Source organism: Paenibacillus barengoltzii G22, from assembly GCF_000403375.2.
In the GTDB taxonomy this organism is placed as follows: domain Bacteria; phylum Bacillota; class Bacilli; order Paenibacillales; family Paenibacillaceae; genus Fontibacillus; species Fontibacillus barengoltzii.
On sequence record NZ_KE159652.1, the window covers coordinates 396,999 to 512,341 of the forward strand.

The window sequence follows — 115,343 nt, forward strand, 5'->3', positions numbered from 1 at the left end:
TGCTTCAGCTTGTTCCTGTTGCGGGGGGCGGAAAAAAATAAACAAAAAAAGGAGCCGTGAATCTCGGCTCCTTTTTAATTTGTTACAGCACCCAAGCGCCCACAATCCCGGCAACGATGCCAAGGATGACCACTGAGACGAACAAGAATCCCAACACCTTGCGCGGGAACGAACGCGACACCATCAGCAGAGACGGCAGGCTGACAGCCGGCAGCGTGATGAGCAGGGCTGAAGCTGGGCCTGCGCCAAGCCCAAGCGCGGTGAACGATTGAATAATCGGAATTTCCGCAGCCGTCGGAATGACGAACAACGTGCCGACGAGGGCAAACAACAGGATGGCCAGAATGCCACTGCCCAACTCAACGGGGAACAAGACGCCTTGGAAGGCTCCCAGCAGCAAGACGGACAACAGATACGCCGGTACAACGTTCAGGATCATCATCCCGAGGCTCTTCAACCAGCGAAGAGCGAACGGCCCCTCGTTCTTCTGTTCGGCTGCCGCTTCCGCCTTTTCCAGCTCTGCTGGCGCGGGAACCTGCTGGCCTTTCGCCAGACGGTTGGCGAGGTAACTTACCCCAAACGTCAGCACGATGCCAAACACGAGGCGGAGCAAAGTAAATTTCCAGGACAAGACAAAGGTCATGAAGATCAATGTCGCCGGATTCAGTACCGGATTACCCAGCCAGAAGGCCAGGCTGGCGCCGACGGATACATTACGTTTCCGCAGGCCGGCGGCGATAGGGGCGGCACAGCAGGTGCACATCATCCCCGGCAAGGAGACGATACCGCCCAGAAACGTGCTCTTAAACCGGCTGCTGCCGAGCACTTTATATAGCCATTGAGCCGGCAGGAGTACCTGGACAAGCGATCCTAGTAAAATCCCGAGGACGGCGGCCTTCCAGACCGATTTGAAATAGGCGGCTGCATAATCGACCGCGGCACTCCATGAAATGGGACCGGAAGCATCTGATCCAAGGATCGAAGAGCCAATCGAATGCTCGGTGGCGGCTTTGAACGCTTTTCCATAATAAGGCCACCACTTGACATAACTTAGGCCAGCGATGGCTATGATGAGAAACAGAACGACAAATATCGCCGTTTTGCGTTTATCCAAACCGCGTGGTTGCTGTTGCGGATAGTTGCCGCTTGATGATGAAACCATAGACTTCATTTCCCTTCACATATGATTCAAAATTTGAACTAAGACACGAAATATAGTATACCATACGATGGCAAGTGAACTACATTGAATCTGCTGGTAAGCGAGAAGCGGGACGGTTGCCATTTGTAATTCAACGGAGTACGCTTAAATAAGCATAAGCTAGAAAATCCTATATCGATACGTAGGGAAGGATTGTGATCCGTCATGTCTACTGTTGAACCTATAAAATTAACATCCTTGTCCAGCAAAGGAGGCTGCGGCTGCAAAATCGGCCCGGCAGACCTCATGCAAGTGATTCGAAGCCTCCCGCCAACGGTGCCGAATCCAGATCTGCTGGTGGGGCTTGATACAAGTGATGATGCCGGGGTATATCGGTTAAACGATGACCTCGCGCTGGTGCAAACGGTCGATTTCTTTACACCAATCGTTGACGATCCGTACGCGTTTGGCCAAATCGCCGCCGCAAATGCGCTCAGCGATATTTACGCGATGGGCGGTAAGCCGCTCACCGTGCTGAACATTGTAGCTTTTCCGATTTCCACTTTGGATAAAAGCATTCTGGCCGACATCCTGCGCGGCGCAGGAGACAAGGTGCAAGAAGCTGGAGCGACGCTGGTGGGCGGCCACTCCATCGACGACAAAGAGCCGAAATTTGGCTTAGCTGTTACGGGATTGGTACACCCGGACAAAGTGAGAACGAATGCTGGCGCCAAGCCGGGGGACAAGCTGATCTTAACGAAGCCGATCGGCGTTGGCATCATGACCACCTCGATCAAGAAGGATCAGCTCAGCGCAGAAGAGACGAAGCGGGTCACCGAAGTCATGTCGACCTTAAACAAAACGGCCGCTGAAGTCATGGAGCCGTATGATGTACACGCATGCACAGACGTGACCGGCTTTGGATTGATGGGACATGCCCTGGAGATGGCCAAGGGCAGCGGAACCGGCATCACCATCTTCCAGAGCCGCGTGCCGGTGCTTCCACGCGTGCGGGAATTAGCGGAGCAAGGATTTGTCCCTGGCGGAACGAAGAACAATTTCGCGCATGTGGAAGCGAACATTACGTTCCCGGACTCGCTGGACCAGATCGGCCGATACATCCTGTGCGATGCGGTGACATCGGGAGGCTTGCTGATTTCTGTGAATCCGGATCAAAGCGAGCAACTGTTGGATGAACTGCAGAAAGCCGGCGTTGAAGCGAGCCTGATCGGTGAGGTCACCGCAGAGAACGCGGGCCATATTGTGGTCGAAGCCTAGGAAGGGGTTTGCAGCATTGGATATGTTTCAGGATATAGGCTTGCAGGAATGGGCGGAGCAGCGAGAAAGCGGCAAAGCGATCACCATGATTGACGTTAGATCGCCCTCCGAGTTCGCCGAGTCCACGATTCCAGGCAGTTTGAATATCCCGCTGTTTGATGATCAGGAGCGGGCGGAAATTGGAACTTTATATAAGCAGGTGAGCGTAGACGCCGCCAAACAACGCGGGCTTGAGATCGTTTCAGCCAAACTGCCCGACTTTGTCCGGAAGTTTGCGGAAATCCCGGGGCGTAAAGCGGTGTTCTGCTGGCGTGGTGGGATGCGAAGCCGAACGACGGCGACGCTGCTCAGTCTGATGGATATCCATACGTACCGGCTGGCCGGCGGATATCGCGCTTATCGCCAATGGGTTGTCAGCACGCTCGAGCAGATGGAGTTTGCTCCTGAACTCACCGTGATTCACGGGAATACGGGAAGCGGCAAAACCTTGCTGCTTCGCAAGCTTCAGGAACAAGGGTATCCCGTTATCGATCTGGAGAAGATGGCGGGTCATCGGGGCTCGGTGTTTGGGCAAATTGGGCTGCAGGCGCATAACCAGAAGATGTTCGACTCGCTGCTGTTGGATGATCTCCTGCGTTATCGGGAAGCGCCTTACGTGTTGATGGAGGCGGAAAGCAAACGAATCGGCAAGGTGGTTGTCCCTGAATTCCTCATGGAGAAGAAAGAGCAGGGGCGGCATATCCGGATCGATCTGCCAACGGACGTACGGGTGCAGATCATTTTGGAGGATTACGAGCCTTGGAACAATCCGGAGGGCTGTCTGCTAGCGTTCCGAAAAATCAAATCCAGAATCCATACGCCCATCGCTGCGGAAATCGAACAAAGCCTGCTTGCAGGCCGCTATGACCGCGCGGTTGAGCTTCTTCTAACTTACTACTATGATCCTCGGTATGCCCATACAGAAGGGCAATACGAGGGAGCGGAATTTACGGTGATTCGGGCCAACACGGTTGACGAAGCCGTCATGGAAGTTCAACGACTCTTACCGAAGTCGGTTTGATTCGGGGAATTTCTTCTTAACAGCTCGCAGAGGTTCTGCGGGCTGTTTTTTTGCTAAGCCGTTTTAGGGATGGTAAATTCAGCCAATTGCATTTACAATGGAAAAGAAAAATGGGTAAATGTGGGAAGGTGAAACGGTTGAAGCAACAGTTAAATCTAATCAGCAAAGCAGCACGGCAAAAGCCGCCTGTCAAATTGGCATTTCTTGGTTTGGTGGCGCTTTCAGTGGCCTTGCCGCAGGGGGCGGCGCTGGCAGAGGAGGCCACAGCCTCTACGTCAACAACGACGACGATCGTAAACACCGGGAACTTGGGAACCGATCCGTCCAAGCAAGGGGAGGCAGTTGCCGATTCGTCTCGTGCCAAAATTACGAAGGAGCAGGCTATCGCTAAGGTTCGGGAGTTGTTTCCGGTTTTGAAAGAGGCGACAGTGAACCAGGTCGAATACGGGATTCATAATGTGTACCCTGCACCAAGCTATCAGGATGTCTGGACCATTCATTGGCAAGTTGAAGTTGGCAATGGGAGTCACAGCTTTTCAAGCAGGGTGGATGCCATCACCGGGGATTTGATGAGCACCTATATTACCTTTCCGCGACAAGGCAATAAGGTCTATTATCCTCCGAAATTAACGAGAGAGCAGGCTTCGGAACAAGCGAAGGCCTTTCTCGCCAAAGCTGCTCCATCGTTATCAGCCGATGAGGTGAAAGAAAGTGATTCTCTTTTTTACTTGGATTCGCAGGCTTTATTTGGTCCGGTACAGTATGATTTTTCTTTCGATGTTCTGAAGAATGGGCTGCCCTCCGGTTTTGAATCCATTCATATCACGGTAACCGGCGATGGAGAAGTCGTCTTTTTTAGCCGTTCTGAGGAGAGGTTGGAATATCCGTCCTCCGTTCCGACGGTTTCTAAAGCGGAAGCGGAGAAGAAGTTCCGAGACGAGTTCCAGGTTGAACTGGGGTATGTCCCGGTACGGAAGAACGGTGCCATTTCCGATTGGATCCTGGCTTGGCAGCCGGTTTCGGATGCTTTCCTGGCCATTAACGCCCAGACGGGACGCAAGATTAACAGTGAAGGTACAGAGCTGACCTCCACCACGATTACAATTAGCGATGTTCCAGCCGGGACCAAGATATTTGAGCCGCGCACTTCTAAAGTGGAATTAACATCTGATGAAGCCGCGAAGTTGGTGGAACAAACGGCTTTTATTCCAGAAGGCCGGAAGCTTAGATATCCGAGTATGAGCAGCGATTACAGGAATCCGGAGAGGAAGACATGGAGCTTAAGATGGGAAGAGGAGCGTCAGAACCTGACGGGACCGATGTATTTCCCGGCCCAGACGTACGCCACGGTCGATGCCTTGAGCGGACAAATTCTCGAGTTCCAGATTGAAGCCTTTAATTATGGCGAGCCGCGTGAACCGTTGGCGCCTCCGCCTGGAGCAGCGAAACTGAATTATGAGCAAGCGAAGCAGCGCGCCTTGGAATGGGTGAACCAGTTATATCCGCAAGCGAGCCGGAACCTAAAACTGATTGAACGCGGGGAATCTTGGAGTCGCCTCTCGAATGGAGAGCAATTCCGCTTCGAATTGACCCGTTACGTTAATGACCTTCCGGTGCTCGGTGGAGGGGTTTTTATTACGGTCGATGCGTATGGTCGGTTGTTCTTCTATTCTGTGAACCACGAGCAAATTCCGGAGGATCTGCCGGACAGCCAAACAGCAACCGTAACAGCGGAGCAAGCACTCCAATCGTACCTGGACAACTTTAAATTAGAATTGCAGTATAACCAGATCGGCGGGTATATGATTGATAATACCTACGTGGATCCAAAGGTATACCTCGTTTACTCACCGCAATTCAAGGATCCAGGAACGTCTTTTCAAGTGCTGAATGCCGTGACGGGCAAGTGGGTGACGACGTATGAGGGCATCCGCATGGAACCAACGCGGGGTGACATCGAGCCCAAAGATGTGAAGGGCCACTGGGCAGAGGCAGATTTGAAGACCCTGGTTCAATACCGCATTCTAGAAACGGATGAGCAAGGGAAGCTGAATCCCAATGAGACGATCACGGTGGGGGACTGGCTGACCTATGCCGTGAAGGCGGCGAATCCTTATTATACAAGCTACGTGCTGGCATCCCCGTCTGCCGCGTCAGCAGAGGTCTCGATGGACGACAAGTATTCCCAGGCGGTGAAGTACGCTGCCGATTTGGGGTGGATCGATCCGGCCGAGCCGTTACAACTGGATCAGAAGCTGACCCGAGAGCAGCTGGCCGTCTTGCTTACCTCGATGGTCAAATACGATCGCTTGGCGGCGAATTTCTTCGGCAAAGACGCATTCATCAACCAGTTCAGCGATGCCAAGCAAATCACTCGCCCCGGCGAGGTCACCATAGCGGTTCGACTCGGATTGCTGCAAGGCCAGAACGGCAAATTCAACCCGCAGCGCCAAGTCACCAAAGCCGAAGCCGCTTCTATCCTGATGAGATTGGTGAAGCTCCAAGGTCATACCGATCAGCCGATTGCCTCGCAGTAAGCCCCAGGATAGAGTGTTGACTCTCCCCTTTGAGGAGGCATTACGCTCCGGGATTGCCCACGATAATGAGGAAGTTCAACAGCTCATTGAAAGACATCTGGATTTTATGAAAAAATTTGGTCAGAAGGACAACAAACTGGTCTGGCCTATTACTTGCTGGCAGTGGCTGAAGCTTATGCAGCTACCGTATCGGGTACCGCCGGCAGTGACCAGTAATCCATATGAGCCCAATCCCACAAAGGCTCCCGTGACCTGAGGTCCGGCCCTTTTTACATTCCGCGTGCTGAATTAAGACAGACACTTATGGTAAAATCAGGTTACTGCTGAGGGCGTGGAGTACAGTGGCACCTTTACCAGGGAAAGGAGTTGGATGGATGTTAAAGTGGTTTCAATATAATTGGCAAGTCCGGGACGAATGGTTTCACTGGTGTGAGAACATTCCTGAAGAAGAGCTGCTGCGCAAGCGGGTTGGCGGTGTGGGGAGCATTTTACAGACCTTATTTCATATCGTTGATGTTGAATGGAGCTGGATCCGCACCATCGAAGGGAAACCGGATTTTCAGGAGGACTTCAAATCATTTATGTCCTTGGAATTGGTGAGGAAGCTGTCGGATTCCTTTCATACGGAAGTCGAGGCGTTTCTGCAGACTTGGACCCCGGAGATGGAGGGATTGCTTGTGACCGCTTCCTGGGGAAGAGAGTTTACGCAAGGTGAAATCCTCCGTCATATCATTGCCCACGAGATTCATCATATCGGTCAGCTGTCCGTGTGGTCACGGGAATTGGGGAAGGTGCCGGTGTCGCCGAATTTTATTGACCGAGGTCTTCGTTAGCTTTTGATCAAAAAAGGGTAACCTAATCCATATCTCCCAAATGACGACGGAGGAGGAAACGACTTTGAGACAAAACATTCAGGTGCCCTTTGGTTATGAACCTCCGGCTCCGAGCCGGAAAGGGACGATCATCTTCTACGATTCCTTTGAGTCGATTTCGGACGAAGAGCTGCTGCGAGCCGCCGAAGAGGCGGAGACCCGCAAGTTTGCGAAGCTGGTCCTTTATCCACTGCACGAAGAAACGGTGAGACGGATGTCGAAAGAACCGGTGAGTCCTTTCTATCGCAGAGAGGACCGGCTGCATGCATGGAGACGAGAGCAGAAGGGAACCGGTCCGGCGATCCTTGTGGAAGGCTGGGAAGGCAAGCGAAAAAAGTATACGCCCATCGACACAGCCCTTCGCCACCTGACGGAGCTGTATCCGGCTCCCTATTTCCTGTATCTGACTCCGGAGATGGCGAACCAATTTGCTTCCTTCTCCTCTTTTGAGGAGTGGATCGTCAAGATCCGGCTTCTGCTGGCGGCCGAGCTGAGTCATCCCCATCCGCGGCTGGAGAAGTACAGCCATCGTTGGGATTTGGCCGGTACACGGTTAGATTTCGCTTGAAGACGTGGGGTCCATTTATTTTGCAGGAGGGAAGAGGATGAAATCGATTTGCGTATTTGCCGGCTCGCGATTTGGCGAAGACGAACAATACCGCATCCAGGCGGAACAGCTGGGAAAAGTCATGGCACAGCGGGGATACCGCTTAATTTATGGTGGTTCGAGGCATGGGCTGATGGGTGCCGTAGCGAATGCGATATTGGAGGCAGGCGGTGAAGCGATTGGCGTCATGCCCTCCGGTTTGATTCACGGTGAAATGGCGCACCCGGGGCTGACGCAGTTTATCGAGGTCGAAGGCATGCATGCCCGGAAGGCGAAGATGAGCGAGCTCGCAGACGGGTTCATCGCTCTGCCCGGTGGATTTGGCACGTTGGAGGAATTGTTTGAGGTGTTGTGTTGGCTGCAAATCGGTATCCACCAGAAGCCGGTTGGCGTTCTCAATGTGCAGGGCTATTATGAGCCCCTGATGGAGTTGGTGAATTCCTGCATCCGAGCGGGCTTTGTCCATCCCGGGCATGAAGCCTTGATTAATGTCGCCGAGGAACCGGAAGAATTGTTGATGCGGATGGAGAATTTTGTACCGGTCATTGCAGAGAAGAAATGGAAGCAGGGGTGAAGCGAACCCCGTGAAGTATAGGCATTACAAAAAGAGACGGAGGTGATAGAATGGACAGAATCAACACATCGCATCGGAGCAAAAGCCTCTGGACGATCACTTGCTTGCTGCTGCTTGTGACCCTCTTGATTGGAGGATGTTCGGGGGCTGCTCGCAATCCTTCGTCTTCGGCTGGCGAAGGAACGGGGGCTTCCGGCTCCAACGGGACGGAGACGAACCAAGGGCAGACGCCCCCTTCAACCCCTGAAGCGCCGGAGGAACCGGAGAAACCAGCTGATCCTGCCGCCAAACTGCTGGATGAGCTCAGCACCGAGGAGAAAATCGGCCAGCTTGTTCTGGTGGGCATGGATGGAACGGAGCCAAATGACGTGACTCGGCAGCTCATTGAGGAGTATCACGTGGGGGGCTTTATTTTCTATAAAAACAACATCCAGGACACCAAGCAGGCGCTGGCCTTATTTAACGGCTTGAAAACCGCTAACCAGAACAAGGCGGTGCCGCTGTTTCTGAGCGTGGACGAAGAAGGCGGACGGGTCAGCCGCATGCCTGGCGAACTTGCGAAGCTGCCCGCCGCTCGCAAAATCGGTAATACCGGCAGCACGGAATTGGCGGGGCAAATCGGCGAGATCATTGGGAAAGAGCTGGCCGGCTTCGGACTGAACCTGGACTTTGCCCCGGTGCTTGACGTCAACAGCAATCCGGATAATCCAGTGATTGGGGATCGAGCATTTGGCACGAAGCCGGAGATCGTCAGCCGTATGGGTATTGCCGTAATGAAGGGAATTCAGGAGCAGGGGATCATTCCGGTCGTAAAGCATTTTCCGGGACATGGCGATACTTCGGTGGATTCGCACCTGGGGCTGCCCGTGGTAGAGCATGACTTGGACCGGCTGCAGAAGCTGGAGCTGGTGCCCTTTAAGCAGGCGATTCAAGAGGGAGCGGATGTCGTCATGATCGCTCACCTGTTGATGCCCAAGCTGGATCCTGATCATCCGGCTTCCTTCTCCAAGGCGGTGATTCATGACTTGCTGCGGGAGGAGCTTGGATACGAGGGGACGATCATTTCCGATGATATGACGATGGGCGCCATCGTGGAGCATTATGATATCCGTGATGCGGCCGTGCAGTTCATTCAGTCCGGCGGGAACATCGTGCTCGTGGGTCATGACGCAGAGAAGGAGAAGCAGGTGATTCAGGCGTTACGCGATGCCGTCAACTCCGGCACGATTTCCACGGAAACGTTGGATGAACGAGTGTATGATGTGTTGAAGCTGAAGCAGAAATATCAGCTCAGCAACGACCCTGCGCAGGGACCAAATACGAAGCAATTAAATCAGGATATCAGCGATATCCTTAAGCCTTACGGGCTTTGATCCTTGGAGCTGTCCGGGCGGTACTGGTGCTGATAACGATCCAGATCAATTCGTCCGCCTGGCAGCACTTCAACGCCTTCCGCCTCCAGGTTCCAGGTCTGCTCTTGGAAGGCGGATTCGTCTTGCAATGCGATGTGCCCCTTCCCGTTCACAACCCGGTGCCATGGTAGTCCGTATTTGCTGCTCATGCTGTGAAGAATGCGGACCACCTGCCTCGCGGCACGGGGACTTCCTGCTGCGGCAGCGATTTGGCCGTAGGTCATCACTTTGCCTGGCGGGATGGAGGAGATGATATCAATCGTTCGTGCGGTAAATGGTTGCATGATGAACTACTCCTTATTATCAAGGTTGTCTATACCGTTATATACCACGCCGCAATCGTAAGTTCCAGCGCTACCTTATCCGTCCCAGCCAGGAACAGAGGAGGATCGCTGCTATGGTAACGATCCGCCGGCTCCAAACGTATATAGGTCAAAGGCAGACGGGAGGGATAGGTTTGCAACGGTGGAGGATGCTGGGGTATCCGGAGAAATGGATTTTATATGCAGTTTTATTTATGTTCACGGTGATTGGGATGAAATATGCCATCAGCACGAGGTTGCCAGATGGCGGACGGCCGCCTTATTTGTTCCTAATCTGGAACGTGTTTTTGGCTTGGATTCCGCTTGGGCTGGCAGTTCTGCTCGATGTGATTCACTTGATCCCATCGCGAACAGTCAAGGTGGCTTTAGGCGTTCCGGTTGGGCTGTTATGGCTGTTTTTCTATCCGAATGCGGCATATCTCATCACTGATTTACTGCACCCGTTTAACCGCTACCCGATTGCAGCAGGCACCCGGTTCTGGGAAGAGCTGTTGTTCTGGGACCACCTTTTGACGTTGTTGTTTGCCGCGTTGCTCGGTTTGGCGCTGGCAACGGTATCCTTGGCATCCGTACATCACCTGGTGCGGCGAGCGGGAGGCAGCTTGGCAGGTTGGGCGTTTGCCGTCCTCGTGCTGCTGCTGAGCAGTTTCGGCATTTATCTCGGCCGCTTTATCCGCTGGAACAGCTGGGACCTGCTCAGGCATCCGGGATATGTGCTCGAGGAAACATTAGCTTATTTCACCGATGCCGCGAACGTGGCGCATATGGTGGGATTTTGCAAATGGATCTTTCTCATTACCTTCTTCTGTTATGTGGTGCATTACGGGTTGGCGAGAATGTATCACACCTCGGAACGGGGGCAAGGGATAAGGGGTAACAGAAAAATCGAAGCGAGATCCGGGGGGATGGGACATGACGGAAATGAAAGAGCAGCTGCGGCGGCAGTTTCCAGTCCTGGAAAGTGAGCGGCTGGTGCTGCGACGGCTGCTTCCGGAGGATGCGGAGGCGATGTTTCGCTGCATGTCCGATCCGGCGGTGCGCGCCTTTACGGAACTGAATCCGGGGAAACTGCTGTTTCCCGGTCGACTCTACCGCTACTTCGAGGAATCCTACCGGTTTTTGCGGGATCTTCACTTTGCTGTGATTCGTAAAACGGAAGGGGATTGGATTGGGTTATGCTCGCTGCAGTATTGGGACGTTGAGGGACAAACGGCACGGCTCGGTTATCTGATCGCCCCGGCGTATTGGAACCAGGGCTATGCAACCGAGGCGGCAGCGAGTGTGCTGGATTTCGCCTTTGAGACGCTTGGACTTGGCTCCGTTGAAGCGCGCTGCAGCCCGGACAATCCGGCATCGGAGCGCGTCCTTCGGAAATGCGGTCTGCGGGAAGCTGGAAGGCTCTCCCCGGCGGGACGCAGTGGCCAAAAATGTGTGCTCAAGCGATATATCATCGAAGGGAAGTCCTTTGAAACATAAGTGATCGTTTTTGTTACACAAATGAAATATAGCTGTGATCAAACCCTAATAGAAAGGGGGTACACTTATTACATGACCCCCTTTTGAATATATATCTCTCTTAAGAACCCGAAGGACGTGATCGGGTTCTCTTTTTTTTGTCTACAGAGGAACGGTGACTTTCTGTTTATTTTTGAAATAGACCCACTCCTGAAATCCGATTTCTTTCAAACGTTGAGCGACTTCTTCCCATTCATCTCCAACCCGGGACGGGATGTGGGCATCGGAGCCGAAAGTGACGGAAACCCCGAAATGAAGAGCCCGTTCGAGAATGGAATCGTCAGGATACCATCCGCCGCTCAGCTTGGTTTTCCCGGAGGTGTTAATTTCGATGGCCACCCCGTACTCGGCAATCGTTTTTAATGTATCGTCAATCGCTTGTGCAGCCGGAATATCCGTAAATGCCGGGTAGTTGCCCTTCATCGCGTCGATGTGTCCCATAATCTGAAACAATCCGCTGCGGGCCGATTGGCGGATCAAATCGTAATAGGCTTCTTTGCTGGCTACTTTCTCCTCTTGGCTAAGGCCCTTCCAACGATTTTTGTTGAAGATGCTTACCTCATCAACGCTATGAACGGAACCGATAATATAATCAAAAGGATACTGGTTCAGCATATTCCGGTAAGCGCCCAGATGTTCCGGGAAGAAATCCGATTCGATCCCCAGCAGAACATCGATTCGGCCAGCGTACTCCTGCTTTAACTTCAGCACTTCCTCAACATATCCGGCAAAAGCTTGTTTGCCCATGGCGATTCGGGGAAAAGGCTGATCCTCATCATGGCCGAAGTATGGCGTATGATCGCTGATCCCGATGACCGATAATCCGGCAGACAGTCCGGCTTCAATGTAATCGCGGATGTTCCCGTCCGCATGGCCGCAGCGGAAATGATGGGTGTGAAGGTCAAACTTCATGGAAGACTGCTCCTTTCTGTTGCGTTGAGGTGTTGTGCCTGATGAGCACGAAGTATCTCCGTTTACTCAGAACTGATAAAATGGGTTTCCGGCATGCCCTTCAGGTCGCCCAGAAACTGCTGCATCGCCGAGTTGATATACCGGCTGGATTTATAGATGACGCCAACCGGGTGAGTGACTTCAAGCTCAGGGATTGGCACAACCTTTAGCGTACCCTGTTTCAATTCGCGTAATATCGATTGCCGTGAAATGATCGCCGCCCCGAGATTGATCTCTACCATCCGTTTGACTTCCTCACTGCTGGACAACTCCATCACGATGTGCGGTTCGATGTTATGTTGCCGGAAGACCTCGTCGATAAACCGCCGTCCGACCGTATCGGGAGACAGCATAATCATCGGGATGCCGCGCAGTGAATCCAGCGTGGGAGATGGGTTGCTTGCCAAGGGGTGCAGCGGAGAAACGACGAATTCGAACGTATCATAATACAACACCGACGAGAGCACTTGCGGGTTGTTTTCGATTAAATACCCGATCCCGATGTCAACTAGCCCCTGCTCCACGTTCTGATAAATTTGGCTGGAGGGCATGGATTGAATGGTGGTTTTGATCAGCGGGAACTGGTCTTGGAAATACGATAAGATCCGCGGCAGAATTTGAATGGCGATCGATGTGGTAGTCCCTAATACAATATGGCCTTGCGGGGTATGCTCCATATCGGACAGCTTCTGCTTGAGTTCTTCAACGATGTCCAGAATGCGTTCCGCTTGCTCCAGGAATACTTGCCCCCGGTCCGTCAGGGTAACCGGTTGGTTGCGGTCAACCAATACGGTGTTAAACTCATCCTCCAGGCTTTTGATTTGAGCCGAGACTGCGGGTTGGGTCAGGTTGAGCAGTTCGCCAGCCTTTCGGAAGCTTTTTGTTTTGGAGATCGTAATCAACGTCTCCAACTGACTAATATTCACCAGAAGGCCTCCTTTCTTTCCCGTTCCTTGGGAAATGCGCCGGATACGGCGCATTCCTCCATGATTAATTCATTATAGGGGAATTTCGTTGGCTAAATCAATGACACGACATTCGACTGTGTTCGACAAAATCCTACTTCAGCATCAGTTTTGTCTCCATGATTCGATTTTTAATGACTTATTCCTAGGAATAAAGTATAATAAGTTTTAACTAAATGTTGGGTCTATTGTATTGTAAAGTTATTCTTCTAGTGAAAAGGGGCGCATCCTTTTGAAAGCAGAAGTCATAAATCCTTTTCTTGAATCCGCTCGTTCGGTTATTCAGCAGGTTGTTCAAGTTTCGCCTTCGACCGGGAGTATGGGAGTTAAAGAAGTGATTCCCGTACAGGATCATATATGGATTCAAATCGGAATGACGGGCCATTTCAGCGGCATGGTGGTGTTCGGGCTGCAAGAGGCCGTAGCACTGCGCATCGTTTCGGCGATGATGGGCGGATTCGTCCTGACAGAGATGGATGAAATGGGGCAAAGCGCGATTTCCGAGCTGGGCAACATGATCAGCGGGAATGCCAGCACCATTTTGTCCAATCAAGGAATTGTTGTGGATATTACGCCTCCGCAGGTCCTCAAGATGGAGCAGGCGGCGGGGATTGGTCCACGCAAGGCGCTTTGCATTCCGCTGTTGATGGACGGCATCGGCGAACTGGACATTCAAGTGATGATCTCTTAAGATTAGGTACAGCAGAAAGTCAAGTGCCAGCATTTTATACATACGGTTTCGTGAACAGAAGATGACTTTTTGAACTACCTCTTGAAGGGATGTTACAGTGCGTATGTCGTTAGAAGGCAAAATCGTTGTCGTCACCGGCGCATCCAGCGGGATTGGCGCTTTGGCGGCGCAGAGGTTGTCTGAGCGCGGCGCTGTGGTCGTTCTGGCTGCCCGGAATGCGGAGAAGCTGAACAGGGTTGCGGCGAGTCTGGCCGGACCTTATCGGGTATTGGAGATGGACGTTGGCAGCGACGCTTCCGTGAAGGAAGGATTCAATCAGATTCTGAAGGAATTTGGACGGGTCGATGTCCTGTTAAACAATGCAGGTTACGGGAAGTTTGAATACCTGGATCAAATGCCGGTTTCCGAATTTGCGGAGATGATGAACGTCAATTACATCGGGATGGTTCGGTGTACGAAGGCGGCCCTTCCGTCCATGAAGGCTGCCCGTTCCGGACGAATCGTGAATGTCGCTTCGATGGCTGGCAAGATCGGTACGGCCAAGTCTACAGCTTACACCGCGACGAAGCATGCAGTTATTGGCTTTAGCAGCGCGTTGCGTCAAGAGGTCCGGGAGTACGGCATTACGGTATCGACGATTAATCCGGGACCGATTGATACGCCTTTTTTTGATATTGCAGATCCAAGCGGTGGTTATGTCAACAACGTGCGTTGGATGATGCTCAAGCCGGAGCGTGTGGTGAAAGCGATGGTGAAAGCGGCGGAGAAGGGCACGATGGAAATCAACCTGCCTTGGATCGCCGGTGCAGGAGCAAAGTGGTACCAGATGTTCCCGCGACTCGCGGACCGGTTAAGCTATCGAATGATGAATAAGAAATAGCCTGCCTGTGAAGGCAGGCTATTTGCGTCGGTGTAAATTTGTTGTGACTTAGGCTTATCGCATATAATGAAAATATTGGCATAAGACATCAAGTACTTTGAAAATAAAGGATGAATAGCGAAATGACGAATATTACATTTGCCGGGCTGGGAATTGGCGAGCCGTTGACCGCAGCCTTGCTGGACTACGGAATATCGGAACCGACACCGGTTCAGGCCGAGTGTATCCCTGCGGCGTTGGAAGGCCGGGATATTCTTGCACAATCCCAGACCGGAACGGGGAAGACGCTGGCTTACCTGCTGCCGTTGCTGCAACGGATGACCCCTGAAGAGAAGACGTTACAGGGGTTAATTTTGGCACCTACCCAGGAGCTGGCGATGCAAATTCTGCGGGAGGCGGAGAAGTACGGAGAAGCGCTGGGGATCCGAAGCCAGGCGTTGATCGGCGGAGCTGCGATCAAGCGCCAGCTGGAGAAGCTGAAGCAGCACCCCCAACTTGTCGTAGGAACGCCGGGCCGGATTCGTGAAATTTTAGCGCTCCGCAAGCTCAAGCTGCATACGCTGCGCACCGTGGTTGTGGACGAAGTGGATCAAATGTTCCAACTTGGCGGCACAGCGGACGTGGAGCATATTCTGCGCGGGACGTTGCGGGACCGCCAGCTGATGTTCCTGTCGGCGACAATTAACCCGGATATTCGGGCATTGGCAGCGAAAGAGATGAAGGAGCCGCTGGAAATCGGGATTGAACCGGAGCACCGAACGTCCAAAACGGTGGAGCATCTTTACTTCTTATCCGAAGCGCGGGATAAAATCGATATGCTGCGGCGGATCGTACGCCACTTCGAACCCGAGCGGACCATTGTATTTATCAATAATACGGATCAGATCGCTGAAGTTGAAGCGAAGATGAACTATGTAGGTCTCAGCGCTGGCGCTTTATATGGAGATGCGGACAAAACGGCGCGCAGCCTGACGCTGAAGCGATTCCGCGAAGGGAAAATCCGCGTGCTGGTGGCGAGCGATGTTGCTGCCCGCGGACTGGACATTGAGAATTTGGCTCTGGTCGTGAACCTCGATCCGCCCATTGATTCCGAGCATTACGTTCACCGAGTCGGCCGAACTGGCCGGATGGGGCGGAAGGGTCTGGCCGTTTCGATCGTGACGCCGCAAGAAGAATTCATTATGCGTAAATTCGCTCGGGAACTGGGCATTGAGATTGAGCCCAAGGCGTTATATAGCGGGAAGCTGGTGGATGCTGGTGAGGCAGGTTCCGGCAAGCGAACCCGGCCCACTGTTGGCGGCAAGCTTGGCGCAGACAAGGCGCCTCGCCGCAAAGGCACACCGGGGAGCGCTGGCCGTACAGCAGGGGAAGGCGGTAACGGACGGACATCCCCGTCGGCACAGATTTCCGGCCGATCTGCTTCCAGTCATGGAGGATCGCGGAAGGTATCGCCCACCGCTGAGCGGAAGAAGGAGCGTCTTCAGGATCGGAAGAATAAAGGGGCTCCAAAGTGGTTGAAAAATAAGCCGCCGCGCAGTTAGGCGGATCGTGGGAGGCGTTAGGTTTGAGTGGAAGTGAACTGCCTGTATTGCAGGTCGACGAGCTGAGCGGCGGTTACAGCTTGGGAAGGCCTGTACTTCACGACATAAGCTTCGAGGTGAAGCCGGGGGAAATGGTTGGGCTGATCGGGTTAAACGGGGCCGGTAAGAGCACAACCATGAAGCATATTCTGGGACTGATGACTCCGCATCAGGGAGAAATTCGCATTTCCGGCAATACGCGGGACGATGCGCCGGAGGCCTATCAGTCGCAGCTGGCCTTCGTCCCGGAGTCGCCGCTGCTCTATGAGGAATTGACGGTACGGGAGCATTTGGAGTTTGCAGCCCGGGCCTACGGCGTCGAGCCGGCAGCTTACCGGGAGCGGGCGGACCATCTGCTGAAGCTGTTCCATATGGAAGAGAAGGCGGACAGCCTGTCCGCCCATCTCTCCAAAGGGATGAAGCAGAAGGTGATGATCATGTGTGCGTTTGTCGCCCGGCCGCCGTTGTATATTATCGATGAACCGTTTCTTGGATTAGACCCGCTGGGCATCCGGTCGCTGCTTGATTTCATGTTGGAAATGAAACAAGGCGGCGCCTCGATTCTATTGAGCTCGCATATTCTGTCAACGATTGAAAATTACTGCGACCGCTTTATCGTCCTGCACCGGGGGAGAGTTCTGGCCCAAGGGACGCTGGCTGAAATCGGGGAACAGGCGCAAGCCTCGGGAGCTTCGCTGGAGCAAATATTCTACGCCTTAGTGAAGGACGGCGAATAGCGATGGAGCTTCAAACGCTGCGAAGCCGGCGGAGAGCAGCCTTCTGGGGCAAAGTGCTCCCGTATTTGCCCTATGTCTTTCAGAGCGGCCTCGCCGTCTTGCTGCTCCTGCTGCTCATTGCGTTTTCGGCTTGGTATACGGCGTTTCTGCAGAACCTTCCGCCCGGTTTGCCGATTCGCTGGATTTTGCTGCTATTATGGGGGCCGCTGACCGTCTATGCCGGATTCCGAACTTATGTGCAGCCGGCGGACGTCATTTTCTTGCTGCCGCAGGAGACGCAAATGAAGGCTTACCTGGCCCCGGCTTTTCGGAACGGACTGATTTATAAGCTGGTTGGGCTCTATATTGTGGTGTTACTGGCTTGGCCGTTATATCAACGCAGCGGCGAGGGCGGGGCCATCCAGCCCTTATGGCTGATGCTGATCGTCTTGCTCTTGCTTAAGGCGTTAAGTGCCTACGGCGCTTGGCAGGAGCTCCGAATTACGACGTCTCGTGCTAGAGCCGGGTACCGCTTGCTGCGCTGGTGCTTCGTGCTGCTGATGACGGCGGCATGGATTTGGCAACCCGCTTGGAAAAGCGCCTTGTTCATGGTACTCGTCAGCCTCAATTACGGCCTGATCTTGCGGTTCCCGATGAAACACAGGGTCCCTTGGGACAACCTGATCGCTGCGGAACGCACAGCGTCCGCTCGGGTGCAGATGATGCTCAGCTGGTTCGTGGACGTGCCGTCAGAAGGTCAGAAGGTGATCCGCCGTCGCTGGTTGTCTGGCATCGGCAACCGGATTCCGTGGCAACCGGCCGAAGCCTACCGTTATCTGTTGGTCAAGACGTTCGTCCGGAGCGAGCTGCTCGGGATCCTGCTTCGCTTAACGCTGCTGGGCATGGTGCTGACAGGATGGAACGATCAGTCGTGGCTCGGACTGGCGATTCACTTGCTGTTTGTGTTCCTGGCGGGCATGCAGCTCGCCGCCTTGCGCCAGACCCATCGGGACTCACCGGCAGCTTCCTTCTACCCGTTGCCTGCTGGCGCACGGAAGACGGCGACGCTTCGATTAAGCTCCCGACTGCTGTTCGCGATCACGGTATTGCTGTGGCTTCCGATGGTTGTCATCCCGGGCGGAGATGCGCTTTTGACGTTTGGCTCCTTGGCCGCAGGCTTATTGTTGGCGTTAGCTATGCGTTCTGCCTGGAAGCGCAGATGGCGCGAAGAGGACGAAGACGAGGAATAGTAAAAAAACGGACCGTTTCCCTGCTCGGGAACGGTCCGTTTTGAATTGGAAACATATTTCAGAGCAAGTTACACCAGGATGGAACGGCTAACGATAACCAACAGGATAAAGAGAACCAGGATCACACCTGTGCTCGTGAACAGGCCGCCGTAGCCGTAGCCGCCTCTTGCTTCTTCAATTCCGCTCATTTTCATTCCCCTTTCCCAATTAGGCGTTTTGTATTTGTACACCGTATTGTATGAGAAGAGGGGCTGACGTGCGTGGGCCAATGTGCCGTTCTCCGGCGGTTCGCCGCCTATTTGCCCTGCAGGTCTTGGACGCCTTGATAGATCAGATCAAACAGTTCTTCCAGATGCTCTTCCGCGATACAGGAGAAGGCGATCCGCAGGTCGGTGTCGCCCAGCGCGATCGTGCCGATGCCGTACTGGTGGATCAGATGCTGCCGCAGCGCTTCAGCCCCGACCGTCTTAAGCTTCAGGCACATGAAATAGCCGGAATTAAATGGGTAGTATTCCCATACGTCCCCATACTTGCCGCTGTCGAGCAGGGCTTTGACTTTATTGGCACGTCCCTTCATAATCCGGAATTTCTCTTCCTTCTGGGCGGCAAATTCCGGCGATTTCAGAGCGCGCAGTACAAACGTCTGCGAAGGATGAGCACCGCTCGAAATTGTGGCGCGAATAATCCCCAGCGTCTTCTGCTCCAATGCGGTCAGCACCGCTTGGTCTTCGGACGCAAACGTAATAAATCCAACGCGGAAGCCCCAGACGTATTCTTCTTTCGTTGCTCCGTCCACTTTGATCGGCAAAATCCGCGGATGCAGTCCCGCCAGTTGACCAAACAACGATTCATGAAGCGATTCCTCGAAAAATAACCCAAAATAAGCGTCGTCGGTCACAACGACTACATTAATGCCTTCTTCGGCCGCCGCTTGGATGGCAGCTACGATCTCTCTGCCTTCCTTCGTCCCCGGCGTATATCCGGTTGGATTGTTCGGGAAGTTCAAGATCACGATCGCTTTGCCTTTATCCTTCTGAGCCAAGAGCGCTTCGCGCAATCCGGCGCTGTTGAAGGTCATGTCTTCGGTGAATAACGGGAAATTCACGATGTCAGCATGACGGCGAATGCCGAAAGTGAGCTCGTAGTTCTCCCAGTTTTTGTCCGGATAAATGACAACATCGCCTTCATCGACGAACAGATCGGCGACGATGCTGAGCCCGTGGGTCAGGGCGTTGGTAACAATCGGTTGGCCGAAGCTCTTGCCTTCGAGCGACGGATTCTCCTGAATCATTTTATCACGCCATACGCTGCGCAGCTCAGGTTTGCCTGCTGGCGGGGCATAAGGGTACAAATCCTGCGGTTTATAGGCGGACAAGGTGTCCTGAATCGCTGCAAGATGCATCGGGATGCCGTTTTCGGTAGCGATGCCAATCGTAGCGTTATATTTCTTAGCGTGGGCTGAAGCTTCGGCAGATTGGCTTAAAATGCCTTCCTTCGGGAAATAAATTTCCTTGCCCAGCGTGGACAGCATGTCATACACGTGCCGGTTGCCGGATTTGACGCTCTCGTTTAACTGCTCCGCGAGTGGGTTCATCACATTCATCCTTCCAAATCGGTTTGATATTTTAGGACAGTAACGTCTTAAACTGCCTAACATTATATCATTTCGACCCGGACACGTCACGGTGAAATCACAGCGGATTTGGCTTATTTTTCTGGGTGGGCCGGACAGTATTTCTTCATGAGGGCAATTGTCTCTGCATCCAGTTCATTCCCCCGCTGCTTGAGGCCGGAGGTGACGGCGGTTCGATTCGGTTCCTTCAAATTTTGTCCGAATTTAAATTTGGCGCTGATCGCTTCTGGCACAATCCGGCAAAGGGCTACGGCCTTCAGTTGTCCGGCATAGTCAGGATCCTCAGGCGTGATCGGGGCGTAACCGCCCTCCGGCTGCAGCTTCTCCATAAACAGGGTAAAGGCGTGAGCTTTTTCCTCAAGATCGTCCACCCTTTCCACCTGTCCGCGCACCATGACGCTTTTGAAGTAAGAGGAGGCCGGGCAGGCCAGCTTGGGATCGGTAAAATAAGATGGGATGATCGCATACTCCTTGGCAACTGTAAAGCTGACCCGTGGATCTTGAGTGATCTGCTTCATTTTCTCTCCCGCCAGGCTTCCGTGAAAATAGAAATGCTTGCCATCGTAAACGAAATTCAGCGGCGTGACCCGGCTCCAACCGTCCTCGCCGACCGTGCCGAGAAAGCCGAAGCTCATTTCCTGTAAAAACTCGTGAATTTCCGCCTCTTCTGTCATGCGAAATTCTTTTCTGCGCATGGTTGGTCCCCCCTCCGATGGTTTGACATTCAGCTTAAGCTGGAAATTGACAATAAAAAAGAACCAATTTACATTAATTTTACTGGTCCAATTTCGGTTCATTTCGGGCGGAGACAGGGGGACTTGAGATGCCGGATTTTACGATTCCGTTGGCGTCGTTCAGCGAGAAATATCGATATAAATATTTAGCTTTGTACCATGCGCTTCGTGCGGCGATTCTCGACGGTACGCTGCCGGAGGGCACACGCCTGCCGGCGACCCGGGAGTTGGCCGAGTTATACGGCCTGTCCCGCGGGAGCGTCTCGCAGGCGTACGACATGCTCCACGCCGACGGCTACGTGCGGACCGCCGTCGGCAGCGGCACGTTTGTTGCCGGCGGGGTGCAGCCGCCGCAGGCGGACGAGGGGCCGAAGGCGCCGATCGCGTTGTCCCCTTGGGGACAACGTGTGGTCGCGGCGATGGCCCGCGGCGGCGACGCGAGCGAGCCGACGCTCGGCGGGGCGAGCACGCCGGGCGAGGCGGCTGCGCACGCTGGCGCAGCGCCAGCGGCGAGGGGGCCCGTCCCGATCTCGTACCGGGACGGGGGCCCCTGGGAGGCGCTGTTCCCGACGGCGGAGTGGAACAGCGCCCTGGCGTGGGCGGCGCGCAGCAAGCCCGGCGCCGCCTTGGGTGAAGCCGCGGCTCCGGCCGGTGAGCCGGAGCTGCGTGCGGCGATCGCTGCGCATCTGCGGCGCAGCCGCGGGATTGCGGCAGAGGCAGAGCACATCTGCCTCTTTAACGGGTCGATGCAGGCGATCACGCTGCTGACCCAGCTGCTGCTGGGGGAAGGCGAGCCCGCGGTGCTGGAGAACCCGTGTTACTACGGGATCTCGCGGGCGGTGGCCGCCTGCGGAGGCGTGTCCGTCCCAGCGGCGCTGGACGGAGATGGCATCGTGCCGCGCGATTGGGACGCGCGGCTGCTGTTCGTCACGCCGGGTCGGCAGTTCCCGACCGGCGTCGTGCTCTCCCACGCCCGGCGGCGCGAGCTGCTGGCGTGGGCCGCGCGGCGGAACGCTGTCATCGTCGAGGACGATTACGACAGCGAGTTCCGCTGGGGCGGCCGCCCGCTGGAGCCGCTCAAGGCGTTGGACCGCGAGGAGCGCGTCGTCTACGTCGGCTCCTTCTCCAAGACGATGTTCGCCGCCCTGCGGGTCGGCTATGCCGTGCTGCCGCGCACCCTGGTTCGGCCCGTTGCGAGCGCGAAGGCGCTCTACGAGCCGGTGCCGCCGGCGCGGCTGGAGCAGCGGGCGCTCGCCCGGTTCATGCGCACGGGCGGCTACGAGCGCCACCTGCGCCGGATGCGGCGCCATTACGGCGCCAAGCAAGAGGCGTTCCGCCGCTGCATGGAACAGGAGCTGGGCGAATTGTTCCGCCTTCGCCCCGCCGATGCCGGATTGCTGCTGTACGCCGAATGGCTCCGCTCGCCGGAGGAGTACCAGGCCTTCCGCCAAGCGGCGGCCGGTCGCGGCGTCCTGTTTCGTGATGCGGCCATTTACCGGATCACTCCGGGGCCGCCAGCAGCCTGCTTTGCTTTTTCCCATTTAGACGAATTGATGCTCATTGAGGGTGTATTTCGTATGAAAGCGGCCTGGGGGGATATTTAAACCCGTGCGCTTTAAAGGTATAATAAAGGTGATAAACTTGTCCTCGTGATGTAATGAGGAGGACAGGACATTGTACGGATCAGGCAAAATGATGCGATTGTATTTTTTTTTACGGGAGGGAAGGACATGCTTCACGTTTCACCATCATCATTTGAATTGAAGCCGGCATTCGCCAAAATCGTCTGCGAACCCGGTTGGAAATGGCACAAGAGGGAGAAGCCGTTGCAGAACTATGATCTCTTCTATGTGTGGAGCGGTGAAGGCACGGTTGTCCTGAACGACCAGCCCATTCCGGTCAGTAAAGGCAGCTGCTTCCTGTTCCGCAAGGGGGATCACACCAGTGCTACGCATAACCCGCAGAAACCGCTGGTGCTGACGTACATCCATTTCGACGTCCACGAGCCCGTGACCGAAGTGCCGGGTCCCTACCGCGTACTGGAGGATACGCTGGATTTCGAGTATATGTTGTCGCGTTACGTCCGTTTATTTTTGATGAAGGCCTATGCCGCCGAAGAGGAGGCTCAGCTGATCCTCAAGCAGCTGTTGATTTATTTGCTGCGGGAAGAACGGCAGGTACCGGTAGAGAAGAAGGTCAGCAACCAACTGCATGAAGTGATCCATGAAGTGGCGAACTATGTGCTCCAGCATCCCGGCCTCCCTCATAAAGTGCAGGATTTGGCTGCCCGGGCGGGCTTGTCCCCGCGCTATTTCTCGATTAAGTTCAAGGAAATTATCGGAATGTCTGTGCAATCTTACATCATTAAGTCGAGAATCGACCGGGCGCAGCATTTGCTTCTGCATGCCGGCATGAATGTGACCGAGGTGGCAGATGCGCTGGGGTATCGGGACATCTTCTTCTTCAGTCGCCAGTTTAAGCAATATACGGGAAAAAGCCCATCCGAAATCCGTTAAGCAGGTTGTTCTAAATCACGAACACCCTCTGAAGTGAATGAATTCATTGTTCTCGACTGCCAAGCTTGAAGCTTCGGCGGTTTTTTCTTTACAAACCTACAGGTTATTTATGCCTAGTGTAGGCCGGACAACATCGTCCGGTCTTTTTTTGTGGCCGCGCCTGAGACAATTTGTTTACAAGTCAGTGATATTTTGGCGACATGTATGCCGTAAGCTGAGTGTTGCGTCGAAAGACGGCCTCATCCTGAAGACGAAGGAGGAAAAAGGAATATGAAACCGATGACTTGGCTGGGACTCGTGCTGCTGCTGGTTCTCTCTGCTTGCACCGGGTCCGGGAACGGGGAAGGGGGATCACTCGCGGATACGTCAACAACCGGGATAGCGGTGAATGGTACGAGCGGCCCTGCTTCCGGGACATCCGGCGATCCGGGGAAGAAGGAGAAATCGAATGAGCAGGTGAAGCTTGTCGTCGCCACTTATTTTTTGAGCGATCAAGTCAAGGTTGCCGTGGAGAAATATGAGCAACTGCATCCGAATGTCGATATTGAGCTGCATGCCGCTTCGACGTCGGGCAAAGATCTGAACGATGTGATGAACAAGCAGGAACAATTTATCAAGACCAGCAACACCGCCATGTTGGCCGGAAAAGGACCTGACATCATTGAACTCGATCAGCTTCCTTCCGAACAATACGTGAAGCGGGGGTTGCTTGTCGATTTACACGAGCTGATGGATCAAGACGCTGACTTTCACAAGGAAAATTATTTCACCAATATTATGGACCATGTGCAAAGCGGCGGGGACGGCGGGTTATACGGCATGCCATTGTATTTCTCACTAGTTGGTCTGTATGGCAATGTGGAAGCTATAGAACAAGCAGGCGTTTCGTTTGACGATGACAGCTGGACGCTGAACGACTTCATCGACACCATCAAGCAGTTAAAGCAAAAGGGCGATCCATCGTATATCTTCATGGGCGAGGAACGTTATTTCTTGGAACAGCTCGTGACGGAAAATTTCGAGAAGCTCATCACCGTAACGAACGGGGAGCCGCAATTGGATACAAACGCCTTGGCTGAGATGATGGAGCAGGTCCAAAAGATGGCGGATGATGGACTGCTTCATAAGATGGGGAACTATCAGAGACTAACTGCGGTTGGGGAATCCGGGACCGACAGCAAGAATCCCGCCTATTTCATGGATGCAGAGCTCTATTCGCTGCGGGACGCCTTGTTGTACGCCCCATTCCCGCGTACGGCGCTGTATGCTAAGCCGCATCTGGTGAATGCGGGTGGCGGCGGCTACTTCAAACCGTTCGGGCAGCTTGGCATCAATGCCAATTCCGACCATCCACAGGAAGCTTGGGACTTCATTCAATTTCTGCTCAACGAGGAGAGCGTACAAGCTTATTTCGACGAGCATTTGGATGCCAGCCCTGGTTTTCCAATGAACCGAAGCGTATACGAGCAACAGAAGAGCAAGCTCCTTCAGGACGGAACGGTTACAAGCGGGAACGGTCCGAAGGTTCCGGTCGATCCGGATATGCTGGCGCAGGTGGACCATTACATCAACACAGCCGTCCATGCTGTGGGAGGTCCTTCCAAACTCTCCGAAACGATATATAACGAGACGGAAGCGTTCTTTGCCGGCCAGAAGTCAGCGAGCGACGTAGCGAAGGTGATCGCGAACAAGATCAATCTGTTGTTGAATGAATGACGGATAATGGACAACTTTTTACTTAGAGGGGGGATGGGACATGTATCACAAAACAATCGCGGAGGACGTCTCCCATTTGCTGCAGAACCAAGCGACGACCAAGCCCCATGAATAAGCTGCTCACCCTGCTTCGCAAGGACGGGTTCCAAGCTTTCTGGCTGCTTGCCCCGAGCGTGATTGGCTTCTCGATCTTTTATCTGATCCCATTTCTATTAGGCTTCTGGGAATCGTTCACGGAAGGTGCGGGCGTTGGAGGAAGCAAATTCGTTGGCTTGCATAACTACATCGACCTGCTGGGCAGCAGCTCCTTCCGCAAGGCGGCTGCCAATACCTTGCTATTCACCGCGGTCAGCGTTCCGTTGCTCATTCTCTTGTCCCTCGGCTTGGCTTTGCTGCTGAACCGGCCGTTGTTCCTCCGTGACGGGATCCGGACATCCATCGTGCTGCCCCTCGTCGTTCCCGTCGCTTCGACCGTTACGATCTGGCAAATTTTCTTCGATTGGAACGGGACGCTGAACGAGTGGCTGCATGAGATCGGGCAAGGTCGCATCGATTGGATGCAGTCCGATTGGTCGATAGGCATCGTCGCGGTGATGTTTCTTTGGAAGAACCTCGGCTACAACATGATTCTGTTCCTGGCTGGCTTGCAATCGATACCCAGATCGTATTACGAATCAGCCAGCATTGAGGGAGCGGGACCGCTGCGCCGGCTGTACCACATCACGCTGGTCTATTTGACGCCAACGATGTTTTTCGTCGTTCTCATTTCCATCGTCAATTCGTTTAAAGTGTTCCGGGAAACGTATCTGCTGGCAGGGGATTATCCATATGATCGCCTCTACATGATGCAGCATTATATGAACAACATGTTCGCTTCGCTGGACGTTCAGAAGCTGACTGCCGCCGCGATCCTGATGGTCGGCTGCATCGCTCTGCTGGTTGCTCTTCTGCTCGCGGTGGAGCGTCGGTTTCGGGAGAACATGGAATGAACGGAGTTGATCGAGTGAGGAAGCTCGGCATGCTGCCCAAAATCATAGCTACGCTTGCGGCTGGCGCAGTTGCGCTGGTTATGCTCGTGCCCATCATTCTGACCGTGACGGGTTCGCTGATGACGGAACAAGAGATCGAGCGGAATTACGGTCTTCTCGGCGTCATGATCGATGTAGCGCAGGGAGGAGCGGAAGCTTTCGTTAATTTGAAGCTGCTTCCCGACTGGCTGTCCTTCGGCCAATACGCGCAAATCTTAATCCAGTCGGCGAAATATCTTCACATGTTCTGGAACTCCGCCCTGCTGGTGGCACCGATTGTGGTTGGGCAAGCCGTCTGCGGTACGCTGGCGGCTTACGCCTTCGCCAAGCTGCGATTCTTCGGCAGGGATCAGCTGTTTTTCGTCTATCTGCTCACCATGTTGATGCCGTTCCAGGTGACGCTTGTACCCAATTATCTCGTCATCGACCAGCTGGGCCTGATGAATCACGAATCGGCGATCATTCTGCCCGGCATCTTCGGCGCGTTTGGCGTGTTCATGATGCGTCAATTCATGACGCATATTCCGAATGCGTACATCGAAGCTGCTAAAATCGACGGAGCGGGGCAATTCACGATTTTCTTGCGCATAATCGTTCCGCTTGTCCAACCCGGCCTGGCGGCTCTGAGTGTTCTCCTGTTCATCGACTACTGGAACATGATTGAGCAACCGCTCATCTTCCTGCAGGATGACGCCAAGCAGCCGTTGTCTCTCTATCTGGCGCAGATTAACAAACAGGCCCGCGGCATCGGTTTTGCGGCTTCAACGCTGTACATGGCTCCGGCGGTACTCCTATTTTTGTATGCGGAGTCGTATTTCGTCGAAGGGATTGGGCAGTCAGGAATTAAAGGTTAGCCGGGAGGTGAGGGTGCTTGGAAGAATTGGCAACCCGTTCAAAACAAAGAAAAATACGCGCGCTTGGGGGACTCTTCTTCGCCCTGCTTATCGTGCTGACGCTGGGCGGTAACACGATTCGGGCGTTGTCGATGCCGAAGGTGACCACGGCTGTGCCCACCGTCGGATCACTGGATTATTCCTATGAAGGGAGCGCACTGGTCCGGCCGGCAGCGGAACGAAAACTGATGAATCCGGCGGGCTGGAAGGTGCTTAAAGTGCTTGTGAAGGTTGGAGATAAGGTGCATAAAGGACAGCCGCTCGTCCGCTATGACGACAGCGACGTGCAGGACCAGCTTGCCGATCAGCAATCTTCCCTGAAGAAGATGCAGTTGTCACTGGAACAACTGGAGTACGATTTGAAGCAGGCGCTCCGGGAAGGGGATGAGGAAGCCGTGCATCATGCGTCCTCAGCGCTGAAGAGCATGCAGTTTGATATAGAAGATCAGAAGCGGCGCATCACCAAGCTGCAGGAGGAGATCCAAGCGGGTCGGGAGCTGATCGCTCCGGTGGATGGCATCGTCATGACGGTAGGTGCTGAAGAGGGGATCGCCTCAGCGGGGGTTCCTGACGTCAGCCTATCCGATACGTCCCAGGGCTATCAGATTCGGTTGATGGTGCCGGACGAGCTTGCGATCCTGATCCGGCCTGGTGAAGAACTGGATTCGTTCGCGCTTGTAGACGACGATGCCCGGCAACTTACCGGCACTGTCACCACGATCGAAGAGGCGTACGATGGAGGGGGGGATTCGATCGGCGATGACCAGCTTGGGGCTGGCGACAGCGGCCAAGCCTCGGCCGCGAACACCCGGATCACGATATCACTGAAAGAAGAAGAATCCGGTCTCCTAGGCGGTGAACGCGTCAAAGTGAGCCTGCGCAAATCGAAGGGCGACCAACTGCTGCTCGTCCCAAACGAAGCGGTTCATCATGACAGCCAGGGGGCGTTCCTATACACGATCTCTGCGGAACAAGGCCCGCTTGGCAATGCATATTACGCAAAACTAACCCGAGTCGAGACGGAAGGTTCGAACGAATACGCAACAGCTGTCAGCGGTGAGATCTTCGAGCAGTCCGAGATCATCGTAGGCAGCACAGGGCTGATCATGGACGGCACCCGCGTCCGCTATGAGCTGAACTAGCCAATTACGGTGCAGGAGATGGGAAGAGCCGGCCGAAGCCGGCGATGCATGGTCTTGTTCAATTAGCTTGGGTTTGCGGAGTTAAAGCGGCCCAGCGCTTCACCCATCCGAACCTTCTGTCCGGGGGCAAGTTCAGGCCATGGGGTGAAGGTGCCGTTCTGAGTGAGCAGGACGACGGTGGATCCAAACTCGAAATAAGCGAGGTCGTCGCCTTGCTCCCAGGATTTTGCTGAAGGATCGGTATACTGGATGCTGCTCACGTTCATCGCGCCGACCTTCACAAGAGCGATTTCCCCATACTCATGGGAGATGTAAGTGATCAAGCGTTCGTTTCGGCATAACACCTTCTTCATATGGCGCATGCCAAAATCGTTCACCGGGTAGACCCGGCCTTTGATGTGCTCGCTTTCCAGCTTTTTGCCCGTCACGGGCGCGTGAATCCGGTGATAATCGGTAGGACTCAGATACAGAACAAAGGCGTATCCGTGTTTGTACAATTCGACGCGGGGAGAGCCGGCCAGCAGCGCTTCCAGGGAATAATTCTGTCCTTTCACGTTCAGGATCGTACCGGATTGCACCTCACCCATAAACGTAATCAGCGCGTCCACCGGACTAATCATCACTCCCGGCTCCGCGTGCAGCGGGCGCATGCCCGGCTTTAGCTTGCGGGTGAAGAATTCGTTTAACGTGCGGTATTCCCGAAGCTCCTTCTCCGCTTCATGCAGCGGAATGCCATACGATTTTGCGAATAAAGGGATCATTGCTCGGCTAACCCCCGAATGAGAGAACCTGCCTATCAACCGGGATAACCATTTCCGGGAGGAAAGCTCCGTCATCCATTTCATCCATGTCGCGGCCAAATCGCATCCTCCTAGTCTGTCCAGTAATGCTGCATGGGTATTGATGAATTCGTTGCCACTTCCGCTTATCTTGACACAGAATCAGACCGAAATCAATAACGGACTGGTAACCCCCAGTTTACAGATTTGTACAAATTTAGGCTTGATGCCTGGGCGGGGTTGGTGTATGTTTATATCAATCGCATAGGGATACGGGGGCTTGAGCGAATCAGGCTGAGATAGCGGCATATTGCGCCGCGGACCGTTAATCTGATCTGGATAATGCCAGCGTAGAGAATCGATCGTCCGGGACTTTTTGTGCCTTCGTGCGTCCCCGTGACCTGACCACCGTCTGAGCTATTCAGGCGGTTTTTTTTACGATGCGAGGATTTAAATCAAATGATCAGGAGGAGAGATGAAGATGTCAGAGGTTGTTCAAAAAAGAACGGGGCGTGGTCTCAAGCTCAGTGATGTGCTGGTAACGGTGTTGGTCTCGCTGGTGCTGGGTGTGGTGTATCACTTTTGGAGTTCGGTGTACAATTTGTTCTCCCCCCTGTTCTTCCAGGCCGATGAACTGGTGTACGGGATGTGGTTCCTGGCTGCAACGCTGGTGTTCTTGTTGATTCGCAAACCGGGGGTGGCGTTAATCGCGGAGATCGCTGCTGCCCATGTGGAAATTTTGTTCGGGAGCGAGTGGGGCGTCCAGTTGGTCCTTTACAGTGTGCTGCAAGGTTTAGGGGCGGAGCTGGTGTTCGCCGCGTTCCGGTACCGGAAATTTTCCGGCTCCGTTGCTGCGTTGGCTGGGATTGGGGCTGCCGTGGGTTCGGTCCTCCCGGATTTCTTCTACGGCTATGTGCAGGATTACGAGCCGTGGCTCTTGACTGCCAAATATGCGATGCGGGCCGTCAGCTCGGCGCTGATCTGCGGGTACTTCGCTTATGCCGTCGTGAAGGCCGTAGAGGCGACAGGGGTTACGACATTGCTGCGACCCGTTGATCCCAAAGATTATGCGGCGTTGAATGACTGATGAGCAAAGAAACGACGGCAGCTGAGATCCGGGAGCTGCGGCTCAAGTTCCCGGGAGAGGATCGGTTTGTGTTTAAAGATTTGGATTTCTCGGTGCGGCGCGGGGAGCATGTGCTGCTGCTGGGTCCCAGCGGATGCGGCAAATCGACGCTGCTCCAGGTGCTGAGCGGCATCATTCCAGACCTAGTTGAGATTCCGATGCGCACGTCCGCACAACAGCTACCCGCATCGTGGCGATTTTTGTTCCAGGATCCGGATACGCAGTTTTGTATGCCTTACGTGGATGAGGAGTTGGCGTTCGCCTTAGAAAATTTGGGCGTGCCGAAGCCGGATATGCCCGCGCGGATGCAGGCTGCATTGGCGAAGGTGGGCCTTGACCTGCCTGAGCTCCATGTGCCGATCGATTCGCTATCCCAAGGGATGAAGCAACGGCTGGCGCTTGCCTCCGTGCTGCTGGGGGATCCGGAGGTGCTGCTGCTGGATGAGCCTTCGGCATTGCTCGACCCGCAGGGCCGAGAGCAAATTTGGCAAGCGATCGCCAAGGTGGCTGAGGATCGCACCCTCATTATCGTGGAGCACCGGATCGAGGAGTTGACGGCGCTAGGTCTGGTTGACCGCGTCGTGTTGTTTGGACCGGACGGAAAGGTGCTGGGCGAGGGGGCACCGGACGTCGTGTTTGATACGTATCATTCCGAGCTTATTGAATTTGGGATCTGGTATCCCGGCGTATGGGAAGCGTATTTTGCCACAGAAGCTGGCCGCAGGTTATTGGAGCCGGTGGGGGGGAGCCGGCAATTGGATGGACCTGCCGCCGTGGAGTTGACTGATTTTCACGGGTTCCGGCATGGGCGGCCGGTGATTGAAGTCGGGCAAGCCGCCGTGTATCCCGGGGATTGGATTGCGATCACTGGCCCAAACGGTGCAGGGAAGAGCTCGTTGCTGCTCAGTCTGATTGGCTTGCTGCCGTCTGAGGGGGCATTTACGTTGCAGGGAAAACGGATCGAGACTGGGAAGCTTAGCCGACGTGACCGCAGACGACTTTTGGAGTCGGCCGCTCGTGAGATCGGATTTGTTTTCCAGAATCCGGAGTTTCAGTTTGTCGCCGATCGGGTGGTGGACGAAGTCGCCTTCTCGCTGAGGGAGGATGGACTTGACGCCGGGACGCTGAACGGTCGGGTGACGGTGTATCTAGAGCAGTTTGGTCTAACCGGCTTGGAGATGCGGCATCCTTACCAGCTGTCGCTGGGGCAGAAGCGGCGCCTTAGTGTGGCTGCGGCGGCCGTACGCGAACAACAGGTGTTGCTGCTAGATGAGCCGACCTTCGGTCAGGATGCTGCGAACACGTTTGCCATTCTGCAGTTATGCGAGGCGTTACGTCGACGCGGGACGGCGATCCTCATGGTTACCCATGAAGAGCGGATCGCAGAGCAGGTGGCCACCCAGCATTGGGAGGTCCGGGACGGACGGTTGACGAGCCAACGGTTGACCTCGCGGGTAGAACGGTCCCAGGCAAGTGCCGGCGAATCACCGGAATCCAACGGATCAGCCGAACGGGGAGCGGATATCACCTCCGCGCCAACCGACCAGCCTGGCCGCCGGGATCCAGAGGCGGTGATCGCCAGATGAGACGTTTTCTGACCCCGAAACGGCGGACTTGGTTGCATCAGGCGAACCCGGCTGCCAAGCTGGCGTTGATGATCCTGCTGTTTCTGCTGACGTTATTTACGCACCGGCTTGATTTTATTTTTTATCAGGCGATTCTTTTTACGTTCTTGCTGTTCCTGCTCAGTGGTTATGAACCTTGGAAGGTCGCTTTGCTTCTGTTCCCCTTTGCGCTGATCTTTGCTTCCTCGGCGGCGACGATGATTCTGTTTGGCAAAGGGACGGCGATCTGGTGGTCGTGGGGATTGTTCCGCATTTCTGAAGAAAGCTTCTACCGGGGGATTCACATCGGGTTCAAAGCAGTGGCTTTTGCTGCCGAAGGGCTGTTGTTCGTGTTGACGACTTCTTCGGTTGCTTTGTTTTACGCGCTAATGCAGCAGGCGAAGCTGCCGCCCAAATACGCCTACAGCTTTATGGCCTCGGTCCGGCTGCTTCCCATGGTCTGGGAGGAGCTGCTTGTCCGACGTAATGCGCTGCTGATTCGCGGCGTTCGCCGTCCGCGCGGACTACCCGGTCTCGTCGCACAAGCGAAGCTGTACGCTGTGCCGCTGCTGTCTCAGAGCATCCGGCGGGCCCATCGTGTTGCTGTCGCCATGGAAGCGAAAGCGTTCGACGGAAATCGGCCGCGCACGTATTATTACCCGACTGCTTATTCCCGGTACGATGTGTTGACATGGCTGCTCATCGGCTTGGTTGCGGCTGCAGCTTACTTCCTAGCGGACTTGTACCCGCTATTTCACATTGCAGATGTTCGCTATCATGAAATCTTATGAAACGAAGGGGCAAGATTCCTTCCGGAGAAACGGGTTACTGCCTGCTCTCTGTGTTTAGGAATCCGCCCCTTTTTTTAGTTTTGTTCCATTTGGCTAAGCCCGGTTCGATCGGTCTAACAAATAACGGGCGTAAGCCATAGGCTGTCGATATGAATCCTTCCAGGCTTCCAGCAATCCGGCTTTACGAAAGCCGTAACGCTGGTCACGCCCATTGCATTCGATAAAGTAAGGCTTCCCGCTTGCGGATAAGCCAATGTCCAGCCCCAGGTCAGCGAGATGCGGGAGATGGCTGCCCAGATAGCGGGAGATGGTCAGGGCAAGCTCATTAACGTGAGCAAGGGCCGCCGGGACGATCTGCTCCGGGAGCACTTTGGCCAGCAGCTCCTCGGCGGGAAGGGCTTCGCCGCCTCTGGCGAGGTTACACACAAAGCTGCCTGCAGCAGCTACTTTGGCGAAGCGCCCGGTGACGCTCCAATCGCCTCCGCCGCCCCGCTGGACGGTGATCCGCAGATCGATGGGGCGCTGCTCGTATTCCGCCAGCGGAATACGCTCTTGCACGAGATAAGGCGTGCGACGCAGCATATGCCGAACCCCGGGCGGCAGTTGTCCCCGATGCAGTCGAATCGTCCTCCATTGCCGCTGGCCAAGTGGCGAAGCATAAGTGAGCTCCCACCCTGACGATGGCAGATGTCGCAATCGCATGACACCATGGCCAACGGAGCCGCGGATCGGCTTAAGGATGAGGTCCGTATGGCGGGTCATCATGTTCCGCAGATTGCTGGGGGTTAACGGCATCGATGCCGGAAGGTACGGCCGCAAGTGAGGAGCACTCCAGAGCAAGCGGTGGATGAAGTCTTTTCCATAACGGTTGGTTGTATTAAAGATTGTGATGCCCCGGGCATTCAGGGATTGGAGTCTTTTTCGAGCTGCAAGTCTGGGGTATAACGCTCGGTTATGGATCACTGCAGGCAAGGGAAGCTGTTGCTCGACGTATTCGATGCCATTATATACATACGCGAGACATCTGCCCCCTGCCGGATCGATGCCGGCGAGACGCAAGAAAACGGGGGTTAATCCATATTCCTGTGCCGCTTCTTCATACCCTGTGATCCACTCTTGGCCGGTTCTGCGCGTGGGGATCCCTCGGTACATGCTGGAATTCAGCAGGATTCCGACAGTGTCCTGACTCAAGTGGGTTTCCTCCTTCCCGTGCGTCTTCCTTCAGTGTATGTTGTCCCGGGTCATTAGCGTGGACGACTGTGCTGCGACAGCCGCCTGTTTTCGGGCGAACTGCGGATGGAACACCGCCTTTGGCAAATTAGGCTCATCTTCCAGGAAGGTGTCACATTTGCCAGGAGGTTCTCGTATATTTAGGATATCGAATGCAAGTGAAACGGTAAGGAGGGGGGACTTCACATGGATCGGGAAAAAGTCGCGTTGATCGCGTCTGACGCCTTTACGGCGGTTTCAGGGAAACACCGTCCAGTGAAGAGGGTGCTTGAACGAATGCTCCCTCATGCGGCAGAGCAGCTGCACATTCGCCTCTTTGGCGTTGCGGACGGGCATCTACCGGCCCAAGGATGGATGGGGGGCGTTCCTTTTTATTGCTTGCCCGGGGGACGCCTCTATCTGGAGTCACTGCTGCGGCACTTGCGCAAGTGGCGGCCAGATACGGTGGACGTTTATGGCCGACCATTGCTGGCTTGTCAGCTGAAAGCTCGGCTTCCGCTCTCCCGTGTACTGTTGACGTTACCCTCTGCCCAGATCGTATCTTCTTCCTGCCATCCCAAGGCATATACAATGCAAGTTCTGGAAAGCGTGGACGGCCTGATCGTCGGCAGTGAACGGACCAAAGCCGAGTTGCTGGCGCAGTTCCCCTCTTTGGGCACTCCGGTATGGGTTCATTTGCCGGGGGCAAGCCTAGAGGAACAGGTGCTGCTGCGCTGGACGCCAGATGGGGAACGGGAACGTCAACAGCGGCTGATGGAGCGGGGATGGATGAATCGCAAAATCATTCTATTGGCTGGAAGTTGGCCGCCGCTTAGGGACGAGGAGCACATTGTCTCGGCTCTTACCGAGGTGATGGATCGCGTACCGGAGGCGATGCTGGTGTTCCTTGCCGCCGACTTCCCTGGAACGGGGGCTTTCCGTGAATGGTTTGAGCGATCGAAGCCGCATGGGCTTGCCGCCTACGCTCCAGAGCGGATTGCCAGCCTGCAGGCCGGGTCGCCTTACTTCATCTCGGATAGGTACCTCTTGGCGGATTGCCTGGTGATGTTACCGGGCGATGAGCCGGCATCGATGTTAACGCGCCTTGAAGCGATGGCTGCCGGCTTGCCTACGCTGGATGCTCATGACGCCCCGGTACTTGAATTTGCGGTTGATGGACTGCTCGCCGAAGGGGCGGGAGACAGCTTGGCTGATCGGATCATACTGCTGCTGGAGGAAGAGGAATTTCGTCAAGTCATCGGCCGGGCCAGCCGAGAAATCGTTCGTCGTCATTACCGCTGGGATCACGCCGCAGACCGTTGGGTCAGTCTCGTGCGCGCCAGAGGGGTGCAGACGCACACAGGCCGACGAAGCGCTAAAAACTGATGATATCTGGATGTCCATAGCTAATCTTAGGGAAACGCCGAAAGGCGTTTTTTTTTTGGCCCACAAGCAGGGCCTGTGCCGCATTCGTCAGGACAACTGTACGTTTGCCGTTACCAGCCCCCCGGCCAATCATACACTGAGGTATATGCTCCGGTATTATCACGTTTTTGGGAGGAAATTGATGTGGTCAAAAAACGCAAGCGGCCGCGCATCCGACTGAACCGCAAACCGATTCAGCGCCCTAAAGTGCTGCCGCGTTTGGTCAATCATCCCGATCCCATCGTATCCATCATCATTCCGGCGATGAATGAAAGGGCGACGATCGCCGGCGTACTGCGTGAAGCCGGTCTGGTGCATCCGCGCAGCGAAACGATCGTCGTGGTGAACGGCTCAACTGACGGGACCGCTGAGCTGGCTGAAGCCTGCGGCGCTCACGTCATCCACGTATCGGAGCCGCTGGGACATGATGTGGGCCGGCGCGTTGGGGCGGAGGCGGCCTGCGGTCAAGTGCTGCTGTTCATCGACGCTGACATGGTGATTCCAGCCCGGGAGCTTCGGCCTTTTGTCAACGCGGTGCTGACGGGTGTCGATGTGGCGCTGAACAGCTACTCCGGCCCAGTGCGAGGGAAGGTAGCACATCCGGTCGTTCTAGCCAAACACGTCCTGAACGGTGTGCTGCAGCGTCCTGACCTGCGCGGAGCTTCCTTGACGGCAGTCCCGCATGCGATGAGCCGAACTGCGGTAGACACCGTCGGCCTGGATGCGCTGGAGGTTCCGCCGCTCGCCTTAGCTAAAGCGATCCGGCTGGGGTTAAACGTCCAGCCGGTGCATACCGTCCCCGTTGGCAAGCTAAATCCAGCCCGGGGACGCATAGGGAAGAAGGGAAGTCGTGTTGATCCGCTGACCGCATTGGTGGCAGGGGATCATCTGGAGGCGATCCATTGGCTGCTCCTCCAGCAAGGACCGCGCGGCGGATACAGCGATCTGGGACGGCAGCGCGGTAAGGTGAGGTGATCCATTGATGGTCATGGTAACTCGGCAAAAGATGAAGGTTCGTCGGAAACGAAGAAGCGGTTCTTCGGCCCGTTTGCGCGGAGGAGCAATCCGGAGATCCAGCGGCTTCTCCCGCAAAGGCCGCCGCGGGGTCCGTCCTTCGACGGGAAAAAGATATGCCGGCATCCCGCTCCAACGCCTCAAAGCCAAAGCTTGGGCCGCAGGAGCCCGTGCGGCGGCACAGGATGGGGCGGAGAAGGGTTCGCCACAGATGCAGGCTTGTTTTCAAGCGTGGGCGCAGGCGGAGCGGGTGAATCAACTGCCTTTCACGGCTTTGTTGACGGCTTCCTTGGCGTATCGCCGCGGGTATGCCCATGCAGCCGGATTGAGTAAGATGTGGATTCCACTGCCGCTGAAAGGCCGTGCCTCAGCGATTGTGACGGCGAGTAATGAGGAGCAGACGTTGCCGGCGGTTTTGGCAGAGCTCCGCAAGCTGCCTCTGCATGAGATCATCGTTGTCCTGAATGGCTGCGATGATGCAAGCTTTACCGTCGTGGATCGCGATCCGCGCATTACGCGGCTGAGCTTCCCCGAGCGGTTAGGGCATGACGTAGGCCGGGCGATTGGGGCGGCGATAGCTACCGGGGATATTTTGCTGTTCACCGACGGGGATATGTGCGTTGCCGCCGAGGATTTAGCTGCTTTTTTGATCGCCATCGATCGGGGAGAGGACTTGGCGCTCAACGATTTGACGCCGCATCTGCCGCCGTTCTCCCAGCAGGATGAGGTAACGCGCTGTAAGGCATTCTTGAATCTGGCGCTTGGACATCCGGAGTTGAAGGCGAACTCGTTAACGGCGGTGCCAAACGCTTTGTCCCGCCGCGCAGTACGGACGGTAGGCACCGCTGCGCTGATCGTTCCTCCGAAAGCCCAAGCGCTCGCCTTGGTTCGCGGGCTGAAGGCAGGTGCGCCGATTTCCGTGGACGTGATCCGCAAAAACCGTCTCCGCACCAGCAACAGCGGGGCGGGTAATGCGGTCGCACGGATGATCGTTGGCGACCATCTCGAGGCGCTTGGTGAGGTTATGAAAACGGAAGGCGTCCGGTTACGCTTCTCCACAATAGGCCGGAGCGAACTCGCGAAAGTGAGGAATGCCCGATGACGGCTGGAGTAACGAGTATCATCATTCCGACCTATAACGGGCTTCACTTGCTTGCCCCTTGCGTGGCGGCGATCCGTCAGTTTACGGAGACTCCTTATGAGATTATCGTGGTGGACAACGGCTCCGAGGACGACACGGCATCGTTCTGTTTGAAGGAGCGTCTGATCCTGGTGGCGCTGCCGCGCAATGAAGGATTTCCGGTAGCAGTAAATCGAGGATTGTCCGTCGCTTCGGGCGATCACCTTCTCATTCTTAACAATGATGTGCTTGTCTCTCCACGCTGGCTCTCGAATCTGCTTCAGGCGCTGCACAGCGCCGCGGATGTCGGCCTCGTCGGCCCGGTGACCAATTATGCCAGCGGACGGCAGCAGGTGGAGATCAATTGGGAGGAAGGAGAGGATTTCGTCCAAATCGCCGAACGTCATAACCATTCGGATCCGGCCAAATGGCAGGAAGTCCAGCGGCTGATCGGCATGTGCCTGCTCTTTAAGCGGGAGATACTGGAGCGGGCGGGAGGATTTGATGAACGGTTTTCGCCCGGTCATTACGAAGATGACGACTACTGCTACCGTGCTCGGCAGCTTGGTTATCGTCTGCTTATGTGCGGCGATACGCTGGTGTACCATGAAGGCAGTGCCAGCTTTAAAACCCGCCATCCGGAAGGGTGGAGCGAGCTTATAGAACGGAACCGCATTCGGTTTATCGAAAAATGGGGCTTAGATCCTTGGCAATTTATTTAAAGGGGAGCCCCAAAATTTTAAGGTAAGGGAGGAGCGTTCATGAAAGGTGTGATTTTGGCGGGGGGCACCGGCACGCGTCTATACCCGCTGACCCGATTGATCAACAAGCATCTGCTTCCGGTCGGGAATTATCCGATGGTCTGTTACGGCATAGAACGGCTGCGTCAAGCTGGAATCACCGACATCCTCATCGTGATCGGTAAACAATCTGCAGGGTTGTACGCGGACTTCCTTGGCAGCGGGGAGAACTTTGGGGTTAACCTGACGTATCGTATCCAGGAAACGGCCGGTGGAATCGCAGAAGCCTTGGAGCTGGCGGAAGGGTTTATCCCACCGGCCAGTAAATTCGTTGTGCTGTTGGGTGACAACCTGTTCTTGGACGATTTAACACCATACGTGGAGCGATTTAAGCAGCAGCCTTTGGGCAGCGCACGGGTAATGCTGAAGCCGGTGGATGATCCACGGCGCTACGGCGTGCCGGTGTTTGCTGAAGATGCCCCGGAACATATTGCTTATATCGAAGAAAAACCGAAGAAACCGAAATCGAAGTATTCGGTCACTGGGATTTACATGTACGATGACAGCGTGTTTGGCATGATCCGCAGCATCGAACGTTCTGCCCGCGGCGAACTGGAGATTACAGACGTGAATAACCTTTACGCGCGGGAAGGCAAGCTTGAGTTCGACGTACTCCAGTTGTGGTGGGGAGATGCCGGCACATTTGAGTCGCTTCAGGAAGCCGCAATTCATATGAAAGGCGTACTTCCCTAAGCGATAGGGAAGCCGGAAAGGAGGCACGGGATGGCTACACGCGACAATGCGGCGGTCACCAGCCGCAAAACATTCGGCCGGCGGAGCGCCGGCAGCGCAGCTGCGGCCTCACCGGCCCGCCGGTCCGCCGGCCGGTGGAAGAACGGCCGCGCGAACCGTACCGTCGCCGGCAAGGCCGCGCTACGCCGGCGTCATGGCAGCCGCCGGCGCCGCAGCGGGCGCCTCGGGCGTCGCGGAGCACGCGCGGCGGCATGGCGGCGGTACCGGCAGGCGGCGGGCTATGCCGGCAGCGGGCTCGGCCCCGGCGCTATGGCCGGTACCGACGGCGCAGGCTATGCCGGCGCGGCAAGCCGTCTTAGCGGCCCGGGCGGCCGCCAAGGCCGGGCCACTAAGGCCCTTTCGCCTGGCCCAGCCGCATTCTCGCCGCCGCTATTGCCCGCACCCGGGCCGGCGTCGCTGGATTCGGCGGCGCCGAATTCCTCCGGAGCCGCCTGGTCTACGGCGGAAGCGGAGCGGGTTCGCGCCGCCGCCTTCGAGGCCGGCTACCGCGAGGGCTTGTTTGAAGGCGGGGAAGCTAAGCTGGGCCGCTTAATTCCCCGCTATATGCTGCTGCCCGAAATCCGGGTGGACGACGTCATTGCCGCCGGTTTCCCAGCCGTTGCCGGGCAGCTTTATCCGATGCTTACGCCAGAAGAAGTGTTCGCTACAGCGGAGGGAGCGCTGCGGGAAAACCGACCGCTGTCGATTGTCCGTCTCGGCGACGGAGAACTGCTCACCTTGGCGCACGGTACGGTCATTTCCACCGAGGAAGCGCTCCGCTGGGGGGCTTTTTTGCCCTATGCAGGCGTGTATTTGCCTGATCCGGCAGCACGTGAAGCGTTGGCAGACGCCATAAGGGCTGCGGATATTATCGGGGTTCCGGAATCCCGTCATCCGTCCTATCAGGGGCTGTTGTTCCCGGTGCTGCGCCATTATGGAATCGATTACCGCAGCCTGCGTTTGACCACTTCGACCGTCAATTATGAACTCAATACCGGAGGTTATTTAACGAGACTGGTGCATGGCCGGCGTGTCTTACTGATCGGGAATCAAGCGGAAGCGTTGGCGGGATTTCTTGGGCAGCGCGGTGTGCAGGTTGTGGGGTGGCTAGCTCCCGTGCATGGCGTAGCCGATGTGCCTAGGGTTATGATGCGCTTCCGGGAAGTTCCGGACTTTGATCTGGCTTTGGTTGCGGCTGGAGTGGCCGCAGTGATGATCTGTACACGGATATCCGGAGAGCTGGGCAAAGTGGCGCTGGATATGGGACATTTAGCCGACAAACTGATAAAAGGGGAAGCGGCATGGCCGCAGCTCGGGGAGGTGCACAACAGTGCAAATGGAGTTTGACGGAAAAACCAAACATACTAGACGCGGTTCAGGAACCTACGAGCAAGGATACGCTGCCGGCTATACTTACGGAGTTCAAGAAGGGTACCGAGCATTTGCTGACCGCCAGGAAATCACGAGCATTATTATTCCGACTTATGATCGCAGAGATCTGCTGCTACAGTGCTTGGATCATATTGATCGCTACACGTCTACACCTTATGAAGTCATCGTCGTTGACAATGGGTCGACCGATGGAACGGCGGCGGCGGTTCGGAGACGGCCGGGGCGAGTGCGGCTGGCGGTGTATCCGCAGAATCTGGGGTTCGCCCGTGCCGTAAATACCGGTCTAATGATGGCCAAAGGGAATACAATTGTGCTTCTGAACAACGATGTACTGGTGACGGAGCGCTGGCTGGATCAACTGCTGGCGTGCCTTCGTCAGTTTCCTCAAGCAGCTGCAGTTGGGCCGGTAACGAATTATATCAGCGGTGAGCAGCAAATGGATGTTCCTTATGAGGATGTGGCGGATATGCCGGCATTTGCTGCCATGTACAATCGTTCGGATCCGATGAAGTGGCGCATAACCGATCGGTTGGTAGGGTTTTGCGTAGCTTTTCCTCGAGCAACGCTGGAGCAAGTTGGATATTTCGATGAAGGATATGAGATCGGCAATTTCGAGGACGATGATTGGGTCGCCCGTTTGCGCCTGCAAGGAAAAACGCTGGTGATCGCCGGAGACACCTTCGTGCATCATTACGGAAGCATGACGATGAAAGGGTTAGGCAATCAGCAGTTTCAGGAAGTAAACACTCGCAACCACCATTTCTTTCGTGAAAAATGGGGAGATCTGCACGCTCTCTATGCACGGATGCCTGCTTGGCGGGGGGAACGGACGTTAAGGGCGGCGGATTTCTTCCCGACCCACGTGCGGGTTCGAGATGTGAAGGGAGGCGTACACTGGCTGGAGCATGGCGTTCGCCATCCGGTGCACCCGGCGGCGGCTGACTCATTGCCGGGGCTGCCGCGACTGTCCGTGCTGGATCTGGTCCAGCTTCCCGTCGGTCCAGCCCGTTCACCGGAGCAACTGGCTGGCTTAAGCAGCGGTATGCCATCCGAGGCGGGCTTTACGGACGGCGTCGTGGTCGCCAGCAACGGACGGTGGTACCAAATCGATCGGGGGCAACGGCGGGAGATCATCTCGGAATACACGCTCCGCGCTTGGGGGCTTACGCCTTCTTTAGCTGTACCGGAGAACGAAGTGGCTGCCAACCCGGAGGGACTGCCGATTCTGCCTCCGCAACGCATCGTGAGCGAGGATTTATAGGCTGGAACAAGCCGGCTCTACAGGAACGCGCTAATTCGTACCGGCATATGTTATTGGAGGGCATCCTGAGGCTGGTGTCCGCAGTCCGCTAATTAGAGCGCGGCGTAAAGGCCGGCCTTAGTTGAGGAGGAGTCAGAGTGGAGCAAAAAATATCTGAGATTATCGTGCACATGGCCCACTCTCACCAGCAGATGGCGCGGGTGATCGATGCGGAACGACAAGTCGCTGTACGCATGGCACAGATCGTTCATGCGATTCCCGACGCCGAGCCAGCGTTCGATGGGACGCCCGGCATTTTGGAGAATTCGGGTCGGATCAACAAAAGTGTGATCTCCTACTTAAATGCCATTGCCGATTTACAGGAAGCAATGGCCGAGAATTTGAGCCATGTGATGAAGCAATTAAAGGTCCAAGAAGAAGAGTGAGGTTAATGAAGCGGGGTATGATGCCATGAGCAGGGAACAGGCTTATCTGAACATGTTGGATGCGGCCGCAAAAATCCAGTGGAACGTCGCAATGATACTGGAAGCCAAGGCGGTCGAGTCCGAGAAGGTGCGCAACTGGATATTGAATCATGTGCTGGATAGCAGTTTCGAGGATCACGAAAAGCAGCTGTCCGACCCGCTGGAGGTTCACGATCAACTTGTGGAGGTGATTGAGGGCCTGACCAAGCTGCAAAATGGGCTGTGCAGCAACCTGAAAACGGTGCTCCCTCCCGACATGACAGAAGGCGGCGGGGATGGTCTGGACGGAGGATTCGGTGGGTTGTTCGACGGCGGTGATTTTGATCTGGAGGCAGGCAAATGACGATGTTCCCCCTTCAGGCCGGGGAGGAGGCGAAACTCCGGTTAGTTGATGCTATAAGCCAAAGCCAGCAAGCGATGGCGCGGATTCTCGGCAGCCTCGCCGACGTGACCGAACTCTCCCCGGACGCTGCAAGGCATATTGCCGGAAATATCGATAAATTGACCAAATATCAAGAAGCGATGGCCCGCACGGTTTGCGGGTTGACTTTTCATCGCGTCAAATATGGAACTCCTTCACCACCATGGATGATGGACGCCTGCTATGCAGCATACGACGTGACCCGAGGAGTACAGGAGGAAGAAGAAGGATGGCAAAAACCAAACTCCGGCGTACCCGCCGTGTAAAGCCGCGTACGACGAGAAAAGTTCGGCTCCGCAGAAAACGGAAGCTGACCCTAAGGCGGAGAAGTAAGACGATCCTTGCCCGCCGCAAGCGTCGCAAGGCGGTACACAAGCCGCGTACACATCGCAGAAGAAGACGTAGAGTGAGACGCCGGCGAAACGCACTACCGGTCCCGGCAGCGGCGGTTCCTGTTACAGAACAAGGAAGCGAAGACAAGGCCGTTTATGATCAGGCCTATAACGAGGCTTATCAAGAAGGATTTAACAGCGGCTTCGCCCAAGGCTACGAGGACGGACATAAGATGGCCTACAAGGATCAAGTCTGACGTATCATCTCTGAAAAGAATCAATCTGATAGGTGCAAATCAGATCGATATCTAGCATCAAATCTATTAACCGTTGTCGGTTCATCGGCAGCGGTTATTTCATTATAGGGAGGGGGGGCATATTGCCATTCTCAGCCTCTTTTTAACCATTATCCCTTTGAATCAGGGAGTGAAGAGAATGGGATGGAACTGTCCAGTATAAAAAAATTTGAAGTTGCCTAGGAGTCAATTCCTTAACTACTTGCATGTACTTCTTGTAATACTCCATACACTTTACTCCTTGCAATTCTTATGCGACTGCTGCAAGGAACGGCTTCAGCTGGCGTGCGTTCAGACCATGGGCGATTAACTGGCGGTAAGGGATGGCAGGAATGGACAAGCACATTTGCAGCAGGTTTTGGCGTATCTCTTCCTCGGAACAAGTCATGCGCAGGTAACGGCGGACGGTGTACTCGTTCAAATACGCCTGCAAATGCGTTATTCCCAGCGCGACATACGTGCGTCGGATCGAGTCTCTTGCTTGTCTCACGACTCTCCGCAAGGGCAGATACATCCGATAAACGAAAGGGAACCACCGCTTAGTTGAGGTATGTTGTCTATCGACATACTTGTTGATGAATGCCTCAAGATCGCTCCGGTCAGCCTGTTGCTCGCCCCCTCCTCTTTTGTGCGGAATCAATTGAATCTTCACTCGCTCGGGTTCACCAGTCTCCGTGACCGTGCAGCCGGTAACAACCGCGGTGGCATAAGGTTGACAAGCTGGATGAAAGCGTCTGGTATCCGTGCCATATTGATCGCGGCTCACCTTTACTTCTCCAGAGAGCAAAACCTTCGCCTCACATTCGCCGAGGGTATGACGGATTTTGTGCAGCATGAGCCAAGCGGTCTTGTAGGTCACTTGGATTACCTGACTCAACCGCAGCGCCGAGATGCCATCCGGGAGCAGAAACAGCTCCAGTGCTTGGAACCACTTCACCAAAGGCAGATGGGTTCTTTCAAAAATGGTGCCGACCAATGGCGAGGCTTGATAACTGCATCTTCCACATTCAAATAAAGGAATATGTCGAGTGGACAGACGGGTGCTCTCGGTATAAGCACAGCGCGGGCAGACGAAGCCATTTGGCCATTTCATCGCGATAATCGCCTCGATACAGTCGGCCTCGCTTTGAAAACGGCTGCTGATAGATTTAAGCTCCATGCTCGTACTTAATTCCATGTCCGATCCCTCCAATTGAAGTTCCTCTAGTCACTGAATACGCACGTGCGTTCCCTTTTTTCTCATTATAGCAAACATACGTTCTTATATCAACTAAAAAATCCTAAATCTTCACGAAAAATGTGGATGTTCAGATCACTGTGCAGCCTTAGTTTAATCCCCCTCATCGATCGCCAAATCTGAATCAAAGGGATAATCGTGCAAAAAGGGGGGGGGGGGGGGCTAGAGGGGCTAGAATCCCCTCTACTCTCTTCCCTAATCTCTCAATTCTGATCGAAAGGGATAATGGTGCAAAAGGGCACAACGAAGCACAACGAATCACAACGAGGCACACAAAGGCACACAAAGGCACACAAAGGCATAACGAGGAAACAGCAAGGCGCAAATAGGCGCTTACGAGAGGTTTTCTATCGCGATCTCCGTATTCTGAGCGAAAGGGATAATCGTGTAAAAGAGGCGTGCCGTAAGCCCAAAGATCGGAGGCAGGCGGTGTCAAAAGGCGGCATTCGCCAATTTATACGGCGGGCGGGTAGTCGTCCATGATGCACGTGTCCCCTCAGCATATATTTATTAAGACCCAGGAAACGAAAGATTGAAATCCACGAAGATAGGATGAAGAACCTTGGAGAACGTCAACGAGAATCGATACGGCGAGGCTTATCAGGCCGGATACCAGGAAGGGATTCGGTATGGCGGATGTCTGGCTGTACTGGAACGTATTCCGCCGGTTTCTCGGCCGAAAGTGGACCTGCGGGTGCTGTATGTGCCTCAAGGGTTCGATGCGATTGACGAAGGGGTTCAGACAGCGCTTGCGGAGTTGACGCGGGAATGCATCGTTGCCTCACCGGAAATGATGCTGCAGGAAACCGAGCACCATCGTCCCGATCTGGTGCTGGTCATGAATTCGCTGCACATTTTTCCGCCTGATCATACTGCGCAGTTGGAGCAGATCCGGAGAATGGGGATTCGGACCGCTGTTTGGTTCGTGGATGATCCTTATTTTACCGATGATACGACCGCGCTGGCTTTAAGCTACGATGTGGTGTTTACGCACGAAATCGAATGTGTGCCGCTCTATCGCTCCTTAGGGGTGCAAAGCGTACACCATCTTCCGCTCGCTGCGAATCCGCGTCAATTTCGGCCCATTCCGGCTAAGCCTGAATATCGCTATGATGTTTGTTTTATCGGTAATGCTTTTTGGAATCGAGTGGCCTTGTTTGATCGCTTAAGCTCGTTCCTGCAAGACAAACGCGTGCTGATTGCCGGATATCATTGGGATCGCTTGCCCAGATACGAGAAGCTGGCGAGGTTCATCCGCCCAGGGTGGGTTCCCGTTGAGGAGACGGTTCGTTATTACAACGCGGCCAAAATTGTGCTCAACATCCATCGACCAACGCAAACCGGCCAGGACAACCGGAACGGGAGCGATACGCCTGGGAGTTCGATCAATCCGCGAACCTATGAAATTGCCAGCTGCGGCGCTTTTCAAATTACGGATATCCGCGGCGATTTAACCTCGTTCTACCGGCCGGGCTACGACATTGAGACGTTTCGAGATGAGACGGAGTTAGAGGCGAAAATCCGCTATTATCTTGAGCACGATGAGGAACGACGCTTCATCGCTTGGCGCTCGCTGTGGACGACGACGGCGTTCCATACGTATATGGACCGGGTTAGCCGCCTGTTGGCTGCAGTCACCAAAAGCTAGTAGAGGAGTCAACCCACTGGGACCACCCCAACGAGAACCAACTATCAAGAACTCATCAGCTAGAACTATCCAACTAGATTCAACCTAGTAAAGGAGTGACCTTATGTTCATGGAAGAAGCGGCTGGCCATCCAACTCAACCCGTGATGAGCCCGGAGGAGAGCGGTAGAACCAACGGGTTCCGTGACGGCTATGCCGAGGGGTACCTGAGAGGAAGGGCCAGCTATATTGTCAGTCAACCGCGGCCGAAATTCCCGGTACGCAACTTAAAAATATTATATGTCGGTTCGGGGAAAGGATTTCCTTATTCTCCGATTGATGAGGCCGTAACTTCCACGCTCCGCACGTTAACCGCTGAAGTGATTACCGCTGTGCCGGGTGATTCGTTACCGGATTTGGCATCGCTGCATAAACCGAACTTGTTGCTCGCCCTCGACGGCTTGGAGCTTCCTCTGGAGCATGTCAACGCCGTGCGGGCGATGGGCATCCCTACGGCGATTTGGTTTACGGATGATCCCTACTACACGGATCTGACGGTTCCGCTGAGCACGCAATATGACTACGTGTTTACTCTTGAACGAAATTGCGTTGATCTGTATCGCTCAGCCGGCTGCAGCCAAGTTCATTATTTGCCGTTTGCCGCCTTTCCGCAGCACTATCGTCCGACCTTGATGCCATCCCCGCACCGCCGCAATTTAAGCTTTATCGGTTCAGCGTATTGGAATCGGGTGAACTTTCTCCGGCCTATTTTTCCAGCGTTGATTGAACAAGGCTTAATGATTAACGGTATCTGGTGGGATCGACTGCCGGAGTACCCGGACTATGTGGACCGGATCGAGCTGGGAAAATGGATGGGTCCGGTGGAAACCGCCGAAGTGTACAGCGGGTCGAAAATTGTCCTGAACTTACACCGCTCCCCGTTTGAGGAGGATGTTAACAACAACAAAGCGGGTATCACAGCGGCGTCGCCAAACCCGCGGACGTTCGAAATTTCGGCCTGCGCAACGCTTCAATTGGTTGATTCGCGGGATGACCTAGCTTCGTTCTACGTCCCCGGCGAAGAAATCGAAACCTTCTCCTCGCCGGAGGAGTTGGTTGAGAAGGTGCGTTTTTATTTGACTCACGAGGAAGCAAGACGGGAAATTGCGTTGCGTGCGCTGAATCGGACCTTGCGGGACCATACCTATTCCAATCGGTTAGATCAGCTGCTAACCGTGATTTTCGGGTGAATCCTGTGAAGTGGAAGCTGGTTCCTGAGCCTCGGACAAACGCACAGGCAAAGGAGGGGCAATTGTGTCGGATAGAAAGAAGCTTCTGCTGTTCTCGCACGTGTGCAATTCCAGAAACGTAACCGGCGCCGAAAAGCTGTTGTTATTCAGCGCGAGAAAGCTGTCGGCTTATTACGACTGTACCATCGTGGTTCCAAGACAGGGCAGTTTGTCGATTCAGGCCCATCGTTATGGGATTCGCACACTGCTGTGTGATAATCCGTTGATATACGCGATGTGTACCCCGAACTCCAGTCTGTCTGGCGAAATCCATACGATTGCCTGGAGCGACTCGGTGCAGCGTACAATCGGATTGCTCCAAGAGGAGCGGCCGGATGCGGTACTGGTAAATACCAGCGTGAATGTAGCACCGGCGATTGCGGCTAAACAGTTGGGAATCCCTGTGATTTGGCAGATTACGGAGGTCATTGCATCCAATGAGTTTACGGCGGAAGCAGTGAATCTGATCGACAGATACAGCGATTTGATTGTTGGCATTTCCGAATCTGCCCTGCTTCCTTTCGCTGGAACGCAAGCTATGCACAAAACCGTATTGCTCTATCCTTCGTGGAACCCGGAGGATATCCATCCCGAGCTTTGGCCGGCACAACGCTGGCAACGAAGAGCACAATGGAAGATCAAACCGTCCGAATTTCTGGTCGGCTATATTTCCTCTTACCTGATTCCAGAGAAAGGTGCCGACCATTTTATCGAAGCAGCGCTGAACCTGACGCACCGGTTCCCGGAGGCCAAATTCGTCATGATCGGTGCGGAAGTTCAACCTGAGTATTATCGGAGTTTAAAGCGAGCGGTACAGGGGTCACCGCATGCGCAGCGATTTATTTTTGTGAGTATGGAATACCATGTGGAATCCGCCTTTAGTGCGATGGACATCGTCGTTGTTCCGGGCATTCTGCCCGAAGGGTTTGGATTAACGGCGCTGGAAGCAATGATCTTCGGAAAACCGGTAGTAGCCTATGCTTCTGGCGGATTGCGCGAAATTTTGGAGTCGACAGGTAACGGAGCTTATCTGGTACCGACAGGAGACAGCCTTGGACTTGTGGAGAAGTGTGCAGAGCTCCTGTCTTCTTCGGAACTGTCCCGCAGCGTAGGGGAAAGGAATCGAGTTCAAGCAGAGGTTATGTTTGGCCCGGCTTCTTACGAGCTGCGGCTTCAAGGACTCGTTCAGCGGATGCAGGAATTGTCGGGGGTTGCCGTACCTCTGCCTGAACCGGTCCCGACCGCGACTTCCCCAGATGCGGCGGAGTATCGAGGCTCTGGAGCGGCGGCGGGTGCAGCCAGTCCGTCAAGCCGCCGCAGACGAGTCAAATTGAAGCGAGCTAAACTGCGTAAGCGAAAATCCGGTGCGGGAAGGAGCTTCACCGCCCGACGCGGCGGGAAGCGACGCGCAAGTAAGATCACCCGGCGCAAGGCGGGGGGCACCCGGAAGATGAAGCGAATCCGCCGCAAACCTAGCCGGAGAACTAGAAATCCCCGCAGGCAACGCGTGCGGAAACGCCAGAAATCCACAAGGAGATGAGTCAGCAAGGAGATGAGACCGTGAAGATCATGACCATTTTGGGGACCCGACCGGAAATTATTCGGCTCAGCCGGATCATCCCGTTGCTGGATCAATGGGCCGAAAAACATGTGCTGGTGCATACGGGCCAGAATTTTACGGCGAGTCTCAGCGATGTCTTTTTTCAAGAGTTGGGTTTGAGACAGCCAGACTACATCTTTCAAGATCACCAAACGACGCTGGGGGCGCAGTTGTCAGCGATGTTTGGACAAATGGAGCGGATTTTGGAGGTGGAGCAGCCGGACCGCGTGCTGCTGTTGGGGGACACCAACAGTGCGCTGTGTGCCGTACTCGCCGAGCGTCTCGGATATCCTGCAATCCACATGGAGGCGGGCAATCGCTGCTTTGACCTCGAGGTGCCTGAGGAGAAGAATCGAAAAGTCATCGATGCAGTGTCGACCATCAATATGCCATATACCCCGCAGAGTAAAGCCCATTTGCTTGCAGAGGGGGTACCCAGCAATCGGATCGTGTTGACCGGCAATCCGATTTACGAAGTGATGAAGCACTACGAGCCGCAAATCGATGCGAGCGATATCCTGCAGCGGCTGGGGCTGGAAGAAAGGGATTATTATCTTGTGACGACCCACCGGGCGGAGAACGTTGACCGTCCGGCCTCTTTACACGCAATTATGGAGGGGTTGAACCGGGTCGCGGAGATGTCGTCCAAACGGTTAATTTGCAGCATTCACCCCCGCACGAGATCGCGGATTGAACGTGATCTGAAGCTGAAAATGCATCCACTGGTCGAATTTCACGAACCGTTTGGTTTCTTCGACTTCGTGAAGCTGGAGAAGCATGCGCTATGTGCGTTGACGGACAGCGGCACCGTGCAAGAGGAATGCTGCATCATGCAGGTACCAACGGTAACGATTCGCCGCACAACGGAGCGGCCGGAGACCGTGGATTGCGGCAGCAACGTTGTATCCGGCATAGACGCCGGCAGAATCGCCGAAGCAGCGAAGATGATGTCCGGTATGGAACGTTCATGGCCTTGTCCTGAAGGATATTTGGAGGAGAAGGTCTCACAAAAAGTGGTCAAATTCGTGCTTGGGGGGAAGTTGAATGTTTAAAGATCAAGTGATTCTCGTCACCGGGGGGACCGGTTCCTGGGGTTACGAGCTGATCCGCCAGCTCCTCCCCCAAGACCCGAAGGAGATCATCATTTACTCCCGTGGTGAAGCGGCGCAGGTTGCGATGAGCCGCGCCTTTAACGACGAGCGCCTGACGTTTCGAATCGGCGATATCCGCGATAAGGAGGCTTTGATCACGGCCTGCCAGAACGTGGACATCGTCTATCATCTGGCTGCTTTGAAACACGTGCCCATTTGCGAAGAGCAACCTGCTGAAGCGCTGAAAACCAATGTGGTTGGCACCCAAAACGTGATTGAAGCCGCCATTAAAAACAAAGTGAAAAAAGTCCTTTATATCTCTACGGACAAAGCGTCGAACCCCTCGAACTTCTATGGCATGACCAAAGCTATCGGTGAAAAGCTGGTTGTTTACGCCAACCTGATCCAGGATGGAACCCGATTTGTATGCATTCGGGGCGGTAACGTTCTGGGGACCAATGGCAGCGTGATTCACTTGTTCAAGCACCAGATTCGGGAGCAGAAGCGGGTAAAGATCACCGATTTGGAAATGACTCGATTTTTCCTGACGATGCCGGAAGCGATCCAGCTTCTATTTAAGGCTTCTCGGGAGAGCATCGGCGGGGAGATTTTCGTCATGCTGATGCCAACCTGCCGGATTATCGATTTGGCGGAGGTGCTGATTGAGGCTTCAGGCATCCCCGATGTGTCGATTGAGGTGACGGGGATTCGCCCTGGCGAACGGATTCACGAGTTGCTGCTCAGTGAATATGAAAGCCGGTCGACCGTGGTATACGACAAGGAGTATCTGGTTATCATGCCTGCGCTCGAGATCGCGGGTCTGCGAGATCGTTACGGCCATTTGCCGCTCGTTCCTTACGGCGAGTTGAGTTCGGAACATGAGCTGATGAGCAAGGAGGAGATCCGCAACATGCTGGATAAAGGAGGATTTCTCTCATGAAATTGCTGATCCTTGGGGGCCATGGAATGGCCGGTCATGTATTGGTACGACATTTTCGCGAGAAGGAAGGCTACCAGGTGTTCTATACCTCACGCGACCCTGGTGACCGCAGCTCGTTGATCTTGGATGCCGGAGATATCGTCGCTGTCGATCAGGCGGTGCAGTTAGTTCGTCCCGATGTCATCATTAACGCGGTTGGGGTGCTAAATCAATTTGCCGATCAGGATAAAATTATGGCTTATCACATCAATGGATTTCTGCCCCACCGGCTGCGCCATTTAGCTGACAAAATCCATGCGCGCCTGATTCATATCAGTACGGACTGTGTCTTCCGCGGTGACCGTGGCAGCTATAAGGAGGATGATCAGCCCGACGGTGTCACAACGTATGCCTTAACGAAGGCGCTTGGGGAGATCCGTGACGCAGGACACCTGACCATCCGTACCTCCATTATCGGACCGGAAATCCGCCGTCATGGGATCGGGCTCTTCCATTGGTTTATGAATCAGGAAGGCAAGGTATCCGGGTATCGCCAGGTTAAATGGAACGGCGTGACGACGATCCAGCTTGCGAAGACGATTGAATTGCTGTTGGACCGGCCCGTGTCCGGGTTAATCCATTTAGCGCATCCAGAGGTCGTCAGCAAATACGAAATGCTGCAAATGTTTCAAGAAATTTGGGGGAAAGACGACGTTGAGATCGAACCGGATGACGGCCCGAACCTCGACCGAACGCTGGTGAACACCCGTCCGGATGCGGTAGTCCCTCTACCTTCGTTCCGAAAGATGATAGAGGAAATGGCGGAATGGATGAAACAGCATGGGTGACCGGGCGACGGTTCTGATTACAGGAGCCGGCGGTTTTACCGGGCGTCATGCTTGCCAACGTTTTGCTGCCAAGGGATACCGGGTTTTCGCTATGGTCAGGAAGGAAGTCGGATGGCCTGCCCATAGGCAGGTAGAGTACATTTCCTGTGATTTGACGGATAGAGCCGGGGTGAAACGGGTCGTCGAGCGGACCCGGCCGCAGTACGTGCTGCATCTGGGCGGGAAAAACTCCGTCCCGGATTCCTGGGCTCAGCCCCTCCTCTACATGGAGAGTAATGTCATGACGACCCTATATCTGCTGGACGCGCTGCATTCCTGCGGTTTAGGGGATTCCCGGATCCTGGTTGCCGGTTCACGGCTGAAATTCGGGTTGGAGCGACCGCTTCGACCCACTCACCCTTATGGGTTAAGCAAAACTTTGCAAGAGGCGGCCGCTTTAGCCTGGGGGAAGCTGTTCCAACTTGGCGTGTTGATCGCCGAACCCGGCAACTTGATTGGCGCCGGTCCATCCACAGGGATATGCTCTCTGCTCGCCCGGCATGTCGTCCGACTGGAGCGGGGGGAGTCCCCTCCCCCTTTCCAGTTGTCTGCGGCGGATGCTAGGCGTGACTTCCTCGACGTACGTGACGCGGTGGACGCCTATGAAATGCTACTGCGCAAAGGGGAGATCGGAGAGGTGTATCCCGTCTGCTCCGGGCGAGAGCGAAGCTTGGCCGAACTGGTGGAGGACTTCGCACAGCTAACAACCGTAACGGATATGAGGATCCAAGCGGGTCCTTCATCCGGAAGCGGCTCGGCGTCCCCTTCCGAGCCGCCTCTTCCCCAGGCACTTTGGGATCTGGGGTGGCGGGCTAACGTGGCCTGGGAGCAATCGCTGCTGGATATCATGGACTATTTTCGCAAAGAGGGGGCCGCAACGTAATGAATCCGCGCGTGAGTATCATTATTCCTTTCTATAACTGTCCCTATATTGAACAGGCAGTGCAAAGTGCACTGAGTCAAACGTACCCGCACACGGAGATTATCGTTGTAGATGACGGGTCCACCATCCATGCCGAGCGGCTCGCGCCTTACCGCGGTCATATCTATTATTTGGGCAAGGCGAATGGAGGGACGGCATCTGCACTGAACCACGGAATTCGACATGCTTCTGGAGATTATATCGCGTGGCTTAGCTCGGACGATCTGTTTGCACCTCAGAAAATCGAAATGCAATTACAGTTCATGCTGGGGCAAGGCGCTGAAATTTCCCACACCAATTTCAACTACATCGATGAGCATGGCCGCATGACTCAATACAATGCCGGCATGCCGCCCCTGGGGATGCGGGAGCTGGCGAATACGTTATACAGCGGCAACCCGATTAACGGTTGTACGGTCATGATGAAACGGAGCTTGATTGAGCGCGTTGGATTGTTTGATGAAGGTCTGCCATACACGCACGATTACGATCTGTGGCATCGAGTGCTGCTCTCTCGTACGCCTTTTCCTTATCTTAATGTATCGCTCATTTCCTATCGGAGACATTCGGGGATGGGAACGCTGCGCCATCAGGCGGCGATCTCGGCGGAGATCCAGTTCATTCAGAACAAATACCGGGATGCACTGACCCATCTTATTGCAACTTCTTAACGATTCCAAGGAACCGGATCAAGATATCGGCGAATCCGAAGAAAACAAAATAAGCGGGTATCTTGATAAAGATGTCCATACCAAAACCTTCATTGGTTCATAACCTGTACTAGATTACAAGAAGGTGGTGATTTAAAAGATGGGTGTCTTTCTTGATGCCAGAAGCTCCGTGAACTCCAATCAGCCTGGATTCCCCGGAACTCCGCTCACAGATACTCCTGCATTGTTCGGAGTTATCGGGCTGCAAACGCAGAATGCTCCGAATCCGATCGTTCTGCTGTCGGGTTCCATCGGAATTCTGGGAGAAGTCGGCGATACGTTTACAGTTGAAATCGTTCGCGGTTCTACGTACAATCCTGCCAACGTTATCTTTACCCTCGACGGCGTAGTTAGCAGCGCCGCTTCCACAGAAGTCACGTCTTTCGTAGCCGCCGACCTTTCGGCTCCGGCTGCTCTGGAAACCGTGTATACGTCCTTTGTCTCTGGAGCAACAACCGCAGTCCGAAACGGCCCAGAATCCTTTGTAGGCATTGCCCAACAAGGTTAGGTGTACCCAGAAAGCCTGCTTCGGGGTGTCCCGGGCAGGTTTTCTAATAACATATTGGAATTTACTGCTACTGAAAAGGGTTGGAAATCATGAAACGTTTGAAAATCCTGTTCGTCACCAAGGACTTCAGTAAGTATCTGGAGAGGAATTTCCACTATTTGCAATTAGCATTGCGTGAACTTGCGGATGTGGTACTCGATCACGAAGGCGGAGAGATCAAGGAGATTTTACGTCGGCATCGCTTCTCGCCGGATTTTATTTTGTTTAACGATATGTTTCATTCCACACATTGTCCGCCGGTTTCGGGATATTCTGATCTCAATATTCCTTGGGGAATGATTATGCACGATCTTCACGGCAAAACGGAGGAACGAAGGGCGTTTCTGCTCCAGAAACCCGCACCAATAATATTTACGATTTACAACCGTCCATTCCGCCAACGATATTCCGAATTCAAGGGGCAGTTGTTCTGGCTCCCCCATTTCGCGGAGCCTAGTATATTTAGGGACTACCAGCGCCGTAAAACTATCGATATTTTAATGATGGGCGCAACCAATCGCCATGTTTATCCGCTTAGGCACAAGATGAAGACGGCCTTGGCCCATCGGGAAGGCTTCGTAGTCCACAAGCATCCCGGATATCAGAATTTTGGGCCGGAGCAAAAAGTGTTAGTAGCTAGAAGCTTCGCGCTGGAGGTGAACCGGTCTAAGATTTTTTTGACCTGCGACTCCATCTATCACTATGCCTTACGGAAGTACTTTGAGGTTCCTGCCAGCAATTCACTCCTCATGGCTTCATTTAATGATGATCTCGGGGAGCTGGGCTTCAAATCGGGTCATAATTTTGTCGCCATCGATGAACATGATTTTAGGGCCAAGGTCGATTTCTATTTACACCCCAATAACGACTCCTTACGGCAACAGATTACACAACAAGGTTATAACTTCATTAGGAAAAATCATTCCACAAAGGTTCGGGCCAAACAGCTGCTCCAAATGATCGATTCTATCGTCGGCTGACGTGCTCACAGGATGGAGAAATAACACCCGTAATCGTCCGACGAAAGGAGAGAATGCACATTGAGCCGTATGATTGCCATCGTCGGCCTCGGTTATGTTGGCTTGCCTTTAGCGGCAACATTTATTGATCAAGGCTTTCGTGTGATCGGCATCGATAAGGATGAATCAAAATTAAGGATGTTAGAAGCAGGACAAAGCTATATCGCTGATGTTCCCAATGAAAAGGTGGAACGATGGGTTCAGACCAAACAGTTGAGGGTCACGCCGGATTTTCACATGATTGCTGCTGCGGAAGCGGTGATCATTTGCGTGCCGACTCCACTCACAGAACACCAAACTCCGGATTTATCCCCCTTGATGGATGCCGCCAAGCGAATTGGAGAGCATCTGCGACCAGGTCAGCTCGTTTCGCTGGAAAGCTCAACCTACCCGGGAACGACGAAGGAAGTTTTGCTCCCATTGTTGGCTGCAAGGGGACTCAGGATCGGCCAAGATTTTTTTGTTGGGTTTTCACCGGAACGTGTTGATCCGGGAAACTCCAAGTTTCCCCTGCCGGAGATTCCCAAAGTTATCAGTGGAATTACGGAGGCATGTGCAGCGCGAATGGAGGAGCTATATCAGATTGCATTCCGGAAGATTGTTCGCGTATCGTCGACGGAAACAGCGGAAATGACCAAGTTGCTGGAAAATACTTTCCGATTTATCAACATTTCCTTCATTAACGAGTTCGCCATCGTATGCGACAAGCTTGGGATTAACGTATGGGAAGTCCTTGCGGCAGCTTCATCCAAGCCGTTTGGCTTTACCCCTTTTTCCCCCGGTCCAGGGGTTGGCGGACATTGTATTCCCGTTGATCCGTTGTACCTGCAGTGGAAGACCCGACAGCTGGGTTTAAACACCTCGTTTATTGATATTAGTGCACGGTTGAACGATGAAATGCCGAGGTATGTCGCAGACAGAATCCGGGAAGAGCTGCATCGTCCCGTTTTGGAAGGCGCGCATATTTTGGTGATCGGTGTGACCTTTAAAGAGAACGTAGCCGATATTCGTGAATCCAGTGCGATCGAGGTCATTCGGCTGCTACTGGCACAAGGCGCAGCGGTTGATTATCATGATCCATTGATTTCCGAATTCGTCGTCGACGGAATCCGGCTCAAGTCGGTGTCCTTGGACGCTCAGCAGCTTCAAGCCGCTGATTGTGTGGTGGTGGCCGTCAATCATCGCGGATTGCCTCTAAGGGAGATTGCTGAGCATGCCGCGTTGGTGTTCGATACCCGAAATGCGTTATCGAAATATCGTTCCAGGTACAACATCGTCACTTTAGGCGATGGTAAAGCAGGTAAAAACAAACGACCGTTCGCGTAAAGAACGACGGTGATGCCCAATTACATTTTGGCGAAGGAGGATTAGCATGATACGGCGTATCGTCATCGATATTCGATTTAACAATATGGGGTTTCAGAAAGAGCGACTTACTCAACCATGGATTGAACATCGTCTTGCGCTTTTTCGTGATTTGACCATGCGCAGTCTGTTGCGTCAGGTCAATCAAAATTTTCTAGTTCTTCTGAAATACGATCCGTTGTCACACGACGCTCTGCAGAAAGCCCTGAAAGCACTGGATTTGAAGTTGCCGAAGCATTTTCGGTTTGTACCGGTAGATCAGTTCGATGAGGCCATTCTTGAATATATCAAAGGGGCCGATGAATTGTATATCGCCCGTACCGATTCGGATGATTTGCTCCATAGAACTTATATCAATCGGCTGCACCATTACAAGCACAAACCCGAAACCTGGGCATTAATCAACCAGCATGGCTATTATTGGGACAAAGATAATAACGTTATGGCGGAAACTTTTTACGCTTCCCCCCAATTTTATGTATTGATCTACAGTGCGGATGAATTCAGCAAGGGGAAACGGTATGTGGTTCGCGATCACGGCCATGTCATTAAATTCCCGCATGAGAAGCTGCCCGGCAGAAACTGGGTTAATATCGTCCATTCCACCAACTCTTCACCTAAGAAAGTACCTGAGCCCAATCGACTTCACCCAAAGGATATACAACGCGTATTAGTTGATTTCATGTAACAAGGAAAGGAAGGTTATTGGATGTTTAAGAATAAAGTTGTTCTAATTACCGGGGGAACCGGATCCTGGGGGAAAATGTTGACGAGGAGGCTCCTGCAAGAGGGACCACGGGAAATCCGCATCTTCTCAAGAAATGAATACGCTCAGGTCTTGATGCAGCGGGAATTTAGCGGGCACGTCTCGATGCGGTATCTGATCGGCGATGTCCGGGATTATACGGCGGTGGAAGCAGCTTGCAAGGGAGTGGATTATGTATTTCATCTCGCAGCGCTAAAGCATGTGCCGGTTTGCGAATTCCAGCCGGAAGAAGCGCTCAAGACCAATGTGCTCGGCACAGAAAACATGATTCGGGCGAGCATCGCGAATAAGGTTATCAAGGTGATTGACGTATCTACCGACAAGGCGGTGGATCCGACCAATACGTACGGGATGACCAAAGCGATCGGGGAGAAGCTGATGATTCGTGCCAACGATTTAAGTGAACATACCCGATTCACTTGTATCCGCGGGGGGAACGTGCTGGGGACGAACGGCAGCGTAGTTCCGCTGTTCATTAACCAACTGCGGGACGGGAAAGACTTAACGATTACCGCTCGGGAGATGACGCGCTTCTTCCTGACCTTGTCCCAAGCGATCGATCTTCTGCTCAAAGCGGCCACGACAGCCATCGGAGGCGAAACGTTCGTGATGAAAATGAAGGCTTGCCGCATCATCGATATTGCCGAGGTACTTGCACAGCATTATGTCGGACATCAAGTCCCGGTGCAGGAAATTGGCATTCGGCCTGGGGAGAAGCTCCATGAGGTGCTGGTCTCTCGGTACGAAGCTCCTTATACACTCAAATACAGCGATCAATATTATGTCATTCTTCCTCCCAGCTCCAAGGAGCTCATTGCCCATTATTCCAGCTTGCCTCGCGAACTGTTCGCTGAATACAATTCCAACGCTTCATTGCTTGATAAGGCCGAAGTGGCCGAACTGCTGCGGGAGGGAGGCTTCCTGAACTGATCACGATAAGTTTATGTATGATTGTCAAGAACGAAGAAGCCCGTTTACCCGTATGCTTAAAGTCCGTCTGCGATCTGGTGGACGAAATGGTGATCGTAGATACGGGTTCAACCGACCGCACGAAGGAGGTTGCGGAGGAATTCGGGGCCAAGGTGTATGATTTCGCTTGGCAGGACGATTTTGCGGCTGCACGGAATTTCGCTTTCTCCTTGGCAACCTTTGAGTATATTCTGTGGATGGATGCCGATGATGTGTTCACCGAACCCAACCGCGCCAAGCTCCTTCAGCTCAAGCAAAATTTGAGCTCCGACATCGACGCGGTTCTGATGAATTATGTGCTGCGTGAGGAGGAACAGACCGGAGCGCCGTTGGCCTACACCCGGCGGAACCGATTAGTCAAACGGAGCCGGAAGTATCGCTGGATTGGCATCGTACATGAATACTTGGATATTCCGGATGGAAAGCAGCTGCTAACGGATATCGCTGTAACTCATCGCGGAACCGGGGGCCATTCCGGACGGAATCTAAAGATTATCGAGCATCATCTGGCAAATGGCGGACAGCTGCAAGGACGTCTTCGCTTTCATTTCGCATGCGAGCTCGCAGATGCTGGACGATATGAGGAAGCCGTACCGCAGTTTACGGAATTCCTTCTCGATCCGATGGCGAACCGGGATGATCTGATTCTGGCCTGCGCTCGTTTAGCGGATTGCTATGGTTTTTTGGGACGCGAAGGACTGAAACTGGAGACGTTGCTGCGATCTCTCCAATATCAAATTCCGAGTTCGGAAATATGCTGTGCGATCGGAAGATGTATGGAGGATCGACAGGAATGGGCGATGGCAGTCTATTGGTACGGTCAGGCGTTACAGAATGCTCATGTTGGCAGTTGGACAGCGATCGTTCAGTCGGCGCCCCGAACTTGGTTGCCGCATAGTCGGTTATGTTTGTGTTATGCGCGGCTTGGCCATTTACGTCAGGCATATGAGCATAACCGGGAGGCGCTTCGCTATTTGCCCAACGATCCGGGCCTCCTTGAAAATGAGAAGAAGCTGAAGCTGGCTTTGGAAACGGCGTCTACTTCATAGCGGCATAGGCGGCTCCCCAATAGTATATGCATTTTGCAGAATAATTGCCAACAAAAGAACCTCCAGATTTCTGGAGGTTCTTTCATTTGCTTCTTTATTTTACTCCTAAGCTTTGCAACATTTGGCGGAAGGAATCAGCATATTGTTGCGGCGACAGCCACTGGTGGACATGCTGTTCCCCCATGTTGCGGATCTTCTCCCGCTGTCCGTGATGATCTATCAGCTCCAATGCGCCGGCAACCGCTTGGCCCACTTGCGGGTACGCGAAAAATTTTCCCGTCTCATTATGTTTGATAAAGAGACGTACGCCATCCGAATCGGTGGTCAGCACGGGGCAACGACAAGCTAATGCCTCGGCAACGGCATATCCGAAGCCCTCCAGGGTAGATGTGGAAATCATGAGCCCTCCGGAATCGCCGACGCGGGATAAATAATAGGGCATCTCCCTATTAGGGGCATTCGGATACAATTTCAGGTTGGATTGCAACCCCAGGTGTTGAACATAGTGCCAAAACTTGTTTTTCGTCTCCTCAGACGGAAGCTGATAATCGAGGAACATCCAAATTTCCATCTGTGGACGTTGGCGGAGCAGGGCGGCAGCAATTTTCAGAAATAATTCCCAATTCTTATTAGGGTCCAGCCGTCCAACCCAAGCGATAATGGGTACCGGATACTTCGGTTGTGCGATATGACGGAAGTGCCGAGTATCCAGCGGATTCATCAATACGAACTTGGGCAATGTGGGATAGTGGGTGGAGGCCAACTCCATTAAATGGGGGGTTGGAGGCATCAGCGAAGCCTGGCAATTTCGTAAGATTTCGTCCTTGCCTTCCCGAAGCGTCTGATCCGCTTGCTCCCGCGTGCCCAAGCCTTGAATTTCAAAAATTATCGGTTTGTGAAACCCAAGCCGGCGCAGCCGTCCGGGCATCCAATAATCCGAGGTAGCTATAACGGCATCATATTGCGGCAAACGTTGAGCGAGTTCGGCATCGCTTGGATCCACCATTACGGGAATATTAGCCTGCTGCGTGTTGATGAGCCCGGTACCGGGACGCAAATACAAAACATGGCCTTCAATGTTCCGGCTTCTGAGCGCTTCGCAGCGCAAGCGGTTTAATGTTTCGACCCCACCGCTCGGAACGTAAAATGTAAACAACACTTTCATGGGCCAGCACCCCTTGAGGTTAATCAGCGTCTCAGATTTAGTGTACGCGTCATCTGATTTGGACGTGTGGGTAGATTTCCCGCGATAAAAGCCTGCAAAAGCTCAGGAGGCAGGTGGGTGGCTCGGTTATGTTTACCTGTATGACGACTACGGGATTTGGCGCATCATAAGTCCTGTTTCATACATTACTTTTTCGGATGGAGGTTGACTACATGCGAGGAGCGAAAGTCGTAAACTTGTCGTTATCCGCAGCGTTAATTGCAGGGATGGCTTTAGTGGCAGGCTGCGGTGACGGAAAGGGCGACAATAATGTGCGTACGCAAAGCTTACGGGGCAATAACCGCAATTATGATGTCAATTCTTTGAACCCCGGCAACCGTCTGTTCTCCCGGAGCGCCGGCAGCGGACAGGATACGCGTATCCGTTCCCTGCGTTACAGCCCTGCGCTTAGCAACAAGGTAGCACAGCTTCGCGACGTTCAAACTGCACATGTCGTTGTTACCGACCGTGATGCATATGTAGGTGTCACACTCCACGGCATGAATATGAATGGCCGAACTAGCGCCTATGGTATGCAACGTCCAAACGGAGTGGGCCTGGGGACGACGAATGTCGGAGGGCCTTACGGTGCGGACTATGGTACCCGTGGGGCTGGGGACAACGGACTAGCTCGCGGCAACGATCGAGCCGGTTTGGGCGGGCTCTTTGACCTTGGACGCGGATTGTTTGGAACCGGGAACAACGTAAGCCGTAACAACAACGGCTCTATTCAGGGCACCGGTACAACTGGCAACCGCTCCGGGTCGATGTATCCTGGGGGCAATATGGGCATGTCCAGCGTGAACCGAGGTACCGGAACGACAACAGATCGAATGGGTACGCGTGGGATGACGAACACCCCTTCGGGCTTTACGACAGGGAACGGAGCCTTGGGAGCTGGAACGAGCAACGTTTCTCAGGATCTGAAAAACCGGATCGAGGCTGCCATTAAGCAAACGGCACCGCATATCCGCAACGTTTATGTAACAAGCGATTCCGATTTTGTATCCACCATCGGCCAATATGCTACAGAGTCCCGTGGCGGAGGTACGCTGAACAAATACATCAGAGATTTTGAAACGATGCTTAACCGTGTATTTCCAGGTCGTGCAGGGACGATGACCGGACCAAACGGATATGCGCCAACTAGACCTAATGCCGGCATGGGCAATGGGACAGGAACAGGTGCACGTGACATGAACGCCGGTTTCACCGGAGGGACGACCCGCTAACGGCGGTTTTACAGTAATGCCAAAAAGCGCGAGAAGCGGGAAGGAAATCTTCCTGCGTCTCGCGCTTTATCTTGTGTTTGGAGGATTTGGATTATTCGTGATCTTGGAATGCACGACCTTTGACCCACACACGCTGCAGCTCCAAATCGCGGTCAACCAATAGCAAGTCTGCCTGTTTGCCGGTTTCGATCGAGCCGGTGTAATGATCGATGCGGATCAGCTTCGCCGGATTGACGCTGGCGGCTTCCGATGCGCGTTCGATCGACAATCCCACCTCTTGGACGAGATAGCGGAAACCGCGAATCATCGTTAACGTGCTTCCGGCTAACGTTCCTTCGCTGTCGCGCAGCGTGCAGACATTATTCTTCACGATAACCGGCAGATCGCCAAGCATGTAGTCCCCGTCACCTAAGCCTGCGGCCGACATCGCATCGGTGATCAGGAGCAGGTTGCTGCCGGTCTTCACGCTGCTAAGCAGCCGGATGGCTGCTGGATGAACGTGAATGCCATCGGCAATAATTTCAGCGCTGATGCCCGGCGTACTCAGGATAGCCCCGGCGGTACCCGGTTTTCGGTGATGTAGCGGCGTCATGGCGTTAAACATATGCACGGAGTGATTCAAGCCCACCTCGTAAGCGGCTATGATTTCTTCGTACGTGGCATCGGTATGTCCGGCAGCCGCGACGATTCCCTGCTTCCGCAAATAGCGAATCAACTCATGCGCTCCATCCCGTTCAGGCGCAAACGTAACCTGTTTAATTAGCCCCGGATACTGCTGTTCCCAGCCTTCGATCCATTCGCGATTCGGCGGGACGATGTGTTCGGGATTTTGGGCGCCCGGCCATTTCGGGCTGATAAATGGCCCCTCTAAATGTACGCCAACCAATTGGGCATAAGGCATCTCGCCAGCCATATATTGATGGACTTCTTCCAGCACGTTGTCGATCATCGCCTTCGGAAGGGTCATCGTTGTCGCCAGCATCGATGTCGTTCCCTGACTGCAGTGAAGCTTCGTAATCGCGTCCAGACCTTGCTTGCTTGGTTTAGAGAAATCCTCCAGCATGCCGCCATGGACGTGCACGTCGATAAAGCCGGGCAGCACATAGCTGCCTTTGGCATCAATCGTCTCAACACCTGCGGCATGAGCTTCAGGCAATCCGGCCGTGGTGCCGACGTAAGTGATGACGCCGTCTTTCACCGCCACTGCGCCGTCGCGAAACGTCCCGCGCGGGGTAACAACTTCGGCATGAATCAGGTTGAAAGTACGTCCGGCGCTGCTCATCACAGGAATCTCCCCGCAGCTTGGTCAACGACGACAACTACATTCGGATGGGTTTGCAGCAGCGAAGCTGGACATTGGGTCGTGATCGGCCCCTTCAACGCTTTGGCGATAATTTCGGCTTTGTCTTCGCCTTTGGCCATAAGCAGGATTTGCTTAGCCTGCAGGATCGACCCGATCCCCATGGTGAGCGCGTGAGTTGGCACCTCGTCAATGGAGTTGAAGAAGCGTGCATTCGCCAGCCGTGTGCGCTCTTGAAGCTTCACGACATGCGGTGGCCCCGTCAATTCATCCGCGGGCTCGTTAAACCCGATATGGCCGTTATGTCCAAGGCCCAGCAGCTGCAAATCAATTTGACCGGCTTGATCCAGTAGTTTGGCGTAGTCCTTGGCAGCTTGCTCAGGATCCGGAGCATTTCCCTCAGGAACATGCGTATTTTCAGGCAAAATATCAATATGATTAAACAGCTTCTCGTCCATGAAACGGCGATAGCTCTCTGGATGGTCTGCCGGCAAGCCGATGTACTCATCCAGATTATAGCTGCTGGCTTGCTTAAAGCTGACGCTGCCTTGCTTATACAATTCGATCAGCTTCTCATACACTCCGACCGGCGTGCTGCCGGTAGCCAGCCCCAAAATCGCCCGAGGTTTAGATTGTAGGAGGCTTGCGATGATACCAGCCCCGGTTTCATTAAATTGCTGCTCACTGTTGGTTTTAATAATATTCAGCATTCGTGTTGCCCTCCTTGGGTTTTACGATAAATTTGAACATTCTGATACGAGCTCTCCAGCTTCGGAATGAAGTCCTCGAATTCCAAGCTGACCATGCCCGTAAATAAAATATCGATGACGTGCAGCTGCGCAATCCGCGAAGCCATATCGCCCCGGCGCATGCCTTCCTCTAATGAGGAGGAGAATAAAGCAATATCCGCAAGTGAAGCCAGAGAGTTGCTGCTGTACTGCGTGAGCGACAACGTGATTGCACCGCTGTCCTTGGCGCAGCGCAGGGCATCGATCGTTTCTGGCGTTTCACCTGAATAGGAGATCGCCAACGCTACGTCGCCTTCGCTGAGCGAAGAGGCGGAAGTGATCTGCATATGGGAATCCGCAAAGGCGGTGCAGTTCTTACCGATACGCACCAGCTTCTGGTAAAAGTCCTGGGCGACAATTGAGGAAGTCGCCACACCGTACAGATCAATGCGCTTGGCGCAGCATAGTGCCTCAACGGCCCGAGACAGCTGGTTCATGTCCAGCAGCCGGGTGGTGTCGGTAATCGAGGCGAGATGGTTGGCTTCCATCGCTTCGACGATTTTTTGCAGGTCGTTGCCGGCGATGATGTCCTGGTAGTGGTTCTCGGCAGGCTTGTGAGCCAGCTCGGAAGCCAGCTTCATTTTGAAATCAGGGAAGCCTTTAAAGTGAAACGTCTTGCAGAACCTTGTCACCGTGGAGGGACTAATCCCGCACGCATTGGCCAGCTCTGTGATTCCCTGATGAATCACGGTGGCCGGCGACTCCAAAATGTACTCGCCCAGCTTGCGTTCCTGCGGCGACAGCGTCTCTAAGTGACAGGATACCGCATGCAATATGGGTGTCATAGATAAGTCCCTCCCTCAGGAAGTTCAGCCGTTGATAAGCTGTTCACTTTCTGCGAAAATAATTTTTATTAATTTTCGGTAGAATGTGAAAATTATTTTGATATCTTGGTTTCATCATAAGCGATTTTCCCGCCCTTTTCAAGTAGGGTTGCCCGTCAAATGGCGACAGATTCCTTGAATTTTCGGTGTTCGCATAATACACTTTAAAAGCAGGGTTATTATCGGAGAGAGGAATGGTATTGTTGTCCTTTGATCTCGACAATTACATAGATCGGATCGAGTCGGTATGGACCCGTTCGTTTCGGAAAGTGAAGAGCGAATTAATGCACCATCAGGAGCTTGGTCTGACGGGCCCGCAATTTCATACGCTGATGTTGATTGCGAAGAAGTCCAACTGCAATGTCAGCTATTTGGCTGACAAGCTGGAGGTGAAGCCCAGCGCGATTACAGTGATGGTCGATCGGCTGGTCCAAAGCGGATTCGTGGAGCGACGGCATGACGAACAGGACCGGCGGGCGGTGCTGCTGTCGGTGACCGAGCGGGGGGCCGAGGTGTTAGCGGAAGCTCGAAAGAAGTCAAGGGAAGTATTGAAAACGCATTTATCCGTTCTCAGCCAACAGGAGCTGGAGATGATGATCACAATTTTGGAGAAGCTATCTAACAATTCCAAGGCGGATGAGGAACGGTGAACATATTAACGGAAAGGAACCATGGAGATGAGCCATGGTTCTTTTTTTATCTCCTGTTCTGATAGCGTACACGTAAGTTGCCGGGTTATGATAGACATAAGAATGTAAGCGTTATTTCATCAAACCGAAACGGAGGAGTTCCATGGAAAAATATATCTTGGCCTTGGATCAAGGCACAACGAGCTCGCGGGCAATTCTTTTTAACCGGCAAGGGGAGATTGTTCATTCAGCACAGCGAGAATTTCCACAGTACTTCCCCGAACCCGGTTGGGTTGAGCAGAATCCTAACGAGATTTGGGGCTCGATCCTGTCAGTGATCGCTTCCTGCTTATCCGAATCCGGGATCAAGCCGCGGCAAATTGCCGGAATCGGAATTACGAACCAGCGGGAAACGACGGTCGTCTGGGAAAAAGACAGCGGCACTCCGATATACCCGGCGATCGTCTGGCAGTCCCGGCAAACGGCCGCCATTTGCGAGGAACTGCGGAATGCTGGCCATGACGCTTTGTTCCGAGCCAAAACGGGGTTGCTGCTCGATCCTTATTTTTCTGGAACCAAGGTCAAGTGGATCCTCGACCATGTCGAAGGCTCACGGGAGCGGGCGGCGAAGGGCGAGTTGCTGTTCGGCACCATCGATACGTGGCTCATATGGAAGCTGTCCGGCGGACGCTTGCATGTCACGGACTATTCTAACGCTTCGCGGACGCTGATGTACAACATCCACGAGCTGACCTGGGATGATGAACTGCTTGCTCTGCTGGATATCCCAAAGGCGATGTTGCCTGAGGTGAAATCCTCCTCCGAAGTGTATGGCACCACGGTTCCGTATCACTTCTTCGGGGAGGAGGTGCCGATCGCAGGGGCGGCCGGAGACCAGCAGGCAGCTCTGTTCGGGCAAGCTTGCTTCCAACCAGGGATGGTCAAAACAACTTACGGAACCGGCTGCTTCATGCTGATGAACACAGGCAGCACCCCTGTCGTATCGGAGCACGGGCTGATTACCTCCTTGGCCTGGGGCTTAAACGGAAAGGTGGAGTACGCTCTTGAGGGCAGTATCTTTGTGTCCGGCTCGGCGATTCAGTGGCTGCGCGACGGGTTGCGCATGTTCCGGAACGCCAAAGACAGCGAGATGTATGCATCGCGCGTGAACTCCACGGAAGGTGTCTACGTTGTTCCGGCCTTCGTCGGTCTCGGCAGCCCGTATTGGGACAGCGAGGTTCGCGGTGCGGTATTTGGCTTGACGCGGGGAACGACGAAGGAGCATTTTATCCGGGCGACGCTTGAGGCGCTGGCTTACCAGACCAAAGACGTTCTTGGCGCGATGGAGCAGGATGCCGGGTATGCTGTTCGGTCTATGCAAGTGGATGGCGGCGCGGTGGCAAACAACTTTCTGATGCAGTTCCAAAGCGACCTTCTTGGAGTTCCTGTAGAACGTCCGGCGATTGGCGAAACGACGGCGTTGGGCGCGGCCTTTTTGGCGGGTCTCGCGGTTGATTACTGGAGCGATATGGATGAAGTCGCGCAGTGCAAACGCCTGGAACGCCGGTTTATCCCAACGATGCCGCAGACTAGACGGGAAGCGCTCTACCAAGGCTGGCTGAAAGCGGTTCAGGCCGCGATGGCCTTCAAATAACGGGCCGCCCATTTCTATACGGCACCGCACCATTAACCCTGTTTCTTCATAAGATGTGTTGACTGTATCCCTGAACCTTGTTAAACCACAAAACCCGAGCAAGGAGGGGTGACGCATTTTGAAGAGCAGCGATCGTAACAGCAAATTTCTGTTAACTAATCGTGAACGAGAGGTCTTCGAGCTTCTCGTGCAGGATAAAACGACGCGCGACATTGCCGGGCAACTGTTTATTAGTGAGAAAACCGTCCGTAATCACATTTCTAACGTCATGCAAAAGTTGAATGTCAAAGGTCGCGCGCAGGCGGTTGTCGAGCTGATCAAGCTTGGGGAGCTGAAAATCTGACGGTGAACTACGTGTTCGTAGAAAGCCGCAAGCCTTCTTTTTCACCCCGCAAGGGGGAAAGGGAAGGTTTTTTTGTGCGCATTTTTCACCAATATAAAAAACCTCCAAGCATCCTATTCACATCAGATGCCGGAGGTTATTGGCTAAATGAACGTTGCTTACAGCGATTTCAAATAATGAACGATCGTGAGCAACCCTTTGTCGAAGTTCTCCAGGTTAAAATGTTCGTTCGGCGCATGCAGGTTTTCATCCGGCAGCCCAAAGCCCATCATGACGGCTGGAGCCGACAGGACGCGGGAGAGGGTCTCCACGATCGGAATCGAACCGCCGTCCTTCGTAAACAGCGCCCGAGTGCCGTAAATGGCTTCGTAGGCATCGGCCGCTTTTTGCAGCATCGGATCTTCCGGATTGCAGGTGAACGCCCGCGCCTTCTCGGTCGCTTTGACCTTCAAGGTTGCTCCCGGTTGCAGATGTTTGTGCAGATGCCGTTCGATGCGGTCAATCGTGGCTTGCGGATCCTGGTCGCCAACGAGGCGGCAGGTGATTTTGGCGTGGGCTTCCTTCGGAAGTACCGTTTTGGTTCCTTCCCCTTGGAATCCGCCGTACACCCCGTTGAGTTCCAGCGTTGGCCGGGCGCCGGTCCGCTCAACGAAGGAGTACCCCGCTTCGCCAAACAGCTCCTCCAGTCCAAGGTCCTGCTTGAGCTTCTCTTCGTCAAACTGTTGCTTGGCGAACTCTTCGCGTTCCAGTGCAGACAGCTCGTGTACGCCTTCATAGAAGCCTTCGACCGTGACTCGGCCTTGCTCGTCATGCAGGGAAGCGAGCAACGATACCATCGCATGCAACGCGTTAGGGACGCCGCCGCCATAGGTGCCGGAGTGCAAATCCGTGTTGGCGGTATACACCGAGACTTCCATCGCACACAAGCCGCGCAGGCCGATGCAGATCGCCGGTTTGCCCGGTGCCATCAGCGCGGTGTCGGAGATCAGGATCACGTCAGCGGCCAGCTTGTCCTGGTTCGCTTCCAAGAAGGCGGGCAAGTTCGGGCTGGTTACTTCCTCTTCCCCTTCGATGCAGAACTTAATGTTAACGGGAAGTTCTTTTTCCTGCTTCAAAATCGCCTCTACGGCCTTGATATGCATAAACACTTGGCCTTTATCATCTGTCGCTCCGCGGGCATACAGCTTGCCGTTCCGAATGGATGGCTCAAACGGCGGCGTCTCCCACAGATTCAGCGGGTCTACCGGTTGAACGTCATAATGCCCGTATACCAGAACGGTTGGCTTCCCAGGCGCATGCAGATGCTCGGCATAAACGATCGGATGCCCTGCGGTAGGATGAATCTCTACCGATTCCATCCCGGCGCGGCGCAGCGCTTCGGCGATCCATTCGGCGGCCTTCTGTACATCACCTTTGTGTTCGGACAAAGCCGAGATGCTGGGAATCCGAAGCAATTCGCCGAGTTCCTTCAAGTGTTGTTCGCGGTTCGTATTAAAGTAAGCTTGATAATCCATCGTCAAATGTTCCTCCCGAACTAGAACTAGGTTTACCCGTATATTCTACACCTTTTTTGCCAAGAAAACGAATGATTGGGTAATGTCAGTCACCGCGCGGGCTTTTCGTTACCTTAAATGCAACTTAAAAGAGATGTGCTTTTTTTCAGGAATATTTAAGGTAAATTCGATGGATATCTGGTAAAGTCAAGAAAGCACGACTGAATTGAATCTTGAACGCTTCAGAAGAAGGGAGTCGCAAAGACGTATGGACGAAAAAGAAAGAAATGAGCAGGGAGCAAATGATGGGTATTATACGCCGGTCATGGTTCCCATGAACGGGGAGACCGAGACTGCACCGGGACAAGCCCCGAAATCCAGCAATAAAGTATGGCAGATCGTTTCGTTGGTCCTGGCCGTTTTGCTGGTTGTGGTGTTGATCAAACCGCCGTTTGCAACGAATAAGGCTGAGGCCGTCGCGACGGTGAACGGTGTGGAAATTACGAAGGACCGGCTTTATGAAGAACTGGCTGCCAATGGCGGAGAGCAGGCGCTGACGAACCTCATCAATCAAGAGCTTGTGAACCAGGAGGCGGCTAAGAAAAATATCACGATCACGGATGCCGATGTCGACGCCGAAATCGAAACCTACAAAACCCAGTTCGGTTCGGAAGAAGCGCTGAATCAAGCTTTGGAACAATACGGGATGACCATGGACGATTTGCGCAAGCAGGTCGTGATGGAGCTGAAGCTGACGAAGCTGCTGGAACCGCAGATCAATGTCACCGATGATCAGGTGAAGGAAACGTTCGAAACCTATAAGGATTCCTTTAATACACCGGAACAGGTGCGGGCTTCCGTGATTTTGGTCGCAACCGAAGAGGAAGCGAAGGACATCGTGAAGCAGTTGAAGGAAGGCGCCGATTTTGCAGAGCTGGCGAAGAGCAAATCGTTGGATACGGCGACGAAGGATCAAGGCGGGGACACCGATTTCTTCGCCCGCGGCGAGAGAGAAGAAGCGGTGGAAGAGGCCGCTTTCAAGCTGGCCAAAGGCGAAATTAGCGACCCCGTTAAGACAAGCGAAGGATATCAGGTCATCAAAGTCACCGATAAGAAGGAAGCCCATACAGCAACGCTGGATGAGAAGAAGGACGAGATCCGCAAGACCCTGATCTCCCAACAGGTATCCAGCATGTCGGGAGCTTGGCTGGAGGATGTTCGCAGCAAAGCCCAAATCACCAATACGTTAACGGATGCAGCCGCAGCCGAGTAATTCGGTTGCAGAACGCAGCCCTTCAAACCGTCGGAGCAGAGCTTCGGCGGTTTTTGGCATGTCGGTTTCCGAATACTGTACAGCAAGATCGCTTTGTGTTTCTGGAAATCTGACAGTACAATGAGGATACACGGATGCATTAAAGTACATCTCTAAATGGGACGGAATGCATGGAGGCAGGGGCACATGGCGGAATGGTATGAGCTAAGTTTCGGGGAAGATTATTTGCTGGTGTATAAGCACCGCGACGCGCAAGGTGCGAAACACGAAGTTCATCGGATGATCCGTTGGCTTCATCTTCCTCCCGGCGCAAAGGTGTTGGATTTATGCTGCGGCATGGGCCGCCATTCACTGGCGCTGGCCGAAGCAGGGTACCAGGTGACCGGCGTGGATTTGTCAGAGGTATTGCTGCGCGAGGCGAGACGCCTCGACCCCGAAGGTCGGATCATCTGGCACCGAGCGGATATGCGCGAGTTGCCGTTTCAAAGCGGGGAGTTTGCGGCGGTGGTGAACTTATTCACTTCATTTGGATATTTTAAAGAGGACGAGGAGCAGATCAAAGTGCTGCGCGAAGCGTCTCGCGTTCTGAAGTCAGGCGGCCGCTTCCTTCTCGATTTTCTGAATCCTGCGTATGTTGCCGCTCATCTTGTTCCGTATTCGGAACGGGAGGACGCGGGGCAGCAGATTGTGGAACGACGTCGGATTGAAGATGGGTATGTCATCAAGGATATTGAAATTACCGCACCTGGCGGAGAGCCAAGGCATTATATGGAACGAATTAAACTGTACGAGTTGGATGATTTTCGGCAGATGCTGAAGGAGGCCGGTTTAACCTTGCAGAACGTTCATGGGGATTATGACGAAGAACTTTACGATCCAAACACGTCTCGGCGCATGATTTTGGTGGGGGTGCGGGCATGACATTACTACCGGAAATCCAGCTCTGGGACCGGGAGCTCGTGGCTCGGGTTCCGATCTCGATGGCCCCTCCCCTTCGCCGGGTGAACAGCTATGTGCTGCAGGGGGATGAGGGGATTACCATCATCGATCCGGGACCGCGAACGGAGGAGACGATTGAGGAGTGGCGTGCAGCCTGGCAGGATCTCAGGATTTCGCCGCGCGACGTGACGCAAATTGTCTTAACCCACCATCACCCCGATCATTATGGCTTGGCGGGATATATGCAGGAAATCACCGGAGCGACCGTCTTCATGTCTCCGCGGGCGTATGAAGAAACGCGGTTGATGTGGGGGCCGGAGAGCCGGATGCACGAAGCGCTGCCTGATTTGTATCGGCGGCATGGAATGCCCGAATCGTGGTACAGCCAGCTGCCGGGACACCTGAACGGCTTCTTTACCCAGGTGACTCCGGCTCCTGAAGTGACCTTCCTCCGGGAGGGGGAGTTGATCCAGATGGGGGGACGAGCCTGGTTGCCGATTGAAACGGCTGGACATGCTCCGGGGCACCTGTCGTTTTATAATGCCGAACACCAACTGATGTTCTGCGGGGATGCGGTGCTGCCGCAAATCTCGCCCAACGTCAGCTTTCTGCCCGGCAGTGATCCGCAGCCGCTGCAATCATTCCTGGATTCGCTGGAGAAGCTGAGCGCTTACGAGGTGGCAACCGCCTATCCGGGGCACCGCCATCCGTTTGATTATTTTACAGAGCGTGTGCGGCTGTTGCTTGAGCATCACGGTGAGCGCCTCCTGCGCATCGAACGGTTGCTGCAGGAGCGGCCGCAAACGGCCTTTGACGTTTGTACCGCCTTATTTGGCACAGAGCTGAGCATTCACCAAATGCGCTTTGCGATGTCGGAGACGCTGGCGCATCTCGTGGAGCTGGTCCGGCAAGGGCGGGTGGAGGAGCAGAAGGCAGGATCAGGCGAAGACGAGATCATTCGATATATAAGCGCAAAGAAGGACGGCAGATAATTGCCGTCCTTCTTTGCGCGTGCGTTGATGGAGATTAGTGCTCGGAGTCAACGGATTCCTCGCCGCGTTCTTTTTCCCGTTCCGCTTGTTTGCGATGGGCGATCCGGCTGCTGGCCGAGGCAGCAATGGCACCGACAATGTCATCCAAGAACGTATTGCACGGACCCAGCGTCTTGTCGTTCAGCCGCTCCAAAATGCCTGGTTTCAGCTTATCAACATAACCGTAGTTGGTGAAGCCGATGCTTCCATACACGTTGACGATCGAGAAGGCCAGAATCTCGTCCACCCCGTACAACCCCTCGTCATTGGCAATCATGTCCTGCAGTTCAGGGATCAGCATCCCCTGCTCTGCCAAAATATCGAGCTGAATGCCGGTCAGCACCGCATTTTGCACTTCGCGTTTGGTCAGCACCTGCTCTACGTTATGTATGCACTCTTCCATCGTCAGGTTCGGGTAGTATTTTTGCTGCAAAAACATTACGAGTTCCGCGATTTGCTCCGTCGTTACGCCGCGCTTGTGCAGCCACTCCTTGGTGGCATCAGCGACCTTTTTGCTGTTCAGACTGTAAGGCGCTTTGGCCTTTGGTTGTTCCATCCCCATACACTCTACTCCTCGTCATTAATAGTTGGATTGACAAGATATGAAGAAGTTTGTCCAGATCCCGGAAAAATATAGTTATGTTTCGGGACAAGGCTCGTATATATAGTAATACAAACCTTAGCCAAATGAAAAACTTAGGGAGGCACGAGCAAAAATGAAATGGAACCGCCGATTACGAAATACGGCTGCCGCCGGGGCAATTACGCTTCCGCTGCTGCTGTCGGGCTGCGGTATGTTTGGGGGAAGCTCCGCTCAAATCGATCCTCCGCCTACCGATATTGAAACGCAAATGTTGGAAGGTCTGGATGCCGCGGAGCAGACAAGCTTTGCCCAGGAGGAAGCACTCTCTACAGTTTACTTGGTGAACGAGCATGGCTTGCTGGCCCCGGTCGCCTTGCACTTGCCTGATGGCGAGGCTTCGCTGAAGCTGAACCGGATGCTGGAGATGCTGGTGAAGGACGGCAAGTATGCGAGCCTCCTCCCGGTTGGTTTTAGCGGCATTCTTCCGGCGGGCAGTGAAGTGAAGGCTGTAACTGTTAAAAAAGATGAGAAGCTGGCTGTCGTCGAGTTTAACCAAGCATTTACGGGCTATGAAGCCGCCGATGAGCGCAAAATTCTTGAAGCGTTGACCTGGACATTAACCGGAACGCCGGATGTGGAGAAGGTTCAGCTATGGGTGGACGGGCAGAAGTTAAACGAAATGCCGGTGAACGGTACGCCGCTGGATCGGCCGCTTAGCCGTAATTTTGGGATTAATCTCGAAATTAAAGCAGAATCCGGCTTATCCCAACTGAGCCCGGTCATTGTATACTTCTCCGCAGCAACGCCAGAGGGGGTCCAATACTTCGTCCCGGTGACGCGATTTGTCCCGGCCGACGGCGATCGCGTGAAATCCGCGCTCGGCGAGCTGCTCAAAGGGCCGCAACAAGGAGACGGCCTGGAGCGGGTCGTGACCGATAACACGAAGCTGGAAAGCGTCGAGGTCTCGAAGGACGGCATTGTGACCGTTGCGCTGAAGGATGATATGTTTGAAGCCGGGGAGAAACTGCCAGCACAAATGCTGCAATCTCTGGTACTGACGGTGACGGAGAACCGGGACGACAGCAAGGTGCGCATTTGGCTCAACGGACAGAAGGAAGTTGTCGGCCTGGATAACCAGACCTACAGCGAACCGGTGATACGGCCGGAAACGATTAACGAAATCCCGCTGTAACTATGTTGTTCGCGGCGCGCCCTAAGAGGCAAACCGGACCCTGCTAGGTGCAGGGTTCTTTTTTTGGCCGAATGGAAAGGTGCTTTTATGCCCACACTTTGGTAGAATAGGGAAAGCATATTGACAGCAAGAACACGTAGGAGGCAGTAAAAGATGAGAAGCAACGGACGCCAGGCGGACGAGCGCCGGCCGATGAATTTAACCGTCAATGTTAATAAATACGCAGAGGGGTCTGTCTACATCGAGGTGGGCGATACAAAGGTGATGTGTACCGCTACGGTCGAAGAGAAGGTCCCGATGTTTATGAAAGGGCAGGGCAAAGGCTGGGTAACGGCGGAGTATTCGATGCTCCCTCGCGCAACTCAAACCCGCAACCAGCGGGAATCAGCCCGCGGGAAGCTGAGCGGCCGCACGATGGAAATCCAGCGGCTCATCGCCCGTGCACTGCGTTCGGTCGTCGATCTGCAGGCGCTTGGTGAACGCTCCATCACAATTGATTGCGACGTTTTGCAGGCCGATGGCGGAACGCGGACGACGTCAATTACCGGGGCGTTCGTAGCGCTGGCGTTAGCGATGCACAAGATTGCTCAGAAGCACGCGCTGCCGAAGTTTCCGATCACCGACTTTCTCGCATCCGTCAGCGTAGGGATCGTTGGGGAGAACACGCTGCTGGATCTCAACTATGAGGAGGATTCCAAAGCGAAGGTCGACATGAACGTGGTGATGACCGGCAACGGCCAGTTCGTTGAGGTTCAAGGCACTGGGGAAGAGAACCCCTTCTCCCGAGCGGAATTGGATCAAATGCTGGCGCTCGCCGAAAAGGGAATTCGGGAGATGATCGAGCAGCAGCGTGAGGCGCTGGGGCCGATTGCGCTGCTGATCGGAAGCGGGCAGTCCGGAACGGTGGTGTAAGCATGATCGAAGGAACGGAGATTATCGTGGCGACCCGGAATGCCGGGAAGGTGCGGGAATTTACTCATGCCTTGGAGCCGCTGGGCAAAGAGGTTCGTAGCTTGGCTGATTACCCGGATGCGCCGGAGGTTGTGGAAGACGGGACGACCTTTGCCGAAAATGCCCGCAAGAAGGCCAAAACGGTTGGCGACGCCCTGGGCCGACCTGTGCTGGCCGACGATTCGGGCCTCTGCGTCGACCAGTTGGATGGTGCGCCGGGCGTGTATTCGGCACGGTATGCCGGGGAAGGCGCCAGCGACGAGGATAACAACGAGAAGCTGCTCGCCGAGCTGGAGAAGCGGCGGCTGGGCGAGGATACGGAGCAGCCGCTGCTGAGCACGGCGCGTTTCGTCTGCCATCTGGCCTTGTACGACCCGGCCAAAGGGCAGTTTATCGAAGCCTCCGGCGAAGTGGAAGGCTGGATCACCTCCGAGCCGGCGGGCGGCGGCGGGTTCGGGTATGACCCGCTGTTTTACCTGCCGGCGTACGAGAAGACCATGGCCGAGCTGACGCTGGAGGAGAAGCAGGCCATCAGCCATCGCGGCGCGGCGCTGCGGGCGTTGGCGGACAAGCTGAGCGGGGCGGCTGCAGGGAAATAGGCTGGCGCACAGCCGCAGGCTTCGTGTGAAATTAACGGTAAAACCTCCTGTTCATTTTCGACTTTTGGCCCAGTTGCACGATATTAACGGTAAAACCTGCAGTTAATTTCGCTTAAACTGGCGGAAACGGCCCAAATGCCCGAAATTAACGTTAGAAAATACCGTTAATGTATGTCAAAGAACTTAAGCCGGTCAAATTAACGGCAGGTTTTCCAGTTATTTTTCGCTTAGCCCTCATAAGCGACATCACAAAAAGCAAGTCAGGAACCTTGGGGAGGTTCCCGGCTTGCTTTTTCGCATTTCAATTACCGGATTTTCACGTTATATGTTCTCAGCCAGAAGTTCACCTGCGACAGATACGCAAACAGCTGCGGTCCGCTCATCAGCTGGCCGAACCAAGGCAGGTTAGAGGACGATTCCTTGGACGCGGCGATGGCACGAATTTTGTCCGCATTAATGAGCGGCAAGATCGGCGAGGTCGGGTCGTCGAGAATCTTCAGCATTTGATCGCGGACAGCCGTCAGGTAGTTCGGATTATGCGTTTTGGGATACGGGCTTTTTTTGCGGTAGAGAACGTCTTCAGGCAGAATGCCTTCCAGCGCTTTGCGCAAAATCCCTTTCTCCCGGTTCCCGGTCGTTTTGATCTCCCATGGGATGTTCCAGACGTACTGCACCAGACGGTGATCGCAATAAGGCACGCGGACCTCCAATCCTGCCGCCATACTCATGCGATCTTTGCGGTCCAGCAGCGTTGGCATGAACCGGGTGATGTTTAGGTACGACATGACGCGCATCCGAGCCCGCTCACCTTTTTCCCCTTCCAGCTTCGGTGTCTCTGCGACCGCTTCGCTGTAACGATCGGCGATGTACTGTTCCGGTTTGATCCACTCGCGGATTTCCGGTGACAACAGATCTGCGCGCAGCCCGGTGGCCACCGACCACGGAAACGTCCCTGAATTGAGGAGCTCCTCGCGGTGGAACCATGGATAACCGCCAAAGACTTCGTCTGCGGCTTCGCCGGAGATGGCGACGGTGGCTCCTTTTTTGATCTCCCGGCAAAAAAGCAACAATGAGGCGTCCACATCTGCCATGCCTGGCAAATCGCGGGCAATCGTCGAGTCGGGCAGCGCCGCAACCAGTTCAGGCGTATCGAACTTGATTGCGTGATGGGCGGTCTGCAGTTCCTCGACCATCCGCTGGATCCACGGGCCGTCCGCACCAGGCTGATAGCTGTGGGCTTGGAAATGCTTGTCGTTGTCGACATAATCGATCGAATACGTGTTAACTTGACCTTGGCCGGTCCGCTTGTAATAATCGACGGCCAGTGCGGTTAATGCGCTGGAGTCCAGACCGCCGGACAGCAAGGTGCACACCGGCACGTCGGAAATGAGCTGGCGCTCCATCGTGTCCTGCAGCAGCTGGCGAATCGTTGCGGCCGTTTCCTCCACATTGTCCGTATGCGGCTCGGCTTCCAGCTTCCAGTAAGCGTATTTGCGCAGTCCATTGCGGTTGTAGATCATGACGTGGCCTGGACGCAGTTCTTTTAGATCCTTGTACACGCCATGGCCCGGCGTTCTCGCTGGACCGATGACAAAAATTTCGGCAAGACCTTCGGGCCCGACGACGGGCTCGACCTTCGGATGGCGTAAGATTGCTTTAGGCTCGGAACCGAAGATCAACGTACCGTCAATTTCACTGTAGAACAACGGTTTGACGCCAAGGCGATCCCGGGCAAAAAAGACATGCTCCCGAACGCTGTCCCAAATGGCAAACGCAAAAATCCCATTCAGCCGGTAGACGCAATCCGGTCCCCATTCGATATACGATTGCAGCAACACCTCCGTATCACAGTTGGTTCGGAACGTTCGGCCTCTCCGCTGCAGTTCAGCTTTCAGCTCCAGTGCGTTATAAATTTCCCCATTATATACAATCGTGAATACCGCATCTTCCTCATGAATAATCATCGGCTGTGCCCCGTTCTCGGGGTCCATGACGCTGAGGCGACGATGTCCGAAGGCACACGGGCCGGAAATCCAAGTTCCCTGGGCATCCGGTCCCCGTTTTTCCAGACAGGACGTCATGGATAACACCAAGTCCGATTCTTTCGTCAGGTCCCGGTTCCATTCGATAAAGCCGGTTATTCCGCACATTTTTGCTATCTCCTCTCCGCATTGCTTTACAGTCCCCGCTTGCCGACCGGGTGAAAAGTATTAACAAATTATGCCGAACGAGGGCATAAAATGTCTGTCCATTATGGAAAACTATGGCGTGGAGGCAGTATATCGCGAGCTGGAGCAAGGCATAAGAAGGAGGGTTAATTATGGAAAAAAGGACTTATTACGTTTCGGTACAAGGGCGATCGCTACTTGAAGATCCCGGTGCTGCCGCGTACGAGTGGGAGATTCAAGCCACCCGGGAGGAGGCGGATCACCTGAGTCATATGCTCGAGCATTTGGGGGAGAAGGAGGAGAACGGATTTATGGCGTTTACCTATCCTTGGCCGGATACGCCGGAAGATGATGTCAATCGCAGCTACGAAAGCTATCTGAACGCGTTATATCGTGAAATTTACCGTTTAGGTACGGCAGAGACGCGGGCGCAGATGGAACGCTCCGGTTTTGCCGCGCAGCTGTAGCTGGTTTGGATGTTCACCAGAAAGGAGCGACGTCTGTGACCTATTACATCAAGGATGCGGAATATCGGCGGATGGATGAGCACCAAGGGCGGCCTTGTGCTGTGATCCAGGTGTATCCTGGTGCGGTGGGGGACCCTGAGCTTTTTGTCTATGTGGCACGTGCTGCGGACGGGAAAGGGTATGAAATTATCCGAATGATTCGCAGCGATGCCGACTTGGAGATCGACTGGTATGATAACGATCTGCATCAGGCGTTCTCCGAGGTGGCGGAGGAGCAGTTTGGCGATCAGGGCTGGCCGGAGCCGGAAGTTCAGCGGAAGGAGTTCCTGGAGAACCTGCTCGCGAAGGAGCAGATCGTTGCTCAATTGGAGCAGTTGCCCCGCTGACAAATGAGATGCCAAATTTATGCTAAAAACGCTTTGAAAAACAAAAAGGATGCGCTATAATAATTAACGCATCCTTTTTTATAACGATGTGTCCCAGTAGCTCAGCTGGATAGAGCAACGGCCTTCTAAGCCGTCGGTCGGGGGTTCGAATCCCTCCTGGGACGTGACGAAACACTCTCCAAAACGGAGAGTGTTTTTACGTTTCCGGGAGGGTGAGAACCCCAGGTGGGGTTCGTCGGAGCGGGACCGCCTGCACAAGCAGGGCGGACAAGCGGAGACTCGAGCGGCGCGAGAGTACCCTGACGGGGACGTGCTAAAAAAGCACCCATATGGGTGCTTTTTGTTATGTACCGGGTCGGGCGAGAAGCCCTATCACACTAACTGGATTTTCTACCGTTATTTTGGCCGTTTTTGAGCAAAACCGAAGAATTAGCGGTAATTCCTACTGTTATTTCAGTTCAAATCAGCCACTGAGCAAGACATCTGCAAAATTAACGGTAGATTTTCCCGTTAGTGCTTTGCCCATGAGAAAAAGCCAAAAATTAACGGTAAGATTTCCAGTTAATTCATTTCAATCTGGACTAGGGGAGGCACATATTAGCCACGGGACCCACCATATCTCCCCAATAAAATCAAAAAAACCCTTTGTTAATCAAAGGGCAAGAAATTGAAAAAAAGGTTATGGAGCGGGTGAAGGGAATCGAACCCTCGCCTCAAGCTTGGGAAGCTGGCGTTCTACCATTGAACTACACCCGCAAGAGCTAAGTAAGAAATATTATAACGCCAACACAAACAAGAATCAAGCCCCGCCATAAAATACTGGTGGGACGTTCGATTTATTTTACGATGATTCTTCGGGATGCAGCCATCCCCCTCAATTCGACGTTCAAAGCCTCCTTTTCCTCGTCGTTAAGCTCCAGATGTAACCCATAATGGTGATTGGGGGGCTCCAGCTCTCTTTGCCAGCGGATTTCGCCGGAGAAAGTGCGATTCTCATCGCTTAAGCGAACATGCAATAGGACACGTATCACGTGGGAGGATGCGTGCAGATTCAATTCGGTGCGGACCCGGCAACCGGATTTGCTGATATCGATAAGCTCGATCTGCGCCGGTTTCAGGGGCAGCGCCTGCCCGTCAATCGACACAATTTCGAGCGATGCGGCGATCGGCGGATTCAGAGAGTAACGAAAAGGCTCAGTTCTTCTAGTGTTTATCATAAATAAAATTATAGCGAAAATTGTCGATCAGAACACCGTTTTTATTCTAAGAGGCACAGCAAAAAACCGCCGCAGCATGAAGCTGCCAGCGGTTTTGGTGATCTAGGCGTCAGGCCTTAACATTAACGGTCAGCTGCCGTACTAGACAGCAACGCTTGAAGGTCCGGCTCAATCTCAGATGGTTCGGTGCGAGCCGAATAACGCTTGACGATCTCGCCGTCTCGCCCAACCAGGAACTTCACGAAGTTCCATTCGATATCCCCTGTATCGTAAGGTTCTGGTGTATGCTCCCGCAGATAACGGTATAACGGGTGGGCGTTCTCACCGTTTACGTCGATTTTGGCGAACAGCGGGAAGGTGACCTGATAATTCGTTTCACAGAAAGCTTTAATCTCCGCCTCCGTTCCAGGCTCTTGTTCGGCGAATTGATTGCATGGGAACCCAAGCACGGAGAAGCCTTGATCCTTGTACTTGCTGTACAGTTGCTGGAGCCCCGCATAATGCGGTGTCAACCCGCATGCACTGGCGGTATTAACGATAAGCAACACCTGCCCCTGATATGGCGCGAGCGTCGTGGTTTCCCCCGTAATCGTACGGACTTCAAAATCATATAGGCGGCTCATCAGCTTACACCAAATCGCAGGCGTCCGCTGGCATCCAGTGAGCATCCTGCCCTTCCCATTTCACATTACAGCCGATCGGATTGGTTAACGGAATTGAAATTTCGCAACCAGCGGTAAGTTCCTCCAACACCCGATCCAGATCGTTGACCGTCATTTTGCTCGTGTCACGTGGGTTATCCACGCCGCGTCCCGTATAGACAAGCTTGCGGCCAGAATCAAAGACGAAGAAATGCGGCGTGCGCAGGGCCCCATAGTCTTTCGCTGCCGTCTGTTCCTTGTCTCGCAAATACACCCAAGGGAATCGATGCTGCTCCATCCGTTTAACCATGTGCTCGAAGGAGTCTTCCGGGTGAGTGTTCTCGCTGTTCGAGTTAATTCCTACGAACACGACCCCCCGATCCTTATACTTCTCCGCCGTTTGCCGCGTGACTTCATCGGAGCCGAGTACATAAGGACAGTGATTGCACGTAAAAAACACGACAAGCACCTTGGCCGAAGCAAAAGATTCTAAAGAGTAGGTCTGGCCATCTGTAGCCGGCAGATTAAAGTTTGGAGCCGCACTTCCCAAAGATAACGTGAAACTCATTTACCATCACCTCTCACCTATTTTGATAACGGTTACTTCCATTCTACCTTAAATGTTTCGATCATCTCAAATTTTAAGAATGACCTGCCAAATAGCTGTCATAGATATGACACCTTGAAATTTTCTATTGTCTATTTTGTGAAAATGATGTAAAGTAGCTTATCAAACAAACAAATATTTTTATGTCAGTTAACTTAACACTTCAATTGACCATAGTTCGATAAATCGTCACTTTTAGCGAAATTACGGCAAAGAGAAATGTGATTTACCGTATATCGCTCATTGAATCCTTCTGCATCGGCTTCTGCTTTACTTGATTGCTGTGCGGAAGCGAAGATGTACATTCGTCCGCGTTGTAGAGACATTTCGAAGGTCGAGTGTCGTAACTTAGAGAAAGAGGGGCTAAGTTACACCATAATGCTTTAGGAAATTACAGTGCGACAGATGAATTGTACATTTGTCTATTGTTGGTGGACATTGTCGAATTGCGAGATTCCATTTTCACGGGAAAAGAGGCTGTAAACATGATTCAACCCATTTTGCAGATTAAGGATTTGCATACCCACTTTTTTACGGACCGAGGCGAAATCCCTGCGGTGGACGGCGTGAACCTGTATGTGAATCCCGGCGAGGTGCTTGGTGTCGTTGGCGAATCGGGCTGCGGCAAAAGCGTTACCTCCTTATCGATCTTAAAGCTGATCCCTCAGCCGCCTGGCAAAATTACCGGAGGGTCGATCGAGTTTAAGGGGAAGGACATCGTTCCGATGAAAGAGCGGGAAATGAGAGCCATTCGTGGAAACTCAATTTCTATGATATTCCAGGAACCGATGACGTCGCTGAATCCGCTGTTTACTGTCGGCCAGCAAATCGGAGAGACGGTTCGGCTGCACCGGGGGCTCAACAAAAAGCAAGCGCGGGAACATACCATCGACATGCTGAAAAAAGTCGGCATTCCTCGACCGGAGGCCATCATCGATGAATATCCGCATCAGCTCTCCGGCGGGATGAGGCAACGGGTGATGATCGCGATGGCGATCTCCTGTAATCCGGAGTTGCTGATCGCCGACGAACCTACTACAGCGCTTGACGTGACCATCCAGGCCCAAATCCTTGATTTGATTCGGCGTTTGAATGAGGAGAACGGTACGGCCGTCATGATGATCACGCATGACCTTGGGGTTGTTGCTGAGATGTGTCACCGAGTAGCTGTGATGTACGCCGGCAAAGTGGTGGAGGAAGGGCCGGTGCGGGATATTTTTAAAAATCCGCTGCACCCCTACACCCAAGGGTTGATCAAGTCCGTGCCGCGCATGGACGAGGACCGCAAGCGTCTGTTCTCCATTCCAGGCAACGTGCCGATCCTGAACACCCAGATGAAAGGCTGTCGCTTTGCCGAACGCTGTTCCCATGCGATGCCGATTTGTTCGGAGCAGCTGCCTGAGCTGAAAGAATACGAAACGGCGCATAGCTGCCGGTGCTGGCTCCACGAAACGCCACAGGAGGAAGTTGTATGAGTGAACCCTTACTGCAAGTTGAACATCTAAAAAAATACTACCCTCTCGGGGGCGGATGGTTTGGCAAGTCCCAGCAATTCGTTAAAGCGGTCGATGACATCTCATTTACCGTGCACCGGGGAGAAACGTTTGGACTCGTCGGGGAAAGCGGCTGTGGTAAATCTACCACTGGCCGTTCCCTGCTCCGGTTGATTGAACCAACCGGAGGCAAGGTGATTTTTGAAGGAGAGGACATCACGGCGTTGTCGCCAGAGGCGCTGCGCCGGAAACGCAAGGATATGCAAATTGTGTTCCAGGATCCTTTCTCCTCGTTGGATCCGCGCCACACGGTGCAGCGGATTCTGGAGGAACCGCTGATCGTTCACGGTGCGGGTAATGCCAAGGAACGTAAACAGATGATCGACCGCTTGATCGATGTCGTTGGTCTGACGCAAAGCCATCTGCAGCGGTATCCGCACCAATTTTCCGGCGGTCAGCGGCAGCGGATCGGGATCGCCCGGGCGTTGTCGCTGCAACCCAAGCTGATTGTGGCCGACGAGCCGGTTTCCGCACTGGACGTGTCGATCCAGTCTCAGGTGGTGAACCTGCTTCAGGATCTGCAAGAGGAATTCGGGTTGACGTACATTTTTATCGCCCACGATTTAAGTGTCGTGAAGCATATTTGCGACCGGGTGGCGGTCATGTACCTCGGTAGGATCGTTGAGATTGCTGACAAAAACAAGTTGTACTCGTCGCCTCAGCATCCGTACACCCAGGCGTTGCTCTCCGCTGTTCCGCAGCCGGATCCCGACAAGAAGACCGAGCGGATTATTCTGCAAGGGGAAGTGCCGAGCCCGGCTAATGCACCGATTGGATGCGCGTTCCATACGCGGTGTCCGATGGCGATGGACGTTTGCCGGACGCACCGTCCTGAGTTAGCTGAGACGGATGCGGGCCATTTGACGGCTTGTCATCTGTATACCGAAGCGAAGAACACCGGAAGCGCGAGTTTGGCCTAAGGTTCGCAGTTATCGTTGTTTTGATCGTTATTAAGGTTTATAGTCTGGGTTTTATGCCCGGCTTTTTATAAACAAGAAATTATATATTGAGATTCAGAAGGGAGCCACAAAATGAAAGCAAAGAGATGGAGTAGTGTTGTTCTTGTTACAATGCTGAGCGCCGCCATCGCATTGACGGGGTGCGGAGGCAGCAACAATGCCGGTGGCAGCAATTCCGGCGGAACGAATACGGGTGCGAATACGGAGGCAACCACTCCGACGGGTTCCGCTCAAGACACGTTGGTCGTAGGCCGCGGCGGGGATTCCGCTTCGCTGGACCCAGCGATTGTAACCGACGGCGAATCTTTGAAAATCGCACACCAAGTTTTTGATTCCTTGCTCGAGTACAAAGAAGGAACTACCGAAGTTCAAGGCTCGTTGGCTGAGGACTGGACCGTATCTGAGGACGGTTTGACTTACACTTTCAAGCTGCGTCAAGGCGTGAAGTTCCATGACGGTACGGATTTTAATGCGGATGCGGTTGTATTCAACTTCACCCGTTGGTCTGATCCAAACAGCGAATACAAATTTGAAGGCGACTCCTTTGACTACTATGATTCCATGTTTGGCCCGGACGGCAAACGCGTGATCAAGGAAGTCCAAGCGGTTGACGAGAACACGGTTGAGTTTACGCTGAACCAACCGCAAGCTCCGTTCTTGCAAAACCTGGCTATGACATCCTTCGGGATCGCCAGCCCAACGGCTATTAAAGAGAAGAAAGAAAACTTCAAGAACGAGCCGGTGGGTACAGGTCCATTCGTGTTCAAAGAGTGGAAACGCAACGACTCGATTACGTTAGAGAAGAACCCGAACTACTGGAAAGAAGGACTTCCGAAGCTGAACAAAGTCATCGTTCGCTCCATTCCAGATAACTCGGCACGTTTCAACGCGTTGCAAAGCGGTGAAATCGATTTGATGGAAGACTTGAGCCCAGACGATCTGGCAACCCTGGAAGCGAACCCGGATCTGCAAAAAATCGAGCGTCCTTCCAACAACGTTGGTTATGTCGGCTTCAACCTGAAGAAAGAACCGTTTAACAACGTGAAAGTAAGACAAGCGCTGAACTATGCTGTAGATAAGCAAGCGATCATTGATGCCTTCTTCGCAGGCCAAGCAGAACCGGCGAAGAACCCGATGCCGCCGTCCCTGTGGGGCTACAACGATAGCATTGCTGATTATGAGTATGATCCAGAGAAAGCCAAAGCGTTGCTGGCTGAAGCAGGTTATCCGAACGGTCTGCCAGGCGAATATGTCTTCTATGCCATGCCGGTATCCCGTCCTTACATGCCAGATGGCAAGAAGGTCGCCGAAGTTATTCAGCAAAACTTTGAAGAAGTTGGCGTAAAAGTGAAAATCGAATCTCCGGAATGGGCCGTTTATCTCGACGATGCGCAAGCCGGTGAAAAAGACGATCTGTTCATGCTTGGTTGGACCGGTGACAACGGGGACCCAGACAACTTCCTGTACACACTGCTGGACAAAGACGCCATTCCGTCCAACAACTACACGTACTATTCGAGTGATGAGCTGCATGAGTTGTTAGTCGCTGCACAAATCGAAACCGATCAATCGAAACGTGAAGAACTTTACAAACAAGCGCAAGAAATCATTAAAGCCGACGCACCGTGGATTCCGCTTGTGCATACAACGCCGCTGCTGGCTGCAAAAGCGAATCTGAAAGGATACGTTCCGGCGCCGACAGGTACGGAATACTACAGCAACATCTATTTCGAATAACAGGCGGGATCTTAACGCCTCTGGCAGGTGAACCTCATCTTGAAAGCTTATATTTTGAAGAGAATACTCATCATGGTTCCTGTCCTAGTCGGCATGACGATTATCGTATTTTCCATTATCCATGCGATTCCCGGTGATCCTGCGGAAACGATTCTAGGGCAGAAGGCCACGGAGCAATCCAAGGAAGCGCTCCGCGAGCAACTGGGCCTGAACAATCCGTGGTATCAGCAGTATTTCTCTTACATGGGAGATTTGTTAAAAGGTGACCTGGGGCAATCGATCCGCACGAGAGTGCCGATTGCCCAGGAGATCACCCCCTATCTAGCGGCTACGGCGGAATTAACCGTGGCGGCGATGGCCTTTGCGATCTTCTTTGGCGTGAATGCCGGCATCATCAGTGCCTGGAAGCAGAATTCGTGGTTCGATTACATCTGTATGTTAATCGCACTGATCGGGGTATCGATGCCGATCTTCTGGCTCGGACTGATGGAGCAGTGGATCTTCTCGCTCAAATTGCATTGGCTGCCTTCCATCGGGCGGATGAATCAACGCGACCCGGTTGAAGCGGTCACGAATCTGTATGTGATTGACAGTATCATCGCGGGCCGATGGGATCAGCTGTGGACAGTATGTAGACATTTGATTTTGCCAAGTATTGCGCTGGGGACAATTCCGATGGCGGTTATCGCTCGGATGACGCGGTCGAGTATGCTGGAAGTTATGAATTCCGATTTCGTTCGTACGGCCAAGGCCAAAGGGTTGTCGCAATTTATCGTCATCTATAAACACGCCTTGAAAAATGCTTTTATCCCCGTGCTGACGGTCATTGGTCTGCAAACTGGCGCATTGCTTGGCGGTGCGGTCTTGACCGAAACGATCTTCGCATGGCCAGGTGTGGGACGGTATATTTACGAAGCGATTAGCTCGCGTGACTATCCAGTCATTCAATCGGGCATTCTGGTTATCGCATTTATTTTCGTCATTATCAATCTGATCGTGGATTTGCTGTACGCAGCGGTCGATCCACGCATCCGTTACCGGTAAAGGAGGGAAACCATGGCAGAGGCAACTACAGCAAGCACAAACACCAGCACCGCCGTCCCGGCCGAGAAGGTTTCCGGACCTTGGCGCGATGCGTGGAAAGCGTTCCGCAAAAATAAAATCGCCATGGCCGGCCTGATCATGATTGTGTTTTTCATTCTGATCGCGATCCTGGCCCCGGTGATTGCTCCTTATGAATTCGATAAGCAGGTCCTGCGCGACCGCTTAAAACCACCGTCTTCGTCCCATTGGTTTGGGACGGACGATCTGGGGCGTGACCTGTTCACCCGCGTATTGTACGGGGCTCGAATCTCCCTATGGGTAGGGACATTCTCCGTGGTGGGATCGATCATTCTGGGGACGATCCTTGGTATTCTGGCCGGGTTCTATGGCAAATGGATCGATATGGTGATTTCGCGCCTGTTCGATATTTTGCTGGCGTTCCCAAGCATTTTGCTGGCGATCGCGATTGTGGCCATTCTAGGTCCGTCGCTGCAAAATGCGTTGCTGGCTATCGCCATCGTCAACATCCCGACGTATGGGCGGCTGGTGCGGGCGAAGGTGCTTAGCTTGAAGAATGAAGAGTATATCACTGCAGCACGGGCAATTGGGATGAAAAACAGCGCGATTTTGCTGCGGCACATCCTGCCAAACAGCTTGACGCCAATCATTGTACAGGGTACGCTGGGGATCGCTACGGCGATTATCGAAGCGGCTGCGTTGGGCTTCCTAGGTTTAGGCGCTCAGCCGCCTACACCGGAATGGGGCAAGATGCTGTCTGACTCGCGTCAATTTATCGCCACCGCTCCGTGGACTGTAGTTTTCCCGGGGATATCGATCATGCTGACGGTACTTGCCTTCAACCTGATGGGCGATGGTTTGCGTGATGCGCTTGACCCGCGGATGAAAAGTTAAATCTATCGTTATGAACTGCCGGGAGGTTTTCCGGCAGTTTTTTTGTGTGTTGTACCTAATATACGGGTCAACAGGTTTGCGGTTATAATTTAGGCATCGGATCAAGAGAATGGATAGGAGAGGGAGGCGGCAGAATGGCCAAAAAAGCGAGAAAGGTGACGATCGTTGGTTCCGGCCTGGTCGGTACGGCTTGCGCTTATTCGATGATTAATCAATCGATCTGCGATGAGATTATGATGATCGACCGGACGTATGATCGTGCGGTGGCACATGCGCTCGATTTGTCGCATTGCATGGACTTTACGCAAACCCGTACGAAGGTATATGCTGGCCGGCTGGAGGACTGCCGCGATATGGATGTGGTTGTGCTGACGGCAGGGGCGAATCCGAAGCCGGGGCAAACGCGATTGGATGTGCTGGGCGAGGCGGAGAAGATTACGCGGGATATCGTCAGCCGCATCGTAGAAGGAGGATTTGACGGCGTGTTTGTCGTCGCCGCGAATCCGGTGGATATCGTGACATATATCGTGCGCGAGGTGTCGGGGTTCCCGCGGAACCGGGTGATTGGCACCGGGACTTCCATCGATTCGGCTCGGCTCAAAACGTTGCTGTCGGAGGTCTTTGCTGTTGATCCACGCAGTGTAAACGGGTATGCGATGGGAGAGCACGGGGATTCGCAGTTTGTGGCCTGGTCGCATGTCACGATCGGCGGGAAGCCGCTACTGCATATTTTGGAGCAGCATAAGGAGCGGTTCCGCCACGTCAAGCTGGACGAAATCGCGCAAAAAACAAAAGATGCGGGATGGGAGATTTTTACCCGCAAGGGCAATACGCAGTTTGGGATTGGAAACGCGCTGGCTTATATCGTGAGATCCATCCTAAACGATGAACACAAAATCATCGCCGTTTCCGCTGTGTTGGAAGGGGAATATGGCCAAACCGGGGTTTGCTGCGGTGTGCCTGCCATTATCGGTGATGGCGGAATCGAGGAATTGCTGGAGCTGAACTTGACTTGGGAGGAACAGCAGAAATTTGCGCATTCCTGCGGCATTTTGAAGGCGGCGATTGCGAGTCTTCAACTCTAGTCAGGTTAAGCTGCCGTCGGTTGGCGGTTTAACAGAGCATCCGTTCATTGGGGAACGGATGCTCTTTTTATTTTCCTGGAGAGGCAGTGATGCTGTGATTAAGTCGCGGGGAGGATGGGGAATCCGGCTGAGGACTGTTCTGTGTCTATTTCACCTTTTTATATAGTAGAGATAGTAGAGAAAAGAAGGGAGGAACGGTGATATGAGTGATTTCGTGATTCGTAATTTGGCGGAGCTCGGGGATCGAGAGGCCGCGCAGGCGGCGGAGATTTTTGTTATTTTCTGGTCCGTCGGGAGTTGGAAAAACCGCTGCACTTGGCGGAGGGACAGTGTTATTTCGAGGCGGTTGCTACGGCTAAGCAAGCACGAGGGCGTGGGGTCGCCAGCCAACTGAACCATGAGCTGATCTCTCGTTTGGGCTATGACGATTATATTTTGGAGGTAGTGGATACCAACACTGCTGCGGTTCGCTTGTATGAGCGACTGGGATATGTCGAGTTTCGGCGGAAGCCGCAGCGCTGGTTTCGGAAGCAAGCGGGGTTTAATGCCAGGGTGTATATGAGATGGATGGGAGATCAGGCTCAATCTGAATAAGGCGTGGTCAATTTAGGTCTGGACAAGAACATATATTCGCATTATGATGAGGGCATCATGTTCGAAGGAGTGTTGCGGATGCCTTATTTTAAAGCCAGCCAAGCAGAACTTTATTATGAGGAGATGGGCTCCGGGCGGCCGATCGTGCTGATTCATGGATTTACGCCCGACCATCGTCTGATGAGCGGCTGCATGGAACCGATATTTGAGAACCGCGCGGGCTGGAGAAGAATTTATCTTGATTTGCCGGGCATGGGACAGTCGAAGAATTACGCGGGGATTGAAAGTACGGACGAAATGCTGGATGCGGTGCTGGAGTTAATTGATGCTTTGGTGCCGGAGTCGTGTTTTGCGGTAGTTGGAGAGTCTTACGGCGGGTACTTAACGAGAGGGATCATCGCCCGTCGTTCCGAGCGAGTTGAGGGAGCGGCGTTTATTTGTCCCTTGATCGTACCGGATCTGGCTCAACGGGAGCTGCCGGACCATACGGTGATTTACGAGGATCCGGCGCTGAGTAATGATCTGTCTCCCGAGGAGTATGAGGACTTCCGCTCGATGAGCGCGGTTATTGATCGACACACTTGGGAGAGATATGCGAAGGAGATCGTTCCCGGCTGTCGAGTGGCAGATTCCGCTTTTTTGGACAAGATTCGGGCGCGGTATGGGTTTTCTTTTTCGATCGATCAAGAGACGTTTGACGCCCCTTCGTTATTCCTGCTTGGCCGTCAGGATACGTCAGTGGGATATGCGGATGCACTTCGCTTATTAGATCAGTATCCACGGGGGACGTTTGCGGTCGTAGACCGGGCTGGGCATAACCTGCAGATTGAGCAGGAGAACATGTTTAACGCGCTGATGAACGAGTGGCTGGATCGAGTGGAGGAAGCTAGGGATAAGGAATGATGAAATGAGACAGGCTTGTGGTGAGACTTGAATTGGCGGGTGTTGCCGGGTGATGAGATGTTAGAGGGAGGGTTCTAAGTGTACGAGCTGAAGACCAAAGAGAACGACAACAGCGTCATCGAGTTCATTGAAGGGGTAGCCGATGCGAAGAAGCGGGAGGATGCCTACCGATTGCTGGACATTTTTACGGAGACCACGGGCTACCCGGCCAAAATGTGGGGTTCCAGCATCATCGGCTTTGGCTCCTACCATTACAAATACGCCTCCGGCCACGAAGGGGATGCGCCGTTGGTGGGCTTCTCGCCTCGGAAGGCGAAGATCAGCCTGTATCTTGCCTCGAATGATCCTGAGCGAGACGCTTTGCTGGAGTCCTTAGGCAAGCATACCCAAGGCAAAGGGTGTGTCTACATTAATAAAGTCGCCGACATCGATGTGGACGTACTGCGCAAGTTGATCCGCCAGTCGGTCGAGCACCTGCGGAAATTGTATCCGAATGATGAGGAGAAGAGCTAGCTGGTAAGCGGCTCTTTTTTTATGTTGGAAGCGGTAAGGGGGCGGTCGTCAGAGACGTCGTCTGCCTTTACCTGTCGTTTGCCTTGCCCGTTGGTTATCTGCCGCGATTGGTCGTCATTAGGCATCTGATTTACCGCGGTCATGAGTCGTGAGTCGGCTGGTTAACAGGCATCTGCCTTATCCATGGTCATGAGGTGTGAATCGACTGGCTATTAGGTATCTGCCTTACCGCGGTCATAGGTCGTGGAATCGACTGGTTATCAGACCTCTCGCCTTGCCCCCGCCCGCCGTGATGTCCGTCATGTTCGTGATGGTTTACCAGTCCCCTTTATTGACTCTTCATCCGAGTCGTCGGTTGGATATACTCGAAAAATCGAGTAGATTTTACTGGGAGGTGGCACTTTTGGGCAATTATATATGAAATTTCATGCTTATTTGGACCTTTAGTGGCCTAGAGGCCAAAATGTATATGAAAAATCGAGTAGAATTCATGATTTCGGCCGTTTCTGTCTAATTATATATGAAATTTCGAGTAAAATTCGGCTACTTCTGTATCCTGTTCTAACGCGCCGCTCGAGACTCCGCTCCCCCGCCCCACTTACGTGGGCGATTTCGCTCCGACGAACCCCCATCGGGGTTCTCACCCAAACTGGGACTATAAAAAAAGAGCACCTCTACGGGTGCTCTTATCTCACGTCCCCGTCAGGGTACTCTCGCGCCGCTCGAGACTCCGCTCCCCCGCCCCACTTACGTGGGCGATTTCGCTCCGACGAACCCCCATCTGGGGTTCTCACCCAACCTGGGACTATAAAAAAGAGCACCTCTACGGGTGCTCTTATCCCACGTCCCAGGAGGGATTCGAACCCCCGACCGACGGCTTAGAAGGCCGTTGCTCTATCCAGCTGAGCTACTGGGACATCTCAAATATGAAAAACACAAGCAAAAAAAATTATATCATATGTCAGGTTGATGGGCAATAACTTACAACGAAAAATTAACCTTCTTCAGATGGACTGGTGACACACCGCACATAACCAGGGCGATCTCGCCGAACTATTCCCGCTCACCCCCCGCCCAAATCACCACTAAAACCACCACACACCCCCTGCTCAAATCTCCCCTCTATCCCAGTTCCACCCAGACCATTTGTCCAAGATTTTTGCCTTCGCAGGGGACTGTGCTATAATCTCAATTAATTGTGATTCGGAGGAGAAAGGAGGTACCCTTATCAGCAGTTCACGACCCGATGAGAAAGACAACATTGTCTTGTTTCCCAAAACGTTGGACTATTACCAGGTCGAACTGACCCGTATGCTGGAAACCGAAAGATATGGGGAGGCGGTAGAGCTCCTGCAATTTTTGCTGCAATGCCAAGGAGAGGATCCGAAGCATTATGAGGAATGGCGAGCTTTATTGGACTGGCTGACCGGCGCATTTCCTGCGCTGAAAGACGGCATTTCGGAGGCTTCAGAACTACAACGCATCGAGGAAGACGAGGAAACCGAGGAAATGCTCGCTCGCCGGCTCGCGGAGGCTAAGCTGGCCAAAGATGCGGGTTATACGGACAAGCTGTTGGCTGCCGTGAGGGACAAGCCGCTCTCGGAGCAGACGTTGCTTGCCCTGGAACAGCTTGCCTACCTGGATCGCCCCGAGATCGATGACGCGCTGATTGGCTGGATCAGCCGGGAGGAGATGCATCCGCTGCTTCAATATCGGGTACTGCAAACGCTGCGCCGCCGCGGAACGACGGGGACCCTGGTAATCATGCGCGGAGGGGAGCGGGTGGAAGTCGAGATTGAAGCCGTTCCGCTCAAGCCTGACGATTTTCCGCCGGCCGTACAAATGGTATTGGATCGCGTAGGCGACCAGACACAGGTGCATGATCCGACCCTTTACTATTTCGCTCAGGAATTATGGTCACAGTTCGTCATGGTATTATATGGTACGGCGGATTACCGCTCGCTCTTGGTTGAGGAAGATGCGATCATCGATATTTGGGCGGCAGCGCTGCATCAGATGGTGGCAGATAGCTTGTCCGGCAGCCAAACGGATGAGGAGATTCGCGCCATGTACGGCATTACCGATGGAATGCGGCTGCGATATGAGCAAGTTTGCCGAACGATTGGCAAATTCGTCGCCTCGGGACGAATCCACGGCATGTAACCACCGGGTGGAGTGTAGGAGTAGATCACTCTATCAACCTTGCACAATAGAATCCGATTTGCCCAATACCTGGCTGTGGCTCGGCTCTTGTAAAAAGATGTATTGTTGTTTATAATATAATGGTTATTCTGATCGTGTTCATAGAGACAGCTATACTGGAACCCAAGAGCAAGACACCTTGAACATAGCTGCTTTAGTCGCGATTCGGTTTCAGTATTTAAAGTATATGTGAAATTTGGAGGGGAAGGCATAAAATGAAAGCAACTTGGGAAAAAATAGAGAAGAACCTCGGTGTCCTCGAGGTTGAGGTGGAGGCGGAACGCGTAGCCGCCGCACTGGATAAAGCTTTCCAAAAGGTTGTTAAGAAAGTAAGCGTACCTGGTTTCCGTAAAGGTAAAGTGCCTCGGCCGATCTTCGAAGCACGTTTTGGCGTGGAAAGCTTGTATCAAGATGCTATCGACATCTTGTTGCCTGAAGTGTACACGGAAGCGGTTGATCAAACGGACATTTTCCCGGTAGATCGTCCTGAAGTGGACATCGAGCAATTTGCAAAAGGACAACCTTTCAAGTTCAAAGCAAAAATCACGGTTAAACCTGAAGTGAAGCTTGGCGACTACAAAGGCGTAGAAGTTCCTGCTGTTAACGTTGAAGTCAGCGAAGAAGAGCTGAACAACGAGTTGGAGCGTCTGCAACAACGCCATGCTGAGCTCGTTGTCATCGACGAAGAGCCAGCGAAGAACGGCGACACCGTTGTGATCGACTTTGACGGTTCCGTAGATGGCGTGCCTTTCGAAGGCGGCAAAGCGGAACGCTATTCCTTGGAGCTTGGAAGCAACACCTTTATCCCAGGTTTCGAGGATCAAGTTGTAGGCATGGCTACCGGCGACTTCAAGGACGTTACGGTAACTTTCCCGGACACGTACCATGCAGAAGATCTGGCTGGCAAAGAAGCCGTGTTCAAAGTCAAAGTTCACGAAATCAAACGCAAGCAACTGCCTGAACTGGACGACGAGTTCGCGAAAGACGTTAGCGAATTTGATACGTTGGACGAGTTCAAAGAAGATCTGAAGAAACAGCTGGCAGCTCGCAAAGAGCAAGAAGCTAAAGCAGCCCGCGAAGGGGCTATCGTTGATAAAGTCGGCGAGAATGCGGAAGTTGAAATTCCGGAAGCGATGATCAAAGGCGAAGTTGAGAACATGGTTCGCGACTTCGACAACCGTCTGCGCGCACAAGGTATGAACTTGGATATGTTCCTGGGCTTCTCCGGTCAATCGGTGGACGACCTCAGAGCACAAATGCAAGGGGACGCTGAGAAACGCGTTCGCAACAACCTGGTGCTGGAAGCTATCGCAAAAGCCGAGAAGATTGAAGTTACTCAAGACGAAATCAACAAAGAGCTGAACGATATGGCGGAAGCTTACAAGCGTACGCCGGAAGAAATTCGCAACATCTTGGCAGCGAACGGTTCTTTGGGCAGCTTGAATGAGGAAATCCTGATCCGCAAGACAGTTCAGTTCTTGGTGGATAACAGCAAGGAAGTTCCGGCTGAACAAGCGGAAGCAAAAACCAAAGAAACGAAGCCAGCTGCAAAGAAAACGACGAAGAAGTCGACCAAAGCTGAAGCGAAAGCAGACGCTGACAAAACTGAAGCCGAAGAAGCCCAAGGCGAGGAATAATTCACTCCAGCCAGATCCCGCTTCTTTGTATACATCATGATAAAAGTTAGGGCACGTATGATTAAATGCGTGCCTTAATTTTTCATCTTCAGATGATACATTTATTTCCATCGCGCACGGGACAAGCCTAAGGTTATATAATGTGTAAAAACGAACATAAACTGTACTGGGCGAAAAATGACACGGGGCTTCGAACATGATAGAATGTTTTACGTAAGCGCAAGGGAAATTGAAAAGGAAAAGAGGTTGGTCGCATGAGTCTGGTACCTATGGTCGTAGAACAAACGAATCGAGGAGAACGGTCGTACGACATCTATTCGAGACTCCTTAAAGATCGCATTATTTTTCTCAGCAACGCAATTGATGATGAAGTTGCCAATCTCGTGATTGCCCAACTGTTGTTCTTGGCAGCTGAAGATCCTGAGAAAGATATTCACCTGTACATCAATTCTCCGGGGGGTTCTGTTACCGCGGGGATGGGTATATATGATACGATGCAATATATCAAGCCCGATGTGTCCACCATCTGTGTTGGGATGGCGGCCAGCATGGGATCATTGCTGCTAACAGCAGGGGCCCCTGGCAAACGTTATGCGCTTCCGAACAGCGAAGTGATGATTCACCAACCGCTTGGCGGCGTTCGCGGTCAGGCTACGGATATTAAAATTCATGCCGACTGGATCATCAAGACGAAGCAAAAGCTGAATCAGATTTATGTAGAGCGGACGGGTCAACCCCTTGAAAAAATCGAGCGCGATACAGACCGCGACTTCTTCATGAGCGCGGAAGAGGCTAAGGCCTATGGGATTATCGATCAGGTGATCTCCAAGCCCACTAATCTATAAAGGGGTGTTTACATGTTTAAGTTTAACGATGAAAAAGGCCAACTTAAATGCTCGTTCTGCGGCAAATCGCAAGAACAAGTACGCAAGCTGGTTGCCGGACCCGGCGTTTATATATGCGACGAATGCATTGAACTGTGCACGGAAATCGTGGAGGAGGAACTTGGCCATGAGGAAGAGCTGGATCTGAAGGAAATTCCGAAGCCAAAGGAAATCCGCGATATTTTGGACCAGTACGTCATCGGTCAGGAACAAGCGAAGAAATCGCTGTCCGTTGCAGTGTATAATCACTACAAGCGGATCAATACGCAGAACAAGATCGAGGATGTTGAACTGCAGAAGAGTAACATCCTGCTGTTAGGCCCTACCGGTTCGGGGAAAACACTCCTTGCCCAAACAATGGCCAAAATCTTGAACGTTCCATTTGCGATCGCCGATGCGACTTCCTTAACGGAAGCCGGCTATGTCGGTGAAGACGTAGAGAACATTCTGCTGAAACTGATTCAAGCTGCCGATTATGACGTGGAAAAAGCGGAACGCGGCATCATTTACATCGACGAGATCGATAAAGTGGCGCGTAAATCGGAGAATCCTTCGATTACCCGTGACGTCTCTGGCGAAGGCGTGCAGCAAGCGCTGTTGAAAATTTTGGAAGGTACGGTGGCTTCCGTTCCTCCGCAAGGCGGACGCAAACATCCGCATCAAGAATTTATCCAAATCGATACGACGAACATTTTGTTCATCTGCGGCGGGGCGTTTGACGGCCTGGAGCAAATGATCAAGCGTCGGATTGGTAAGAAGGTTATCGGGTTTAACGCGGCGAACGACGGGCAAAAAGAGCTCAAACCGGGCGAATACCTGTCGATGGTATTGCCGGAGGACCTGCTGAAATTCGGATTGATTCCGGAATTCGTAGGCCGTCTGCCGGTCATCTCGACCCTCGAGCCGCTGGATGAGAAGACGCTGGTGCGCATTTTGTCTGAGCCGAAGAACGCTTTGGTGAAGCAATACCAGAAGCTGCTGGAGCTGGACAACGTGAACCTGCAGTTTGAACCGAAGGCGCTGGAAGCGATCGCTCGGGAAGCGATCAAGCGGAATACCGGAGCCCGCGGACTTCGCGCCATCATTGAGGGCATTATGCTTGACGTGATGTACGAAGTGCCGTCCCGTGACGATATTACGGATTGCGTGATCACCGAGAAGGTCGTTTTGGAGAAGACGGTGCCGGAATTGGCTTCCAAGCCGAACAAGAAACAAGAAGAAAGCGCGTAAGCGGACAACCGCCGGGTGCGCTAAAATAAAGGTCAAGGTTCTCCACCTTTGCGTTGTCGTGCCCTCTATTTGGGACGCGCCTGCGGGGGTGGAGCTTTGATCGTTATGGGAGAGACCAGACATGACATTCTTGAGACAAGATACGCGGCCGGTTAAAGTCGGAAATCTGACGATCGGCGGCAGTAACGAAGTCATCATCCAAAGCATGTGTACGACAAAAACGGCAGATGTCGAGGCAACGGTGGCCGAGATACTCCGGTTGGAGGAAGCGGGTTGCCAACTGGTACGCGTGACGGTGAATAACGAGGAAGCGGCTGCGGCGATCAAGGAGATCAAGAAACGGATTCATATCCCGCTGGTCGCTGACATTCACTTTAACTACAAGCTGGCGCTGCTGGCGATCGAGAACGGCATCGATAAGGTCCGGATTAATCCGGGAAATATCGGTCGCCGGGAAAAGGTTGAAGCCGTGGTCAAAGCATGCAAGGAACGCGGCATACCGATTCGGATTGGCGTGAACGCCGGTTCGCTGGAAAACCACCTATTGGAGAAATACGGCTACCCAACGCCTGAAGCGATGGTCGAGAGCGCCTTATACCATATTGGAATCTTGGAAGATCTGGACTTCCATGACATTATCGTGTCGTTGAAGGCTTCAGACGTGCCAATGGCTATTGCAGCATACACCAAAGCGGCCGAGGTCATTCCTTACCCATTACATTTGGGCATTACGGAAGCCGGAACCTTGTTCTCCGGTACGGTCAAGAGCGCAGCCGGGATCGGCGCCCTCTTGTCGATGGGCATCGGTTCAACGGTACGGATTTCGCTGAGTGCGGATCCGGTCGAGGAAGTGAAGGTGGCGCGCGAGCTGCTGAAGACGTTTGGATTGATTACGAATGCAGCGACGCTTGTCTCCTGTCCGACCTGCGGTCGGCTGGATATTGACCTGTTCTCCATCGCCAACGAGGTAGAGGCGTATATCGCCAACCTGAAGGTGCCGATTAAGGTGTCCGTGCTTGGCTGTGCCGTCAACGGCCCGGGTGAAGCGCGTGAAGCTGATATCGGGATCGCCGGGGCTCGCGGGGAAGGGTTACTGTTCCGTTATGGGGAAATGATCCGGAAAGTTCCGGAAGCCGAGCTGTTAAGCGAATTAAAGAAAGAAATTGACCATATCGTGGAGGTGTACGAAGCGACCGGAGAAATTCCGGGACGCAAGGAGCACCGGGCCCGTGTGAAGTCTTGATTGATAGATCCATACCGCAGTCTGCTTGGAAGCAGGCTGCGGTTTTTTTGTTGACGAAGTAAGCGGCCCTAAGCCCCTATGCGCCTTTCAACCCCTGAGAAGATCCAACTTGTAAAATCCTTGTTTTACCTTGGAGCGAAAAGGCTATACTACCAAGTATCAGTATAAGAGTGGGAGGCGTAACGCGTATGGATCTAAATGTTATCCTGATGGCGGTCCAAATGTTTTTTGCCGTCGTAATTGGGCTTTATTTCTGGAATCAACTGCGCAGTCAGAAAGGCAACCGGCTGGCGGTAGACCGGGAATCGCGCAAAGAAATGGAGAAATTGCGTAAGCTTAGGGCCGTCTCGCTCACCAAGCCGCTTGCGGAGCGTACCCGTCCGGCTTCGATGAACGACATCGTTGGGCAAAAGGACGGTTTGCGTGCGCTGAAAGCGGCGCTTTGCAGCGCCAACCCGCAGCATGTAATCATTTACGGTCCGCCGGGTGTAGGGAAGACGGCGGCAGCACGCGTTGTGATGGAAGAAGCGAAGAAAAATCCGGTATCTCCCTTTAAATCCGATGCCAAATTTGTTGAAATTGATGCAACGATCGCCCGCTTCGATGAGCGCGGCATCGCTGACCCGCTGATTGGTTCTGTGCATGATCCGATTTACCAAGGGGCGGGTGCGATGGGGGTTGCCGGCATTCCGCAGCCGAAGCCCGGTGCCGTAACGAAGGCGCATGGCGGGATCTTGTTTATTGATGAGATCGGTGAATTGCATTCGATCCAAATGAATAAACTGTTGAAGGTCTTAGAGGATCGCAAGGTGTTTTTGGAGAGCGCGTATTATAACTCTGAAGATTCCAATACACCGGCGTATATCCACGATATTTTCCAAAATGGCTTGCCTGCGGATTTCCGCTTGGTGGGTGCAACAACTCGCTCGCCGCAGGAGATCCCGGCAGCTTTACGCTCGCGGTGCATGGAGATTTATTTCCGGCCCCTGTTACCGGAGGAAATTGCCCAGATTGCAGAGGATGCGGTGAAGCGGATTGGCTTCCAACCATGTCCTGAAGCCGTTGAAGTGATCAAGAAATATGCGACGAACGGCCGGGAAGCCGTCAATATGGTGCAACTGGCTGCCGGTCTGGCCCTCACCGAGAAGCGCGATCATCTGCTGGCCTCGGACTTGGAATGGGTGGCGACGAGCAGTCAGCTGGCGCCGCGTCCGGATCGCAAAGTACCGGATCACCCTGCAGTTGGCGTCGTCAACGGCCTGGCAGTATACGGGGCAAACATGGGCACGCTGCTGGAGATTGAAGCGACGGCGGTCCCAGCCGAGAAAGGCAAAGGCACCTACAACATCACCGGTGTCGTAGACGAAGAGGAAATTGGCGGAGGCAGCCGAACGCTGCGCCGCAAGAGCATGGCCAAAGGTTCAGTGGAAAACGTTCTGACCGTCCTGCAGCGAATCGGTCTGAATCCGTCGAACTATCACCTTCATATCAATTTCCCGGGAGGCACCCCCATCGATGGTCCTTCCGCCGGGTTAGCTATCGCGACGGCAATCGCCTCAGCAATTAAGCAGGTGCCGGTGAACAATCAGATCGCCATGACCGGCGAACTAGGGATTCACGGCAAGGTGAAGCCGGTTGGCGGCGTCGTGGCGAAGGTGGAGGCGGCATTCCAAGCCGGTGCGACGACGGTGCTGATTCCGAAGGACAACTGGCAATCGTTGTTTGAAGGCTTGGAAGGCCTGCGGGTGATCCCGGTCGAGACGTTAGGTGAAGTGTTCCGCCACGTCTTTGGACCCGAGGCCGAGAAGAATCTGGAGCTGCCGATCGGCGGCGACCTGTTTGCTCCGGCAACAGCTCCCGCGCCTTTTCTGCACGCAGAGTCACCTCCACAAGGCGGGGCGATGTAAACCGGGCCGGCAGAGTTTACTAAGCGTCATGCTCGTACACATTCCGGGGAGCGGCTGCTTGAGGCGGTCGCTCCTCGTTGGTGTTTTTATGTAACATTTGCTAAAATATCAATGAAATCAACAGAGAACGTTTGGAGGTGCATACGCGATGGGACCCCATAAATCCAAAGGCCGGCGATTCCCGCTGCTGCCGCTGCGTGGTCTGCTCGTCTATCCAAGCATGGTGCTGCACTTGGACGTGGGACGAGAGAAGTCGGTGAAAGCGCTGGAAAAAGCTATGGTCGAAGATAATCTGATTCTCCTCTGTTCTCAATCGGAAGTGAACATAGAAGAACCAACCCAAGAAGATATCTTTCGCATCGGCACCGTCGCAAAGGTGCGCCAGATGTTGAAACTGCCTAACGGCACGATTCGCGTGCTGGTGGAAGGCATGGAACGCGCTGAAATTATCGAATATTTGGATAATGACGAATATTATGAGGTTATCGCCGAAGAGCGTCCAGAGGAAGAAACGGTGGATCCGGAAGTGGACGCACTAATGCGTACGGTACTAACCCAATTCGAACATTATATCAATTTATCTAAGAAGGTCACGCCGGAGACGCTGGCAGCTGTATCAGACATTGAAGAAGCCGGGCGTTTGGCGGACGTCATCACCAGCCATTTGTCCTTGAAGATCAAGGATAAACAAGAAATTTTGGAAACCATCGATGTCCACAAACGATTGGAGAAGCTGCTCGACATCTTAAATAATGAGCGCGAAGTGCTGGAACTGGAGCGCAAAATCAACCAACGCGTCAAGAAGCAGATGGAGAAGACGCAGAAGGAATATTATTTGCGCGAGCAGATGAAGGCGATCCAGAAGGAACTTGGCGAGAAGGAAGGCCGGGCCGGTGAAGCGGAAGAGCTGCGGGCGCAGCTCGAAGAGAAAGGGCTGCCTGAGAACGTTCGGGAGAAGGTCGAGAAGGAAATCGATCGCCTGGAGAAAATGCCAGCCAGCTCGGCAGAAGGCGGCGTTATCCGCAACTATGTGGACTGGCTGCTTAGTCTGCCGTGGAACAACAAGACGGAAGACGACCTTGACCTAGCCAAAGCGGAGCAAGTGCTAAATGAGGACCATTACGGCCTCGATAAGCCAAAGGAACGGGTGCTGGAATACTTGGCTGTGCAGAAGCTGGTCAAGAAGCTGAAAGGCCCCATCCTGTGCCTGGTCGGACCGCCAGGGGTCGGGAAAACGTCGCTGGCTCGCTCCATCGCCCGTTCGTTGGGACGCCAATTCGTCCGTATTTCGCTGGGCGGCGTGCGGGATGAAGCAGAGATTCGGGGACACCGCCGCACCTATGTCGGCGCGATGCCAGGAAGAATTATTCAAGGCATGAAAACGGCAGGCACGCTGAACCCGGTGTTCTTGCTGGATGAGATCGACAAGATGGCTTCGGATTTCCGCGGCGATCCTTCTGCGGCGTTGCTTGAGGTGTTGGATCCGGAACAAAACAATACATTCTCCGATCATTTTATTGAAGTTCCGTTTGATCTGTCCAACGTGATGTTCATTACGACTGCGAATGCGGTACATAATATTCCGCGGCCGCTGCTTGACCGGATGGAGACATTGTTTATTCCTGGTTACACAGAGCTGGAGAAGCTGCAGATCGCCAACCGTTACTTGCTGCCTAAGCAAAAACGCGAGCACGGGCTCGAGCCGGAACAGCTAGAGGTCGGCGAAGACGTGCTGCTGCAAGTGGTCCGCGAATATACCCGCGAATCCGGCGTGCGGAATCTGGAACAGCAAGTGGCTGCATTATGCCGCAAAGCGGCGAAGCAGATCGTGTCCGAGAACAAGGAGAAAATTATCATTACAGCGGACAATCTCAAGGACTTCCTTGGTCCGGCGAAATTCCGCTATGGGGTGGCCGAACTGGAAGATCAGATTGGTACCGTCACGGGACTTGCCTGGACCGAGGTCGGCGGGGAGACGCTCGTCATCGAGGTGACCGTCGTACCGGGATCTGGGAAGCTGACGCTGACCGGTAAGCTGGGCGACGTGATGAAGGAATCGGCGCAAGCTGCCTTCAGCTATACTCGCTCCAAGGCGGCGGAGCTGGGGATTCCGCTGGATTTTCACGAGAAGAACGATATTCATATCCATATTCCCGAAGGAGCGATTCCGAAGGACGGTCCGTCGGCGGGCATTACGATTGCAACCGCGCTGATCTCAGCATTGACGAACACCCACGTCTCGAAGGACGTCGCTATGACTGGCGAAATTACGCTGCGAGGTCGTGTACTGCCAATCGGCGGCTTGAAGGAGAAGTCACTTGCCGCGCATCGGGCGGGCTACCGTAAAGTCCTCATGCCGAAGGACAATGAGCGCGATCTGCGCGATATTCCGGACAGCGTGAAGGAGGACCTGGAGTTCGTACCGGTGTCACATATGGACCAAGTGCTCGAGCATGCGCTCGTCGAGCGTCCAGGGATGCACTAGCATGTTAAAGCGTGGCGCAGAGGTGCGTCAACGCTCAAGAGAGGAATTGAACGATGAAGGTAACCAAGGCTGAATTTATTATCAGCGCCGTTGGCCCCAATCAATATCCTGAGGACGCCTTGCCGGAGATCGCTCTGGCAGGGCGTTCCAATGTGGGCAAATCGTCGCTGATCAATCGGATGATTAACCGCAAAAACTTAGCGCGTACCAGCTCAACTCCCGGAAAAACGCAACATCTGAATTATTACCGGGTGAATGATCAGCTCTATTTTGTTGACGTGCCAGGCTATGGGTATGCCAAAGTATCCAAGTCGCAGCGCGAGGTCTGGGGCAAAATGATCGAGAAATACCTGCAGGAGCGGGAGATGCTGAAGCTGGTGCTGCAGATCATCGATCTGCGCCATCCGCCGACCAAGGACGACGAGCTGATGTATGACTGGCTGAAGGCGTACGAGCTTCCGGTCTGCGTCGTGGCCACCAAAGCTGACAAGGTGCCGAAATCGCGTTGGCAGAAGCACCTGAAAATCATCAAGGAAGCGCTGGTGCTGCGGGCCGGGGATCCGCTGATTCTGTTCTCTTCGGAAGAAGGGATTGGCAAAGATGAACTTTGGGCGCAAATCGAGCGGTATGCTGGGCTGACGGAAGGAACCGAGGCTACGGGCTTGGAAGCATCCGATACAGAAAATGGGAAAAGCTAAGAATTCGGTGAATACGAAAGGGATTTGGAGCAGTTTCGGCAGGAAAGTGAGCATGCAGCGAAATTGTTCAGGTTAAAAACGGCTTAATGCCGTTTTTTCTGGAAAATGGCAAGAATTCACGTTTTGGCCGCTGAGCGTACGGTTGGAATCGTAGTGTATAATTATAATAAAGCGATGAAGAATTGAGGAGATTTGTATGGCTCAGCGGTTAGCCACAGAGTATGTCAATGCAAGTATGCGTTTAACGGAAGTCCAAATGTCGCAGTTTATTCACAAAGTCTACGATCCCCATGTGCGTCAGCGAGTCAAAGTGCTGGACAACGGCGGGCAAGAGGTCGTATTGGAGGATGATGGCGGCGAGGAAGTGCATCTTCCATTTGAACGTGTTGACGGGTTCTATGTCTGTGAAATGTCTTTCCGCTTGGAAAAACCCCATTTAACCAACGTGATGAGACTGTTGTTCGCCGCCTTTAAAGGCTCCGGCATGGTCACCCGAATTTATAACGGATTCATGATGATGTATTATTATCAGGAAGGCCGGGTTCGCAAAATCGTCGAATATTCCCGGGACTCCTACAAGCTTGTGTTTGAATACAAGGATGCAGCGGCGGAACTGCAGCAGATATATCGGAATAACGATATTGAGCTGGAGATCGCCCGGATCCGCAAGGATATTAATGCGCTGCTTGACCAGCGGTTTATCGCCGATGAAGCGGATGTGGAACGCATCGATAATGAGCTGCGTCAATGCTCACGCAGACTGTTTGTGCTAGAGGCTTAAATCAAGATAATTAAGGCCTGACCACTGGTGTCACCAGAGTGAGGGCGACAACATAATGTACTAATGATAACTACCCTGTTAAAGGGTAGTTTTTTTATGCATGAACCGCGAACGGATGCAGGTTTTCGCTGAAAAAATAGGTTGCATTTGTCCGCAAGAGATGTTATTTTTAATCTCGTTGAAAAGAATATAGGAACCAGGATTCACTCAGGACATGGAGATGTTGCGAGAGATGTTTCCCTCGAGAAGTGAATGACGTAGGTCCTAGCGGATGAAATTTTTTCAAACATTTTATTCCTAGGAAGGGGGAGCCGAAAGATGGAATATTCAACTTTCGGAAGACACGTTGCGGTTGATGCTTGGGGAATCGACTATGAGGTGCTGAACAACGCCGGGTTGTTGGAAGCTCACTTGGTTGAAGCGGCGGAAGCTTGCGGAGCCACCATTTTGTCGATTCAGTCCAGACAGTTCGAACCGCAAGGAGCCACCGTGCTTGTAATGTTGTCGGAAAGCCACCTCTCGATTCACACGTATCCTGAGAGAGGGTTTGCTGCGATTGATTGTTACACCTGCGGGGAATTTGTAGATCCGCAGCTGGCAATCGATTACCTGGTGTCCGTCTTGAATCCGGAGAAAACGTACGCGAAGAAGCTAATTCGGGGCGTAGGCGAGCTGGAAGTAGCTGAAGCGGATTCGAATCGCGCTGAATTTGTTTAAGCTAGGTTAGATATTCTAAAAATTGGGGAAAATAACTTAACCATGGGTCATCCATGGTTATTTGTTTTGAATGAATGAAATTCATAAATAATTCATAAAAAACTCATAGAAATCCCAGGGGAGCCGAAGGCTACTGTGATATAATTAACATAGTTTGTTTGTGATACATGCTATAGATACTTCTTTCAAGGCAGGTGAACTTGCAATGCACATCGTCGTAGTTGGGTTAAACTATCGCACGGCGCCTGTGGAAGTCAGGGAACGCTTTTCTTTATCAGATACGGACATGCCGCAAGCGCTGCAGGAGCTCTTACGTACCAAGAGTGTATTGGAAGGCGTAATTATTGCCACCTGCAATCGTACGGAAATCTATGCCGTAGTTGATCAACTGCACATGTGCGGGTCCTTCGTTCGCAGTTTTATGGAACGCTGGTTTGGGGTTCCTCGCGAAGAATTTACCCGCCATTTATATATATATGAAGATGAACAAGCGATTCGCCATCTGTTCCGCGTTGCGTGTGGTTTGGATTCGATGGTGTTAGGGGAAACCCAAATTCTCGGCCAGGTCAAAAATGCGTTCTTGCTCTCGCAAAGGGAGAAATGCACCGGAACATGGTTTAATATGTTGTTTAAACAAGCGGTCACACTGGGCAAACGTGCCCATTCCGAAACCGCCATCGGGGAAAGTGCTGTTTCGATCAGCTATGCTGCCGTGGAGCTGGGCAAGCGGATATTTGGCAGCTTTGAAGGCAAACGCGTGCTGATCCTTGGCGCCGGCAAGATGAGTGAATTGACGGCCAAGCACTTGAGCGGTGCGGGTGCGGAAGAAGTGCTGGTGGCCAACCGGACCTTCGCCCGGGCTCAGGAGCTTGCTGCGAAGTTTCATGGCGTGCCGTGCACCATGCAGGAAGCGATGGAGCGGTTGGAAGAGGTGGACATTCTGATCAGCTCGACCGGTGCGGAAGGGTATGTGATCACTTCGGCGCAGGTTGCCCGCAGTATGAAGCGGCGAATGGACCGCCCGTTGTTTATGATCGATATCGCTGTGCCGCGGGATATCGAACCGGCAATCGGTGAGTTGGATCAGGTATTCCTATATGACATCGACGATCTCGAAGGTATCGTAGAGAGCAACATGGAGATGCGCCGCGCAGAAGCGGTCAAGATTGAATCGATGATCGAGGACGAAATCGCCGCCTTCGGAACATGGCTGCAGACGCTGGGTGTGAAGCCGGTCATTCGCGCGCTGCAGGAGAAGGCTTCTGACATTCACCAGAATACGTTGGACAGTCTCTTTAACAAGCTGCCGGAACTGGATGAACGGCAACGTAAGGTGATTCGTCGTCTCACCAAGAGCATTTTGAACCAAATGCTGCATGATCCGATTAATCGGATCAAGGAGCTGGCTGGCGAAAGTCAAGGCACGAACGCGCTGGAGCTGTTTACGCAGATTTTTGCGCTGGAGGATCGTTTGGAAGAACAAGACAACGCCCCTTCCGGATCCGGCGAGGAGATCTCTGCCTCACGGGAAGCCCAAGAACGATTAGCGTCCCGGGCGTCTGAAGGGTTGGCAGGACTTGAAGACGAGCCCCCAAAACAGGCCCCCTTTGAGCCGGAACCTTCATTGCCGCTAGCGAAGGTGTCTGTATAACTGGATAAGTGAAACCGCGAGAACGCCCTGAGCCCTCTGCCGGATGCACCCGAATCATGGCTGATTCGACGCTGAAGCGGAGGGGGAAGGGCTTTTTTTTGAAGGGATGAACATGGAAAATTGCGGCAGGGTAAGGTATGCTAATAATCAGTTGAAGCAGGAGGGATGCGTCATACCTCATTATGTGCCTGTCCTATTAAATTTGGCCGGTCGTCGTTGTGTCGTGATTGGCGGCGGACCAGTTGCCGAACGGAAGGCGACGATGCTGGCAGAGGCCGGAGCGGTAACCGTGGTGATTAGTCCCACCGTAACGGAAGGCCTGCGGCGGCTCCATCAAGAGATGGCGCAGGTAGAGTGGATCCAACGGGAGTATCGACAAGGGGATTTAGCCGGAGCGTTTCTTGCTTTTGCTGCGACCGATCGCCCGGAGGTAAACGCCGCTGTAGTCGCCGAAGCTGACGCAGAGGGCATCCCGATGAATGACGCGAGCGAAGGGTCGCGAGGCAGCATGATTACACCTGGCGTTTTGCGCCGCGGGAGGCTGGTTGTAGCCGTCTCCACCTCGGGAGCGGGACCCACGGCCGCACGGGAGCTGATCCGCGAGATTGACGAACAATTTGGCGAGGATTACGAGCGTTACATTGACTTTTTAAGCTCGGCGCGGGCTTTTATTAAGGCGCGAATCGACGATGCCGTAAGACGGAAACGTCTGTTTCGGAAGTTGGCCGAGACCGATATATTGACCTTGATCCGGGAAGGAAGCTTTGAGCCGTGGAGCGAAGCAACGATGATCGCCTGGATTGAGGAACAGACGGAGGAATAAGCATGACGAAGCGAACGATAGTGGTGGGTACGAGACAAAGCCAGCTGGCGCTGACCCAGACGGGACAGGTTATCGACGATTTAAAAGCGATCTGCAAGGAGCACAACCTGCCTTTTGATTTTGAAATCCGCAAGATCGTAACCAAGGGTGACCGGATATTGGACGTGACATTGTCCAAAGTAGGCGGCAAAGGACTGTTCGTGAAGGAAATTGAGCAGGCGATGCTGAATGGAGATATCGATTTGGCGGTCCATAGCATGAAAGACATGCCTTCCGTGTTGCCGGACGGATTGATGAACGGTGCGGTGCCGCGTCGTGTTGATCCGAGAGATGCGTTGATATCAAGAGATGGACGGAGTCTTGACGAATTGCCGCAGGGGGCGAAGGTAGGGACGAGCAGCTTACGCCGTGCCAGTCAGCTGCGCGCTTATCGCCCGGATCTCGTGTTGGAGCCCATTCGCGGCAATATCGATTCCCGGTTGCGCAAGCTGGAGGAGGAAGGTTTTGACGCGATCATTTTGGCTGCGGCGGGATTATTTCGCATGGGCTGGGAACATCGGATTACGGCATTTCTTCCCGCAGAGGTCTGCCTGCCAGCTGTAGGTCAAGGCGCGCTTGGCATCGAATGCCGCGAGGATGATGAAGAGGTGCGCCGTCTCTTGTCCTTATACAACGATCCGGACACGGCGGTGACGGTGGCTGCAGAGCGCCGATTCCTTGGCGTGCTAAATGGCGGCTGTCAGGTGCCGATTGGAGCGTATGCGACGTTGTTGCCAGAGGAAGGGACAAGCGGGGAGACTGGTCATCCGCGTTTGCGGTTGACGGGGATGGTTGGTTCAGCAGACGGAACGACGATTTTGAAAGAAAGTGCCGAGGGATCAGATCCGGTCGAGCTGGGAGAGCAGCTTGCCGGCCGCCTGATCTCGATGGGAGCGGCTGCATTATTACAAGAAACCGGGGAGTGAACGAATATGGCTGGTAAGGTGTATCTGGTTGGCGCAGGCCCTGGAGATGCGCGATTGATTACGCTGAAAGGGCTTGATTGTCTGGAGAAGGGCGACGTGATCGTCTACGATCGTCTGGCCAATCCCAGCCTGCTGCGAAGAACGAAGCCCGGAGCAGAGAAAATCTATGTCGGGAAACGAACCGACCGTCACACGATGAAGCAAGAGCATATCAACCAGCTGTTAGTTGATTTGGCGTTAGAGGGGAAGACCGTCGTTCGCTTAAAAGGCGGCGATCCGACAATCTTCGGCCGCGTTGGGGAGGAGGCGGAGCTGCTGCGGCAGCACGGGATTCCTTACGAAATTGTGCCGGGGATTACGGCGGCCATTTCGGTGCCGGCTTATGCCGGTATTCCTGTCACCCACCGGGATATGGCTTCCTCAGTGTCAATCATTACGGGGCGTGAAACCCCGGATAAGCTGGATCAGTCCATTGACTGGGAGAAGGTGACCAATGCGACTGGCACCCTGGTGTTTATGATGGGCGTAGCCAATATTGGTCATATCAGCAGACAGCTGATCCATTACGGACGCCCGCCCGAAACGCCAGTTGCGCTGATTCGCTGGGGAACGAGAGCCGAACAGGAGACGCTGGTCGGGACGTTGGCGGATATTGAGCAAAAGGTACGCGAAGCCGACTTCAAGCCGCCGGCCGTCACGGTCGTTGGCGAGGTCGTGGCTCAACGGGAGCAGCTGATGTGGGCGGAATCGTTGCCGTTGTTCGGCAAGCGAATTCTCGTCACTCGTTCGCGCTCGCAAGCCAGTGAATTGGTGCGCGGCATCGAGGAGCTTGGCGGCGAGCCTTACGAGTTCCCTGTCATCGACATCGTGATGCCGGAAGGCGAGGAGCTGGCTGGCACGGACGAAGCGCTCCATCAGCTTGAGCAGTACGATTGGGTGTTCTTCACGAGCGTGAATGGCGTGGAGTATTTCTTCTCGCATCTGGAGAGACTGGGGGAAGATGTCCGAGGGTTGCATAAAGCTAGAATTGCTGCCGTAGGGCCAGCGACACAGGCGGCGTTGCGCCAACGCGGAATTGCGGCGGAGGGCTTGCCCGGCAAGTTTCAGGCTGAGGGCCTGATGGAAGCGTACGGCAGCGAGTTGAAGCCCGGACAGCACGTGCTGTTGCCGCGCGGCGATCTGGCTCGCGCGTGGTTGCCTGCTGCCTTGCGCGAGAAAGGCTTGACCGTCACCGAGGCGGTGATGTACCGGACGGTGCCAGCCGGGGAGACGGATGACGAGCTGTTGAAGCTGCTCGAGAAAGGCCGGATCCACGCCGTCACCTTTACCAGCTCGTCCACGGTAACGAATCTGTTGGCTGCGCTGAGCGGCATGGGGGTGGCCGATCCGGTCGCTGCCCTGCAAGGCGTGGACATCGCCTGCATCGGGCCGGTTACGGCAAAGACGGCGGAGGATGCCGGCTTGCGGGTATCAATACTTGCGGAAGAAGCAACGATCGACAGCTTGATCCAAGCGCTCTGTGACTGGAAAACGCGGACGGCGTCGGCGAAGTGAGTTTTGTTGGTTAACACGGGGCTTCACCCTGTGCTGCATACTTAGGAGGGAATTAAATATGAATTTTCCAATCGTAAGACATCGCCGGCTGCGTCAGTCGGCTGCGATTCGCGGGATGGTACGTGAAACTGTCCTGACGGTGGACGACTTGATTCAACCGATCTTTGTCACTTATGGTAAAGGCGTCAAAAATGAGATTTCTTCGATGCCTGGCGTGTTTCATTTTTCGTTGGATACGCTGGAAGAGGAAGTTAAAGAAATCGTTGATTTAGGTATTCCGGCAGTTCTGCTGTTCGGCATTCCGGAAACGAAGGACAGCGTGGGCACTTCGGCTTATGCGGAGGACGGGATCGTACAGGAAGCGACGCGGATCATCAAATCACGGTATCCGGACTTGCTGGTTGTAGCGGACACTTGCCTATGTGAATTTACAGATCATGGCCATTGCGGGATGGTACATACGTTTGAACGCGACGGGCATGTCTGCGGCGACGTGATGAACGACGAATCGCTGGAGCTGCTGGTGAAGACTGCTGTTTCCCAAGCGCGTGCTGGTGCGGACATTATCGCTCCGTCCAATATGATGGACGGTTTTGTACAAGCGATTCGTGCTGGGCTTGATGAAGCGGGCTATAGCCATGTGCCGATTATGTCGTATTCAGTTAAATACGCTTCTTCTTTCTACGGGCCGTTTCGTGAAGCGGCGGACTCCGCGCCGCAGTTCGGTGACCGGAAGACTTATCAAATGGACCCGGCTAACGCCCGCGAGGCTTTGCGGGAAGCGGAATCTGACGTGCTGGAAGGCGCGGATATGCTGATGGTGAAGCCGGCTTTGGCTTTTATGGATATTTTGCGGATGCTGCGGGATCAATTTGATCTTCCGCTGGTCGCATACAACGTAAGCGGAGAGTATTCGATGGTGAAGGCAGCGGCTCAGCAAGGCTGGATTAACGAGCGGGCCATCGTTACTGAGATGCTGCTAGGCATGAAACGGGCGGGTGCGGATATCATCATCACGTATTTCGCCAAGGATATGGCACGTTGGCTGCGCGAGAAGCAGTAAACCTAGAACCGAGAACGGGGTTTAAACAGTTAAGGAGGGGTATCGATGAGCAAGGACATGATTGGCCGGCGGGGTGAAGAACGATCGCGCCTGGCTTTCGAAGAAGCGAAGCAGGTCTTGCCCGGCGGCGTCAACAGCCCGGTGCGGGCGTTTAAATCCGTTGGGTTGACGCCGATGTATATTGAACGCGGGGAAGGATCCCGAATTTACGATATCGACGGCAACAGCTTTATCGATTATGTGGGCTCCTGGGGGCCGTTGATTATGGGCCACGCTCATCCAGAGGTGGTGCGTGCGTTGCAGGAGACGGCTGCGAAAGGGACGAGCTTTGGAGCGCCAACGCTGCTGGAGACGCAAATGGCCAAGCTGGTTGCGGAACGGGTACCGTCGATTGACGTGGTGCGAATGGTAAACTCGGGAACGGAAGCAACGATGAGTGCGATTCGTCTGGCACGGGGATATACAGGCCGCAGCAAAATCATGAAATTCGAAGGCTCCTATCACGGCCATGCCGACAGTTTGTTGATTAAAGCAGGCTCTGGCGTGGCGACGCTGGGATTGCCGGACAGTCCAGGCGTGCCTGAAGGCGTTGCCTCCAACACGATTGCGGTGCCTTATAACGACTTGGCTTCGGTGGAGCTTGCATTTGAACGCTTTGGCGAAGAGATTGCCGGCGTCATCGTCGAGCCGGTAGCCGGGAACATGGGCGTTGTGCCGCCGTTGCCGGGATTCCTGGAAGGTCTGCGCCGGATTACCGAGCAGTACGGCAGCTTGCTCATTTTTGACGAGGTCATGACGGGCTTCCGCGTAGGTCTCAATTGTGCACAGGGGCGCTTTGGCGTGACGCCGGACTTAACTTGCCTTGGCAAGGTCATCGGCGGCGGTCTGCCGGTGGGAGCGTACGGCGGAAAACGCGAGATCATGGAGCAAATCGCACCAAGCGGGCCGATTTATCAGGCCGGGACGCTGAGCGGCAACCCGCTGGCGATGGTAGCAGGTTACACGACGCTGTCGCTGCTTACTCCGGAGGTGTACGACCGTCTGGAACGGTTGTCGGCGAAGCTGGAGGAAGGCTTTACGCGCAATGCCAAGGAAAAAGGGATTCCGTGTACGATTAACCGCGTGGGTTCGATGATTTGTCCGTTTTTTACCGAAGAGAAGGTCATCAATTACGAAACGGCAAAAACAAGCGACCTCGACCTGTTCCGCCGTTACTTCGCGGCGTTGCTTGAGCAAGGCATCAACGTAGCGCCTTCGCAGTTCGAAGGGATGTTCGTTTCGGGCGTGCATACCGATGAGGACATTGAGCTGACGATCGAAGCGCATCGCTTGGCGCTGCAAAAGCTGTGAGCGGTAAGCTAACCTGGACGCGGCGCGGCGACTGGCTCGAGCTGATGCCAGGCAAGCTGCCTCTACGTGAGGGGCAAGACCGCCTGGATGCGGCGATGGTATGGCTGGAGGAGGGGCTGCAGGCTCCTCCCAAGCTGCTGCGCCGGCTGCGGGCGGAAGGCGGCATCAAGCTTGCCGGGGATCGGTTAAGGCTGTTGGCTTTTCCGGCCAGGGCCTCCCAATATGCTCCGGTTGAGGCAGAGGTTTCGCTTTTATATGAGGATGATTTTTGCCTTGTCGTGCACAAGCCGGCAGGGCTTAAAGTCCATCCCGATGGCCATGAGGGGGACGCTTCCCGCAGGAATTCTGCTCCGCCGGACACCCTTGCCAACCGCGTCGCGGGATGGTACGCGGGTCTCGGACAGCCGATTGCCGCGGCGCATATTCACCGGTTAGACGAGTATACGTCAGGACCGGTGTTGTTCGCCAAGAACGAATACGCCCATTTGAAGCTGGATGAAGCGATGAGCCGCAAGGAGATCGGACGAACGTACATCGCGTTTGTACAAGGCGTGGTCAGTCCTGCGCTTAAAGTGATCGATCAGCCGATCGGTCGGGATCGCCACCATAACCAGCGGCGCCGGGTGTCCCCAACGGGCAAACCGGCGATCACCCATGTGGAATTGCTGGAGGTATACCCCAAACACGAGGTGAGCCTTGTTCGGTTGACCCTGGAGACCGGTCGCACGCATCAAATTCGCGTTCACTTGAGCGCGGCGGGCCATCCGCTCGTAGGGGATGCGCTGTATGGCGGCAGCACGAAGTGGATGCCTTATCAAGCGCTACATGGGGAGCGACTGGTGTTCCCGCACCCGCTCACCGGAGAAACGGTGGAGCTGGACGATCCTTGGCCGTCGGCCATGATCCAGCTGCGAGATCGCTTTCGTTGACTAGCCGGGCTGTCTGATGGCAGCCTGGCTTATTTTTTACCTAATGTGAGAAGGTCTGTACCCTCCAATCGGCAAAAAGCTGGCATGCACTCTCTTTTGTAGCATATAGATTAAACGAGGATGATTTGGATCAAGATTCATCGATTTCTAAATCAGGTTTGGATATGCTGAAAGGAGGTAACGAGTTGGCTGATCAATCCTATGGTCTCAGGTTTGATATTTATGAGCGGATACATCTTTCTGAAGATGTGATCGGCATTGAAGAGCTGGAGGAGATCGAGCTCTATCCGAAAATCCAGGTGATTCCCGGGGAGGAGTATGCCGCGCTGCGCGGCCATTTGCTGTTGTCGGGGGTGTATCGGGGAGAAGGAGAAACGCAGAAGCTGGAACATTATATTCCAGTCGAAATTACGATACCGCTAAGCCGGGTGAACCGGTTGGAGGATATCACGGTTGAAATTGAAAACTTCGATGTTGACCTGCTTAGCTCGCGCAGCTTGAATATTACAGGGGTCTTGTCGCTTCAAGGGGTGGAGACTACTACCCTCGTGTCCGAGCAAGATGCATGGAAAGATCGCGAGTTTACGACTGCCCATGTCGTACCGGATCTGCGAGAGGATGAACCGGAAGCCGAATCGAATTTAAGCGCGGAGGAATCGGAGGATTACACTTCGGCGGTGACCGAGCCTGAATCGATCCCGGCAGCGCCATTGCTGACGGAAGAAGTGCGCCAAGAGTCGGAGCCGACGTTCTCGTGGAATTCGTTAATCCGCGATACGACAGACGAAGAGTCTCAGCCGGAGCCGGAACTCGAGCTGCAGCAAGAGGAGCAGGATGAAGAGCCACAGCCCATTCCGCAATTTGCTTCATGGCAGGCGTTTCCGGATGAAGTCCTTACCGCGCAAAAACGAAGTGCGGACGAGCCGCAGGAATCCGCCGCCTGGAGAGAGGATGTCCCTGCATTCCAGGAAGCTGGTCCTTGGGCGGACAAGGAATCTGAATCGGATTTTGACGCTGCTGCAGAGGTTTTTGCTGACCAGACAGAGGAGTTGGATGCAGGCGCAACATTTGAGGAGGAGATTCGCCCATTCGCGGAATCCGCGCCAATTGAACGTGCGAGTGAAGCTGTAGAGGCGGAATATGCTGAACCGGAACGGGCTTCGGATGGGGTTGGCGAAGAAGTCGCTGCCGTGTCAAACGATACGGCGAACGAACCTGTTTTGGAGGCGAATGCGGAGGTTGAAGCGGACCAAGTTGTACCTGCCCAACCAGAAGAGAAGAAGGAAATGAAGATTGCGTTGGGGGCCAAAAAAGGGGATGACGAGGGAGATCGAGACAACTTTGGCTTAACGAAGTTGATTTCCTCTTCGGCCCGGCCTGCTCAGGAACCGCAGGAGGAAGCTTCGGATCAGGCGAGCCTGGACGACAGCAGAGACCAAGGTGAGGGTGAGGAGCTGCGGTGGAAGAACCTGTTCATCAGCAATGAGGATCAAAATCCCTTCCGCAAAGTGCGCCTCGTGATCGTGCAGCGTGAAGAGACGCTGGATGATATCGCCCAACGCTACCACCTGAGTACGCGGGAGTTGCAGCTGTACAACCGGCTGTCCGAGCATCAGGTGAATGAAGGGCAAGTTTTGTACATTCCGTGAGGACCATCCCGTGAAATCAGGCGGATTGTTGACTCCCGTTCCTTTCCAAGTTATGATAATATAGATTAAAGTAATAAGATCTATGGCAAAGACTTGGAACGGGAAGAGTAGGCAGCGTACCCTTCAGAGAGCGGAATCCACGGCTGCGAGATTCTGCAGGACATGTAGCTCGCCGAAGTCGCCCGGGAGTTGTCCGTTTGAGCAGCATCTGATATGGGGTTAGAACGGACCGGCCGCAGCCGTTATCTGCATGAGTGTCGCATTTCTTGCACCGGATGCTGAAGGAGCCGGATGCCATTGATGCGAAACAAAGGTGGTACCGCGAAAGTAAAGCCTTTCGTCCTTTGAGACGAAGGGCTTTTTGTTTTTTCTTAGGCATCATGAAGCAGGCGCGAAAGCCCGTCCGAAGTCTTATGCACACGGGTGGAGCCGATAACGCCAGTCGACTATCTTAGGATTGCCAAGGCTATGCTTATTTGTAACGGAGGTTGAATAGGATGACAGAAAATCAAGGTCAACAAACTTCGTCGGTAGAAATGCCAACGACGTACGATCCGAAAGCAGCGGAGCAGAAATGGCACCGTTATTGGTTGGAGAACGGCTTCTTTAAAGCCGGACAACGGCCGGATGCCAAGCCCTACACGATTGTGATTCCGCCGCCTAACGTAACCGGGATGCTGCATATCGGGCATGCGCTCGATTTGACGCTGCAGGATATTTTGACCCGGACCAAGCGGATGCAAGGCTATGATGCGTTGTGGCTGCCTGGGATGGACCATGCGGGAATTGCAACTCAAACAAGAGTGGAGCAGCGGCTTAGAGAGCAAGGCGTATCCCGATACGACCTGGGCCGTGAGAAGTTCCTCGAACAAGTCTGGGCCTGGAAGGACCAATATGCGGAAACGATTCATGAACAGTGGGCCAAAATGGGCGCATCGCTCGATTATTCGCGCGAGCGGTTTACTTTGGACGAGGGCTTGTCCCAAGCGGTTCGCGAAGTGTTCGTGAAGCTCTATGAGAAAGGCTTGATTTATCGCGGCAAGTATATTATCAACTGGGATCCAGCGGCGCGCACGGCGCTTTCCGATATCGAGGTGGAATATAAAGAAGTGAACGGGCATCTGTACCATCTTCAGTATCCACTGAGCGATGGCAGCGGATATATTACCGTGGCGACAACTCGCCCAGAGACGATGCTTGGCGATACTGCGGTTGCCGTTCATCCTGAGGATGAACGTTATCGTCATTTGGTTGGCAAGACGCTTCGCCTGCCGATCGTTGACCGTGAAATCCCAATTATTGCCGATGAATACGTTGAGAAAGAGTTTGGCAGCGGCGCTGTAAAAATCACCCCGGCACATGACCCGAATGACTTCGAGGTTGGTTTGCGCCATAACCTGCCGCAAATTAACGTGATGGACGAGACCGGCAAGATGAACGCGGAAGCCGGCAAGTATCAAGGACTCGACCGCTTCGAATGCCGCAAGCAGATCGTGAAAGATTTGCAAGAGATGGGTGTGCTGATCAAAATTGAAGACCACGTGCATCAAGTTGGTCATAGTGAACGGACCGGCGTTGTGGTTGAGCCGTATTTGTCGACGCAATGGTTCGTGAAGATGAAGCCGCTCGCAGAAAAAGCAATTGAAGCGCAAAAATCGGGGAACGGCGTGAACTTCGTACCGGATCGGTTCGAGAAAATCTATTTGAACTGGATCGAGAACGTTCGCGATTGGTGTGTTTCCCGTCAGTTGTGGTGGGGTCATCGTATTCCGGCTTGGTATTGCGACGAGACCGGTGAAATGGTTGTTGCCCGCAGTGAGGAAGAAGCACGGGCCAAGCTGGGACGCGACGATATCCGACAAGACGAGGACGTGCTGGATACGTGGTTTAGCTCTGCACTTTGGCCATTCTCTACACTGGGCTGGCCGAATGAGGACAGCGCGGACCTCAAACGCTATTTCCCAACGTCTGTTCTTTC

At 53.7% G+C, this 115,343-nt stretch carries 109 protein-coding genes, 3 tRNA genes, 1 riboswitch and 1 other annotated feature (2 of these 114 cut by a window edge); of the genes, 90 read left to right on the forward strand and 22 right to left on the reverse strand.

The features are described from left to right. On the forward strand, positions 1-41 hold the 3' end of the coding sequence (locus tag C812_RS01940) for a carbohydrate-binding protein (RefSeq protein WP_016311007.1). 2,572 nt of this gene lie to the left of the window's left edge; the window shows 41 of its 2,613 coding nt (coding positions 2,573-2,613); its start codon lies beyond the left edge, outside the window; its stop codon occupies positions 39-41. Between the two features lie 41 nt (positions 42-82). Here C812_RS01940 and C812_RS01945 read toward each other — a convergent pair whose 3' ends face one another. Continuing rightward, positions 83-1,162 carry a permease gene (locus C812_RS01945; RefSeq protein ID WP_016311008.1) on the reverse strand — a complete coding sequence of 360 codons (1,080 nt, stop codon included), beginning with the start codon at positions 1,160-1,162 and terminating at the stop codon, positions 83-85. 204 nt (positions 1,163-1,366) lie between these two features. Between C812_RS01945 and selD the strand changes: the two genes are divergently transcribed. The 7 genes from selD to nagZ all read left to right on the forward strand — a co-directional run bounded on the left by selD (position 1,367) and on the right by nagZ (position 9,442). Beyond that, positions 1,367-2,419, forward strand: coding sequence for a selenide, water dikinase SelD (gene selD / locus C812_RS01950; protein WP_016311009.1), 1,053 nt, complete (start codon positions 1,367-1,369; stop codon positions 2,417-2,419). Between the two features lie 22 nt (positions 2,420-2,441). Beyond that, positions 2,442-3,479: a tRNA 2-selenouridine(34) synthase MnmH gene (gene mnmH / locus C812_RS01955; protein WP_036624522.1), complete on the forward strand. Its 1,038-nt coding sequence runs from the start codon at positions 2,442-2,444 to the stop codon at positions 3,477-3,479. 137 nt (positions 3,480-3,616) lie between these two features. Then, complete coding sequence (locus tag C812_RS01960; protein WP_167669291.1) at positions 3,617-6,016, forward strand: S-layer homology domain-containing protein; 2,400 nt, start codon at positions 3,617-3,619, stop codon at positions 6,014-6,016. Positions 6,017-6,390: 374 nt separating this feature from the next. Continuing rightward, positions 6,391-6,849: a DinB family protein gene (locus C812_RS01970; RefSeq protein WP_016311013.1), complete on the forward strand. Its 459-nt coding sequence runs from the start codon at positions 6,391-6,393 to the stop codon at positions 6,847-6,849. 64 nt (positions 6,850-6,913) lie between these two features. Beyond that, the gene (locus C812_RS01975; protein ID WP_016311014.1) at positions 6,914-7,456 is read left to right on the forward strand and encodes a hypothetical protein; all 543 of its coding nucleotides are present in this window, start codon (positions 6,914-6,916) and stop codon (positions 7,454-7,456) included. A 37-nt stretch (positions 7,457-7,493) separates the two neighbouring features. Further along, positions 7,494-8,069 (forward strand): LOG family protein, encoded by a 576-nt coding sequence (locus C812_RS01980; RefSeq protein WP_016311015.1) that lies wholly within the window; start codon positions 7,494-7,496, stop codon positions 8,067-8,069. Between the two features lie 50 nt (positions 8,070-8,119). Further along, positions 8,120-9,442, forward strand: coding sequence for a beta-N-acetylhexosaminidase (gene nagZ / locus C812_RS01985; protein ID WP_016311016.1), 1,323 nt, complete (start codon positions 8,120-8,122; stop codon positions 9,440-9,442). Here the strand turns inward: nagZ and C812_RS01990 are convergent. After that, complete coding sequence (locus tag C812_RS01990; RefSeq protein ID WP_016311017.1) at positions 9,430-9,765, reverse strand: MGMT family protein; 336 nt, start codon at positions 9,763-9,765, stop codon at positions 9,430-9,432. The two genes, nagZ and C812_RS01990, sit on opposite strands and share 13 nt — an antisense overlap. Positions 9,766-9,938: 173 nt before the next feature. Here C812_RS01990 and C812_RS01995 point away from each other — a divergent pair, with 173 nt between their 5' ends. Then, entirely contained in the window at positions 9,939-10,769 is an 831-nt protein-coding gene (locus tag C812_RS01995; RefSeq protein WP_244268268.1) for a DUF1361 domain-containing protein, read from the forward strand. Beyond that, positions 10,717-11,280 carry a GNAT family N-acetyltransferase gene (locus C812_RS02000; RefSeq protein ID WP_016311019.1) on the forward strand — a complete coding sequence of 188 codons (564 nt, stop codon included), beginning with the start codon at positions 10,717-10,719 and terminating at the stop codon, positions 11,278-11,280. Before C812_RS01995 ends, C812_RS02000 begins: the two co-directional genes overlap by 53 nt. A gap of 141 nt (positions 11,281-11,421) precedes the next feature. Here the strand turns inward: C812_RS02000 and C812_RS02005 are convergent, their stop codons facing one another. Both C812_RS02005 and C812_RS02010 read right to left on the reverse strand, forming a co-directional pair. Further along, complete coding sequence (locus tag C812_RS02005; protein WP_016311020.1) at positions 11,422-12,231, reverse strand: histidinol-phosphatase; 810 nt, start codon at positions 12,229-12,231, stop codon at positions 11,422-11,424. Positions 12,232-12,293: 62 nt separating this feature from the next. Continuing rightward, positions 12,294-13,196, reverse strand: a complete 903-nt coding sequence (locus C812_RS02010) for a LysR family transcriptional regulator (RefSeq protein WP_016311021.1) — start codon at positions 13,194-13,196, stop codon at positions 12,294-12,296. A gap of 271 nt (positions 13,197-13,467) precedes the next feature. Here C812_RS02010 and C812_RS02015 point away from each other — a divergent pair, with 271 nt between their 5' ends. The 5 genes from C812_RS02015 to C812_RS02035 all read left to right on the forward strand — a co-directional run bounded on the left by C812_RS02015 (position 13,468) and on the right by C812_RS02035 (position 18,352). Further along, the gene (locus C812_RS02015; RefSeq protein ID WP_036624248.1) at positions 13,468-13,926 is read left to right on the forward strand and encodes a chemotaxis protein CheX; all 459 of its coding nucleotides are present in this window, start codon (positions 13,468-13,470) and stop codon (positions 13,924-13,926) included. A gap of 103 nt (positions 13,927-14,029) precedes the next feature. Further along, positions 14,030-14,806, forward strand: a complete 777-nt coding sequence (locus C812_RS02020) for an SDR family NAD(P)-dependent oxidoreductase (RefSeq protein ID WP_028538657.1) — start codon at positions 14,030-14,032, stop codon at positions 14,804-14,806. 122 nt (positions 14,807-14,928) lie between these two features. Beyond that, complete coding sequence (locus tag C812_RS02025) at positions 14,929-16,347, forward strand: DEAD/DEAH box helicase (protein ID WP_016311024.1); 1,419 nt, start codon at positions 14,929-14,931, stop codon at positions 16,345-16,347. Positions 16,348-16,370: 23 nt separating this feature from the next. Continuing rightward, positions 16,371-17,123, forward strand: a complete 753-nt coding sequence (locus tag C812_RS02030) for an ABC transporter ATP-binding protein (protein ID WP_016311025.1) — start codon at positions 16,371-16,373, stop codon at positions 17,121-17,123. 2 nt (positions 17,124-17,125) lie between these two features. Then, complete coding sequence (locus tag C812_RS02035; RefSeq protein WP_016311026.1) at positions 17,126-18,352, forward strand: ABC transporter permease; 1,227 nt, start codon at positions 17,126-17,128, stop codon at positions 18,350-18,352. Positions 18,353-18,420: 68 nt separating this feature from the next. On the opposite strand, the gene C812_RS22670 is transcribed toward C812_RS02035, so the two are convergent. The 3 genes from C812_RS22670 to C812_RS02045 form a co-directional block, all read right to left on the reverse strand. Further along, a complete protein-coding gene (locus C812_RS22670) occupies positions 18,421-18,540 on the reverse strand; it encodes a YjcZ family sporulation protein (protein ID WP_208855739.1) in 120 nt (39 codons plus the stop codon). A gap of 107 nt (positions 18,541-18,647) precedes the next feature. After that, positions 18,648-19,946, reverse strand: a complete 1,299-nt coding sequence (locus C812_RS02040; RefSeq protein ID WP_016311028.1) for an aminotransferase class I/II-fold pyridoxal phosphate-dependent enzyme — start codon at positions 19,944-19,946, stop codon at positions 18,648-18,650. A gap of 113 nt (positions 19,947-20,059) precedes the next feature. After that, positions 20,060-20,680, reverse strand: coding sequence for a pyridoxamine 5'-phosphate oxidase family protein (locus C812_RS02045; RefSeq protein WP_016311029.1), 621 nt, complete (start codon positions 20,678-20,680; stop codon positions 20,060-20,062). A gap of 128 nt (positions 20,681-20,808) precedes the next feature. Here C812_RS02045 and pdxR point away from each other — a divergent pair, with 128 nt between their 5' ends. From pdxR to C812_RS02075, 6 genes are all read left to right on the forward strand, one after another. Continuing rightward, entirely contained in the window at positions 20,809-22,323 is a 1,515-nt protein-coding gene (pdxR, locus tag C812_RS02050; RefSeq protein ID WP_016311030.1) for a MocR-like pyridoxine biosynthesis transcription factor PdxR, read from the forward strand. 126 nt (positions 22,324-22,449) lie between these two features. After that, entirely contained in the window at positions 22,450-23,235 is a 786-nt protein-coding gene (locus C812_RS02055) for a helix-turn-helix domain-containing protein (RefSeq protein ID WP_016311031.1), read from the forward strand. Between the two features lie 270 nt (positions 23,236-23,505). Beyond that, positions 23,506-24,951 (forward strand): ABC transporter substrate-binding protein, encoded by a 1,446-nt coding sequence (locus C812_RS02060; RefSeq protein WP_016311032.1) that lies wholly within the window; start codon positions 23,506-23,508, stop codon positions 24,949-24,951. Between the two features lie 107 nt (positions 24,952-25,058). Then, entirely contained in the window at positions 25,059-25,940 is an 882-nt protein-coding gene (locus C812_RS02065) for a carbohydrate ABC transporter permease (protein WP_016311033.1), read from the forward strand. Positions 25,941-25,969: 29 nt separating this feature from the next. Next, positions 25,970-26,833: a carbohydrate ABC transporter permease gene (locus C812_RS02070; RefSeq protein WP_036624529.1), complete on the forward strand. Its 864-nt coding sequence runs from the start codon at positions 25,970-25,972 to the stop codon at positions 26,831-26,833. A gap of 17 nt (positions 26,834-26,850) precedes the next feature. Beyond that, positions 26,851-28,014 (forward strand): efflux RND transporter periplasmic adaptor subunit, encoded by a 1,164-nt coding sequence (locus C812_RS02075; protein ID WP_016311035.1) that lies wholly within the window; start codon positions 26,851-26,853, stop codon positions 28,012-28,014. Positions 28,015-28,076: 62 nt separating this feature from the next. Here the strand turns inward: C812_RS02075 and asd are convergent, their stop codons facing one another. Next, positions 28,077-28,874: an archaetidylserine decarboxylase gene (asd, locus tag C812_RS02080; RefSeq protein WP_016311036.1), complete on the reverse strand. Its 798-nt coding sequence runs from the start codon at positions 28,872-28,874 to the stop codon at positions 28,077-28,079. A 181-nt stretch (positions 28,875-29,055) separates the two neighbouring features. After that, a riboswitch (TPP riboswitch) is annotated at positions 29,056-29,167 on the forward strand. A gap of 101 nt (positions 29,168-29,268) precedes the next feature. On the opposite strand from asd, the gene C812_RS02085 reads away from it, so the two are divergent. The 3 genes from C812_RS02085 to C812_RS02095 are packed head-to-tail and all read left to right on the forward strand — an operon-like array spanning position 29,269 to position 32,314. After that, a complete protein-coding gene (locus C812_RS02085; protein WP_371859519.1) occupies positions 29,269-29,880 on the forward strand; it encodes an ECF transporter S component in 612 nt (203 codons plus the stop codon). Next, complete coding sequence (locus tag C812_RS02090; RefSeq protein ID WP_016311038.1) at positions 29,880-31,505, forward strand: ABC transporter ATP-binding protein; 1,626 nt, start codon at positions 29,880-29,882, stop codon at positions 31,503-31,505. The genes C812_RS02085 and C812_RS02090 overlap by 1 nt, the downstream gene beginning before the upstream one ends. After that, positions 31,502-32,314, forward strand: coding sequence for an energy-coupling factor transporter transmembrane component T family protein (locus C812_RS02095; RefSeq protein ID WP_016311039.1), 813 nt, complete (start codon positions 31,502-31,504; stop codon positions 32,312-32,314). The genes C812_RS02090 and C812_RS02095 overlap by 4 nt, the downstream gene beginning before the upstream one ends. A gap of 93 nt (positions 32,315-32,407) precedes the next feature. On the opposite strand, the gene C812_RS02100 is transcribed toward C812_RS02095, so the two are convergent. Continuing rightward, positions 32,408-33,505, reverse strand: coding sequence for a YheC/YheD family endospore coat-associated protein (locus C812_RS02100; RefSeq protein WP_016311040.1), 1,098 nt, complete (start codon positions 33,503-33,505; stop codon positions 32,408-32,410). 225 nt (positions 33,506-33,730) lie between these two features. Here C812_RS02100 and C812_RS02105 point away from each other — a divergent pair, with 225 nt between their 5' ends. The 11 genes from C812_RS02105 to C812_RS22735 all read left to right on the forward strand — a co-directional run bounded on the left by C812_RS02105 (position 33,731) and on the right by C812_RS22735 (position 42,741). Then, positions 33,731-34,909, forward strand: coding sequence for a glycosyltransferase family 4 protein (locus C812_RS02105; protein WP_016311041.1), 1,179 nt, complete (start codon positions 33,731-33,733; stop codon positions 34,907-34,909). Positions 34,910-35,092: 183 nt separating this feature from the next. After that, positions 35,093-35,923 (forward strand): glycosyltransferase family 2 protein, encoded by an 831-nt coding sequence (locus C812_RS02110; RefSeq protein ID WP_016311042.1) that lies wholly within the window; start codon positions 35,093-35,095, stop codon positions 35,921-35,923. 7 nt (positions 35,924-35,930) lie between these two features. After that, on the forward strand, positions 35,931-37,064 hold the full coding sequence (locus C812_RS02115; RefSeq protein WP_016311043.1) for a glycosyltransferase family 2 protein: 1,134 nt from the start codon (positions 35,931-35,933) through the stop codon (positions 37,062-37,064). Then, the gene (locus C812_RS02120) at positions 37,061-37,804 is read left to right on the forward strand and encodes a glycosyltransferase family 2 protein (RefSeq protein ID WP_016311044.1); all 744 of its coding nucleotides are present in this window, start codon (positions 37,061-37,063) and stop codon (positions 37,802-37,804) included. The genes C812_RS02115 and C812_RS02120 overlap by 4 nt, the downstream gene beginning before the upstream one ends. 39 nt (positions 37,805-37,843) lie before the next feature. After that, on the forward strand, positions 37,844-38,575 hold the full coding sequence (locus C812_RS02125; RefSeq protein ID WP_016311045.1) for a sugar phosphate nucleotidyltransferase: 732 nt from the start codon (positions 37,844-37,846) through the stop codon (positions 38,573-38,575). Positions 38,576-38,605: 30 nt separating this feature from the next. Beyond that, positions 38,606-39,961, forward strand: a complete 1,356-nt coding sequence (locus C812_RS22730; protein WP_016311046.1) for a GT-D fold domain-containing protein — start codon at positions 38,606-38,608, stop codon at positions 39,959-39,961. After that, complete coding sequence (locus C812_RS02135) at positions 39,951-41,267, forward strand: glycosyltransferase family 2 protein (protein ID WP_051134916.1); 1,317 nt, start codon at positions 39,951-39,953, stop codon at positions 41,265-41,267. Before C812_RS22730 ends, C812_RS02135 begins: the two co-directional genes overlap by 11 nt. Positions 41,268-41,404: 137 nt before the next feature. Next, on the forward strand, positions 41,405-41,692 hold the full coding sequence (locus tag C812_RS02140) for a hypothetical protein (protein ID WP_009225097.1): 288 nt from the start codon (positions 41,405-41,407) through the stop codon (positions 41,690-41,692). Positions 41,693-41,717: 25 nt separating this feature from the next. After that, on the forward strand, positions 41,718-42,074 hold the full coding sequence (locus C812_RS02145) for an alpha-helical endospore appendage domain-containing protein (protein ID WP_016311048.1): 357 nt from the start codon (positions 41,718-41,720) through the stop codon (positions 42,072-42,074). Further along, entirely contained in the window at positions 42,071-42,418 is a 348-nt protein-coding gene (locus tag C812_RS02150) for a hypothetical protein (protein WP_016311049.1), read from the forward strand. The genes C812_RS02145 and C812_RS02150 overlap by 4 nt, the downstream gene beginning before the upstream one ends. Beyond that, the gene (locus C812_RS22735; protein ID WP_016311050.1) at positions 42,382-42,741 is read left to right on the forward strand and encodes a hypothetical protein; all 360 of its coding nucleotides are present in this window, start codon (positions 42,382-42,384) and stop codon (positions 42,739-42,741) included. Before C812_RS02150 ends, C812_RS22735 begins: the two co-directional genes overlap by 37 nt. Positions 42,742-43,030: 289 nt before the next feature. Here C812_RS22735 and C812_RS02160 read toward each other — a convergent pair whose 3' ends face one another. After that, on the reverse strand, positions 43,031-43,957 hold the full coding sequence (locus C812_RS02160; protein ID WP_016311051.1) for a transposase: 927 nt from the start codon (positions 43,955-43,957) through the stop codon (positions 43,031-43,033). A 622-nt stretch (positions 43,958-44,579) separates the two neighbouring features. On the opposite strand from C812_RS02160, the gene C812_RS02165 reads away from it, so the two are divergent. From C812_RS02165 to C812_RS02230, 14 genes are all read left to right on the forward strand, one after another. Next, the gene (locus C812_RS02165; protein ID WP_016311052.1) at positions 44,580-45,665 is read left to right on the forward strand and encodes a CgeB family protein; all 1,086 of its coding nucleotides are present in this window, start codon (positions 44,580-44,582) and stop codon (positions 45,663-45,665) included. A 103-nt stretch (positions 45,666-45,768) separates the two neighbouring features. Further along, the gene (locus tag C812_RS02170) at positions 45,769-46,893 is read left to right on the forward strand and encodes a CgeB family protein (protein ID WP_016311053.1); all 1,125 of its coding nucleotides are present in this window, start codon (positions 45,769-45,771) and stop codon (positions 46,891-46,893) included. 64 nt (positions 46,894-46,957) lie between these two features. Beyond that, positions 46,958-48,472: a glycosyltransferase family 4 protein gene (locus C812_RS02175; protein WP_016311054.1), complete on the forward strand. Its 1,515-nt coding sequence runs from the start codon at positions 46,958-46,960 to the stop codon at positions 48,470-48,472. 20 nt (positions 48,473-48,492) lie between these two features. Further along, positions 48,493-49,584, forward strand: coding sequence for a non-hydrolyzing UDP-N-acetylglucosamine 2-epimerase (gene wecB, locus C812_RS02180; RefSeq protein ID WP_036624255.1), 1,092 nt, complete (start codon positions 48,493-48,495; stop codon positions 49,582-49,584). Next, positions 49,577-50,563 carry a polysaccharide biosynthesis protein gene (locus tag C812_RS02185; RefSeq protein ID WP_016311056.1) on the forward strand — a complete coding sequence of 329 codons (987 nt, stop codon included), beginning with the start codon at positions 49,577-49,579 and terminating at the stop codon, positions 50,561-50,563. The genes wecB and C812_RS02185 overlap by 8 nt, the downstream gene beginning before the upstream one ends. After that, positions 50,560-51,390, forward strand: a complete 831-nt coding sequence (locus C812_RS02190) for an SDR family oxidoreductase (protein WP_016311057.1) — start codon at positions 50,560-50,562, stop codon at positions 51,388-51,390. The genes C812_RS02185 and C812_RS02190 overlap by 4 nt, the downstream gene beginning before the upstream one ends. Further along, on the forward strand, positions 51,383-52,312 hold the full coding sequence (locus C812_RS02195; protein WP_016311058.1) for an NAD-dependent epimerase/dehydratase family protein: 930 nt from the start codon (positions 51,383-51,385) through the stop codon (positions 52,310-52,312). Before C812_RS02190 ends, C812_RS02195 begins: the two co-directional genes overlap by 8 nt. Beyond that, the gene (locus C812_RS02200; protein ID WP_016311059.1) at positions 52,312-53,022 is read left to right on the forward strand and encodes a glycosyltransferase; all 711 of its coding nucleotides are present in this window, start codon (positions 52,312-52,314) and stop codon (positions 53,020-53,022) included. Before C812_RS02195 ends, C812_RS02200 begins: the two co-directional genes overlap by 1 nt. Positions 53,023-53,161: 139 nt before the next feature. Then, the gene (locus C812_RS02205) at positions 53,162-53,569 is read left to right on the forward strand and encodes a hypothetical protein (protein ID WP_016311060.1); all 408 of its coding nucleotides are present in this window, start codon (positions 53,162-53,164) and stop codon (positions 53,567-53,569) included. 89 nt (positions 53,570-53,658) lie between these two features. Continuing rightward, a complete protein-coding gene (locus C812_RS02210; protein WP_016311061.1) occupies positions 53,659-54,588 on the forward strand; it encodes a glycosyltransferase in 930 nt (309 codons plus the stop codon). A gap of 69 nt (positions 54,589-54,657) precedes the next feature. Further along, on the forward strand, positions 54,658-55,953 hold the full coding sequence (locus tag C812_RS02215) for a nucleotide sugar dehydrogenase (RefSeq protein ID WP_036624541.1): 1,296 nt from the start codon (positions 54,658-54,660) through the stop codon (positions 55,951-55,953). 46 nt (positions 55,954-55,999) lie between these two features. Next, positions 56,000-56,680 (forward strand): glycosyltransferase, encoded by a 681-nt coding sequence (locus C812_RS02220; RefSeq protein ID WP_016311063.1) that lies wholly within the window; start codon positions 56,000-56,002, stop codon positions 56,678-56,680. 21 nt (positions 56,681-56,701) lie between these two features. Next, a complete protein-coding gene (locus C812_RS02225) occupies positions 56,702-57,688 on the forward strand; it encodes a polysaccharide biosynthesis protein (RefSeq protein ID WP_016311064.1) in 987 nt (328 codons plus the stop codon). Positions 57,689-57,705: 17 nt separating this feature from the next. Further along, positions 57,706-58,776, forward strand: a complete 1,071-nt coding sequence (locus C812_RS02230) for a glycosyltransferase family 2 protein (protein WP_036624257.1) — start codon at positions 57,706-57,708, stop codon at positions 58,774-58,776. 94 nt (positions 58,777-58,870) lie between these two features. Here C812_RS02230 and C812_RS02235 read toward each other — a convergent pair whose 3' ends face one another. Further along, complete coding sequence (locus C812_RS02235) at positions 58,871-59,941, reverse strand: glycosyltransferase family 4 protein (protein ID WP_016311066.1); 1,071 nt, start codon at positions 59,939-59,941, stop codon at positions 58,871-58,873. A gap of 212 nt (positions 59,942-60,153) precedes the next feature. On the opposite strand from C812_RS02235, the gene C812_RS02240 reads away from it, so the two are divergent. Further along, complete coding sequence (locus C812_RS02240; protein ID WP_016311067.1) at positions 60,154-61,212, forward strand: YhcN/YlaJ family sporulation lipoprotein; 1,059 nt, start codon at positions 60,154-60,156, stop codon at positions 61,210-61,212. Positions 61,213-61,303: 91 nt separating this feature from the next. Here the strand turns inward: C812_RS02240 and nagA are convergent, their stop codons facing one another. The 3 genes from nagA to C812_RS02255 are packed head-to-tail and all read right to left on the reverse strand — an operon-like array spanning position 61,304 to position 64,085. Next, positions 61,304-62,494, reverse strand: a complete 1,191-nt coding sequence (gene nagA / locus C812_RS02245) for an N-acetylglucosamine-6-phosphate deacetylase (protein ID WP_016311068.1) — start codon at positions 62,492-62,494, stop codon at positions 61,304-61,306. Then, positions 62,494-63,222, reverse strand: a complete 729-nt coding sequence (gene nagB, locus C812_RS02250; RefSeq protein WP_016311069.1) for a glucosamine-6-phosphate deaminase — start codon at positions 63,220-63,222, stop codon at positions 62,494-62,496. The genes nagA and nagB overlap by 1 nt, the downstream gene beginning before the upstream one ends. Next, positions 63,216-64,085: a MurR/RpiR family transcriptional regulator gene (locus C812_RS02255; protein ID WP_016311070.1), complete on the reverse strand. Its 870-nt coding sequence runs from the start codon at positions 64,083-64,085 to the stop codon at positions 63,216-63,218. Before C812_RS02255 ends, nagB begins: the two co-directional genes overlap by 7 nt. Before the next feature lie 233 nt (positions 64,086-64,318). Between C812_RS02255 and C812_RS02260 the strand changes: the two genes are divergently transcribed. From C812_RS02260 to C812_RS02270, 3 genes are all read left to right on the forward strand, one after another. Then, complete coding sequence (locus C812_RS02260) at positions 64,319-64,774, forward strand: MarR family winged helix-turn-helix transcriptional regulator (protein WP_016311071.1); 456 nt, start codon at positions 64,319-64,321, stop codon at positions 64,772-64,774. Positions 64,775-64,916: 142 nt separating this feature from the next. After that, complete coding sequence (glpK, locus tag C812_RS02265) at positions 64,917-66,407, forward strand: glycerol kinase GlpK (protein WP_016311072.1); 1,491 nt, start codon at positions 64,917-64,919, stop codon at positions 66,405-66,407. Positions 66,408-66,525: 118 nt separating this feature from the next. Further along, a complete protein-coding gene (locus C812_RS02270) occupies positions 66,526-66,750 on the forward strand; it encodes a helix-turn-helix domain-containing protein (RefSeq protein ID WP_016311073.1) in 225 nt (74 codons plus the stop codon). Positions 66,751-66,908: 158 nt separating this feature from the next. Here the strand turns inward: C812_RS02270 and C812_RS02275 are convergent, their stop codons facing one another. Continuing rightward, the gene (locus tag C812_RS02275; protein ID WP_016311074.1) at positions 66,909-68,264 is read right to left on the reverse strand and encodes a dipeptidase; all 1,356 of its coding nucleotides are present in this window, start codon (positions 68,262-68,264) and stop codon (positions 66,909-66,911) included. Positions 68,265-68,511: 247 nt separating this feature from the next. Between C812_RS02275 and C812_RS02280 the strand changes: the two genes are divergently transcribed. The 3 genes from C812_RS02280 to C812_RS02290 all read left to right on the forward strand — a co-directional run bounded on the left by C812_RS02280 (position 68,512) and on the right by C812_RS02290 (position 71,447). After that, positions 68,512-69,516, forward strand: a complete 1,005-nt coding sequence (locus C812_RS02280; RefSeq protein ID WP_016311075.1) for a peptidylprolyl isomerase — start codon at positions 68,512-68,514, stop codon at positions 69,514-69,516. A 186-nt stretch (positions 69,517-69,702) separates the two neighbouring features. Then, a complete protein-coding gene (locus C812_RS02285; protein ID WP_016311076.1) occupies positions 69,703-70,437 on the forward strand; it encodes a class I SAM-dependent methyltransferase in 735 nt (244 codons plus the stop codon). Next, a complete protein-coding gene (locus C812_RS02290; RefSeq protein ID WP_016311077.1) occupies positions 70,434-71,447 on the forward strand; it encodes an MBL fold metallo-hydrolase in 1,014 nt (337 codons plus the stop codon). Before C812_RS02285 ends, C812_RS02290 begins: the two co-directional genes overlap by 4 nt. A 34-nt stretch (positions 71,448-71,481) precedes the next feature. Here the strand turns inward: C812_RS02290 and C812_RS02295 are convergent, their stop codons facing one another. Continuing rightward, positions 71,482-72,048 carry a phosphatidylglycerophosphatase A family protein gene (locus C812_RS02295; protein WP_016311078.1) on the reverse strand — a complete coding sequence of 189 codons (567 nt, stop codon included), beginning with the start codon at positions 72,046-72,048 and terminating at the stop codon, positions 71,482-71,484. Between the two features lie 154 nt (positions 72,049-72,202). Between C812_RS02295 and C812_RS02300 the strand changes: the two genes are divergently transcribed. The 3 genes from C812_RS02300 (at position 72,203) to C812_RS02310 (ending at position 74,811) form a co-directional block, all read left to right on the forward strand. Further along, positions 72,203-73,261, forward strand: a complete 1,059-nt coding sequence (locus C812_RS02300; protein ID WP_016311079.1) for a GerMN domain-containing protein — start codon at positions 72,203-72,205, stop codon at positions 73,259-73,261. 153 nt (positions 73,262-73,414) lie between these two features. Further along, positions 73,415-74,173: a ribonuclease PH gene (gene rph / locus C812_RS02305; RefSeq protein ID WP_016311080.1), complete on the forward strand. Its 759-nt coding sequence runs from the start codon at positions 73,415-73,417 to the stop codon at positions 74,171-74,173. 2 nt (positions 74,174-74,175) lie between these two features. Next, positions 74,176-74,811 carry an XTP/dITP diphosphatase gene (locus tag C812_RS02310; RefSeq protein WP_016311081.1) on the forward strand — a complete coding sequence of 212 codons (636 nt, stop codon included), beginning with the start codon at positions 74,176-74,178 and terminating at the stop codon, positions 74,809-74,811. A 305-nt stretch (positions 74,812-75,116) separates the two neighbouring features. Here the strand turns inward: C812_RS02310 and asnB are convergent, their stop codons facing one another. Next, entirely contained in the window at positions 75,117-76,961 is a 1,845-nt protein-coding gene (asnB, locus tag C812_RS02315) for an asparagine synthase (glutamine-hydrolyzing) (protein WP_016311082.1), read from the reverse strand. 170 nt (positions 76,962-77,131) lie between these two features. Between asnB and C812_RS02320 the strand changes: the two genes are divergently transcribed. From C812_RS02320 to C812_RS02330, 3 genes are all read left to right on the forward strand, one after another. Next, a complete protein-coding gene (locus C812_RS02320; protein WP_016311083.1) occupies positions 77,132-77,446 on the forward strand; it encodes a hypothetical protein in 315 nt (104 codons plus the stop codon). A 35-nt stretch (positions 77,447-77,481) separates the two neighbouring features. Further along, positions 77,482-77,832 carry a hypothetical protein gene (locus tag C812_RS02325; RefSeq protein WP_016311084.1) on the forward strand — a complete coding sequence of 117 codons (351 nt, stop codon included), beginning with the start codon at positions 77,482-77,484 and terminating at the stop codon, positions 77,830-77,832. A 90-nt stretch (positions 77,833-77,922) separates the two neighbouring features. Continuing rightward, positions 77,923-77,996 (forward strand) — tRNA-Arg (locus C812_RS02330). Positions 77,997-78,514: 518 nt separating this feature from the next. Here the strand turns inward: C812_RS02330 and C812_RS02335 are convergent. The 4 genes from C812_RS02335 to C812_RS02350 form a co-directional block, all read right to left on the reverse strand. Next, positions 78,515-78,588, reverse strand: a tRNA-Gly gene (locus C812_RS02335). A gap of 80 nt (positions 78,589-78,668) precedes the next feature. Further along, positions 78,669-79,049 (reverse strand): PilZ domain-containing protein, encoded by a 381-nt coding sequence (locus C812_RS02340; RefSeq protein ID WP_016311085.1) that lies wholly within the window; start codon positions 79,047-79,049, stop codon positions 78,669-78,671. Between the two features lie 122 nt (positions 79,050-79,171). Next, entirely contained in the window at positions 79,172-79,672 is a 501-nt protein-coding gene (locus C812_RS02345; RefSeq protein WP_028539360.1) for a glutathione peroxidase, read from the reverse strand. A 4-nt stretch (positions 79,673-79,676) separates the two neighbouring features. Next, the gene (locus C812_RS02350; protein WP_016311087.1) at positions 79,677-80,258 is read right to left on the reverse strand and encodes a thioredoxin family protein; all 582 of its coding nucleotides are present in this window, start codon (positions 80,256-80,258) and stop codon (positions 79,677-79,679) included. A gap of 524 nt (positions 80,259-80,782) precedes the next feature. On the opposite strand from C812_RS02350, the gene C812_RS02355 reads away from it, so the two are divergent. The 9 genes from C812_RS02355 to C812_RS02395 all read left to right on the forward strand — a co-directional run bounded on the left by C812_RS02355 (position 80,783) and on the right by C812_RS02395 (position 89,597). Next, complete coding sequence (locus C812_RS02355; RefSeq protein ID WP_016311088.1) at positions 80,783-81,772, forward strand: ABC transporter ATP-binding protein; 990 nt, start codon at positions 80,783-80,785, stop codon at positions 81,770-81,772. After that, positions 81,769-82,770, forward strand: a complete 1,002-nt coding sequence (locus C812_RS02360) for an ABC transporter ATP-binding protein (RefSeq protein WP_016311089.1) — start codon at positions 81,769-81,771, stop codon at positions 82,768-82,770. Before C812_RS02355 ends, C812_RS02360 begins: the two co-directional genes overlap by 4 nt. A 111-nt stretch (positions 82,771-82,881) precedes the next feature. Next, positions 82,882-84,546 (forward strand): ABC transporter substrate-binding protein, encoded by a 1,665-nt coding sequence (locus C812_RS02365; RefSeq protein WP_016311090.1) that lies wholly within the window; start codon positions 82,882-82,884, stop codon positions 84,544-84,546. A 39-nt stretch (positions 84,547-84,585) separates the two neighbouring features. Next, a complete protein-coding gene (locus C812_RS02370) occupies positions 84,586-85,590 on the forward strand; it encodes an ABC transporter permease (protein ID WP_028539365.1) in 1,005 nt (334 codons plus the stop codon). A gap of 12 nt (positions 85,591-85,602) precedes the next feature. Next, complete coding sequence (gene nikC, locus C812_RS02375; RefSeq protein ID WP_016311092.1) at positions 85,603-86,502, forward strand: nickel transporter permease; 900 nt, start codon at positions 85,603-85,605, stop codon at positions 86,500-86,502. Positions 86,503-86,636: 134 nt separating this feature from the next. Then, the gene (locus tag C812_RS02380; RefSeq protein ID WP_016311093.1) at positions 86,637-87,587 is read left to right on the forward strand and encodes an L-lactate dehydrogenase; all 951 of its coding nucleotides are present in this window, start codon (positions 86,637-86,639) and stop codon (positions 87,585-87,587) included. A 297-nt stretch (positions 87,588-87,884) separates the two neighbouring features. Further along, positions 87,885-88,181, forward strand: coding sequence for a GNAT family N-acetyltransferase (locus tag C812_RS02385; RefSeq protein WP_051134892.1), 297 nt, complete (start codon positions 87,885-87,887; stop codon positions 88,179-88,181). Positions 88,182-88,259: 78 nt separating this feature from the next. Continuing rightward, positions 88,260-89,084 carry an alpha/beta fold hydrolase gene (locus C812_RS02390; RefSeq protein WP_036624553.1) on the forward strand — a complete coding sequence of 275 codons (825 nt, stop codon included), beginning with the start codon at positions 88,260-88,262 and terminating at the stop codon, positions 89,082-89,084. A gap of 78 nt (positions 89,085-89,162) precedes the next feature. Beyond that, positions 89,163-89,597, forward strand: a complete 435-nt coding sequence (locus C812_RS02395; RefSeq protein WP_016311096.1) for a DUF1801 domain-containing protein — start codon at positions 89,163-89,165, stop codon at positions 89,595-89,597. A gap of 843 nt (positions 89,598-90,440) precedes the next feature. Here C812_RS02395 and C812_RS02400 read toward each other — a convergent pair. Further along, positions 90,441-90,514: transfer RNA gene (locus tag C812_RS02400), tRNA-Arg, on the reverse strand. A gap of 349 nt (positions 90,515-90,863) precedes the next feature. Here C812_RS02400 and C812_RS02405 point away from each other — a divergent pair. The 19 genes from C812_RS02405 to C812_RS02495 all read left to right on the forward strand — a co-directional run. Beyond that, positions 90,864-91,760: a hypothetical protein gene (locus tag C812_RS02405; protein ID WP_016311097.1), complete on the forward strand. Its 897-nt coding sequence runs from the start codon at positions 90,864-90,866 to the stop codon at positions 91,758-91,760. Positions 91,761-92,014: 254 nt separating this feature from the next. Next, the gene (gene tig / locus C812_RS02410; protein ID WP_016311098.1) at positions 92,015-93,436 is read left to right on the forward strand and encodes a trigger factor; all 1,422 of its coding nucleotides are present in this window, start codon (positions 92,015-92,017) and stop codon (positions 93,434-93,436) included. A gap of 254 nt (positions 93,437-93,690) precedes the next feature. Then, entirely contained in the window at positions 93,691-94,281 is a 591-nt protein-coding gene (gene clpP / locus C812_RS02415; protein ID WP_016311099.1) for an ATP-dependent Clp endopeptidase proteolytic subunit ClpP, read from the forward strand. 12 nt (positions 94,282-94,293) lie between these two features. Beyond that, positions 94,294-95,550, forward strand: a complete 1,257-nt coding sequence (gene clpX, locus C812_RS02420; protein WP_009225148.1) for an ATP-dependent protease ATP-binding subunit ClpX — start codon at positions 94,294-94,296, stop codon at positions 95,548-95,550. Positions 95,551-95,671: 121 nt separating this feature from the next. Beyond that, the gene (gene ispG / locus C812_RS02425) at positions 95,672-96,793 is read left to right on the forward strand and encodes a flavodoxin-dependent (E)-4-hydroxy-3-methylbut-2-enyl-diphosphate synthase (RefSeq protein ID WP_009225149.1); all 1,122 of its coding nucleotides are present in this window, start codon (positions 95,672-95,674) and stop codon (positions 96,791-96,793) included. Between the two features lie 188 nt (positions 96,794-96,981). Beyond that, on the forward strand, positions 96,982-98,700 hold the full coding sequence (gene lonB / locus C812_RS02430; protein WP_016311100.1) for an ATP-dependent protease LonB: 1,719 nt from the start codon (positions 96,982-96,984) through the stop codon (positions 98,698-98,700). Between the two features lie 148 nt (positions 98,701-98,848). After that, the gene (gene lon, locus C812_RS02435; protein ID WP_016311101.1) at positions 98,849-101,185 is read left to right on the forward strand and encodes an endopeptidase La; all 2,337 of its coding nucleotides are present in this window, start codon (positions 98,849-98,851) and stop codon (positions 101,183-101,185) included. A 53-nt stretch (positions 101,186-101,238) separates the two neighbouring features. After that, positions 101,239-101,883: a ribosome biogenesis GTP-binding protein YihA/YsxC gene (gene yihA, locus C812_RS02440; RefSeq protein WP_016311102.1), complete on the forward strand. Its 645-nt coding sequence runs from the start codon at positions 101,239-101,241 to the stop codon at positions 101,881-101,883. Positions 101,884-102,079: 196 nt separating this feature from the next. Next, complete coding sequence (locus tag C812_RS02445) at positions 102,080-102,664, forward strand: hypothetical protein (protein WP_016311103.1); 585 nt, start codon at positions 102,080-102,082, stop codon at positions 102,662-102,664. 318 nt (positions 102,665-102,982) lie between these two features. Continuing rightward, the gene (gene speD, locus C812_RS02450; protein WP_016311104.1) at positions 102,983-103,381 is read left to right on the forward strand and encodes an adenosylmethionine decarboxylase; all 399 of its coding nucleotides are present in this window, start codon (positions 102,983-102,985) and stop codon (positions 103,379-103,381) included. A 205-nt stretch (positions 103,382-103,586) separates the two neighbouring features. Continuing rightward, a complete protein-coding gene (gene hemA, locus C812_RS02455; protein WP_016311105.1) occupies positions 103,587-105,032 on the forward strand; it encodes a glutamyl-tRNA reductase in 1,446 nt (481 codons plus the stop codon). Positions 105,033-105,216: 184 nt separating this feature from the next. After that, positions 105,217-105,855, forward strand: a complete 639-nt coding sequence (locus C812_RS02460; RefSeq protein WP_051134893.1) for a precorrin-2 dehydrogenase/sirohydrochlorin ferrochelatase family protein — start codon at positions 105,217-105,219, stop codon at positions 105,853-105,855. Between the two features lie 2 nt (positions 105,856-105,857). After that, positions 105,858-106,820 (forward strand): hydroxymethylbilane synthase, encoded by a 963-nt coding sequence (gene hemC, locus C812_RS02465; RefSeq protein ID WP_016311107.1) that lies wholly within the window; start codon positions 105,858-105,860, stop codon positions 106,818-106,820. A gap of 6 nt (positions 106,821-106,826) precedes the next feature. Next, a complete protein-coding gene (cobA, locus tag C812_RS02470) occupies positions 106,827-108,374 on the forward strand; it encodes a uroporphyrinogen-III C-methyltransferase (RefSeq protein WP_016311108.1) in 1,548 nt (515 codons plus the stop codon). Between the two features lie 58 nt (positions 108,375-108,432). Further along, positions 108,433-109,437: a porphobilinogen synthase gene (gene hemB / locus C812_RS02475; RefSeq protein ID WP_016311109.1), complete on the forward strand. Its 1,005-nt coding sequence runs from the start codon at positions 108,433-108,435 to the stop codon at positions 109,435-109,437. A gap of 45 nt (positions 109,438-109,482) precedes the next feature. Further along, entirely contained in the window at positions 109,483-110,787 is a 1,305-nt protein-coding gene (hemL, locus tag C812_RS02480) for a glutamate-1-semialdehyde 2,1-aminomutase (RefSeq protein WP_016311110.1), read from the forward strand. Further along, a complete protein-coding gene (locus C812_RS02485; RefSeq protein WP_016311111.1) occupies positions 110,784-111,716 on the forward strand; it encodes an RluA family pseudouridine synthase in 933 nt (310 codons plus the stop codon). The genes hemL and C812_RS02485 overlap by 4 nt, the downstream gene beginning before the upstream one ends. A gap of 185 nt (positions 111,717-111,901) precedes the next feature. Next, on the forward strand, positions 111,902-113,365 hold the full coding sequence (locus C812_RS02490; RefSeq protein WP_016311112.1) for a LysM peptidoglycan-binding domain-containing protein: 1,464 nt from the start codon (positions 111,902-111,904) through the stop codon (positions 113,363-113,365). Positions 113,366-113,450: 85 nt separating this feature from the next. Next, positions 113,451-113,713 (forward strand) — a binding site (T-box leader). Positions 113,714-113,862: 149 nt separating this feature from the next. Next, positions 113,863-115,343, forward strand: the 5' portion of a protein-coding gene (locus C812_RS02495; RefSeq protein WP_016311113.1) for a valine--tRNA ligase. Its footprint extends 1,195 nt past the window's final position; only the first 1,481 of its 2,676 coding nucleotides appear in the window; the start codon lies at positions 113,863-113,865; its stop codon lies off the right edge, out of view.

What these genes read in the sequence shown, in the direction of transcription:
- C812_RS02290 (WP_016311077.1), top strand. Translation starts at nt 70,434, where the DNA reads ATGACATTACTACCGGAAATCCAGCTCTGGGACCGGGAGCTCGTGGCT.
- C812_RS02170 (WP_016311053.1), top strand. Translation starts at nt 45,769, where the DNA reads ATGTTCATGGAAGAAGCGGCTGGCCATCCAACTCAACCCGTGATGAGC.
- C812_RS01945 (WP_016311008.1), bottom strand. Translation starts at nt 1,162, where the DNA reads ATGGTTTCATCATCAAGCGGCAACTATCCGCAACAGCAACCACGCGGT.
- C812_RS01970 (WP_016311013.1), top strand. Translation starts at nt 6,391, where the DNA reads ATGTTAAAGTGGTTTCAATATAATTGGCAAGTCCGGGACGAATGGTTT.
- C812_RS02000 (WP_016311019.1), top strand. Translation starts at nt 10,717, where the DNA reads ATGACGGAAATGAAAGAGCAGCTGCGGCGGCAGTTTCCAGTCCTGGAA.
- C812_RS02215 (WP_036624541.1), top strand. Translation starts at nt 54,658, where the DNA reads ATGATTGCCATCGTCGGCCTCGGTTATGTTGGCTTGCCTTTAGCGGCA.
- C812_RS02195 (WP_016311058.1), top strand. Translation starts at nt 51,383, where the DNA reads ATGGGTGACCGGGCGACGGTTCTGATTACAGGAGCCGGCGGTTTTACC.
- C812_RS02230 (WP_036624257.1), top strand. Translation starts at nt 57,706, where the DNA reads ATGATTGTCAAGAACGAAGAAGCCCGTTTACCCGTATGCTTAAAGTCC.
- C812_RS02310 (WP_016311081.1), top strand. Translation starts at nt 74,176, where the DNA reads ATGATCGAAGGAACGGAGATTATCGTGGCGACCCGGAATGCCGGGAAG.
- C812_RS02225 (WP_016311064.1), top strand. Translation starts at nt 56,702, where the DNA reads ATGTTTAAGAATAAAGTTGTTCTAATTACCGGGGGAACCGGATCCTGG.
- C812_RS02090 (WP_016311038.1), top strand. Translation starts at nt 29,880, where the DNA reads ATGAGCAAAGAAACGACGGCAGCTGAGATCCGGGAGCTGCGGCTCAAG.
- hemB (WP_016311109.1), top strand. Translation starts at nt 108,433, where the DNA reads ATGAATTTTCCAATCGTAAGACATCGCCGGCTGCGTCAGTCGGCTGCG.
- C812_RS02360 (WP_016311089.1), top strand. Translation starts at nt 81,769, where the DNA reads ATGAGTGAACCCTTACTGCAAGTTGAACATCTAAAAAAATACTACCCT.
- C812_RS02445 (WP_016311103.1), top strand. Translation starts at nt 102,080, where the DNA reads ATGGCTCAGCGGTTAGCCACAGAGTATGTCAATGCAAGTATGCGTTTA.
- C812_RS02190 (WP_016311057.1), top strand. Translation starts at nt 50,560, where the DNA reads ATGAAATTGCTGATCCTTGGGGGCCATGGAATGGCCGGTCATGTATTG.
- C812_RS02055 (WP_016311031.1), top strand. Translation starts at nt 22,450, where the DNA reads ATGCTTCACGTTTCACCATCATCATTTGAATTGAAGCCGGCATTCGCC.
- C812_RS02380 (WP_016311093.1), top strand. Translation starts at nt 86,637, where the DNA reads ATGGCCAAAAAAGCGAGAAAGGTGACGATCGTTGGTTCCGGCCTGGTC.
- C812_RS02045 (WP_016311029.1), bottom strand. Translation starts at nt 20,680, where the DNA reads ATGCGCAGAAAAGAATTTCGCATGACAGAAGAGGCGGAAATTCACGAG.
- pdxR (WP_016311030.1), top strand. Translation starts at nt 20,809, where the DNA reads ATGCCGGATTTTACGATTCCGTTGGCGTCGTTCAGCGAGAAATATCGA.
- asnB (WP_016311082.1), bottom strand. Translation starts at nt 76,961, where the DNA reads ATGTGCGGAATAACCGGCTTTATCGAATGGAACCGGGACCTGACGAAA.
- clpP (WP_016311099.1), top strand. Translation starts at nt 93,691, where the DNA reads ATGAGTCTGGTACCTATGGTCGTAGAACAAACGAATCGAGGAGAACGG.
- C812_RS02105 (WP_016311041.1), top strand. Translation starts at nt 33,731, where the DNA reads ATGGATCGGGAAAAAGTCGCGTTGATCGCGTCTGACGCCTTTACGGCG.
- C812_RS02135 (WP_051134916.1), top strand. Translation starts at nt 39,951, where the DNA reads ATGGAGTTTGACGGAAAAACCAAACATACTAGACGCGGTTCAGGAACC.
- C812_RS02085 (WP_371859519.1), top strand. Translation starts at nt 29,269, where the DNA reads ATGAAGATGTCAGAGGTTGTTCAAAAAAGAACGGGGCGTGGTCTCAAG.
- C812_RS02275 (WP_016311074.1), bottom strand. Translation starts at nt 68,264, where the DNA reads ATGGATTATCAAGCTTACTTTAATACGAACCGCGAACAACACTTGAAG.
- glpK (WP_016311072.1), top strand. Translation starts at nt 64,917, where the DNA reads ATGGAAAAATATATCTTGGCCTTGGATCAAGGCACAACGAGCTCGCGG.
- C812_RS02295 (WP_016311078.1), bottom strand. Translation starts at nt 72,048, where the DNA reads ATGGGGATGGAACAACCAAAGGCCAAAGCGCCTTACAGTCTGAACAGC.
- lon (WP_016311101.1), top strand. Translation starts at nt 98,849, where the DNA reads ATGGGACCCCATAAATCCAAAGGCCGGCGATTCCCGCTGCTGCCGCTG.
- C812_RS02345 (WP_028539360.1), bottom strand. Translation starts at nt 79,672, where the DNA reads ATGAGCCGCCTATATGATTTTGAAGTCCGTACGATTACGGGGGAAACC.
- C812_RS02185 (WP_016311056.1), top strand. Translation starts at nt 49,577, where the DNA reads ATGTTTAAAGATCAAGTGATTCTCGTCACCGGGGGGACCGGTTCCTGG.
- C812_RS01980 (WP_016311015.1), top strand. Translation starts at nt 7,494, where the DNA reads ATGAAATCGATTTGCGTATTTGCCGGCTCGCGATTTGGCGAAGACGAA.
- C812_RS02355 (WP_016311088.1), top strand. Translation starts at nt 80,783, where the DNA reads ATGATTCAACCCATTTTGCAGATTAAGGATTTGCATACCCACTTTTTT.
- C812_RS02025 (WP_016311024.1), top strand. Translation starts at nt 14,929, where the DNA reads ATGACGAATATTACATTTGCCGGGCTGGGAATTGGCGAGCCGTTGACC.
- C812_RS02320 (WP_016311083.1), top strand. Translation starts at nt 77,132, where the DNA reads ATGGAAAAAAGGACTTATTACGTTTCGGTACAAGGGCGATCGCTACTT.
- C812_RS02365 (WP_016311090.1), top strand. Translation starts at nt 82,882, where the DNA reads ATGAAAGCAAAGAGATGGAGTAGTGTTGTTCTTGTTACAATGCTGAGC.
- C812_RS02235 (WP_016311066.1), bottom strand. Translation starts at nt 59,941, where the DNA reads ATGAAAGTGTTGTTTACATTTTACGTTCCGAGCGGTGGGGTCGAAACA.
- C812_RS22735 (WP_016311050.1), top strand. Translation starts at nt 42,382, where the DNA reads ATGGCAAAAACCAAACTCCGGCGTACCCGCCGTGTAAAGCCGCGTACG.
- clpX (WP_009225148.1), top strand. Translation starts at nt 94,294, where the DNA reads ATGTTTAAGTTTAACGATGAAAAAGGCCAACTTAAATGCTCGTTCTGC.
- tig (WP_016311098.1), top strand. Translation starts at nt 92,015, where the DNA reads ATGAAAGCAACTTGGGAAAAAATAGAGAAGAACCTCGGTGTCCTCGAG.
- C812_RS02005 (WP_016311020.1), bottom strand. Translation starts at nt 12,231, where the DNA reads ATGAAGTTTGACCTTCACACCCATCATTTCCGCTGCGGCCATGCGGAC.
- C812_RS02300 (WP_016311079.1), top strand. Translation starts at nt 72,203, where the DNA reads ATGAAATGGAACCGCCGATTACGAAATACGGCTGCCGCCGGGGCAATT.
- ispG (WP_009225149.1), top strand. Translation starts at nt 95,672, where the DNA reads ATGACATTCTTGAGACAAGATACGCGGCCGGTTAAAGTCGGAAATCTG.
- C812_RS02390 (WP_036624553.1), top strand. Translation starts at nt 88,260, where the DNA reads ATGCCTTATTTTAAAGCCAGCCAAGCAGAACTTTATTATGAGGAGATG.
- C812_RS02240 (WP_016311067.1), top strand. Translation starts at nt 60,154, where the DNA reads ATGCGAGGAGCGAAAGTCGTAAACTTGTCGTTATCCGCAGCGTTAATT.
- nikC (WP_016311092.1), top strand. Translation starts at nt 85,603, where the DNA reads ATGGCAGAGGCAACTACAGCAAGCACAAACACCAGCACCGCCGTCCCG.
- hemC (WP_016311107.1), top strand. Translation starts at nt 105,858, where the DNA reads ATGACGAAGCGAACGATAGTGGTGGGTACGAGACAAAGCCAGCTGGCG.
- C812_RS02150 (WP_016311049.1), top strand. Translation starts at nt 42,071, where the DNA reads ATGACGATGTTCCCCCTTCAGGCCGGGGAGGAGGCGAAACTCCGGTTA.
- mnmH (WP_036624522.1), top strand. Translation starts at nt 2,442, where the DNA reads ATGTTTCAGGATATAGGCTTGCAGGAATGGGCGGAGCAGCGAGAAAGC.
- yihA (WP_016311102.1), top strand. Translation starts at nt 101,239, where the DNA reads ATGAAGGTAACCAAGGCTGAATTTATTATCAGCGCCGTTGGCCCCAAT.
- hemA (WP_016311105.1), top strand. Translation starts at nt 103,587, where the DNA reads ATGCACATCGTCGTAGTTGGGTTAAACTATCGCACGGCGCCTGTGGAA.
- rph (WP_016311080.1), top strand. Translation starts at nt 73,415, where the DNA reads ATGAGAAGCAACGGACGCCAGGCGGACGAGCGCCGGCCGATGAATTTA.
- C812_RS02145 (WP_016311048.1), top strand. Translation starts at nt 41,718, where the DNA reads ATGAGCAGGGAACAGGCTTATCTGAACATGTTGGATGCGGCCGCAAAA.
- C812_RS22670 (WP_208855739.1), bottom strand. Translation starts at nt 18,540, where the DNA reads ATGAGCGGAATTGAAGAAGCAAGAGGCGGCTACGGCTACGGCGGCCTG.
- C812_RS02205 (WP_016311060.1), top strand. Translation starts at nt 53,162, where the DNA reads ATGGGTGTCTTTCTTGATGCCAGAAGCTCCGTGAACTCCAATCAGCCT.
- C812_RS02160 (WP_016311051.1), bottom strand. Translation starts at nt 43,957, where the DNA reads ATGGAATTAAGTACGAGCATGGAGCTTAAATCTATCAGCAGCCGTTTT.
- C812_RS02350 (WP_016311087.1), bottom strand. Translation starts at nt 80,258, where the DNA reads ATGAGTTTCACGTTATCTTTGGGAAGTGCGGCTCCAAACTTTAATCTG.
- C812_RS01990 (WP_016311017.1), bottom strand. Translation starts at nt 9,765, where the DNA reads ATGCAACCATTTACCGCACGAACGATTGATATCATCTCCTCCATCCCG.
- C812_RS02200 (WP_016311059.1), top strand. Translation starts at nt 52,312, where the DNA reads ATGAATCCGCGCGTGAGTATCATTATTCCTTTCTATAACTGTCCCTAT.
- C812_RS02280 (WP_016311075.1), top strand. Translation starts at nt 68,512, where the DNA reads ATGGACGAAAAAGAAAGAAATGAGCAGGGAGCAAATGATGGGTATTAT.
- nagZ (WP_016311016.1), top strand. Translation starts at nt 8,120, where the DNA reads ATGGACAGAATCAACACATCGCATCGGAGCAAAAGCCTCTGGACGATC.
- C812_RS02260 (WP_016311071.1), top strand. Translation starts at nt 64,319, where the DNA reads ATGGTATTGTTGTCCTTTGATCTCGACAATTACATAGATCGGATCGAG.
- C812_RS02120 (WP_016311044.1), top strand. Translation starts at nt 37,061, where the DNA reads ATGACGGCTGGAGTAACGAGTATCATCATTCCGACCTATAACGGGCTT.
- C812_RS02070 (WP_036624529.1), top strand. Translation starts at nt 25,970, where the DNA reads ATGCTGCCCAAAATCATAGCTACGCTTGCGGCTGGCGCAGTTGCGCTG.
- C812_RS02095 (WP_016311039.1), top strand. Translation starts at nt 31,502, where the DNA reads ATGAGACGTTTTCTGACCCCGAAACGGCGGACTTGGTTGCATCAGGCG.
- C812_RS02065 (WP_016311033.1), top strand. Translation starts at nt 25,059, where the DNA reads ATGAATAAGCTGCTCACCCTGCTTCGCAAGGACGGGTTCCAAGCTTTC.
- hemL (WP_016311110.1), top strand. Translation starts at nt 109,483, where the DNA reads ATGAGCAAGGACATGATTGGCCGGCGGGGTGAAGAACGATCGCGCCTG.
- lonB (WP_016311100.1), top strand. Translation starts at nt 96,982, where the DNA reads ATGGATCTAAATGTTATCCTGATGGCGGTCCAAATGTTTTTTGCCGTC.
- C812_RS02020 (WP_028538657.1), top strand. Translation starts at nt 14,030, where the DNA reads ATGTCGTTAGAAGGCAAAATCGTTGTCGTCACCGGCGCATCCAGCGGG.
- C812_RS02255 (WP_016311070.1), bottom strand. Translation starts at nt 64,085, where the DNA reads ATGACACCCATATTGCATGCGGTATCCTGTCACTTAGAGACGCTGTCG.
- selD (WP_016311009.1), top strand. Translation starts at nt 1,367, where the DNA reads ATGTCTACTGTTGAACCTATAAAATTAACATCCTTGTCCAGCAAAGGA.
- C812_RS02340 (WP_016311085.1), bottom strand. Translation starts at nt 79,049, where the DNA reads ATGATAAACACTAGAAGAACTGAGCCTTTTCGTTACTCTCTGAATCCG.
- nagB (WP_016311069.1), bottom strand. Translation starts at nt 63,222, where the DNA reads ATGCTGAATATTATTAAAACCAACAGTGAGCAGCAATTTAATGAAACC.
- C812_RS02285 (WP_016311076.1), top strand. Translation starts at nt 69,703, where the DNA reads ATGGCGGAATGGTATGAGCTAAGTTTCGGGGAAGATTATTTGCTGGTG.
- C812_RS02035 (WP_016311026.1), top strand. Translation starts at nt 17,126, where the DNA reads ATGGAGCTTCAAACGCTGCGAAGCCGGCGGAGAGCAGCCTTCTGGGGC.
- cobA (WP_016311108.1), top strand. Translation starts at nt 106,827, where the DNA reads ATGGCTGGTAAGGTGTATCTGGTTGGCGCAGGCCCTGGAGATGCGCGA.
- C812_RS02115 (WP_016311043.1), top strand. Translation starts at nt 35,931, where the DNA reads ATGGTCATGGTAACTCGGCAAAAGATGAAGGTTCGTCGGAAACGAAGA.
- C812_RS02125 (WP_016311045.1), top strand. Translation starts at nt 37,844, where the DNA reads ATGAAAGGTGTGATTTTGGCGGGGGGCACCGGCACGCGTCTATACCCG.
- nagA (WP_016311068.1), bottom strand. Translation starts at nt 62,494, where the DNA reads ATGAGCAGCGCCGGACGTACTTTCAACCTGATTCATGCCGAAGTTGTT.
- speD (WP_016311104.1), top strand. Translation starts at nt 102,983, where the DNA reads ATGGAATATTCAACTTTCGGAAGACACGTTGCGGTTGATGCTTGGGGA.
- C812_RS02060 (WP_016311032.1), top strand. Translation starts at nt 23,506, where the DNA reads ATGAAACCGATGACTTGGCTGGGACTCGTGCTGCTGCTGGTTCTCTCT.
- C812_RS02040 (WP_016311028.1), bottom strand. Translation starts at nt 19,946, where the DNA reads ATGAACCCACTCGCGGAGCAGTTAAACGAGAGCGTCAAATCCGGCAAC.
- C812_RS22730 (WP_016311046.1), top strand. Translation starts at nt 38,606, where the DNA reads ATGGCTACACGCGACAATGCGGCGGTCACCAGCCGCAAAACATTCGGC.
- C812_RS02220 (WP_016311063.1), top strand. Translation starts at nt 56,000, where the DNA reads ATGATACGGCGTATCGTCATCGATATTCGATTTAACAATATGGGGTTT.
- C812_RS02210 (WP_016311061.1), top strand. Translation starts at nt 53,659, where the DNA reads ATGAAACGTTTGAAAATCCTGTTCGTCACCAAGGACTTCAGTAAGTAT.